This is a genomic window from Halotolerantifilum yawarlongkerapense (genome assembly GCF_054506745.1).
In genome coordinates, this window is record NZ_CP199719.1 from 57672 (window position 1) to 173014 (window position 115343).

The following is a 115343-nucleotide window of genomic DNA, read 5'->3' on the forward strand; positions in this document are numbered from 1 at the left end:
CGCTTCACCACCTACGAGAAGGTGGAGCAGGTGCCGATTATCGTTGTGAAGAAGAATGGGGCGCGTGAATCCTACAACCGATCGAAGGTGCTCAACGGAATCATCCGTGCCTGTGAGAAGCGACCGGTGTCCATCGATCAGATGGAGGCCCTCGTGGACTGGTGTGAGAAAAAGCTCCACAACACCATGGAGAAAGAAATCCCCTCGGCCCTGATTGGAAATTTGATCATGGAGGGGCTCAAGGAACTCGATGAGGTGGCCTACGTGCGCTTCGCCTCGGTGTACAGGCAGTTCAAAGACATCAACACCTTTGTCGATGAACTGACCAAACTATTAAACGAGAAACGTACCGAAGACTGAGTGCACATCACTTGGTCTTTCTTTTTGGATACGCGAAGGAGAGATCCATGGGTTTTCAAGACTTGAGCCATCATCTTGGTAAGGGTATCCGCGCGCTCTTTACCGATCGTCACCCCGTTCTCGCGGACCAGCCTCACGATTTTGCCCTTTCCCACGATCCCGTACCGGCCTTTCACACCTTGCAAAAACATCTGGGCGTAGGTGATGAGGCCGTCTATTTCATGAAGCAGGTGCATGGCAAGGAAGTTTTCGTCGTGGGTTCAGAGACGGCTGCCAACTGCCCATCACCACTAGGTGCTGGGGATGCCCTGGTTACAAATGTGCCCGGAAGGGTCTTGGTAACCTTTCACGGAGACTGCGTGCCCATCTACCTCTACGACCCCGTCCACCATGCCATCGGTCTGATCCACAGCGGATGGAAGGGCACAGCCGTGCGCATCGTTCACCACACTGTGCGGCAGATGCAAGAGCGCTACGGGACGGTCCCCGGCGAATTGAGGGCTCTGATCGGGCCAGCGGCCGGCGATTGCTGTTACGAGGTGGACGAGCCCGTGGTTGAGGCGCTCGACCGAAGTCGTGTGAGAGAATACCTTGAAAAGACGGCCGCAAACCACTATAATTTAGATTTAAAGGGTTTCAACGCAGATCTCCTCGTCGAGATGGGTCTCCCCCTTTCCTCGATCCATCGATCGGAGGACTGCACCATATGCAACCACCGTTATTTCTCTCATAGGAGAAAGCCGGGAGGCGGTCTGATGATCGCAGCCTTGGTTCTCGACGAGAGAAGGCAAGAGTAGAAAGAAGGAAGTCAGATGACACAACAGTTCGAAAGCATTGCCAGGGATTCTGTCCTCGATCGAGCGGGCGTAAAGGCGGGGGATTTCCTGCTGACCATCGATGGGACGATAGTAGAGGACGTCCTGGATTTTCTTTATCTGACCTCGGAGGCTGTCTTCGAGATGGAAATCGAGACACAGTCGGGCGAAAGTCGTCACCTCACCATCGAGAGAACCTATGGAGATGAGCTCGGGGCGACCTTCGTCAACCCCATTATGGACGACCCCAAGCGGTGTCAGAACCAGTGTGTCTTCTGCTTCATCGATCAGCTCCCCACGGGATTGCGAGAGAGTCTATATTTTAAGGATGACGACTCACGACTCTCTTTCCTGCAGGGGAATTTTGTCACGCTCACGAACATGACGGACCGCCAGCTCGACAAGATCATCGCCTACGGCATCAGCCCGATCAATGTGTCCATCCACACAACGGACCCCGAGCTGAGGAAGCGGATGCTGGGGAACAAGCGGGCGGGGAAAATCATGGAACAGCTGCGCAAGCTCACGGAGGGTGGGATCACTGTCAACGGGCAGATCGTTCTCTGCCCTGGAATGAACGATGGTGAAGTGCTGTCGAAAACCCTGGAAGACCTGGCCGGGCTGAGCAATCACTTCGCCTCCGTAGCCGTCGTTCCCCTGGGTAAGACGAAATACAGGGAAGGCTTGGCGCAGATACCGGATGTGGACGGAGACGTCGCTCTAGATACAATCCACAGGTGCCAGGGTAGCTGGGAGAAAAACTTGGCCGACCGAGGGACACGACTCGTTTTCGTCGCCGATGAGTTCTACCTCAAGGCCGAGGCACCACTTCCATCTGCCGCTGCCTACGAGGGTTTTCAGCTCCTTGAAGATGGGGTCGGTCTCCTTCGCTGGTTCCAGACGGAGCTGACCGGCGCCCTCGAAGGGGCCGGGACCATGTCGGGAAAGTACACGCTGGTGACGGGCACTGCCGCAGCATCATTTTTGAAGGAACAGCTGGCTCCGCTGAACGAAGCGCATCCGGGGCTGGATCTGTCGATCCTCCCGGTGGAAAATCAATTTTTCGGTCCGAAGATCACCGTGTCGGGTCTCGTGGTGGGCGAGGACCTCTTGCGAACCCTCCACCCTGAGCAGGATCATGGAACGCTACTGATCCCGCGGAGTATGCTACGAGAGAACAGCGAGATGATGCTCGATGACACGACCCTCACAGAGCTGAGAGACTATTATCAGACGGAGGTACTGGCGGTCCCTGTGGACCCCAAGGCACTCCTGTCTATTTTTGAAAGGAATGAATCCAATGGGTAAACCAATCGTCGCCGTCGTGGGGCGTCCCAATGTGGGAAAATCCACCTTTTTCAACGCCATCGCCGGTCGGCGAATCTCGATTGTCGAGGACACCCCCGGCGTCACGCGCGACCGCATCTATGCAGATGTATCATGGTTGAGCCATGAGTTCGTCATGATCGATACGGGCGGTATCGAACCTGATACCACGGATGTGATCTTGAGTCAAATGCGCTTGCAGGCTGAACTGGCCATCGAGACGGCCGATGTCGTTCTCTTCATGCTGGACGGCCGCACGGGCTTCACGAATGCCGACGAGGAGATCGCCATGATGCTCCGCAAGTCGAGAAAGCCGATCGTTCTCGCTGTCAACAAGGTGGACACGGCAGATCTGCCCGAGACATTCTACGATTTTTATAGCCTCGGCCTCGGTGAACCGATGCCCATCTCCTCGGCCAACCGCTTGGGGCTTGGCGATCTGCTCGATGAGCTGGTGGCATCCTTCCCCGAGCATCCCCTCGATGATTACGATGAAGAGACGCTGCGCATCGCCTTCATCGGTAAGCCGAATGTCGGTAAATCATCCCTGATCAACAACATCCTTGGGGAGAACCGCGTCATCGTCAGCGACATCGCCGGGACGACCCGAGACGCTATCGATACGCCCTTCAGCTACCGCGAGGAATCTTACGTATTCATCGACACAGCAGGGATCCGGCGCAAGAGCCGCATCGACGAGGCCATCGAGCACTACTCGGTCATCCGGTCACTAACGGCTATCGAGCGTTCAGATGTGTGCCTGATCATCATCGATGCCCAGGAGGGCGTGACGGAGCAGGACAAGAAAATCGCAGGGTACGCCCATGAGGCGGGACGAGCCGCCATGATCGTGGTGAACAAGTGGGATCTGATCGAAAAGAACAACAAGACCCATGCGGCCTACATGAAGGATGTTCGAAATGAACTGGCCTTCATGCCCTATGCACCGGTGCTCTTCGTCTCGGCACTGACGAAACAGCGGATCTTCGAGATCCTGCACCAGTCCAAGGCGATTGCCAACAACCACGCGATGCGCGTGCAGACGGGCTTGCTCAATGACATTATTTCCGAGGCCATTCTCATGAACCAACCCCCCTCGGACAAGGGCAAGCGATTAAAGATCTTCTACATGACCCAGGTAAGCGTCAAGCCGCCTACCTTCGTGGTTTTTGTCAACGACCTTGAGTTGGCACACTTCTCTTACATGCGTTACCTTGAGAACCAGATCCGGAAGAACTTCGATTTCTCCGGCACGCCAATTCGTCTGGTCCCGAGAATGAGGAAGAATTAAGGAGGGCGTTCCTATGAAACATACTGTGATCGGCGCGGGTAGCTGGGGAACAGCGCTCGCCATGATCCTATCGAAACGATCCGATCGCGTGATGCTCTACACACGCGAGATCGATCAGGCCGAGGAGATCCGCAGCTCTCGAATGAACAGTGCCTACCTACCAAAGGTCGAGTTGCCGGAGGCCCTTGAGATAACAACGGACCTCGAGGAGGCCGTGAAGGGTGCGAGCACCCTCGTGATGGCGGTACCGAGCCAGGCCTACCGGTCCGTGGCCAAGGCCATCGCACCCTACCTGACGGGTGACGAGCTGCTCATCGACGTGGCCAAGGGCATCGAGCTCGGGACTTTGATGACCATGAGCCAGGTGACGGAGGATGTGCTGGGCAAGATGCGTTACGTCGTTTTATCTGGCCCTTCGCATGCCGAGGAGGTGGCCATCGGATTACCGACGACACTCGTGGCTGCCTCCGAGCACTTGGCCGATGCGGAAATCGTCCAGGATCTTTTTACAACGGATTGCCTACGCGTTTACACCAATCCAGATGTGATCGGTGTAGAGCTCGGGGGTTCTTTGAAGAATATCATTGCCCTTGGCGCAGGGATCTCGGACGGCATGGGATTCGGGGACAATGCCAAGGCGGCGCTTATGACCCGCGGTATCGTGGAAATCACGCGGCTCGGAGTGGCTCTCGGAGGAAAACCTGAGACTTTCCAAGGTTTGAGCGGAATCGGCGATCTCATCGTCACCTGCACCTCCATGCACTCGAGAAACCGGCGCTGCGGTATCCTGATCGGCGAGGGCAAACCCGTCGCCGAGGCTGTCGAGACCGTGGGCATGGTGGTAGAGGGCTTCTACACGGTCACCTCGGCCTACGAGCTGGCCCGGTCGAAGGGTGTGGAAATGCCCATCACCGAAGAGCTTTACGGTGTGATCCACGAGGGCAAGTCCGCAGCCAAGTCCGTGCGCAACCTGATGATGCGAGAGCCGAAACACGAAACGGAGTCCGTGCTCTTCTGATGAGAGACGGTCGAACCGGGAGGCGAGAAGCGTACCGTGAGCAAGAAGATTAAGAACAAGGGTCGGTTTGTCTTCAGTCTGGTGTTCCTCGGTCTACTGGTTTATCTGGTGGGCTATGGAGTTTACGATCACTTTTTCAAGGAAGAACTGGCTTACCAGCCGACCTATGGTGTCGTTCCTTTGGAAGTGCAGACGGATGCACTGCTCGTGCGCAACGAAATTCTGGTGTACGCACAGTACGGTGGTGAGATCGTCTACAATGCGATCGAAGGCGAGAAGATCAAGCGGAACGCTCTGGTGGCCAAGGTCCAGGTATCCGGGGAGGAAGCCGCCGAGGATGGTGGCTCCGTCCAACGGTCCATGGAGAACTACCTCCTCGATACAGAGAAAAACCTAGACGAACAGTGGGAAGCTGCTGTGGATGCCCTCATGGCCTCCATTGCCTCGGGCACCTATGGCGCTGTGCCTGAGCAGAAAGAGGAGATCAGCCGTCTACTCGACCGCAAGCGGCGATTGTCCGTGGCCGAGGGACAAGGGAGCACATCGGTTACCGAAGCCGTGACCGGTCTCATCGAGAACAATGTCGTGGGTCTCAGGAGCCCCTCCGCGGGGATCCTGACCTATGCTTACGATGGGTACGAGATGATCCTACAGCTCGAAAAGTTGGCCCGGGTGGATCTCGGGGCAATTTTCTCCGAGCAGATCGTTCCCGAAGAACTGAAGAAGAACCGGATCAATACGGAGGAGCCTGTCTTCAAAGTCATCGATAGCGCCGTCTACCACTTTCTCATCGCCGTGGATCCTACGGAGAGCCATCGCTACGAGCTGAAGAAGGAAGTGCGCATCGAAGTGGAAGGACAATCGATCGCCGGCCGAATCGAGGATTTCTTCGTACAGGGGGACCAACTCATGGTGCTCATTCGCAGTGACGAGCAATTCAATCATTTTCACAAAAGAAGACAGGTTCCCATCCGCTTGAAAATCGATGATTATCAAGGCCTGACCCTGCATGCCGATTCATTGATCCAGCGGGAAGGGGTGTTGGGGGTCTATCGTATCAACCAGGACCAGCGTGCACGCTTCACACCGGTGAAGGTGCTCGGATCGACGGATGATCAGGTGGTGGTGAAGGACGGCTCCTTCATTGTCTTCGAGGGAGAAGAAGCGAAAACAGTAAAAACCATCGACCTTTTCGATCGCGTGCTCAGAGAGGCAGAGCGTTTCGAAGAGGGGGATAAGATTCAATAGGAGGAATGTGAGATGATCAGAGACAACCTCGCGCAAATCGAAAAACGGATCCAGCGCGCCTGCGAGCGAGCGGGCAGGGCAAGGGATGAAGTGACCCTCGTGGCGGTGACCAAAACGGTGGATATCCCAATCGTCGAGGAGGCCATCGATGCGGGTATAAACGATGCCGGGGAAAACATCGTCCAGGAACTCGAGCGGAAGTTCGAAGCCATTGGCGATCGCGTGCGCTGGCATCTCATCGGTCATCTGCAGCGGAACAAGGTCAAGTCCATTATCGATCGGGTAGATCTCATCCACTCCGTGGACTCTGTTCGGTTGGCCAAGGAAATTGATAAGCGGGCGGCAAAGGCCGATCGGAAGGTGGGTGTCCTCCTGCAGGTCAATGTGGCCGAAGAGGCTCAAAAGTACGGTATCTATTTACCTGAACTTTTTGGTATAATAGAGGAGATCATGACTTATGAGCACATCGAGATCCAGGGGCTCATGAACATCGCGCCGTACGTCGATGACCCTGAAGAGGTACGTGGCGATTTTACCCGCATGCGAACCCTCTTCGAAGAACTGAAGGGAAAATATCCCGACTTGCCCTTGCGACACCTGTCCATGGGAATGACGGGTGATTTCGAAGTGGCCATCGAAGAGGGGGCTACCCTCGTGCGCGTGGGCTCAGGTATTTTCGGCGATAGAGTTTATTGAGGAGGGACGATATGTCAGGCGTGGGAGATTTTTTCAAGAACTTCATGGGACTGAGCGTGGATGACGGGGATGAGGAAGAACTCATCGATCCGATCGATCGTGCGCAGGAATTGTACCCGAAGCGCGAGCGTGAACGGGAGAAGCCGCTAAAAGCCGTGAACACGCCGCTCTCCAGTGCGAATGTGGTGAGCATCAACCGCAGCGGGGATGTACAACTCAATGTGAACAGTCCGAGCAGCATTGAGGAAGCCCGAAAGGTCGTGGACCTGCTCAAAGAGAAGCGCGCGGTGATCCTGAACATACGGGAGATCGATCGTGAGCTCGCCAGAAAAATATTTGACTTTTGCAAAGGGGCCCTGTATGCCCTCGACGGTTCCGTCGAGATGGTTATCGAGGGCATCTACGTGCTGGCACCGAAAAATGTGGACGTGGCCAGTGATATCAAGCGTAAGATCGAGGATACGGGGCAACTGCCGCCCTGGCGATCCTGAGGACCACTAGCGAACCAAACAACGAGGTGAATGTATTGTACTATATCAAGGTAGCCGCGGGTATCTTTTTCGAGATGCTCAACTTTTTAATCTTGATCCGCGTGATCATGAGCTGGGTGACGCGGGGCGGCCCGTCACAAAATCCTTTCGTTCAAATGATCTACCAGATGACCGAGCCGATCTTGGCACCCTTCCGACAATTGCAGCATAAGCTCGGAATCCAGGGAATGCTGGACTTCTCCCCGATCTTCGCCCTGATCACCATCCGCCTCGTGGCGGGCTTCATCATGGGTCTTTAGCATGCTGTCTGCCTTCTTTGAAAACCATTACCCGGTCTTCTTCGAAGCAGAACACCTGGCGAGGACCCAACAGCTTCTCGAGACCTATCGCCAGGCCGTGACGACCTTTGCACCGGTATTCACGGATTTCGTGGCCCCCACCTATCGGATGGCTTTCGAGAGGGGTTTGTCGAGCGCTGGAGAAATCAGGGTCATCGCTTTTCCGCAAGAGGGGGAGCGAACGCTCCTGGGATTCTTGCCCGAGTACCTGACGACGGACTTCGTCGAACCTCCCTTGGTATTGCTAGAAACGGCTCTCGATGATCGCTTTGAAAAGATCGGTCATGGCGATGTGCTCGGTTCTCTGATGGCCCTGGGTCTCACCCGTGAAAAATTCGGTGATATTCTCATCGGCCAAGGGTGTTGCCAGGTCTATGTGGTGGAAGAGTTGGCCGATTACGTCCGGTCCAATCTCACCCAGATCCGCAGGAGCCCGGCGGATTTTCGTCCGGTGTCCCTCGCCGATGTCATGGAGAGGGAAGTCGAGGGTGCGCCGCACAGGATTACCGTGGCATCGACCCGACTGGATGCCGTCCTGGCCGCAGGCTTTCATCTGTCCCGTCAAAAGGCGCAGTCCGCCATCTCGAGCGGACACGTGAAACACAACCATTTCATCACCACCGACCAGAAGACCGCGCTCGTTGAAGGGGATCTCTTGAGCCTGCGTCACCACGGCAGGTTGGCCATCGATTCGATCGGTGGTACGACGCGCAAGGATCGCCGCGTGATACGCGTGCGGTTGATGAAACGATGAGGAGGATAAGGGTTTGCTGACACCACTGGAAATTCAGAACAAGACATTTTCGAAAAGCCTCAGGGGATATGATGTGAGGGAAGTGGACGAATTTTTGATCGAAGTCTTCACGACGATCGACACGCTCTTGAACGATCAAACCCAATGGATAACAAAGGCGGATAGGCTCGAAAAGGATCTCGAGCGTTTTGAAAAGATCGAACAGACGCTAAAAGATGCCCTTGTCGTGGCGCAGAGCACAGCAGAGGATGTTGTGAAGCAGGCCAGCGAGAAGGCGGATGTCATCGTCGAGAAGGCGGAGATCACGGCAAAGCGTCGACTGGATGATGCGGATCAAGAGGTCCAGAAGATTCGCCGGGAGCGCGCCGAGCTCGAACAACGCTATAGTCAGTTCCTCACGCGCTTCAAAGTACTGTTGAGCGGAGAACTCGAGGGGATCGAGAAGATCGTTCTTGACGAGTGAACCTGTTGACGGTATAATTTTTTTAACTGTGAAAGCAATGAAGGGGAACCGTTGGTGTCGCATGTCTGAAGCAGAGAGCTGGTGGTCGGTGCAAACCAGTGTAGGACGCCCATCAAGATCCTCCCCCAGTTGTCCGGGTGAAAGTGACGAGTAATCCGGATCGGTCTCACACCGTTATCAGTGATCAAAGCGGCCCGCTTGGCAATAAGCGGGCAACTTGGGTGGTACCGCGAGTCACGAGAGTCGTCCCTGGGCAATTTTGCCCGGGGATTTTTTGATTGAAAGGAGAGAGCCATGTACAAACCACTGAACCAGGCACCGGTGAAAGAAAACGAAAAACAATTGGCCGAACAATGGGAGGCGATGGACCTACTGAAGGCATCCGTCGAGACGCGGGCAGATCACACGCCCTTCGTCTTTTACGATGGCCCTCCGACGGCCAACGGTCGTCCGGGGATCCACCACGTGATCGCACGGGCCTTGAAGGATGCCGTCTGCCGTTACAAAACGATGACGGGTTACAAAGTCGAGCGTAAGGCCGGATGGGACACCCACGGTCTGCCTGTAGAGATCGAAGTGGAGAAGCGTCTCGGCCTCAATGATAAGGCGGAGATTGAAGCCTACGGACTCGAGGCCTTCAACCAGAAGTGCCGTGACTCCGTGTTCGAGTACGAGGCGGCATGGCGTGAGCAAACCAAGCGCATGGCCTACCTGATCGACCTCGACAACCCCTATATCACGCTGGACAACGACTATATCGAGACGGAGTGGCATATCCTGGACAAGTTTTTCAAAGAGGATATGATCTACGAGGGACACAAGATCCTCCCCTACTGCGCTCGGTGCGGTACGGGGCTTGCGTCCCACGAGGTGGCCCAGGGCTACAAGGAGATCAAGACGGTCACCGTCTACACGAAATTCAAGCGCACGGATGTCGATGAGTACTTCTTGGTATGGACGACGACCCCTTGGACGCTGGCGGCCAACGTGGCGCTCACTGTACATCCCGAAGTTGACTACGTCCGCGTGAAACACAACGATGAAATCTATTACGTTGCGGAGAAACTGGCCGACGAGGTAATCGGTGGCGACTACGAGGTACTCGATCGACTCAAGGGAGCCGATATGGAAGGGTGGTCTTACGATCAATTCATGCCCTTTGTCGAGACGGATGCAAAGGCCTTCTTCGTTACGCTCGCTGACTACGTGACCACGGAAGATGGCACGGGCATCGTCCACACGGCACCTGCCTTTGGTGAAGACGACTACAATACCGGACAGCGTTACGGCTTACCCGTTCTACAGCCCGTTGACGAAGATGGAAAGTACATCACGACACCTTGGGAAGGTCAGTTTGTAATCGATGCTGATCCGGAAATCGTCAACTGGTTGGGGGAGACGGGAAGATTGTTCCGCAAACAGAAGATGGACCACAACTATCCCCACTGTTGGCGTTGTAACACCCCGCTCCTTTACTATGCAAAGCCGAGCTGGTACATCGAGATGACGAAAATCAAGGACCAGCTGATCGAGAACAACAATGGCGTGAACTGGTTCCCTGATCACGTGGGTGAAAAGCGCTTCGGCAACTGGTTGGAGAATCTCAACGACTGGGCCCTTTCCCGCAGTCGCTTCTGGGGCACGCCACTGAACATCTGGCGTTGTGATGCCTGCGATCATCTCTCCACAGTGGGTTCGCGTCAGGAGCTGGTGGATCGTGCCGTGGAGGACATTGATCTGGGCGTGGAACTCCACCGTCCCTATGTAGATGATATCCATCTGACGTGTGAAGACTGCGGTGGGCAGATGACCCGGGTACCGGATGTCATCGACTGTTGGTTCGACAGTGGGGCCATGCCCTTCGCCCAGCACCACTTTCCCTTTGAAAATGCCGATCGATTCGATGATCTGTTCCCGGCCGACTTCATCTGCGAGGGAATCGACCAGACGCGCGGTTGGTTTTATTCGCTCCTGGCGATCAGCACCTTCATGACGGGTAAAGCACCCTACAAGAACGTCTTGGTCAACGATCTGATCCTGGATAAATACGGGAAGAAAATGTCCAAGTCCAGGGGTAATGCCGTGGATAGCTTCGAACTATTCGACCGCTACGGTGCCGATGTGGTGCGCTGGTACCTCTACCACGTATCGCCGGCTTGGTCGCCGACACGTTTCGATGAAGACGGACTGGGCGAGGTAGACTCGAAGTTCTTCGGCACATTGAAGAACATCTACAACTTCTTTACCCTCTATGCCAATACCGATGGGATCGATGCGGCCACCTTTGATATCCCTGTGGCCGATCGTCCGGAACTCGACCGCTGGATGGCTTCGAAGCTACACAATTTGATTATGACCGTCCGTACGGAAATGGGCGTTTTCGATACGCATCGTGCCGTCCGTGCGATCCAGGAATTCGTGGTGGAAGACTTCTCCAACTGGTACATCCGACGCTCGCGCCGTCGGTTCTGGTCCGAAACGCTGGATGATGACAAGCGCTCGGTCTATCTCACCACCTATGAAGCCCTGAAGACCGTGGCACAGCTGGCGGCGCCCTTTGCCCCCTACGTGACCGAGGAAATCTTCCAGAAGCTCACCGGCGAGCCTTCCGTACACCTGAGCTATCTGGATGATGTCGATGCATCGATCATTGACACGCGCACAGAAGAGCGCATGGATCTCGTTCGAAACCTCGTGACCCTCGGTCGCGCTGCACGCGAGTCCGTGAAACTCAAGGTACGTCAACCGTTGGCCAGCGTCTTGATCGACGGTGGGTACAGGGAGCTGATCGGCGACCTCGTGCCACTGATCAAAGAAGAACTCAACGTCAAGGATGTCGTCTTTGTTGACGAGCTTGGCGAGTACATGCACTTCAGCTTGAAACCGAACTTCCGTGTCTGCGGACCGATCCTTGGAAAGAAAATGGGACTCTTCTCCAAGAAGCTGAACGAGCTCGATGCGGCGCTCTACGCCGATAAGTTCGATCGCGGTGAGACGGTGACCCTCGATCTCGATGGACAAGACTTCGAAGTGACGGCTGAACACGTGCAGGTGACCATTTCCGAGAAGGAAGGCTTCACCGTGCGCCGTGAGAACAATCTCTTCGTCATCCTAGATACCACCCTCGACGATGCACTGCTCGAGGAAGGCTATGCTCGCGAGCTGGTCAGCCGCGTCCAGCAGCTGCGAAAACAGCAGAACTTTGAGATCACCGATCGGATCAAGATTCACCTCGCCACCGACGAAGCCTTCCTGAAGGGCGTCGACAGCCATGCTAACCACATCAAGGAGGAGACCTTGGCCGATGAAATCGTGATCTTAGACGATGCTGGGGACCTCGAAACCTATGAACTGAACGACCATGCGGTGGCCCTGACTGTCGAACGCGTGTAACGGCAGGAGCAGATGACACCGGGTGGTCCTCGAAATCAAGTTGCACCATCCCAAAAGGAGGCGGTCGGCAGGAATGCCGTCTCCTTTTTTGCTGTTTACAGATTAAGCGTGCCCCTACCTTAGCTGGGGGATGGATCGCAATGCTTGATTGATCAATTAACAGTTTCTTCACAGTTCGGACACGGAATACTCATAGTCCCTTGATATGATGATTTCAAGGTAAACAGCGAACAGCGCTCCCCCCAATAGGCGCTGACGCTGACCCCCCTCCCCAATTGATGATACCCCCCAAACAAACGGAGCGCCTAAAAGGCGCCCCGTTTGCTTTTTTGGTTGAAAAGCCGCCGCCACTTCGGTAGACTAAGAAGTATCCGAAGGAGGCTATTATGGCACGATATACATTCACAGGAGATGAGGACGATCTGCGGATCGACCTCTTTTTATCGGAACAACTCAGGGACGTGAGCCGTTCCTACATACAGAGGCTTATCAAAGAGGGCAAGGTCCTGCTGAATGATGCGGTGGTGCTGAAGAAGAATACCCAGGTCACCGAGGATGACAGGGTGACCATCGAGGTGCCACCCCCGAAGGTGCTCGATGTTGTGCCGGAGAATCTTCCGCTGGAGATTGTCTATGAGGACACCGATGTGATCGTGGTCAACAAACCCCAGGGCATGGTTGTGCATCCTGCACCGGGTCATGAGCGGGGGACACTGGTCAACGCACTGATGTTCCATGCTGACAGCCTCTCGGGCATCAATGGCGTGATCCGACCCGGCATCGTGCATCGCATAGACAAGGACACGGCCGGGCTCTTGATGGTGGCAAAGAACGATCAGGCTCACCGGTCGCTCGCGGCACAGCTGAAGGAGCACAGCACGCTCAGGGAGTACCTGGCAATCTGCCATGGACGTTTTAAGTCCCCGGTGGGCACCATCAATCTCCCCGTCGGGCGAAATCCCCACAATCGCCTGAAGATGGCCGTCGTACAAAACGGCAAGCGTGCGATCACACACTACGAGGTCATTGAACAGTACGGACAGTATGCCTTGATCCGGTGTCGCTTGGAGACGGGAAGGACCCACCAGATTCGCGTGCACATGAACCACAAGCATCACCCGCTACTCGGTGATCCCATTTACGGACCTACTTCAGAGAAGATCAAGCACGACGGGCAACTGCTCTTCGCAGCCACCCTGGGCTTCGACCATCCATCGACAGGCGAGCACATGGTGTTCAAGGCAGAACCACCGGACTATTTTTTAGAGATACTTGAGAAAGTAAGAGCCCTCTGAGGGCAAGGAGGAGACCATGGAGTTTAAAGCCAGTATTCTAGACGAAAAGGCTATCGACCGCAGCTTAACCCGCCTGGCCCACGAGATCATCGAGCATAACAAGGGTGTTGAGAACGTGGTACTCGTGGGGATCCGGACACGTGGCGTACCGCTGGCCAAACGTCTTGCGGCGAAAATCGAAAAGATTGAAAATCGACAGGTACCGGTGGGTGAAGTGGACATCACCTTCTATCGCGATGATCTATCAGAGTTTTCGGACCGTCCTACCCTCAACCGTTCCGATCTGACCTTTCCCATCGCAGACAAGCACCTCGTGCTGGTGGATGATGTGATCTACACCGGTCGTACCGTGCGTGCGGCCATGGACGCACTGGTGGACTTCGGCCGCCCCAGCACCATCCAGCTGGCCGTGCTCGTGGACCGCGGTCATCGTGAGCTGCCCATTCGTCCGGACTACGTGGGCAAGAACGTCCCTACATCGAAAACGGAGATCATAAAGGTGCGGCTCGAAGAGGTGGACGGTAGCAATGAAGTGGCTATCTACAGCCGTTAAGGAGGTTGTGGAGGAGGCCCTCGCACGGTTCGCAGCGGGTACCGAAGGCTACGAGAAAGCCCCCGGTGACTACGTGACAGCCTTGGACCTGGCCATCGACGTGGGACTCGAGGGAATTTTCAAGCAGCATACACCCGGGGCACTCTACCGCTCGGAGGAAAGGGAGGCATTCGAGTTGACAAAAATGCCCACCTGGGTGGTGGACCCCCTCGATGGCACCTACAATTACCTGAAGGGCCATCCTTTTTTCGGCGTGCAAGGAACTTATTTCGATGCGGGCGTCCCCCGGTCGAGTTTCATCCACCTGCCGGCCCAAGGACGCTTCATCGAGACCCATGGCCAGGGGCTCTTGGTCAATGGCGAACAGACCCGGAACAAACCCGTGAGCCCGGGGGAAGCTCTGGTGACCTTCGGGGATTTTTCCAGGTCGAACCCGGCGTCCCACGCCAGTCAACTGGCCGCCATGCAGCAGCTCATCTGTCGTGTGAACAAGGTGCGGATCCAAGGAGCCTCCAGTGTGGACTTCGGATTCGTCGCAGTTGGTATCTCTGACGCCCACATCACCTATTCCACGCAGCCCTGGGAGCTCACCAGCGGCCTGCACCTGGTGGAGGCCGCCGGTGGTATTGTCCGACCGCTTTCGGGCGGCGGAAGGCTCGTGGCCGGCGATCGGGCCTTGGCCGACGCCCTGTTGGCGGTTTTAGAATGAAATAAAGCACGTCCCAATCCTCTAGGGGATCGGAACGTGCCGATTTTTTTGTCTTTTATGAGCGCTCCTTGGCAAGGATCTCCTCTTCGACGGGTGTCACGTAGAGTGTCTGTTGTTCTCGGTAGATGACCATACCCGGACGTGCACCGCTGGGTTTTGACACATGGCGCACCTCCGTGTAATCCACGGGCACGTTGGCGGATTGTCTGGCCTTGGAGTGATAGGCTGCGATCTCCGCGGCCTCCACCAGGGCTGTCTCTGACGCTTCACGACCTGCCAGGCGCAAGATCACGTGGCTACCGTGGATTTCCTTGGTGTGAAACCAGAGGTCGGCGTTCGAGGCGATCCGCTGGGTCACCTCATCGTTCTGCTTGTTGTTGCGACCTGCCAGGATCTCGAAGCCATCGGAAGAAAGGTATCGCCGCGGACCAGCGGCCTTCGAACGTTTCTTCTTTCCCTTCGGCGCCTTTTTCTTGATGAAACCTTCGGCCCGGAGCTCTTCCTTGATAGCGTCCACTTCCTCTTCCGTCTCCACCGACGTCTCGAGGGTTTCCAGTGTGGCCTCCAGATAGGCGAGGTCGCCACGGGCGATAGCCAGCTGGCGTTCGAGCTGGGCCTTGGCCACCTTGAGCTTCTCATACCGTTTGTAGTGACGCTGGGCATTCTCCGATGGGGTGAGATCGGGATCCAAGGGGATGGTGAGCATCTCGTCGGGGTTGTAAAAATCCTGTACCGTCAAAGAGGAGCGGCCGGGCTCTACAGCATAGAGGTTGGCATAGAGCGCCTCGCCGAAGGCCTTGTGGTCTTCTGCCCGATTGGCCGTGGCCAGCTCCGCCTCTTGCTTGGCCATTTTGGATCGAATCCGGTCGATGTGTGTGGTCAGGATCTTGCGCAGGGAATGGGTCTTCTGGTTGATTTTATGGCGCAGGTTGCGCCGCGCGTAGAAGGCGTTCACCAGATCGGAGGGATTTTGATACAGCGTCTCCTGGTAACCGGCGTCACGATAGAGGGAGAAGGGGGTCCACGTCAGGTCCCGAATTTCCTGGTCTTCTCTGTAGAGACCACCCTCGAAGGGTATCTCGAGCAGTTCGGCACAGGTCATGAGCACCTCTGATAGGGTCGATCGCTGGTTTAGGTCGAGTGCGGAGACCGGCGTGGTTCCGTCGACATGCGCCCGGTGGCAGATTTCTTCTGCCGACTGCGGACTGAGGCCCTCGAAGGTGGTGTACAGGTACTTGACCAGGCGGGTGTTTGCGGTGGTCTCGAGATGGGGCGCAGCGGCTTCTACGAGGAGATTGACCTTATCGCTGGCGAAGGCTTCGTAGAAGAGACCCGGCATGATCGGGCGTTTTTCGCTCACGGCCAGTGGAACGCGTTTGAGGGCATCGATTATTTTCCCTTTCTCATCGACGAGGAAGAGGTTCGAGTGTTTCCCCATGATCTCTAGGATCAGTTCCTTGGTCACACGATCACCGAAGTCATTGTATCCTTCAAGCCCCAGCTTGACCACGCGGTCGAGGCCGCGCTGTTCGAGGGATAAGATCCTGGCACCCGAAAGGTGCTTGCGCAGGAGCATGCAGAACATGGGGGGATTCTGGGGATTCCCCTTGGTGCCCTCGGTGATCGAGAAGTAAGCGGTGGAGGGGTCGATGCTGATGAACAGGTTTAGGGCGCCGCCGCCCTGACGGATGCGCAGCAAGAGTTCGTCTGGTTCCGGTTGATAGATTTTATCGATGCGTCCGCCTGTGAGGCGTTCGCTCAGATCACGTGTCAGTTTGTGAATCAGTAAGCCATCGAAGGGCATGATACCATCTCCTTTTCCATCCATTAAGTATATCATGGAGAAATTTCACTTCAAAGTTAATTTCGCGGCCACGCTATGGTATGATAGGTAGAAGAGGAAAGGGGCGATGTGCTTGCGATTCGTGAAGTGCGAAGGAACAGGGAATGATTTCATCATCATGCGTGTTTGGGTAGACGATGCCCCGGCGGTGGCAAGAAGACTTTGCGATCGTCATTTTGGTGTGGGGGCCGATGGCTTCATGCTGATGGAAGAGGCGCCCGAGGGCGCCGATTACCGGATGTATTATTACAATGCCGACGGTAGCCGGGGGGAAATGTGCGGGAACGGTCTGCGTTGTTTCGTACGCTACCTGGCGACCTACGTGGAGGAAATGCCTGTCTACAAGATTCTGACAGATGCTGGCATCTACACAGTCCACTTGAAGCACAATACCCTGGCCATAGACATGGGTCCCGCCCTGCTTTCTAAGGACGCCTTTCTCTCGCGTGAGCTTGATACGGCCGAAGGCGGGCACACCGTGCATTTTACTCATTACGGCGTGCCACATGCAGTCCTTGTGCACGAAAGCGAAGTGGCGCAGGATAGGGTCCTCCGTTCTGGCCCCCTTCTTGAAAAGCATGCGGTCTTTACCGAGGGTGCGAACGTCAATTTTGTCACGATCGCATCGAGCGACCACCTGATCGTCAAGACCTACGAGCGCGGTGCCGGCTACACCCTGAGCTGTGGCACCGGTGTGTGCTCGAGCGTGCTCATTGCACGTGCTCTAGGTCGTGTGGGGGACAAGGTGCGGGTCACGGTGCCCGGTGGGGAGCTGTCCGTTCACGTGGACGAGCGAGAACACTTGTGGTTGGAAGGTCCAGCCAGAATCATCTGCGATGGACAGATCTACGGCGACGGTCGCGGATAGAATCAGTAGAAGAATCCTTTGGAGGTTGAAGATGATACATAGTATGACCGGATTTGGTCGAGCCCAGCAGGATGGAGAGGATCTGCAGATCACCCTGGAGATGAAAAGTGTGAACCACCGGTACCTGGATATTGTGATCAAGGCCCCACGACTGTTGATGGGTCTTGAGGAACAGATCAAATCGCGGGTGAAGGAACAGATTTCCCGGGGACGAGTGGAAATTTACATCAATTACAGTGAATCGGGAACCCAGGGTGTGGTGGTCGAACCAAACGATGCACTGATCAGTGCCTATGCCGATGCTTACCGCGAGGTGGCAGTCCGGTACAATCTGAACCAAGTCTTGGAGATCAGCGATTTTTCACGGCTGCCCGATGCCTTCTCAGTGAGGAGTCTCCAGCGCACCGACGAAGAACTCGCCGCTGTCTTGATGCCGGCCGTTGATGAGGCCCTCGAACGGCTGGTGTCCATGCGCCGTCGCGAGGGAGAAACATTGGTGCGGGACCTACGTGACCGGATTCGGTCCTTGCGCGAGCAGCTCGACGGCCTTATGGAGCGGGCGCCAGAGATTTCACGGGACTACAAGGATAAAATGATCGAGCGCATCCAGGAGCTCATCGGTCCGGAGGTACGCCTCGATGAAGAACGGTTGATTACGGAAGCGGCAATTTTTGCCGATAAAACGAATGTGACCGAGGAAATCGTGCGCATGAGAAGTCATTTCGACCAGTTCGAAGCCTTGCTCGAAGAGGACGGGTCCGTTGGTAGAAAGCTGGACTTTCTCATGCAGGAGCTCAACCGAGAGGTGAACACCATCGGATCGAAGAGCCCCGACCAGAGCATCGCATCGCTCGTCATCGAGATGAAAAGCGAAGTGGAGAAAATTCGCGAGCAAGTCCAGAATTTAGAATAGGAGGCGACCATGCGAAAAAAAGGATTACTGATCGTCGTTTCGGGTCCCTCCGGAGCCGGTAAGGGAACGATCTGCAAAGCCCTCCTAGAAGAGCGACCTGAGATTTGGGTCTCCGTATCGGCCACCACACGCGCTCCACGGGCGGGTGAGGTCGAGGGGAGGAACTACCATTTTCTGACCAGAGAAACCTTTGAACAGATGATCGAGCAGAATGAGTTTCTAGAACACGCATCTGTTTACGACAATCTCTACGGGACTCCCAAGAGAGAAGCCCTCCAGCGGATCGACCGTGGGGAGGACGTACTGCTTGAGATTGACATACAGGGCGCCCTGCAGGTGCGCGAGCAGTACCCGGAAGGGGTCTATGTGTTCATCCTACCCCCTTCTATGAAAGAGCTCAGAAATCGTATTGTCGGTAGGGGCTCAGAAACGCCAGAAAGCCTGGAGACGCGGTTTTCCAGTGCGATCGATGAGATTTCTTACGTCCGCAGATACGACTATTATATTGTCAATGACGAAGTGGAGCGCGCCACGCGCACCCTCATGTGTATCCTCGACGCCGAAAAATGCAAGGTGGTCGAGGACATCGAAGAGATCATCTCAGAATTCAAGGAGGAATAATCATGTTAAACCCACCCATCAATGAACTGCTCGAAAAAGCGGAGAATCGTTACAGTCTGGTGATCGCCGTGTCCAAACGGGCCAGACAGCTGATCAACGGCGAAAGTCCGATTATCGATACGAAGACCTACAAAGAAGTGTCCATCGCAACAGAAGAGATTCACTCTAATGAGGTCACGATCATCAAGAACGACTTACTAGAAGGATAAGAGGAGGCAAGGGTATGTACGCAGAAAAAACCGTGGTACTGGGTGTCACCGGAGGGATCGCCGCCTACAAGGCTGCCGATCTGGTGAGCCGCCTGAAGAAACTTAACTTCAATGTACACGTGATCATGACCGAACATGCCAAGGCCTTTATCTCTCCGCTCACCTTTCAATCGCTTAGCGAGAACTACGTGACCTCTGATATGTTCGAACCGCCCAAAAGTTGGGATATCGAGCACATCGCGTTGGCAAAGAAGGCCGATGTGTTCGTGGTGGCACCGGCGTCGGCCAATGTGATCGCCAAGATAGCCAATGGTATTGCCGACGACATGCTCACAACGACGATCATGGCCTCCCAGGCGCCGAAATTGATTTGCCCGGCCATGAACACGGCCATGTACCAAAATCCGATCAGCGCCCAGAACCGACAGAAACTAAAGGACCACGGCTATCACTTCGTGGACCCTGCGGCAGGCCGCCTCGCTTGCGGTGATGTGGGTCTTGGTAAGCTGGCCGATCCCGCGGAGATTGTGGAAGCGATCGTCGGTTTGACGAGCCGCGATGTGCGTTTTGCCGGTAAGAAGATGTTGGTGACTGCCGGTGCCACGCGTGAGGCTATCGATCCCGTTCGTTTTTTTTCGAACCATTCGAGTGGAAAGATGGGCTACGCCATCGCCACGGAAGGGACCAGAAGGGGTGCGGAAGTGATCTTGGTCTCTGGACCTTCGGCTCTGGCACCTCCACCCGGTGTGCGACTGGTGCGCGTGGAGAGTGCGCTTGAGATGCACGATGCGGTGATGGAGCATCTCGAGGAGATGGATGTCATCGTGAAGGCTGCGGCCGTAGCGGACTACCGTCCCTCGGAGACCCATAGGCACAAGATGAAGAAAATGGCGGGGCCGCTCTCGATCGAGATGTCGCGTAATCCGGATATCTGTGAGCTAGTGGGACGGAGGAAGAGAGCAGACCAGGTCCTCGTGGGCTTTGCCGCCGAAACAGAAAATGTCGAGGCGAATGCGCTTTCGAAACTGCGCACCAAGAACATGAATCTGATCGTGGCCAATAATATCGGCGAAGAAGGTGCGGGCTTCGAAGGGGACACCAATATCGTGACCTTTATCGACAGCGAGGAGCATGTGGTGCGCCATCCGCGCATGACGAAACAGAAGGTAGCTTCGGTGCTGCTCGATCAATTAGCCGACAAACTGTGATGGGGTCTGAGCACCCCATCTTTCTCATGGGAGGTGTTACAGATCTATTACGCACGCATAGCGCTCTTGCAGACATCGCGCGCCATCGATCGACTGTACACGTACCAGGTTCATGAGGAGGATGTTCTCGGATGTCGTGTGATCGTACGCTTCGGTCGCCACAATGGGCTGAAAGAAGGCGTCGTTCTCGAGGTGACCAGAGACCAACCCGACTTTGATACCAAGCCCGTGGAGAAGGTCCTCCGGACCCTACGGTTGACGGCCCAAGACCTTGAGCTGGCGACTTTTTTGCGGGAGCAGTACCTCGCCACCCACGAGGAGGCGCTGCGGCTACTCTTGCCCGCAGGGACGCGGCTGACGACCGAAGATCTTTACGAAGTGATCAGACCCGAGGGATTCGATCCGCCGGCTTTTGGACTGGCGCCGGATACGCGCTCCTTTACCTTGTCGGCACTGGCCGATCATAGGACAAGAAAAGCTTGGCGTAAAGAGCTCGAGCCGCTCCTTCGCTCGGGGGTGCTACGGCACAAGATCGATGTGGATAGTCAAGTCACAGAGGTGACGGAACGGTACTACCGTCTGCTCGAGAAGAAGGAGGTTCTGCTCGAAAAAGTTCCCGCCCACCACAGCGCCATCCGCCGGCTGATCAAAGCCATGTCCGAGGAGCAGTTCGAAGCCTACGGTCGTTTGCGACCGCAGGCCGGCGTCCCGAAAGTGACTTTCGATACCTTTGTCGACCGTGGCTGGGCCGAGGTGACAGAGTCCGTTCATTTTGACCGTCTTACCATCGACGAGCCCGATGAGGAAGCACCGCTCCCGCTCCTGACGATGGACCAACAGTGTGTCCTGAACCTGGTGGAAGAAGGTCGGGAACACCTGCTGCATGGCGTCACCGGAAGCGGTAAGACGGAAGTGTACATGCACATGATACAGAGGGAGCTGAAACGCAATAGGGGGGCGTTGCTTCTCGTGCCGGAGATCGCACTGACCACCCAGCTCGTTCGCCGGTTTGCGCGGTACTTTGGCTCGCAAATGGCCGTCCTGCATTCGAAGCTTTCCCTCGGCGAGCGGTACGATGCCCACCGCCTGATCGCTTCCGGAGAGAAGCGCTTCGTCATCGGTGCCAGGAGCGCCATCTTCAGCCCGATTCGCAACCTGGGGATCGTGATCATTGATGAAGAGCATGAATCTTCCTACAAGTCCGAGCACTCGCCGCGGTACGAGACGGGAGAAGTGGCGCTCTTCCGCGCCCAACAGTCGGGGGCCACGCTCCTCAGGGGGACGGCAACTCCGAAGCTCGAGACCTTTCACCGCGCCATAGAGGAAGAGATCGTCTATCTGAAGCTCACCAAGCGCTTCAACGAACGCCCCTTGCCTCCCGTGCGCATCGTGGATCTCAGGCAGGAGCGTCAGGACAACCACCGCTTGGCCCTCTCGAGGGCCTTGATAGGGGCCATTGGTGAACGGCTCGACCGTGGGGAACAGGCGATGCTCCTCTACAACAGGAAGGGCTACGCCTCGCTCATCACTTGTGAGGCCTGCGGCCATAAGATCACCTGTCCCGACTGTGATATCACATTGACCTATTACAAGGATCGACATCACCTGAGATGCCACTACTGTGATCACAGGGAAGTAGTCCCGACCGCTTGTCCCCACTGCGACGCCCCTGAGATGGTGAGCATAGGAAGTGGTACCGAAAAAATTGAAGAGGAGATCCACAAGCTCTTTCCTACAGCCAGGATCCTGCGGCTCGACGCCAACACGACGCGCACGCGGAACCATCTCGAGTCGGCCATCGACGCCATCGAGGGGAGGGAGGTAGATCTGATCATCGGTACGCAGATGATTGCAAAGGGCTTCGATTTCCCCCTTGTGACGTTGATCGGTGTTCTGTTGGCCGATCAGTCCCTCGACTTTCCGGATTTTCGAGCGGCGGAACGCACCTTCCAACTACTCACGCAGGTGTCTGGACGAGCTGGGCGCGGTGGGCTACCCGGTGAGGTCTATTTACAGACCTATGATCCCGATCATTACGCGCTCGCGGCGATTGCCGCCTATGATTATTACGCTTTCGCCCGCGAGGAGCTCAAGATCCGACGCTTTTTCGGTTACCCACCCTATCTCGCGGTGGCCCGGTTGATCTTCACCGCGTCCCGTGTGCAGGATGCGGAGAAGACTTCAAACAATGTTCACAAAATCTTAAAGAAGAACCTGTATAATGAACATATCTTCCATACGAAGACTACACTCTACGAACCGCACCCCACGCTTGTGGCCAAGGTTCGCCAAAAGTTTCGATACCATATACTGATCAAATACGATCGATCACAAGAAGCGACGCTCAAGGCACTCGTTCAACGAGAGATCATCGATAGGCAGAAGAAACTCCTCGCGGGGGATACCTTTATGACCGTCGATTTTTCTCCGGGTACCCTGACGTGATAAGAAGGAGATGATACCATGGCAGAACGAATCATCCGGACAGATGAGGATCCCATTTTAAGAAAGAAATCGAAAGCCGTCGAGGAGATTGACAACCGCATCAAGGTCTTGGTCCAGGATATGATCGAGACGATGTACAGCGCCGAGGGCGTAGGCCTGGCTGCCGTCCAAGTGGGCGTCCTGAAGCGGATCGCGGTAATCGATGTATACGACGAGACGGGTGTCAAGGTGCTGATCAACCCGAAGATCATCGCGACCTCCGGCGAACAGCATGAGATTGAAGGCTGTCTCAGCCTCCCAGGCATGCAAGGGCGCGTCAAGCGACCGATGCATGTGAAAGTAGAGGCGACGAACCTCGAGGGTGAGCGCATCGTATACAGCGGGGAAGATCTTCTCGCACGGGCCTTCTGCCACGAGATCGATCATCTCGACGGTATCCTGTTCACCGACAAAGCTGAGATCGTGGAGGAAGCGTAATGCGGGTGGTCTTCATGGGCACCCCTGCCTTCGCAGTACCCGTGCTCGATGAACTCCTTTCGCGCGAAGAAGTGGTCGGCGTCTTCACCCAGCCGGACCGACCGGCCGGTCGGGGCAAGAAGATGACCCCACCGCCGGTGAAGAAACGGGCGGTGAAGGCGGGCGTCCCCGTCTTTCAACCCGAGCGCATGCGGGATGAGGCGGCCATTGCCGAACTCGAAGCGCTGCAACCCGAGCTGATCGTAGTCGTTGCCTACGGTCAAATCCTACCAAAAGGTGTGCTGGATCTTCCGGCACACGGATGCATCAATGTGCATGCCTCGCTCCTCCCGGCCCTACGCGGTGCCGCTCCTATCAATTACGCAATTTTGGAGGGACACGAGCGGGCTGGCGTGACCACGATGTTCATGGATGAAGGGCTCGACACAGGGGATATGCTGGTAAAGAGAGAGATGGAGATTTCCCACCGAATGACGGCAGGGGATCTCCACGATGCCCTGATCCCCCTGGGTGTGGAAGCGCTCGCAGAAACCCTTGAGAGAATCAAGAGCGGTCGTCTCGAGCGGACCCCTCAGGATGATGCCTCCTCCACCTATGCACCGATGTTGAACCGCGAGATGGCGCAGATTGATTTTCACTCTCCGGCTGAAGTGATCGACCGCAAGATCCGCGGTCTCTACCCCTGGCCCATGGCCTGGGCGGAGCGCGACGGTGTCCGCGTCAAGATCCACCGTGCCGAAGCCGTTCGGGTGAATCACCAGGTGACACCCGGTACAATCCTGTCCATCGAAGGAGGGGTCATACGCGTCGCCTGTGGCGATGGGGCGCTCGATATCACCGTGATACAGTTCCCAGGTTCCCGGGCTATGCCCGTGGCCGACTACCTGCGGGGCCACACAGTGGACCCGCAGATCAGTTTTTCATAAGGAGAGGTGACCATTATGTTTTTCTTGACCGGACCAGGTCTCTTGATCATGCTACCGCTCATGGGTTTTGCCCTGTACGCACAGTCTAAGGTCAAACGGACTTTCCAGCGGTACCTGGGTGTTCCCAACAATCGGCGTCTCACCGGATACCAAGTGGCTCGGGACATCCTAGATCGCAATGGACTCAGCGATGTGCCGGTGAAAGCGACGGCCGGCGTGCTGAGCGATCACTACAACCCGCAGAATCGAACGGTGTTCTTGTCGGAGAAAGTCTACGGTGGCGCCTCCCTGGCTTCTGTGGCCGTGGCCGCCCACGAGGTAGGGCACGCCATGCAACATGCGGAGAGCTACGGACCATTGAAATTCCGACACGCGCTGGTACCGCTGGCCAACATCGGATCACGATCGGTCATGTTCCTCGTCTTCGCGGGTTTTATCTTCCAGATCACTGCTCTGATTGACTTGGGGATTCTCTTTTACACCTTTGCGATCCTCTTTCAGATCGTGACCCTCCCCGTGGAATTCAATGCATCGAGCCGGGCTATCGCCCAACTCGACGGACAGGGCTACCTGACTGCAGAGGAGTTGCCGGGTTCCCGTAGCGTGCTCAATGCCGCGGCCCTGACCTATGTAGCCGCTGCAGCAGTCTCTATCGGTCAGTTGATCCGGTTGATCCTGCTCAGGAATGCAAGAGATTAAGCGAAAGACAAAAGGAGGTCCAATGGGGCCTCCTTTTCAATGTGCCTCGCGGGCGGGCGGATCGATCAAAAGCTGTGGGTTTTCACCACGCTAAATGTTATAATGAAGTTTGAGGTGATTCCAATGCAAAACAAAAACCCAAGGGCCGTGGCGCTGAAGGTACTCGTCGAGATCACGCAGCAGCACGTCCACTCGAATAAGGCGATCCAGAGGGCACTCGATGACGAGCCGATGACCGATGTGGACCGCCGTCTGATGGTGCGTCTTGTCTACGGTGTCCTGGAGTATAAGCTCCAGTTAGAAGCCGTCGTTCGCACTTATTCCAACGTTCGCTTCGGGAAAATCAATAAGAAGATCTTGCTCATTCTCTTGATGGCCTTCTACCAGTTGCGCCATCTGGACCGGATACCGGATTCTGCCGTGGTAAACGAGGCCGTAAAGCTGGCTAAGAAGGAAAACTTCCGTTACAAGGATTTTGTCAACGCGGTGCTCCGAGCCTATCTCAGATCACCGGAAAAATTCAAGCTCCCGAGCGTCGACAAGGATCCGATCAAAAGCCTATCGCTCACCCACTCCCACCCGGAATGGTTGGTCGCGCGTTGGATCGAGCGCTATGGTGTGCCCTTTACCGGTGAACTGTTGGCCGCGAACAACCGGATCCCGGCGATGACCCTCCGACCTAATACGGTGAAGATCAGCAAAGAAGCCCTCGTCACTCGTCTGAGCACCGAGGGTATCGTGGTGCGTCCCGGCCACCTGTATCCAGAGATGTTGGTGATCGAGCAGATGCCCGCGGACAAGCGAATCGATGAATTGGACAGCTTTCGCGAAGGGCTCTATCAGATCCAGGGGGAGGCTTCGGCCCTCGCCGGACTCCTGCTCGCACCTGAACCGGGCGAGCGAGTACTCGACGCCTGTGCCGCTCCGGGTGGGAAGTCCACGCACCTGGCCATCCTCATGGAGAACCAGGGAAGCGTCGTCGCCCGCGATGTCGCAGAGCACAAACTCCAGCTCATTCGTGAGGCCGCCGAGCGTCTGGGCCTGACCCGGATCAAGGTGGAACACAGGGATGCCACGAAGCACGTCGCGGAAGATGATGCTAGCTTTGACCGGATCCTTGTGGATGCGCCCTGCTCGGGACTTGGGATCATCGGCAAAAAACCCGAGATCCGATACGAGCGATCCCTCGAAGAAATCGCATCCCTCGAGTCATTGCAGAAGCAGATCCTAGCGACCACCGCCGCTTATCTCAAGCCGGGAGGTGTGATGGTCTACAGCACTTGTACCATCGAACCAGGTGAAAACCGGGCGATAATCGATGACTTTCTAGCCCACCACGCCCAGTTCGAGCGCATGGATGTATCGGTAGAACTACCGGTGCCTGTCCCGGATGCCGGACCAGACCTGCAACTGTACCCGAACACACACCGAACCGATGGTTTTTACATCGCTAAATTGAGGAAAAAGGAGGCGAAAAGATGAAGATCACGAGCTGCGCGGCGACAGATCGCGGAAAAATGCGCGACCATAATGAGGATGCGATGAAAACCGACGGGAAAGGGGATGTCTTCATCGTCGCCGATGGAATGGGTGGACACCGGGCTGGAGAAGTGGCCAGCCAGATGGCCTGTGACCTGATCGCCACGGCACTAGAGAACACCGCGGGCTCACCACCACCGCAGCGTTTGGAATCTGCCCTGACCTACGCCAACGAACGTCTCTTCGACCACCAGCTTCATCATCCGCAGTGCAGGGGCATGGGCACGACGCTCACGGCCCTGCTTGTCGAGGACCGCATGGGGTACATCGCGCAGGTGGGAGATAGCCGCGCTTATCACTTTCGCGGTGGAGCACTACAACAAATCACGAGGGATCATTCCCTGGTGGCAGAGCTTGTGCGCTCAGGTGAACTGGCAGCGGAAGAGGCGTTCGACCATCCGCAAAAAAACGTGCTGACCAAAGCCCTGGGCACGGATCCACACATCAAGGTCGATCTCTTTGAGCTCGAGCTGATGGATCGCGATCTGATCCTATTGTGCACCGACGGGTTGACGAATATGATTGAGGATGCGACGCTGACCGATTTGTTGGCGGCCGGAGATCACGGTGAACTTTGTGAAGAGATGGTTCGTCTCGCTAATGAGAACGGCGGGCGCGATAACATCACTGTGGTACTGGTGAAAGTTGAAGGTGAACAAGATGCATGATGATATCGGACGCGTTCTGAAGGAGCGTTATGAAATAATCGAACAAATTGGAGAGGGGGGCATGGCCCTCGTTTACCGTGCGAAGGATCGTGTGCTCAATCGTTTTGTGGCCATTAAGATTCTGCGGCGTGAGCATCTCGATGATGAGAGTTTCGTCAAGAAGTTTGAAAAAGAATCGCAATCCGCCGCTCGTCTCTCCCATGCGAATATCGTCAACGTATTCGACGTAGGGCGCGAGGGTGATACGCATTTTATCGTGATGGAGCTGATCGAGGGGATCACCCTAAAACAGTATCTGAAAAAGAAAGCCGGTCGTCTGTCGAGTGCAGAAATCCTGGAAATCTACCGTCAGGTGGCCATGGCGATCGCCCATGCCCATCGCAACAAGATCATCCACCGAGATATCAAGGCGCAGAATATCCTGATCACCGGTGAGGGGATCGTCAAGGTGGCCGACTTCGGTATCGCCAGGGCCGTGAACACCTCCACGATCATCAACACGCGGGAGGTCATGGGCTCCGTTCACTACTCGAGTCCAGAGCAGGTGAAGGGACATTTCGTCGATGAGAAGAGTGATATTTACTCGCTCGGCGTCCTGCTCTACGAGCTATCTACCGGTGTGCTCCCCTTCACGGGCGATACCCAGGTGGCCATCGCCATGAAGCACGTCAACGACTTGGTCGTCCCGGCCAAACGATTGAATAAGAATCTGCACCCGGCGATCGATACGATCATCGAGCGTTCGCTCAGAAAGAATCCTGCCGAACGCTACACTTCTGTGGATGAGATTTTGTCTTATCTGAAGTCCGTCGATCTCAACGATCCCGTGACGACTGCCGCTGTGACCCCTATGGAGAACACAACACGACAGCTACCCTTGGTCGAAGGAGAGAACATGTCTGCTAGAAAACAAAAGAAAACAAAGAAAAAAGAGAATACACACTTCGTCAACCTGGCCCTCGTGATCTTTGCGGCCCTTTTTCTGGCTGCCATCGTTTTTATCGTCGTGAGCTTCGACCAGATCACCGATCGTTTGTCCAACGAACTGGTGACGGTGCCCGATGTGATCAACCGACCGGTTGACGAGGCCACCGATCGCCTGGAAAACATCGGCCTGCGCGTGGAAACAGAAGAACGCTTTAGCGATACCATCGAGGACAACCACGTGATCAGCCAGTCCCACGCTGAGGGAGAGAGTCTGAAAAGCGGTTACGTTATCACGCTGACCGTTTCGAAAGGCGCCCAGCTGATCAAGGTGCCCACGATCCGTCAGAAGACGATCACCGAGGCTGAGATCATTCTGGAGAATGCCGGTCTGGTGATCGGAGAGGCCACCTACACCTTCTCTGAATTACCCGAGGGATATATTGTTGAACAATCGCCTGAGGCCGGTAGGGACATGAGCGAAGGCGGACGTGTGGATGTGGTGGTCTCTGAAGGCCCCGAAGCCAGTGTGGTCTTGATGCCGGGTCTTGTGGACAAAACAGTAGAGGAGGCGGAGGATCTCCTAGAGCCTCTGAATCTGCTCATCGGAGAGATCGTCTACCGATCGTCGCCAGACCATGGGATCGATGTGATCATGGAGCAAGCTATCGCTGCCGGAGCTGAGATCGAAGAAGGGGAACGTATCGACCTGGTGGTCTCAAGCGATGAAGAGGTCGGTGAAACAGTGGAGACTCCAACAGAGGACCAAGAACCCGGTGGCATTACGCGCACCTACGTGATTCCCCTGAACTTCGAAGAAGAATCCGCCGTCGTCCGGGTGGAGAAGATCGAAGCCTCGGGGATCAGTGAGATCGTTTATGAAAACAGCCATCTGAAATCAGAAGAGAACATCAGGGTACAGGTTACGGCCCAAGGTCGAGTGACCATTAATTTCTATTACGATGAGCGTCTGGTGTCGACCAAAGTAGAAACATTTGAGTAGGAGGATGATTGCACTGGAGCGTAGGAACGGATTGATTCTCAAGGGCGTCGGTGGACGTTTCGAAGTCGAGACAGAAGCGGGTATCCTGATCTGCAAGGCGAGGGGACGTCTGAAGAACAATAAGGTCGTTCCCCTCGTAGGCGATCGCGTGGATGTACTGATTGAACCGAACGGTGAGGGTGTCATTGAATCCGTGAACCCGCGAAAGACCGAACTCTACCGCCCGGCGGTGGCCAATGTCGACCATGCTGTGGTGGTCACGACACTTAAGCATCCCCCCTTGAATCTGCAGCTGCTCGACAGGATCTTGGTGCTCTGTGAGGCGGTGGGACTCGATGCCACGGTGGTGATCAACAAGGCGGATCTCGAATCGGGGGAATCGCTCGCCAAGCGTTACAGTTCACTGGGTTACCCCGTGCTGATCACCAGCGCAAAATCTGGTCTTGGGATCAAACGTCTCGAACAGGATCTCGCGGGACGCTTGAGCGTCTTCACGGGACCGAGTGGTGTGGGGAAGAGCTCTCTGCTCAACGCCATCGATCCCAAGCTTGAGCTGAGCGTCGGTGAAATCTCAGAGAAGGTCAAGAGAGGCAAGCACACCACCCGGCACACCGCCCTCTTATCCCTGGATAATGGGGGTAAGGTTGTGGACACGCCGGGGTTCACTTCTCTCGACTTGACGCCGCTGGCCGATGAACCCCTCGATCATTTTTTCCCTGAGTTCAATGAACTGCGCCAGGGCTGTCGCTTTAGCGATTGTAAACACCTGGATGAACCGGGATGCGCCGTGAAAGCCGCGCTCAAAGACGGGGAGATCCCGGAGAGCCGGTATCTTTCGTACACACAATTGCAAGCAGAACTCGAAGAACACAGGAGGTACAAAAAATGGTAAAGCTAGCACCCTCGATCCTATCTGCAGACTTCGCACGGCTCGCGGAGGACGTGGCCAAGGCAGAAGAAGCGGGCATCGATTACCTGCACATTGATGTGATGGACGGTCACTTTGTGCCGAACATTTCCTTTGGGCCGGTGGTGATGAAGGCACTCAGAAAGCACACGTCCCTGTTCATGGATGTGCATCTTATGATTGAGAATCCGGATGCGTACCTGGAGACTTTCAAGGAGGCGGGTGCCAACCTCCTCTGCGTCCACCAGGAGACCTGCCCGCACCTGCACAGGACCCTTCAGGTGATCAAGGACCTGGGGATGCAGGCCGGTGTATCGATTAACCCCGGCACGTCGCTCTCGACCATCGAGGAGATTCTGCCCTACGTGGATCTCGTGCTCATTATGAGCGTGAACCCGGGCTTCGGCGGCCAGTCCTATATTCCGACCATGACAGAAAAGATCGAGCACCTGGCTATGATGCGAACCGCCAAGGGCCTGTCTTTTGAGATCGAGGTCGATGGTGGAATCAAGGTGGACAATGTGGCCGAAGTGGTAGCAGCGGGTGCCGATGTGATCGTGGCGGGCTCGGCGATTTTCGCCCAGGAGGACATCGGTGGCGCCATCCGTGCCTTCAGAAAGGCGGTCGCCCGGTGAGTCGAGCGCTCATAGCTGCGAACGGTTACGGTCGGCCCGCTACGCTCTCGGCCGGTGACTTCGACCGGATCATTGCCGTGGACGGCGGACTGGGGCATCTCGAGGCCCTGGGTCTCGCGCCGGGGGTGATCATCGGGGATCTCGATTCCGTGGAGGATCGGCAGCAACTGGAGTCGCGTTATCCGGAGGCCGAGCTACGTGTTTACCCGCCGGAAAAAAATGCGACGGACCTCGAACTGGCCCTCGACTTGTGTCTGGAGGAGGGCGTGGACGGCGTGCTGCTCATCGGCGCGGTGGGTGGTCGCATCGACCATGAACTGGGTAATCTCTTTTTACTCGAGCGATTTCATTCGGCCGGTATAGAGATTGCCATCGAAACGGAGGACCAGCGGATTTTTTTGATCGCGGACGATTGTAGCATCGAGAACAGGCAGGGGGACCTTTTCAGTCTGATTCCCCTAGAGACCCTAGCGTCCGTTACGCTGGAGGGCTTCGCCTATCCTCTCGACGACTTCAGGCTTGAGCGCGGTAGTTCGCGGGGTCTTTCGAATGTGATTGCCTCCGACCGGGCTTTCGTCCGACTGGACGGAGGGTTGGCCTTGGTGGTCTTGACCAAAAAATAAAAAAGCCTCATTCACTGGCGTGAATGAGGTTCTTTTCATGTGAAAAGGTCGCCCGAAGGGACGACCCGACGCTCGTTAAGCTCGTTCTACTTTACCCGAACGTAGACAGCGCGTGCATACAGAGATTCGCTTGGGGGAACCCTCTACCATCGCTTTCACGTTTTTCAGGTTCGGCTTCCAAGATCTCTTGTTGTGGTTGTTCGCATGGGAAATTTGGTTGCCCGTGACTTTACCTTTGCCACAAACTTCGCAAACTTTAGCCATCTATAACACCTCCTCTGAGTCATTAACGACATAAGCATAATTATTTTAACACCCGCGGGCGGGTGTTGCAAGTGTTTTTTCCACCAAGGCTTGAAGCGCGCTTGAGAATTCTATAGAATAGTAGTACAATAGTCATGTTATCCTATTAAAAGGAGGAAATCGCATGTCCGTTAAAATCGATAGTGAAATGGGTAAGATAGAGATCGGAACAGATGTGATCAAAAACATAGCCGGAGCCAGCGCTATGGAGTGTTACGGCCTCGTTGGTATGGCGTCAAAAAGCACTTCCGGTGGTATCGTGAACCTGCTCAAGCGGGAACATCTCACCAAGGGTATCGATGTGCACGAGGAGGAGGGCGGGATCGTGATCGATCTTTACGTTATCATCCAGTTCGGCACAAAGATCAGCGTCGTGGCCGAGAATATCATCGAGAAAGTGAAGTACAACGTGGAGAACCAAACCGGATTGAAGGTCACGAGAGTGAATCTGAACATCGAAGGGGTCCGCGTCCAGTCCTAGTGAGGAGGTAGCAAATTGGATATAAAGATTATCACGGCGGACCTGCTTCTGAAGATGTTCAAGCAGGGGGCCTACGAGTTGACCAAGCATAAGGAAACGGTGGACGCGCTCAACGTGTTCCCGGTCCCCGATGGCGATACGGGTACGAACATGAGCCTGACGATCAAGACCGCTATGGACGAGGTGCTCGGTAGCGACTACGATACGGTCGATCGCATCGCCAAGGCCATGAGCCGGGGTACGCTGATGGGTGCACGGGGTAACTCTGGTGTTATCTTATCACAGATCTTCCGTGGATTCGCAAAAGGTTGTGAAGGTAAAAAGAATTTAACGTCCGGAGATTTCGTACGTGCGCTGGATGAAGCATCAAAAACAGCTTACAAGGCAGTGATGAAACCGGTGGAAGGCACCATCTTGACCGTCATCCGAAAGACCGCCGAAAAAGGGATGCAGTATGCCGATGAGAACGTGGCGCTGCATGATTTGATGCCCATCTTGATCAAAGAGGCCAAGCGTACACTCGACGCCACCCCGGAGTATTTGGATGTGCTCAGAGAAGCGGGCGTAGTTGACGCCGGCGGCAGAGGTCTCCTTTATATTTTCGAAGGATTCCATGATGCCATCCTGGGTAAAGAGTCCGAAATCGAGAGTCTGCACGGCCACGTCGCCAAACATGCGGGGGTCGGTCTCTCGCCCGAGGACATCACCTTCGGTTACTGTACCGAGTTTATTATCCGCGGGGAGGCGATCCCAGAGGATGAACTGCGCGACCGGATTGCGACACTGGGTGACAGCCTGGTTTTCGTCAAAGACGATGACCTCGTCAAATGCCATATCCATACGAACAATCCGGGTGTGGCCCTCGAGGAGGCGCTCAAGCATGGTCAGCTGATCAAAGTGAAGATCGATAATATGCGCGAGCAGCACAATGCCATCATCAGTAGCACCGAGCCGCCCGAAGAACCCGAGGAAGAATTCTTCGACACGGAGCTAGAGACAGCTTTTATCGCCGTAGCCAGCGGCGACGGTATGGCGAAGATCCTAGAGGACCTTGGTGTGCACCGGGTGATCACCGGTGGTCAGACCATGAACCCCTCGACGGAGGATCTGATCAACGCGATCAATGCCATTCCTGCCGAGACGATTTTCATTTTGCCCAACAATTCGAACATCATCTTGGCGGCCAACCAGGCCAAGGAGCTGAGCGATAAGGATATTCACGTGATCCCAACGAAGACACTTCCGCAGGGGATCAGCGCGCTCATCGCCTACAATGGTAGCCTGACCGCCGAGGAGAACCAAGAGGTCATGAGCGCCGCCGTCGAAGACGTTGTGACGGTCCAGGTGACCTACGCGGTTCGCGATTCCCAGATGAACGGACACGACATCAAGAAGGATGACCTGCTCGGCATCGTCGAAGGGAAGATTGCACAGGTGGGCACAGATAAGAACGATGTAGCCTACACAACCATTCAGTCGATGATCGATGAAGACACGGAGATCCTGACGCTCTATTACGGAGAAGACGTGTCGGAAGAAGAGGCCCAGGCCCTCGTCGAGAAGCTCGAGGCGGGTCATGAGGACCTCGAGATCGAGTTGTACGAGGGTGGTCAACCCCTGTACTTCTACATCTGTTCTCTAGAATAATCAGGAGGACCAGCGATGTCGCTGGTCCTTTTCGCGAGAGGGGGGGAAGCCGATGCTAGGCAACGCTACACAGCTCGATCAGATCAAGGGCATCGGGCCAAAGAAATACGAAAAACTCGAACGGCTCGGGCTTCGGAAGGTTTCAGACCTAGTGACCAACTATCCCACCGGTTACATCGATCGACGGCATGTGCTCGCACTTCCTCTGGTCGGTATCGAGGCCGAGGGAACCCTGGAGGTCCAAGTGCGTGCCCTGCGGTTCAAAACCCGCCAGCGCTTGCTCCTCGTCACCGCAGAGAGCGAGGGCTGGCCGGTCACGCTTGTCTTTTTCAACGCCCAGTACCTGCGTTACCACTGGCAGGAGGGCAAGACCTACCTGGTACACGGCCTGCTCAAGCGAAAGGGTGATGAGCATGAGATGGCCCATCCGGAGTTCTGCGAGGCGTCGGATCCCGAGGCCCGTGCCCTCTTTCTCGATGTGACGCCCAAGTACCCCGCTACGGAAGGTCTCGGACAGAAGGACCTGGTGAAACTCCACCGCCTCCTCCTGTCGGTCGAGATCCCGGAGACACTCCCTTTGTCCCTACGCGACCGTCACGGGCTCATGGGTCGGCAGGAGGCGATCCGGCAGATGCATTTCCCGATGACCGACGAGGCGTTGGGGGAGGCCAGGCGCCGTCTGATTTTCGAAGAACTGCTGTCCTTTATTTTACCCCTGCAGCTGATGAAGGCCAAGAGGCGGAAGATCGAGGGAAGGCAGCTGACCTTGACGGCGGCCTTCGCTGACCAGGTGGCCGCGCTTCCCTTTCGACTGACCAAAGCCCAGACCGGGGCCCTCGAGGCTGTGATCGATGACGTGTTAGCGGGGCGGAGGATGCATCGTCTCCTGCAGGGCGATGTAGGATCGGGTAAAACCATCGTGGCTTTCCTCGCGATGTACCTACACCATCTCAACGGGCTCCAGAGCCTCATGATGGCACCGACAGAGCTGTTGGCAGAACAGCATGCCCTTTCCTTCGCTCGTTTTTTCGGGGGCGGCGATTTCATCGTGGAGAGCCTGACCTCCTCCACAAAGAAAAAGGCCGAGCTTTTGCAGCGGGTGCGGGAAGGGAGCGTACATGCCCTGATCGGAACCCACGCCCTCCTGCAGGAACACGTGGTCTTTGACCGCCTGGGACTCGTGGTCACCGACGAACAGCACCGATTTGGAGTGGACCAGCGGGAGGCCGTGGCCAAGAAGGACGGGCGGACAAACGTACTCGTCATGAGCGCCACGCCGATTCCGCGAACGCTGTCCATGACGCTATACGGGGACCTCGATGTATCGGTCATCGACGAGCGGCCGGCCGGCAGACAAGCGATCCTAACCCATTACATCCCCGAGAAGAAAAGGATGGGGATGTACGGATTCATCGCCAAGAAACTTGATGCAGGCGAGAGGGCCTTTTTCGTTTGTCCGGCCATCGAATCTTCGGAGGCCTTCGATGTCACCTCGGTACTGTCGCTTTATGAACAGCTGAGCGAAGGACCCTTCTCGCGATACCGCGTGGGGATGGTGCACGGAAGGATGCGATCGGAGGAAAAAGAGCAGGTCATGGGCGCCTTTGCCCGCGGTGCGCTGGACGTGCTCGTGGCCACCACGGTGATCGAAGTGGGGATCGATGTCCCCGAGGCTTCGGTGATGGTCATTGAGAATGCCGAGCGTTTCGGATTGGCCCAACTCCACCAGCTGCGGGGACGCGTCGGCCGTGGGGCAGCGCAGGGGTATTGTTTTCTTTTGGCCGATCAGCTCACGGAAACGGCGAAGGAGCGTTTGAAGATGATGGTCAAGAGCCAGGATGGCTTTGAACTGGCTGAAGCTGACCTGAGGCTCCGCGGACCGGGGGATGTTTTCGGAACGCGCCAATCCGGGATCTTTGGTTTCCGTATCACAGATCTCACAAGAGACCGGGCCCACCTCGAGGTGGTCCAGAGCGAGGTGGCCTCTTTGTTGACACGCGATCACCTGGACGAGGCCGAAAAAATGTATCTCGAGGAAGCCGAGGCGCGAAGGGCCCAGACAACACAGACCCTGTAGCCAAAATCCACCAGAATGTGGTACACTAGAGGAGGAAACAAGATGAGAATCATCGCGGGAAAACGACGCGGGTTGCAGTTGAAGGCCCCCGATGGCTTCGATGTGAGGCCAACGGCGGATCGGGTGAAGGAGGCTGTCTTCAGCGCTCTTCAGTTCGAACTCTACGAACGGCGTGTGCTGGACCTCTTTGCAGGTTCCGGTGCCCTGGGGCTCGAGGCGATCAGCAGGGGTGCAGCGTCTTGCATCTTCGTAGAAAAGGATCCCGATGCGCTCTCTATCCTCAGGACCAATGTAGAGACGGCTGATTTTCAAAATAGAGCCAAGATCATCCACGGAGACTACAGAGATGTCCTCAAGCGGGCGATCGGCCCCTTTGATCTGGTGTTTCTCGATCCACCCTACGCGGCGGGTTTTTACGAGGAAGCGCTCTCACTGCTCTGCACAGGAGACTTATTGTCTGAGGAGGCGATCGTGATCGTGGAGAGCGACAAGAGCCACGGGACCATGGCACTTCCGAATGAACTGATCTTGCATAAAGAAAAAAAATACGGCAGTACAACGATAAAATTTCTCAGGAGGCAGACCAGTGAAAAGAGCAGTATACCCAGGTAGTTTTGACCCCATCACTTTCGGCCACATGGACATCCTCAAGCGGGCACTGCGTTCTTTCGACGAAGTGACCATCGCGGTCTTGAAGAACACATCGAAAAACCCACTCTTTACTTTCGAGGAGCGCGTGGCTATGATCGAGGAGGCAACCCGCGGGATCGAGGGCGTAAAGGTAGATTCTTTCGATGGTCTGCTTGTCGATTATCTGCAGACACAAGAGATCGATGTGATCGTGAAAGGACTCCGGGCCATCAGTGATTTTGAAGCGGAGTTCCAGATGGCGGCGGTGAACCGAAAATTGAATGCCCAGATAGAGACCGTTTTTATCATGACCCGAACGGAGTACATGTACCTCAGCTCGAGCATCGTCAAAGAAGTGGCGCGACTCGGGGGGGAAGTTTCGGAGTTTGTACCGACTTGTGTCATCGAGCAGTTGAAGCGAAAAGTGAGGGGAAAGTAAGATGTCAAAAGAGAAGGATATCATTGAGGTTATCGAAAGCTATCAAGATGAGGTGGATAATCTGCCGCTGATCCCGATTGTGGGAAAGGTCATGGTGGACAAAGCCGAGATTATCAAAATTTTAGAAGAAATCAAGTACCTGCTTCCCGGCGAACTACACAAGATCAAGCATGCCGAGCAACAATCGGGGATGATCATGGAGAACGCCGAGCGTGAGTCCGACCGCATGAGGGACGAGGCCTACGCCCAAAAAGAAGAGATTATTCAGAGCGCCCAGGAAGAGTACAATCGTATCATCCGCAAGGCCAAGGAAGACGCCGAGCGACTCGTGGACGAACATGAGATCGTTCAAGAGGCGAAGCTCAAGTACAGGGAGATCACGAACGAGGCCGAACGACAAAAGCGCATGATGAAAGAAGAGTCTTACGCTTACGCCATGGACATGCTCTCGAAACTACGGTCCGATGTGGCCGATTTACTTGATACCGTAGAAGACAACCTGGATGAACTCGATCATTTGAAGGATTAAGATGCCCACGGGCATCTTTTTTTCTTCGGAGAATGATTATCAATTTTCCCTGTCCGTTGTGTCGCTTTCTTTCTGGGTAAAGGGTAGTTAGCATAAGACCGACGAAGGGAGGATCGTGCACATGACAGACAAGGTAAAAGTAGGCATCATGATTTGTGATCGCTACAGTAGTTGCGCCGGCGGGAAATGTTTCCGTTCCTTGACAAAGAGAGAGGGCGCTTTCGAACGGTACCTGGATCAAGAGGTGGAGCTGGTGGGCTACACCAGCTGTGGTGGCTGTCCAGGTGGCAACGTGGAGTACGCTCCAGCGGAGATGATCAAGAATGGTGCCGAGGTAATCCACCTGGCGACGGGACTCGTCGTGGGCTACCCCCCCTGCCCCCATCTCTTTGATTTTATCCACTTCATTCCGGAAAAATTTGGGATCGATGTGGTGGTCGGCACCCATCCGATCCCGGAGAAGTACTACCGCACACACAAGAACCTGGGCACTTGGGATAATCCACGCTGGCAAGAGGCCATCACCGAGATCCTGCCCGACGGTGAGATGCGCAGGGCCTACGATTAGCCCGGCGCATGGGGCGTAGTTTTTAACGTGTGGCGGCGATCGGGCGAACAAGCGGTCGGTCCTGTATCTCTTGGCTAGGCTCCGCGTGGTCATCAAAAAAAACAGAGCGGACCCGGAGGGTCGGCTCTATTTTCGTATCGGTGGCCGGGTGAAATCATCGCCCGGCGTGAGATGCGTGTGAACCAAGGATAAAAGATCGGTGGCCAGTAAATCGTAGCAAATGAGCGGGTGGTTTCGTGTATCCTTTGGAGAGACCCCCGAAAGCAGGGCGAGGGAAGAGGTCTTCTTGGCCCTTGAGAGCAGCTCCTGTCCCGCATCGTTAAAACCCAGCACCCGGGCATAGGTGAGTGGCAGGGCTGCACCTTCCCAGTCGATCTGCAAGAGACTTTTGATCAGAATCCTGCGCATCCTGGCATCGGTGTACCGCTTGGTGGCCACGGTAGCAGAGAAGCCCTGGAAATCACAGGCACTACGTGCTGCGGCAATCAAACGATTCTCGAGCCCTTCGCCCACCTCGTGCACTTGCGACAGGGCATTTTGTCGTGTGAGTAGCTCGTACCGAAAATAGGGATAAAGGGCATCGATCTGGGGAAGAGGGGGCGTGACCAAGTAGGGCGTCGTGACCGCCGGCACGTAAGCATCGATAGCCCCAGCGCCCCTATAGGCCTTGCGGAGGGCCGTGGCACTTGCGATTTCCGTCTGGAGCTCTTCATTATGGTAGTTGCTACCGATTCGCTGGATCGCATGAAAGCGCAAGGGGCTCTTGAGCCGACGCGCCGCCACGAGGTAGGCCAGACCCAGCGTATCGTTGGGTGTATCCAGCGGGGAGGTGCCGAGTAGGTGTGAAAGAGCACGAGCCGAGGCGGCCGCGTACCCCAGTCCCGATGTGAGGCCTTCGCGTAGCTGTAGGCTGTAGGCCTCAGGTTCTGAGACCAGAAGGTCGGCGGCGGCTTCTAGCCCCATCAGATCAGCGGACTCGGATCCGAAGACCACGTCGTCTACGATGCCGAGCCCACTGAGGAGGGCCACGGCACCGGAGGCAAAATCATCGGCTCCAGAGACGGCGCGGGTCACGGGCAGCTCGATCACCAAATCGACCCCGGCCACCAGGGCCATCTCGGTTCGCGTCCATTTATCGAAGAGGGCGGGTTCGCCGCGCTGGACAAAGTGACCGCTCATAACGGCCACGGTATGGGTTGCGCCCGTGAGCGCTTTCGCACGCTCGAGATGATGGGCATGGCCATTATGAAAGGGATTGTACTCGACGATCAGTCCTAGTGTCTTCACCTGGTATCTCAGCTCCTCGGGGCTTGCAATCGGGTGCGATTTGCATGCATTTTGGCAATTTTTCGGTGTTATGAAAGGTGATTCTATGATATATTAAGTGTGTACGTAAATTCAAGGGGGTCATATGTAAATGAATATTTTAGTAATCAACTGCGGAAGTTCATCACTGAAATACCAGCTGATGAACATGAACTCAGAAGAAGTAATGGCGAGTGGCCTGGTCGAGCGTATCGGACTCGATGGTGCCCGGATCAAGCACGAGCGCCCCGGCAAAGACAAGCATGTCGTGGAAACGCCCATGAAAGACCATAAGATTGCACTCGAAAATGTGCTCAAGCTGATGACGGACGAGACGTTCGGAGCGATCGATAGCCTCGAGACCATCGATGCCATCGGCCACCGTGTGGTACATGCGGGTGAGAAGTACGCGGCTTCTGTGCTCGTGGATGAGCACGTGCACGCTGCACTCGAAGAGTGTATCGAGCTTGCCCCGCTACATAACCCACCCAACATCATGGGGATCAAGGCGATCGAGGAGCTGCTTCCAGGCAAGCCGAACGTAGCTGTATTCGATACGGCCTTCCACCAGACGATGCCCGAGGAAGCCTACATCTATCCACTTCCCTACGAGTACTACGAGAAGTACGGCCTTCGTCGCTATGGTTTCCACGGGACCAGCCACCGGTACGTGACCATGCGCGCCGCCGAGATGATGGGCAAGCCCATCGAAAACTTGAGACTGATCAGTTGTCACCTGGGCAACGGTGCCTCGATCGCGGCGGTCAAGGGTGGAGAATCCATCAGCACATCCATGGGCTTCACGCCACTCGAGGGTCTGGCCATGGGGACGCGCTCCGGTGATATCGACCCGGCGATCGTTACCTACCTCATGGACAAAGAGGGTCTCGATATGGCTGGCATCAACAACGTCCTGAACAAAAAGTCTGGCGTTCTCGGGATTTCCGGCGTATCTAGTGACTTCAGAGACATTGAAGATGCGGCCGCTGCCGGCAACGAACGCGCCCAACTGGCGCTCAAGATCTTCGATCTGCGTGTACGCGAGTACATCGCGGCATACGCTGCAGATATGGGTGGCGTAGACGGCGTGATCTTCACGGCCGGCCTCGGTGAAAACTCCATCGACAACCGCAAGAGCATCTGCGAAGGTCTCGCCTTCATGGGTGTCGAAGTGGACGACGAGAAGAACAACGTTCGCGGAAAAGAAACTTTCATCAACCAGGACGGTGCAACGGTGAAAGTGATGGTCATCCCGACGGATGAGGAGCTCATGATCGCCAAGGACACCGAGGAAATCGTAAAGTCTTTAGCTTGACATTGAGAGGTAGAGTCTTTATAATATAAATGTTGCAATGAAAAGGTGTGATCGCATGTCTATCGATTGTTCAAAGCTGATTCACAACCATGCATCCGAAATCCCGATTAACGAGACCATCGACATCGATGTGGCCGTCTTCAAGGACGAGCGACTTCTCGATGGTGGACCCCTCGTAATCGAAGGAGAGGCCAGGCGGGTCGACGAGGGGATCTTTCTCGACGGCACCTATCGGTTACCGCTCTCCATCGCTTGTGACCGTTGTCTCAAACCGGTTGCAGATGTGGTGACGGGGCAAATCAACATGCTCCTCGAGGAAAACGGAGAAACATGGAAAAAAGCCTTCAAGGGTGAAAAGTTGAATCTTGCATCGTTACTTTATGAAGACCTGCTGCTGGGCATGCCGTCGAAGGTCCTCTGTGATGAGGGCTGCCAGGGTCTCTGTCCCGTTTGCGGCACGGATTTAAATGCGTCAACCTGTGACTGCGAGACAGAGTCAGTAGATCCCAGGCTTGCAGCGCTCAAAGATTTTTTCAATGAAGATTAAGGGAGGTGTTCGACATGGCGGTACCTAAGCGGAAAACATCCAAGGCCAGACGTGACAAGCGTCGCGCGAGCAACATCAAGATGACTGCTCCTAATGTGGCCACGTGTCCTCAGTGCCATGAGCCGACTGTACCACATCGCGTATGCGGAAGTTGTGGTTACTACAATGGTAAAGAGACATCTTTAACCGAAGAGGTATAAGCGGATGAAAAGTGATGGCCCCGTGCCATCGCTTTTTTTCGTACCCGGGGAGGGTCAATCCCCGGGTTTTTTTGTGGTATAATAAGAATGTTGAGGTAGACGGTAGCACCAGGTACTAACATCAAGCGAAAAAAACCTTGCAAAGGGTGGAATCATCCTTTATACTTATCGTTAGTAGCAGGTGCTAATTGCAAGTACTAGCTATGGAGGTTACCAATGAAACGATTGAAGAAAAAAGAGAGGCTCGACGCTCTTTCGCGTCTCATCGAGGAAGATCCTTTCCTCACCGATGAAGCCCTGGGCGAACGCTTCGGCGTTAGCGTCCAGACCATCCGGCTCGACCGGATGACCCTGGATATCCCGGAGGTGCGCGAACGGGTGAAATCCGTTGCCACGCAGCAGTACGACAAAGTGCGTACGTTACACCGTGGGGATCTTTTCGGAGAACTGATCGATTTAGAATTGAACAAGCGGGCGATTGCCTATCTTGAGACCGATGAAACCATGGTCTTCAAGAGAACGAAAATCGTCAAGGGACATTATATTTTCGCCATGGCGGAGTCGCTGGCCATGGCGGTCATCGACACGCCCGTGGCGATCACGGGCGTGGCCAACGTGAAATACCGGGTGCCGGTTCAGGCTGGGCAGAAGCTCGTGGCCAAGGCCGAGATGGTCAGAAAGCGCGGCAGCGAGCATTTCGTTCACGTGGTGATCACCGCCAACAGCGACCAGGTCTTCCGCAGTAAGTTTCGGCTGATCTCCATCGATATGACAGGCGGTGATGCATCGTGAGAATCGGTATGGATGTTATGGGCGGCGATCACGCCCCCGTGGAAACGGTCAAAGGTGCACTGGCGGCCCTCGGTTCCTTCGATGGGACGCTGGTACTGTATGGAGACGAAGGCAAGATCAAAGCGGAACTCGGTCCTTCCGTACCCGCTGGGATCGAAATCGAGCACTGTGGTGAGGTCGTCGAAAATGACGACAAACCGGTGATCGCAATCAAAAGAAAAAAGGATTCCTCCATGGTCCGTGGACTCGTAGACCTGAGAAAAGGGGAGATCGATGCCTTTCTCTCTGCTGGGAACAGCGGTGCTTTGCTCGCCGGTGGTCTGCTCAAGGTCGGACGGTTGAAGGGACTCGATCGACCGGCACTGACCACGGTCTTCCCAACGGAAAAAGGCATGTGCATCCTGGTGGATGCCGGTGCCAATCCCGATGTCAAGCTGAAGAACTTTCCTGAGTTCGCCATCATGGGTAGCGTCTACGCCGAGGCCATCCTGGGCATGGAAGATCCATCTGTCGGCCTGATCAATGTCGGTGCAGAGAAAACGAAGGGATCGAGCCTGTACCAGGAGGCCTACCTCGAGCTTGAAAAAGCACCGGTGAATTTCATCGGGAACATCGAGGCGCGAGATCTGATGCGCGGGAATGTTTCCGTGATCGTGGCCGATGGGTTCACGGGCAATATCATCCTGAAATTGGCGGAAGGATTCGCCGGTTCCTTCGGACGTCTACTGAAAGAAAGTCTCCTCTCTTCCTTCAAAGGAAAGATCGGGGGCCTTCTGATCAAAGATAGTCTGGGGACCTTTAAAAAGAAGATGGATTACACGGAATACGGAGGAGCACCCCTTTTGGGTGTCAAGGGTTTGGTGGTCAAGGCCCACGGCAGTTCGAATGCCAAGGCTTTTAAAAACGCCATCCGTTATGCGGTGATCGCTGTGGAGAAAGATGTGAACGGCGCCATCGAGAAAAAACTCTCCTCCCTCAATCCTGAAGAATAGTCAAGCGCCTGCTGGCGCCTTGCAGTAAGGAGTTGACAGCGAGTGAACAATACATTAAGACGCGTGGGCTTTCTCGGCACGGGAAGTTTTCTTCCCGACCGGGTGGTCACCAACCATGACATGGAAAAGATGGTGGAGACTTCTGACGAGTGGATCGTTTCACGCACGGGAATCCGGGAGCGGCGGTTCGCTGCACCGGGTCAAACCACGGCGGATCTTTCGGAACAAGCCGCCCTCAAGGCCTTAGAAGCAGCCGGATTGGGCCCAGAAGATATCGATCTGATCATCGTCGCTACCGTGACGCCGGACATGCCCTTCCCGGCCACCGCTTGTCTCCTGCAGGACCGGATCGGCGCCACGAAGGCTGCGGCCTTCGACCTCGAAGCTGCCTGCTCCGGTTTCCTCTACGGGGTGACCGTGGGTAGCCAGATGATCGCCACGGGTCTTTACGAACATGTCCTCGTTGTAGGGGCAGAAACCCTGTCCACCGCTATAGACTTCAACGACCGGAACACCTGTGTTCTCTTCGGAGACGGTGCGGGGGCCGCGGTCCTCGGACCAGTAGAAGAGGGGGGCATTCTGGCCACGGAACTCGGTAGCGATGGAGCCGGCGGGAAGTTCCTCTACCTACCGGCGGGCGGATCGAAATATCCCGCTAGTCACGAGACGGTGGACAATAGAGATCACTACATCAAGATGCAGGGGAAAGAAGTGTTTAAGTTCGCTGTCCGCACGATGTCCAGTGCTTCTGCACGCGTCATCGAAAAAGCGGGATTCGACCTTGAGGACATCGATTATCTCGTGCCTCACCAGGCCAACGAGCGCATCATCGCCTCGGCGGCCAAGCGGTTGAAGCTCGACCTCTCCCAGGTCAAGCGTAATCTCGATCGCTATGGGAACATGTCTGCTGCCAGTATACCAGTGGCCCTCGACGAAGCCATTCGTGAAGGCCAGTTGAAAAGAGGGGACAATGTGGTGCTCGTCGGTTTCGGCGGTGGTCTCACATGGGGTGCCATGGTGATGACCTATTGAGAAGGAGCGAGAACAAATGAAGAAAATAGCTATCCTCTTCCCAGGCCAAGGGGCCCAGTACATCGGAATGGGTCGCGAGATCGTGGAGGCCTATCCCGAAGCACGAGCCGTGCTCGATCGTGCTTCCGCCGCACTGGGTGAAGACTTGGTCGAGATGATCTTCGAAGGAACGGCAGAGAACCTGCAGTTGACTGAGAATACGCAGCCCGCGATCTTGGCCACTTCCCTGGCCATCCACGCTGTCATAGCCCAGGAGGTCCCCCACGTGGTGGCCATGGCGGGACTCAGCCTGGGTGAATACTCGGCGCTTGTCGCCGCCGGTGCGCTCTCTATAGAAGAGGCCGTCCCACTGGTCAGAAAGAGGGGCCTGTACATGCAGGCCGCCGTACCCGTGGGAACGGGGGGGATGGCCGCGCTCTTGGGCCTTGACATCGCAGATGCCCGCGAAGCCTGTGCAGCGGCGGAAGCCGAAGGCGGTCTCGTCCGCGTGGCCAATGACAACTGCCCGGGACAGGTGGTCATCGCTGGTGACCTCGATGCCTGTGAGCGGGCAGTGACAGAAGCCAAGGACAGGGGGGCCAAGAAGGCCGTGCTCTTGCCCGTATCCGCACCCTTCCACACGCCGCTGCTCGCCCCTGCGGGAGAGCAGCTGGCTGTGGATCTGGCAAACGTACACTTTCAAGCGCCACGTGTTCCGGTGATCGCCAACACGACGGCCACGCCCCACGAACCGGGCCAAACGGCCGAGCTCTTGAAGGAGCAGGTGGCCCATCCCGTCCGATGGCGGGAGAGTATGGAACGTCTGATTGCCGATGGCGTGGATACCTTTATTGAGGTGGGTCCTGGAAAATCGCTATCGAAGTTTCTCAAGCGTATCGACAAGCGCGTGTCCTGCCACAGCGTGGAGGACCTCGCATCACTGAAAAAGACACTCGCTGCTTTGAAGGAGGCCATGGCATCATGAAAACCGCAATCGTCACCGGAGGAGGCAGGGGTATCGGTCGAGAGATCGCACTGACCCTCGCGGGATCCGGGATGAACATCGTCATCAACTACAACCGATCCAACGCGGCTGCACTTGAGGTCAAGGCCCTATGCGAAGCCAAGGGTGTCGGTGCCCATGTGGTTCGGTGCGATGTATCCAATACAGATGATGTCAAACGTCTCGTCAAGGAGACCATCGACACCTTTGGCTCCGTGGACGTGCTGGTCAACAACGCCGGGATCACGAAGGACGGTCTCATCCTACGCATGAGTGAGTCGGACTTTGACGATGTGATTGCCGTGAATCTCAAGGGGACCTTCAACTGTTCCAAAGCCGTCGGCCGACAGATGCTGAAAAAGCGCACGGGTGTGATCATCAACGTGGCTTCCGTCGTCGGTCTGATGGGCAACGCCGGTCAGGCGAACTACGCGGCCTCCAAAGCCGGTGTGATCGGCCTGACCAAGTCGTTGGCCAAAGAGTTCGCCGCAAGGGGTGTGCGCGTCAATGCCGTGGCCCCCGGTTTCATCGCGTCGGACATGACCGATCAGCTGCCGGAAGAGGTGGTGGACACGTACAAGGCGAACATCCCGCTGGGTTCTCTGGGAGAGCCGAAGGATGTGGCCGAGCTCGTTTCTTTCCTCGCTTCGGAGGGCGCGCGTTATATCACCGGCCAGGTGGTCAGCGTAGACGGTGGTCTGTACATGTAGCGAAAGGGTCCGGTCTGAACCGGACCACCAACAAGTTTGCAATGCATCTCAAAAAAAATATTCTTAAAAAAAGAAAGGTGATGGAAAATGTTTGATAAGGTAGCTGGAATTATTCGCGAGCAATTGGGTTTAGAAGATGATGTGGTCATCGAGAAAACGACGTCCCTGATGAACGATCTGGAGGCCGACTCTCTTGACGCCGTAGAAATCATCATGGCACTCGAAGAGGAGTTTGATATCGAGATTCCGGATGAAGACGCAGAAGATTTTAAAAACATCGGCGACATCGTCGCATACATGGAGCAACAGCTCTAGGAGGAGGGGACAGCCTGCTGTCCCCTTTTCTCAAGAGTCGAGTAAAGGAGGAAATCACGATGGATAGAAAAAGGGTAGTGATTACGGGCATGGGCGCCATCACACCGATCGGAACCGGTCTCGACACCTATTTCGAAGCTCTCAAGCAGGGTGTGAGCGGAGCGGCCACGATCACGCGATTCGATGCGTCGGAGTATGCGACGACCGTTGCCTGTGAAGTCAAGGATTTCAATCCGGAGACCTACGTGTCGAAGAAAGAAGCACGTCGGATGGACCGCTTCAGTCAGTTTGCCGTAGCCGCATCGATCATGGCCATGACGGATGCCGGAATCTCGGAAGGTACTTTTGAAGCGGAACGCGCCGGTGTGATTATCGGTTCTGGGATCGGTGGTATCGAGACGCTCGAAAAGGAGCACGAGAAACTGCTCAATAAAGGGCCGGGTCGGGTGAGCCCCTTCCTGATACCCATGATGATCACGAACATTGGTAGTGGTTATATCGCTATGCAGCACGGCCTCAAGGGCCCGAACAGCACCGTGGTCACCGCCTGCGCCTCGGCAACGCACGCCATGGGTGAGGCTTTCGAGACCATCGTCCGAGGCGATGCAGATTTCATGGTCACCGGTGGTGCGGAGGCTGCGATCAGTCCCCTAGGCTTCGCGGGTTTCTGTACGATGAAGGCCATGAGCACGCGTAACGACGACCCCACGACGGCCTCGCGTCCCTTCGACCGCGACCGCGATGGTTTTGTCATGGGCGAGGGTGCCGGTATGCTGGTCTTCGAATCCCTCGAGCATGCGATGGCCAGGGGAGCGAAGATCTACGGCGAGGTGCTGGGGTACGGGGCCACGGCTGATGCCTACCACATCACGAGCCCAGCTCCCGGTGGAGAAGGGGCCGCACGCGCGATGAAGCGCGCGATCGAGCGCGCCGGCCTTCGACCGGAGGATGTGGACTACATCAATGCCCACGGGACGAGCACGCCCTACAACGATAAGTTCGAAACCCAGGCGATCCTCTCGGTCTTCAAAGAGCACGCGTCCCTTCTGTCGGTCTCCTCGACGAAGTCGATGACGGGACACCTGCTCGGCGCATCGGGTGGTGTGGAGTTGATCGCGACCCTGCTCGGTATGCAGGAGGGCTACGTACACGCTACGATCAACGTCCAACATCAGGATGAGGAGGTCCCCCTTGATGTCGTCCCCAATCAGGGAAAACATCGGAAGGTGGAGGTCGCCCTGTCCAACTCCCTCGGATTCGGAGGGCATAACGGCAGTATCATTGTCGGTACATTCAAGGAGTAGGGGGCCCCAAGTGGGTTCTCTACTCCTTTTCTCTCCTTGTGTTTTCCTTCCGATGTCGGTAAAATAGACTGTGGAACGATTCTGATGAGGGTTGTTTAAAGTTTCCGGTGAACCGGTGCCTTTAAAAAACCCTTTTGATAGTGAAAAGGGAGGTAACGCATGTCCTATGAAAAGATCCAAGCGCTCATCGGCTATAGCTTTGAGAACGCAGAGTACTTGAAAAGAGCGCTGACGCACTCATCCTACGCCAACGAGATGAAGTCCGAGAAGATTTTGCACAACGAACGGCTCGAGTTCCTAGGGGACTCGGTACTTGGGATCGTGGTGAGCGATCATCTCTTCGCAGCCTACCCTGAACTGGCCGAAGGGGAGCTGACCAAGATTCGCGCGCGCGTGGTGTGCGAAAGAACCCTCGGCGAAATCGCCAAGGGACTGGACCTGGGCCGATACATGTTCTTCGGTCGCGGGGAAGAGGCCACGGGCGGCCGGGATCGGATCAGCATATTGGCCGACGCGATGGAGGCGCTCATCGCGGCCATTTATCTCGACGGGGGTATCGCGCCGGCCCGTTCCTTTATTCTCGAGCACTTCCACCGGAAGATTGAGGATGCAACGAAGGGACGCGTGTTCATCGACTACAAAACCCATCTGCAGGAGATCGTGCAGCTAGAGAAGAACCAGGTCTTGGTCTACGAGGTGGTCAAGGAAGAAGGGCCTGACCACAGCAAGATCTTCCACACCCGTGTGACGCTCAACGGAAAGGAAATTGGCATCGGAACGGGCCGTAGCAAAAAAGAATCCGAACAAGAAGCGGCGAAAGTGGGGATCGGGACCCTTGAAGGACAGAGCGTTTAAGGGGATGCGTATCCCCCTCTTCATGCCCGGGATCGGCTGCCCGCACCGATGCGCCTTCTGTAGCCAGGAGACCATCACCGGGACCCATGGGCTCCCGACGGAGGCGGAGATGATCGAGACCATCGAGACCCATTTGTACGGTCGCGGGCAGGGTCCCGTGGAAATCGCCTTCTTCGGGGGAACTTTCACCGCCCTTCCGGTGCAGATCCAGAAAAAATGCCTGGATTTGGCCGCTCGTTACGTGGTGGAGGAAGAACTGGCGGGCATTCGCCTCTCCACGCGTCCCGACGACCTCGATCAGGAAAAAATCGACCTCCTCTTGGCTTATCCCGTGGTGGCCGTTGAACTTGGTGCCCAGAGTCTTGATGATGCGGTGCTTAAGAAGAACGGACGCGGGCACAGTGTGGCTGATATCGAGGGCGCGGTCGACCGATTGAAACAGGTCGGAATGCCCGTGGTGCTCCAGTTGATGCTAGGGCTCGACGGGAGTGACGCGCCTACGGATCTCAAAAGCGTCTCCCGTGCCCTCGCCCTCGAGCCGGCGGCCCTTCGCCTCTACCCCACGGTAGTGCTCGCGGATACCGCCCTCGGCGAACGTTACGAACGAGGGGCCTATCGTCCGCTCACCACGGTAGAGGCCGTGCAGCGGACGGCAGATGCCCTCGATCTTAGCGCGGCCGCGGGGATTTCCTGTCTACGGGTGGGTCTTCCCGCGGAAGGATTGATTGACAACAAGGCGGTACTGGCGGGACCGATCCACAGCAACTTCGGGCAGCTGGTTGCAGACGAACGTCGGATCCGCCGCATCTGCGCGCTAGTGGGACCCGATCAGCGGCGGCTGGAGATAGTGGTGCCCACCCGCGAGAAGGGTGATTACGCCGGATACAAACGACAGATCAGCAAGTACTTTCAAAATAGAGACATCGACCTCGTGGTCCATGGAGACCCGAGCCTGGGCGATGGTCAGATTTGTGTAAAGGAAGGGGGTGAGCAGACGTGTACCTGAGAAAAATCGAAATGAAGGGATTCAAATCCTTTGCCGATCTGACGAAAGTCGGTTTCGAGAGCGGGATCACCTGTATCGTTGGACCGAATGGAAGTGGAAAGAGCAACATCACCGATGCCATCCGATGGGTGCTCGGTGAGCAGAAGGTCAAATCCCTGAGAAGTCAAAAGATGGAAGATGTCATCTTCAACGGTACCAAGGCCCGTTCATCCGTCGGATTGGCGGAGGTGGCCCTGGTCTTTGACAACACGGAGGGATACTTCCCGCTGGATTTCAAAGAAGTGAAAGTGCAGCGCAAGGTGTACCGTAGCGGAGAATCAGAATACAAGATCAACAATACCCTTTGTCGCCTGCGCGACATCCGGGAGTTGTTCATGGACACCGGTATCGGGACCGACGGGTACTCGATCATCGGGCAGGGACAGATCGACGATCTGCTCAGCAAGAACCGTGAGGACCGCAGACTGCTCTTTGAAGAAGCCGCGGGCATCTCGAAATACAAAGCAAAGAAGAAGATCGCGGAGAGGAAACTGGCCAAGACGGAAGAGAACTTGATCCGCGTGGAGGATATCCTGAGCGAACTGAAAAAACGCAGGGATCCGCTGAAGAAACAGGCCGAAAAAGCGAAACGCTACCTGGAGCTTTCCGAAAAGCTCAAGAAGAAGTACCTCAAGCGCATAGCGGCCGACTATGAAGACCTCGGAAAGAACCAGCGTGAGCTAGAGAAGAAACGCGCCTCACTTCGAGAGGGCCTGGAGGTCCAGCTGGCCCGACGGGAACGCTACGAAAGAGAGATCGAGGCGCTCGACCGAACCGTCAGCGTGAAGAACGAAGAAATCGAACGCGGCGGTCAGATCCTGCGGGATCTGGATGAGGTGGTTTCGGACCTCAAGACTACCGTGACGTTGAACGAAGAAAAAATCACGGAAATCAACCGACGCTTCACCGAGGTAGAGCAAGATTTGAAGCGTCGCGAAGAGGAATACGGCAAGCGACAGGCAGAACAGCGAGACCTTGTGAAAGACCTCGAGGGAATCGACGCCTCGTTGAGCCGTACTGAGGAAAGACTTGCCTCGCACAGAGAAAAACTGGTCACAGAAGAGCAGGACCGGTCCGATCGAGCTACTCGGCTGGAGGGGCTGATTGAAAGGATCGAGAACAACCGGCGATTGGAATCGAAACTTGCGAATGAACGCGAGGTCCTGGTCGAACTTGCTGCTGACGACGAGCGGAGGGCTGCGGAACAAGCCGATGATCTCGCGGGACAGGAAAGTGAAAACCACACCCTTGCGGAGCAACTAAAGGCAAGGGCACAAGAGCAGAAGGTCCGCATAGAAAAACGCGATGGCCTGTCGGCTGAACTGACGCAGTTGAAAGAGCAACTTCACAGTGCCCGGGAACAGCGCCGGGGTTTTGAGGGTTCGCTGAGAGAAGCGGAGGTCAACCGAGAGAAGACGCGGAACGAACAACAGCTTCTCCGCGGCTACGAAGCAGCCTATGAAGGGTACGATTACACCGTCAAGCGATTGATGGGTCACCTTGCCGACCATCCGGGGGAAAAACAGCGCACGCTGGGTGTCGTGGCCGAGCTCGTAGAAGTACCGAAAACCTACGAGAAGGCCATCGAAACGGCCCTGGGTCGCTCCCTGCAGTACGTGGTGAGCGAGCATCTGTCCGATGTCAAACACCTGATACGCCTGCTGAAGGAAAAACGGATGGGACGGACGAGCTTCATCCCGCTCGATGAGATTCGGGACAGGAGCGTCTCTTTGAATCCAGAGGTAATGGCTGAGGAGGGCCTCCTTGGTCGGGGTGTGGATCTCGTTCGGTTCGATCCCATCCACCAGAAACTCTTTGGCTACCTACTCGGGCATATCCTCGTGGTGCGTGATTTTGAAACCGCGGAGACGCTGGTGAAGAAGCATCGGATCCGGCAGCGGGTGGTTACCCTCGATGGTGATATCATCAATCCGGGCGGAATCGTCACCGGTGGTGCCAGCTCAAAGGGACGGTCTTCCGGAATTTTGGAAAGAAAGCGCAAGATCGTACAGTTGAAAACGGATTTGAAAAATCTTGAAAGTCAGATAACGAGCGTCCAGAAGGACCTCGCTCGGGCCAAGACGGAGGAAAGTGATCTGGTTCGTACCCTCGACATTGCGGGGCAGGAGAAGGAAGCCCTGGACTACCGTATCGAGGTACAGGGCGCTCAGATCGATCAGATCAAACGATCGATCGAGAAGTCTGAGAAGGAACGGGATCGCGACGTCCACAGGCTCAACGACCTACGCAGGATGATCGAACAGAAGAAAAACAGCATCAGAGAGAAAACAGAAGCCATCGAGGGCTTGGCTGCCGAAGGGGAAGCCTACGGGGCGGAGCGGCGATCGCTCGAAGACGCGATCAAAACGCTCGATCGCGAGCACGAGCGCGCGCGGGAAGCGGCAGTAGCGCTTGAGATCGAGCGAACCCGCGATCTGGAATCGAAACAGTTTAAAATGACGGCGCTCCGCAAGTTGGAGACAGAACTCAAGGAAGACGAGATCGCCCTGGAGCGTCGCTTTGCAGATCATGCCCAGCTGCGCGCCGAGAAATCGTCCCTTGCCGGCCAGCTCGAGGACGCGCGCGCTTCCATAGAACAGAAGCGGCAGGAGAAAGAGGCTGTTGAGAGCGGTAGGCATCGGACCATAGAGGAGCGGGACACTGCACGAGCAGAACTTGCCACCAAGCGGGAAGAGAGCCGCCACCTCAGTGAGTCCCTGGAGGTCGTGCGCGAAGAAGAGCACGGTCTTTCCCTCACGCTCACGAAAATCGAGGGGAATCTCGAACACCTCAAAGAAGAGGTCTACGAACGGTACAACCTGTCCATCGCCTCTGCCTTTGAAAACTACAGAGATCTTGATCTCTCCGATATCGAAGAGGATGAGAAGACCCTGAAGACGGCCATCACGCGCTTGGGCAGTGTGAACCTGGAGGCCATTGAAGAATTCGAGGAAGTGGAGGAGCGTTTTATCTTTCTCAGCGCACAGATGGAAGATTTACTATCGGCCAAGAAGGAATTGCTTGGGGTCGTCCGCACACTGGATAGACAGATGAAATCTCAATTTCTCGAGCACTTCGAAAAAGTTCGGGTGGCCTTCACGGAGACCTTTACCGATCTATTCAACGGGGGCTTCTGTGATTTGGAACTCATGGATCCCGAAGATGTACTGGAAACGGATATCGCCATCATCGCCCAGCCACCGGGCAAAAAACTACAGAGCATCGATCTATTGTCCGGGGGGGAAAAGGCCCTGACGGCCATCAGTCTGCTCTTCGCCATATTGAAGATCAAACCGGCCCCCTTCTGTGTGCTCGACGAGATCGAGGCGGCGCTGGATGATGTGAACGTGTATCGCTTTTCAGATTTTCTCAAGAAAATGACGGATCGGTCCCAGTTTCTCGTGATCACACACCGAAAGGGGACCATGGAGATCGCCGATGCCCTGTACGGAATCACCATGGAGGAGTATGGCGTCTCCAAGGTGGTTAGTCTGAAGCTCGAAGATTATGAAGGAGGACAATATGCTTAAAGGATGGTTTAAGAAGATGGTCGAGGGGGAGAGCGAAGAGAAACCCCAGGCCGAACCAGCGACGGAGGCATCCGAAGAAGTCGCTGTAGACGCTGAAGAGGAAGAAACACCTCCTCCTGCCGAGACGGCCACACCGGAGCCTGCGATCGAAGCGTCCCCAGAACCCGTCGGCCTGTTCAAGCGCCTCAAAGAGGGCCTGGACAAAACCAGGAAGGGGATCACCGATCAGATCGATCAGATGATCAACAACTACGGGGAAATCGACGAGGACCTTTTAGAGGAACTAGAGGAGATCTTGATCACAGCGGATGTGGGGATGGAAACCACGATGGCAATCGTCGACCGCCTGCGGGACCGCCTCGAGAAGGAGAAAATCAAGGATCCGCATCAGATCAAGGGTGTTCTCGGACGTGTGCTGGCCGAGATGATGGCACACGACGCGCCCGTGCATCCAGAGAACAAGCCACTGGTGATCCTGGTGATCGGTGTCAACGGTGCGGGTAAAACCACATCGATCGGCAAGATGGCCCATCGATTCAAGCAAAACGGCAAGTCGGTGCTGCTGGCAGCGGCGGATACTTTCCGCGCTGCTGCCATCGATCAGTTGGTCATCTGGGCGGACCGTGTCCAAGTCCCGGTCATCAAACACACCGAGGGATCAGACCCTGCCGCTGTCGTCTTCGATGCTATTCAGTCGGCCAAGGCCAAGAAGACGGACGTGCTGATCTGCGACACAGCCGGTCGTCTGCACAACAAGAAAAACCTGATGCGCGAGCTGGAGAAAATTGCCCAGATTGTGGACCGAGAGTATCCGGAGGCAGAGAAGGAGGTCCTCCTCGTGCTCGATGCCACCACGGGTCAGAATGCGATCCACCAGGCGAAGACCTTCAAGGAGGCGGCCAATATCACCGGCATCGTCCTCACGAAGCTCGATGGGTCGGCCAAGGGGGGCGCTGTGCTCAGCGTATCGCACATCTTGGACCTGCCCGTACGATTTGTGGGCGTCGGGGAGTCGATCGAAGACCTCCAGCCCTTCGATCCCGAGGCCTTTGCAGGCGCGCTCATGGGAGAAGAAATCGTCAAGTAAAAAGGCTTGACACGGTAGAGAGACTGGTCTATAATGAATATCTGTGAGGTGATCAAATGCTCAAGAAGGTTCGACTGCTTTATCTTTTCGACTTCTACGGTAAACTGCTCACCGAAAAACAGCAGACTGTATTGGCGTATTATCTGAACAATGATCTGAGCTTCACAGAGATCAGCGAACTGATGGATATCAGCCGGCAGGCCGTATACGATAATGTCAAACGCTCGGAAAAGCTTCTCGAACACTATGAAGAGGAATTGAATCTCTTCGCCAAGTTCAAGCGAGCGCAGGACGCCATTGACGGCTGGATCGCCAAGATGGATGATCTGACCGATCGGGTGGAAGTACTTTCCCCCGCCAACTTACGCGATGAACTCGCCGCCCTCAAGAAAGAGGCGGTCCAGCTCATCGAGACAAAGAGTGAAACCCTTTAAGGAGGTTACCACTTGGTTTTTGAAGGTTTATCCGAGAAACTCCAACATACATTTGCCGCTCTCAAAGGCAAGGGCAAACTGACGGAAAAAGACGTCAAGGCTGCCATGCGAGAGGTGAAACTTGCGCTCCTCGAAGCGGACGTAAACTTTAAGATCGTCAAGTCCTTTATCAAGGATGTCACCGAGCGTGCCATCGGAGATGAAGTGCTCAAGAGCCTGACACCAGCCCAACACGTGATCAAGATTGTCAACGAAGAGCTCACGGAGCTCATGGGCACGTCGCAGGAGAAGCTGACCTTTTCCTCGAAACCCCCGACGATCTACATGATGACGGGACTACAGGGGGCCGGTAAAACGACCACCACCGGAAAGCTCGGTGCCCAGCTCAAGAAAGATGGCAAGCGCCCGCTGCTCGTGGCCTGTGATATTTACAGACCGGCCGCAATCAAGCAGCTGCAGGTCGTGGGTGAGCAGCTCGATCTACCGGTATTCTCCCTAGGAGACCAGGTCAGCCCCGTGGACATCGCCAAGGCAGGGATCGAGCACGCCAAGCGTCATGGCAACGATGTGGTCTTCCTGGATACAGCAGGGCGTCTGCACATCGATGAAGCCCTGATGGATGAGCTCGATGCGATCAAGGAAGCCGTGGACCCCACGGAGATCCTCTTGGTGCTCGACGCCATGACGGGTCAGGATGCCGTGAACGTTGCGGAATCCTTTGATGGTCGCCTGTCGATCGACGGTGTCATCTTAACCAAGCTCGATGGAGATGCCCGCGGCGGAGCTGCACTCAGTGTACGCGCTGTTACAGGCAAGCCTATCAAGTACGTCGGTGTGGGTGAAAAGCTCACGGATCTCGAACCTTTCCATCCGGACCGGATGGCCTCACGTATCCTGGGTATGGGCGATGTACTTTCGCTCATCGAGAAGGCCGAGCAAAGCTTCGACGCCGACAAGGTGAAGAATCTCGAGCAGAAAATGAAGAACCAAACCTTTGATCTCGAGGACTTCCTCGATCAGCTCCAGCAGTTCAAGAACATGGGGCCCATGCAAGATATCCTGGGTATGCTTCCGGGCATGAACAACAAGGCCCTCCAGGGGATCAACGTGGACGAGAGAGAGTTCGCTCGGCTCGAGGCGATCATCCTGTCGATGACCCCTCAAGAGAGAAGAGAACCCGAGTTGATCAAGAGTTCTCGCCGCAAGCGCATTGCCGATGGCAGCGGCACCCAGGTGGCCGATGTGAACAAGCTGCTGAAGCAGTTCAAGCAGATGAAGAAAATGATGAAGAACTTTGCCGGCATGGATAAGAAGATGAAGCGTGGCGGTGGAGGAATGAAATTACCCTTTAGTTTTTAGCATCTCAAGTAAGATGTTAGAAGATAGATGACATTTTAAGGAAGAGGAGGTGACAAACATGGCAGTTAAAATCCGCATGAAGCGTATGGGAGCAAACAAAAGACCTTTCTATAGATTAGTCGTCGCTGACTCCCGTTCCCCGAGAGATGGTAAGTTCATCGAGGAGATCGGTTACTACAACCCGCTCGATAAAGAGCAGGTCAAGATCAATGATGAGTCCGCCGTTAAATGGCTTCTGAATGGTGCGCAGCCGTCTGAGACGGTCAAAGTACTTTTCAAAAAGCACGGTGTTTACGAGAAGTTTGAAGAAGCGAAAACAAACAAGTAAACGCATCGGAAGAAGGTGTATCATCCATGGGTGAATTGGTAAGAGTGATTGCCCAGGCACTGGTCGACCACCCCGAGGCCGTAGAGGTCAAGGAAGTGGAGGGTAAGCGATCGATGATCGTTGAGCTCAAGGTCCACGAGGACGATATGGGCAAGGTCATTGGAAAGCAAGGCCGCATCGCCAAGGCGATCCGAACGGTCGTAAAGGCCGCAGCGACGAAAGAAGATATGCGCGTCGTCGTTGAAATTGTCCAATAACGAGAAAACCCATCGTGCGAACGATGGGTTTTCTTGTTCCTTTGCGTTATAATCAAGGCAATCTATAAAGAGGGGGGATCCGATGCGTAGCATAAGAGGAAAATTGTTGTTGTTGATCGCGGTACTCGTGATCGGTTCTTTGTTTGTGCAAAATTACTTCGTCTCGAACGTTGCCAGGAAAGAACTGGGGATCATGGTCGAGGAGCAACTCAACCAGCGACTGGCATCTATCGAAGACAACCTAGAGGTACAGGAGGAAAACCGGAAGATCCTAGAGGCTCAGCTGCTCAAGGATTACGATGTCCTGATCAAGCATGAGGTCGACACGGTCCTGAGCCTAGTGGACCATGTGTACGACCAGTACCTCGCGGAAGCGGCAAGGGTGGAGACAGCTGAGGAGCGACAGGCGCTTTACGAAGCCTACCGAGCGGAGGCCGTGGAGTTGGTACGTCCCCTGCGGTATGACGACGGTAACTACTTCTGGATCGACGACGGCGATTACAAAAGCGTGCTCTTGCCACCGGATCCTTCTGTGGAGGGAACCTCGCGGGCGAACTTATCCGACGTGAATGGCACGATGATCGTCCAGGAGTTTGTGGACGGCGCCGAGTCCTTCGGCTACACCTATCTCGATTATTACTTCCCCAAACCCGGATCTACCGTGCCGGAGCAGAAACGAGGCTATGTGGGCGTTCATGAGCCCTTTGACTTTTTCATCGGGACTGGGAATTACCTGGACACCCTGCTGGTTGAACTGGCTGATTTCGATAGAAAACAGCACTCTGTCATGCAGAACCAGGTCGAGAGCATTGAAGATGGGACGCAGGTCTTCGTCCTCAATCGTGACAACACCGTGCGTTACGCCAACGTTGAGGGGATGCCCGGTGAGGCCTTCATCCTGGCGAAGGGCGACGGAAAATATCTGATCAACGCCATGGAAGAAACCCGCAGGGTCTATGATTTCAGCATCAGGGATGACCGCTTTGACGGCACCTATGCCGTCAGCTACATCGACCGTCCCGATCTCGGGGTCAAGGTGCTGATCATGAAGCACCACGACCTGGTCTACGCGTCGCTCAACGCCATGTTGGCAGCGGCGATGAAAACGCTGGCCGGCGTCGTGGTGGCGGCACTTCTCCTGACGCTTCTCGTGGCCAACTACCTGACGCATCCCATCAAACGTCTCCGTGAGGACATGGAAGGTGTGGCGACGGGTGATCTTTCCGTAGAGGCCGCGGTGACCACGAAGGACGAAATCGGAGAACTGGCCACGACCTTTAATCTTATGGTGGACAAGCTCAAGGATCTCGTGCAGAATGCAAGGGGCATCAGCGAGTCGGTCTCGAGCACAAGCGCTCTCATCTCCGAGATGATCGGACAAACCACGCTGGCCATCGAGCAGGTGGCCGAGACCACAGAGGATATTTCTGCGGGCGCCGGTGAACAAGTGAGCGCTACCATGCGCGGTGTGGAGGCCACGACGGCCCTCGACGGCGAGTCAAAGGCGATCGTCGAGAAGACCAAGATCATGCGCGATACCGTGCAGGGCATGACCGAACAGAACAAACACGGCATGCAGGTGATGACCACCCTGATCGAAAAGCAAGAGCACACGGTTGCTTCGGTCGGTGATATCGGCCGGATCATCGGGGAACTCAACGATCGCGTCTTCAAGATCAACGAGTTTACCGATGCCATCGATGATATCGCCGAGCAGACCAACCTGCTTGCCCTCAACGCGTCCATAGAGGCCGCCAGGGCGGGAGAGCACGGTCGCGGATTTGCCGTCGTGGCGGAAGAAATCCGTAAACTGGCCGAGGAGTCCTCGGTCTCTGCTGGAGAGATCAAGGACATCGTTTCTTCCATTCAAAATGAAACGAAGCGTGCCGTCAACGTTGTAAAGACTACGGAGCAGACGGTGCAAGAACAAGACCGTGCCTTCTCTGATACCCAGACTGTCTTCAAGACACTAGAGCATTCGGTGGAGGAAACCGCCGGTCAGATCGACGGGGTCTATGGCGCCATGGGTAATTTCGACGGACTCAAGAACAAGGTGGTCGAACTCGTGGATCAGATTCACTCCGTGGCCGAGAACACAGCGGCGAGCACCGTTCAGGTCTCTGCCTCGGTGGAGGAGCAGACGGCCACGATGAACGAGCTGAACCAGAAGATCGCACACCTGGCCGCAGAGGCCGAGAGCCTTCGCGACTCCCTAGGACAATTCAAAGTATAAGAAAAACCGCCCGCTATTTCCTATGCATAGCGGGCGGTTTCATCTTTCGTACCGGTGGTGGTTCAAAGCAGGGAGCTCTCCAGAGCATCGATCGATAGGAGTTTGATCGAATCCTTGTAGTAGTCGATGACTCCCTCCTCTTTCATCTTCAGGAGTTCTCTCGAGAGTGAGGGGCGCTGGATCGCCAGATGCTCGGCGAGTTCCTTTTGGGTCAGTGAGATCGTGAGCATCGTACTCTTCTGTCGCTTGTATTCTCCGAGGAAGAACATCGACAGTTTTTTACGGATGGTATCAAGGGAGAGCAGTTTGATTTTGTCGTTCATCATGAAGAGCTTTTGGCTCAGGAGTTCGAGGAAATTAGACAGGAGGATCGGATGGTGCGTCAGCCCGTGGATGAGTTTCTCCCTGTCGACCAAGAGCACCCGGCACTTGGAACTGGCGATGACCGTCACGGGATAGTTGTTGTGGCTACCGTAGATCAGCGCTTCTCCGAAAACGCTGGGGGCTTTCATCTCCAGATGCGTGATCACCTTGCCAGTGGGAAAGATGGTCTGTAGTTCCACGCTGCCTTCGGTGACAATCCCCAGATGTTCACAGACGTCTCCCTCGAAGAAGAGCACCTCACCTTTGGTGTAGGTTTCTTCCTTCGTGTCGAGGAAGGTTAGCACGTGTTGAATCTGTTCTTCTGAAAAGTGCTTGAAAAGCACGGATTTCGCGAGTATTTTCAAAGGGACCTCCTTTTTGTAACAAGCGTTACATCGGTTCGTAACCCTTTTCATTATAATATACTTACAAACAGTTTGGAAACCAACAAACGAGGAGGAATGTACAAAATGAGTATGTTTTGTTATCAGTGTCAAGAAGCGGCTAAAGGTGTTGGCTGTACGGTCCGCGGTGTATGCGGAAAATCTGACGAAGTTGCCAAGCTTCAAGACCTGCTGATCTACCTGACCAAGGGTCTTTCCCACGTACATCAAGTCTATAGAAAGCAAAACGATCCCGATGAGCGTGCGCGTTTCGCTGTAAAGGATAATCTGTTCACGACCATCACAAACGCCAACTTTGATCCCGAGGCGATTATCGTGAAGATCAAGAAGACCATTGCCCTTCGTGATGAACTGGCCACCCTGCTAAAGAATGCCGGTGTAGATGTCAATGACCACGATGCGGTCACATGGACAGGTGCCACGGAAGAAGAGATGCTTGAAAAGGCAGAAACCGTAGGGGTCCTGTCGGAAGAGAACGAAGATATCCGTTCGCTCAAAGAACTCATCACCTACGGTCTCAAGGGAATGGCCGCCTATGCTGAGCATGCCTTCAACCTCAAGCACCAGGATGTTGCCGTTGAAGACTTCATGGAAGAGGCTCTCGATGCGATCCTCACGAAGGACCTCTCAGTGGATGAGCTCGTTGCACTGACCCTGAAAACCGGCGAGAACGGCGTGAATGTCATGGCGCTCCTCGACAAGGCCAACACATCTGTGTACGGTAACCCGGAGATTACGGAAGTCAACATCGGCGTGCGTAATAACCCCGCGATTCTGATCAGCGGTCACGATCTCAAGGATATGGAACGCCTGCTCGAGCAGACCGAGGGAACGGGTGTCGATGTCTACACCCACTCTGAGATGCTCCCAGCAAATTATTACCCCAAGTTTAAAAAATACGAGCATTTCGTTGGCAACTACGGAAACGCATGGTGGAAGCAGGACAAGGAGTTCGAGAGCTTCAACGGCCCGATCCTCATGACGACGAATTGTATTGTTCCCGTGAAGGATAGCTACAAAGATCGTATTTTCACCACAGGTTCAGCAGGCTGGCCGGGTGCCGAGCACTTCGTGGCCAATGCAGATGGCGACAAGGATTTCTCCAAGATCATCGAACTCGCCAAGACGCTTCCTGCTCCCGTAGAAATCGAAACAGGATCCATCGTCGGTGGATTCGCCCACGACCAGGTGATGGCTCTGGCCGATAAAGTCGTCGACGCTGTGAAGACCGGTGCGATCAAGCAGTTCTTCGTGATGGCAGGCTGTGATGGTCGGATGAAGAGCCGTGACTACTACACAAAGTTCGCCGACAGGCTGCCGAATGATACCGTGATCCTGACGGCCGGTTGCGCCAAGTACCGTTACAACAAGCTGGGCCTCGGCGATATCGGTGGTATCCCGCGCGTCCTCGATGCCGGTCAGTGCAACGATTCCTACTCGCTCGCCGTGATCGCGCTCAAGCTCAAGGAAGTCTTTGAACTCAACGATATCAACGAACTGCCCATCAGCTACAACATTGCATGGTACGAGCAAAAGGCCGTTATCGTCCTGCTCGCCCTCCTCTCGCTGGGTGTGAAAAACATCCACCTCGGTCCCGCGCTGCCCGCATTCCTCTCGGAGAACGTGACGAATGTGCTCGTGGAGAACTTCGGAATCGCAGGTATCGGCGAAGTGGACGAAGACATCAACATGTTCCTCGCATAAGATCCTTTGGATTTGGGAATCCCCTTTCGGGGGTTTCCTTTTTTGTGGTATAATTAGCGCTGTTAAGGAGCGTGGTTTGAATGGAAAGAATTCGTGTGGGAACCTATGTTAACACCCACGGCATACGCGGTGAGATCAAAGTGAAGTCGAACGATGAGACTTTCGAGTATAGCGAGATTTATCTCGAGCGCGGCCCCAGCGGCCCTCTTGAGGTGGCCTCCGTCCGAAAGCACAAGAATCTGTTCATCCTGAAAATTGAAGGGATCGATGATATCAACGCGATCGAACCCTTCAAAGGATCGGCTGTGTACGCCGAAAGGCAACAGATCGACGAACCTGATACCTACTATGTGTCGGAACTAGTGGGCTCCGCCGTGATCACGGTCGATGGGGAGCACGTCGGTACGCTGAAGGATGTGCTGACGGAAACGGCCCAGCCCCTCTACGTGATCAGCGGTAGCGAGGGAGCAGAGTACTTGCTTCCCGGTGTCAAGGCCTTCATCCGATCGATCGATCGGGAGAAGAAGCAGATTCTCATCGATCCCCCAGAAGGGTGGAGGGCGTGAGGTTCGATGTGCTGACGCTTTTCCCCGAGATGTTCGGGGGTTTTCTCTCCACCAGCATGATTCGCATCGGTCTGGAGAAAGAGCGCATGACCGTGGGCGTTCACGACATACGAGCCTATGCGAAGAACAAGCACCGGCGCGTCGATGAATCTCCCTATGGTGGTGGTGCAGGTATGGTCATGACCCCACAGCCTATCGATGACGCCATAAAGGATGTGACGTCAGAACGAGCGCACGTGGTCTACCTTACGCCCAAGGGTCGCAGGCTCGACCAGCAGAAGGTGATGGACCTCGCCGAGAAAGAGCACTTGGTACTTCTCTGCGGTCACTACGAGGGTGTCGACCAGCGTATTCTCGATAAGTGGGTAGACGAGGAGATCTCCATTGGAGACTATGTGCTGACCGGTGGGGAGCTCGCTGCCATGGTGGTGATCGACGCCACCAGCCGTCTGCTCGAAGGTGTGCTCGGAAAAGGGGATTCCTTTCTGGAAGAATCCTTCATGGACGGACTGCTGGAGCACGATCATTATACGCGGCCTAGAGAGTATGAAAAAAGGCCTGTTCCCGACGTCCTTCTATCCGGTGACCACAAGGCCATCGCAGCCTGGCGGCTCGAGCGGGCTATCGACGAGACCCTCATGAAGAGACCTGATCTCATCGAGACCTACCTCGATGATCCGAGGCGGCCTGAAAAAATCAAGGGTTTGATCAGGAAACGGTTGAACAGACGATAGGATCTGTGGTATAATTCAATAGTTGTATTACGGACGGTCCTCTGGTGCTTCCCGCGCTAATGAACGTCTATAACGAAGGGAGGGTAATACACGATGAATATTATTCAGCAAATCGAGAAGGAACAAATGAAACAGGATCTCGTTGCCTTTAACGTAGGTGACACGGTTCAGGTGCACCTGAAGGTTGTCGAGGGTAAGCGAGAGCGTATCCAGATCTTCGAGGGCATCGTGATGAAACGCCAGGGTGGCGGAATCGGCGAGACGTTTACCGTTCGCAAGATCTCATCCGGTGTGGGTGTTGAGAAGACACTTCCGCTCCATTCGCCTAAAATCGACAAGATCGTTGTCACAAGACGTGGTAAAGTGCGACGTGCTCGCATCAACTACCTCAGACAGCGAGTCGGTAAAGCTGCGAAGGTCAAAGAGAGAATGTACTAGAAACAGGGGCTGTTTATCGGCCCTTTTTTCGCGCCCGGCGAGGGGGACGCACGCGCGTTCCCCTCTCTTTTTTAAAGAGCCAATCGTAGGTCGGTGGGCCTATGTTATAATAGTAGGGAAATGAGGTGACACGCTTTGAAAATCAATTGGTACCCAGGACACATGAAGAAAACGAAAGACCTGATCACCGATCACTTGAAACTCATCGATGTGGTGGTGGAACTTTTAGATGCACGGATCCCCGAGAGCAGTCGGAATCCGCAGCTCGATGAGCTGATCGGTGACAAGAAACGGATCGTAGCCCTGAACAAATTCGATCTGGCGGATCCCGAAGTCGTTGACGAGTGGGTGGCGCATTACAATCAGAAGCGCATCAAGGCGATCCCCATCAACTCGGTGAATGGCTTCGGTGTGAACCGTCTCCTGCACGAGGTGAAAACCAGCTGTGCCGACATTCACGAGGCCATGGCGGCCAAGGGAAGGAAACCTAGGGCCATCCGCGTGATGATCGTGGGGATCCCCAACGTGGGAAAATCTTCACTGATCAACAAGCTGGCCGGCAAGAAGACCGCTAAGACGGGGAACAAACCGGGCGTGACCAAGGGGAAGCAGTGGATTCGAATCAGAAAGGGCCTCGAGCTCTTCGACACGCCGGGTATCCTGTGGCCCAAGATCGACGATGAGGAAGTCGGGATGAAGCTGGCCTATACGGGGGCCATCAAGGACGAGATCATGGACATCGAGAACCTTGCTTTTCATCTGATCAAGTTCCTCGAGATCAAATACCCCGAGGTGCTGGCGAGTCGCTATGATCTGCAATTAGAAGAAAGGGAGACCATTGAAACCATGGATGCCATTGGTCGGCGACGCGGCTGTGTGCTTCCGGGCGACGAAGTGGATTACCACAAGGTGGCCGTACTGGTGCTCGATGAGTTTCGAAAGGGAATCCTAGGACAGGTCTCCCTTGAAAAGCCGGAGGATGAGGAGGCGTGAAACCCATCGCCACGCTACGCGAAGAACTCGAGGGTCTCTCCACCGCAGAACAGATGCGTTACCTCGCACCTTATGCTGCCGACGAGAGAAAAGGAGTACAGCGATTGATCGATAGCACCAAAAGATTGGCCGCTTTAGAGGAGGCGAAACGTATCCATGCCAAGGGGCTCGCGGATTTCGATCGGGGCCACGGTGATCGCACCGTGATCTGTGGGATCGATGAAGCGGGTCGAGGACCTTTGGCCGGCCCCGTCGTCGCGGCCGCTGTTATCCTCCCCGCGGAGATGGAAATTCTGGGGCTCGATGACTCGAAAAAGTTATCGGCAGCCGAACGAGACCGCCTCTTTGACTTCATCCGCGAGGAGGCGATCGCCTTTGGTGTCGGGATCGTGGACCATAAGACCATCGATCGCATCAACATCCTTGAGGCGACGAAACTGGCCATGGGACAGGCCTTAGATCAACTCGGGGTTCTCTGTGAGCTGGCCCTCATCGACGCCGTGCGCTTCGCACAGTTCCCTGTGCCGGTGACCAGTATCATCCGCGGGGATGAAAAGAGCGCCTGTATAGCAGCGGCCTCAGTCCTCGCAAAGGTGACCAGAGACCGGATCATGATCGAGATGGACCACAGCCACCCCGGTTACGATTTCACCTCCCACAAAGGCTACGGTACCCAGAAGCATTACGAGGCCCTCACCCGATTGGGTCCTTCGCCCATCCACCGGAGATCCTTCTTGTAGACAAAGGTTCCCTTGAAAGGCCGTGGTCTGAATGCGCGTTCAATCGCAACTGCACCGTATGCTCCTGCAAAGTGTTGATCGTCCGAACCTGGTCGAGCTACTTCGTGTGGGTGACCGCGTGGAGGCAAAGGTCCTTCGTGTCACGGGGGAGACCGTCCTGCTCAGTCTAGCCGGAGAACGGGCGCGTGTCGCCAATACCTCCGATCTGCAGCTGGTACCTGGCGAGTCTCTCGTGCTGGAGATGACCAGTCGCGAGGGCGATGTGCTGATCGCCCGTCCCGCGTCCGTGGCTCCACCGGCGCCTTCGGATCAGCAAGTGATAGAGCAACTGGCCAGAACACTGGATATTCCGCTGAACGAAGAGAGCGGTCGCATTCTCCAGACCATGATCCGCGGGGGGCTGCCCTTGACCAAAGAGGCCTTCCAGAGCGTGAAACTCGGCCAGTTCATGACGCGGGAGATCGTCGATCAGTTGACCCGTGTCCTGCTACCACAGGCATCTGAGGGTCAGGGAAAGTCGGTCATGCATAAGACCGCGGATCCTCATCCGGTCCAAGGGGACCTAGGCGGGAGTGCTTCGGCGGCCAAGGTAGAGCAGAAGCCAGCCAATGAACAGGCTCCTCAGGTGCAACGTGCTTTCGATTTGCCGATGAAAGAGGTCTTCCGGGTCCTACCAGCGCTCATGAACACCCTTGAAGCCGCGGAACAGCCTGTCACCGACCGCGGTGAGACGCTCGAGACGCTCGTCCGAATGGTGGATAGTGGCGAGCGGTTGACCGAGGCGCTCGTCCTCTTGACGAAGGCGGGTGGAGATCTAACGCTCAAGCAGTTGTTTTTACTCGATCGAACGGTCTTCGCCGGCTCACCCGCAACGCGAGATTTGAGTGCGCTTGTCCGCGGTCTCGAACAGTTGCTCGCCCAGGCGGATGTGCGGCCGGAAATTTTGGATGCGCTTTCTAATGAGAAGAATGAAGAGCAGGCGGTGACGAGGTTGTTGGAGAACCTGGTGCGCGCGGCCACTGAAAAGGGGCACGGAGAAGAAGCGGAGCGACTGCAGACGCACCTGGAGACCTATCGTGAGAAGATGGATTTTCTGGTACGTCTCCAGGACCAGTACCATTTTGTACACGTGCCCCTAGAGAGGCGGGATGCTGTGCTCGGCATGGATCTCTTCGTGAAAAAACGAGGTAATCGGAAGGATCCCGATGCGCCCATCACCCTCTATATCGGGCTCGATACCCACTTCCTCGACCGCGTGAAGGTCCTCTTTTCCTATGATAAGAGATACCTGGACCTGACCTTCAAGCTCGCGACCGAAGGGGCCAGGCTAAGGGTCGAAGGCGCGCTGGACGAGCTAGAGCGCATCCTAGAGCCCCTGGGCCTACAAGATATTCGGGTGCAGGCAGTGGTGGAAGAAGAGCCTTCGATCAAAGAGGCTTTCTTCGATATGACACCGGATGCTTATGCCACCATCGACGCGAGGGTGTGAGTGATGTGAAAAAGAAAAAAGCAGCGGCCCTTCAGTACAGACCCGGCGCCCAGTACGCACCAAGGGTGGTGGCGAGCGGTGAGGGCTACATTGCCGAGAAGATTCTCGAGATCGCCGGGGAACAGCAGATCCCCGTCTACGAGGATGAACAGTTGGCCGATCAATTGGCGGCCCTAGCGCTGGGGGAAGAGATCCCCTATGAACTCTACGAAGCGGTGGCGGGTGTGCTCGCTTTCATCGCGCGGATCGATCAGGAGGAGGCACGATAGTCTTGGAATTTCAGATCAAACGGAGGACCATCCTGTTGCAGGTGCTCGTCATTATTTTTTTCGCTTCATTTTTATTGGTCTACCCCGGACTCTATACCTATATCATCGGAACCATCTTCATTCTGTTCTTCGGAAAGGATACGCTCAAGTTGCTCAAGCGAAAGTATCGGGTGACAGAAGATGCGCTGGAGATTCTCAAGGGTGATACCGTCGACAGAAGGTATCCCTTTAAAGATATGACGATGTTGACTCTGACCAAGAAGAACACCCGGTGGGTGGTGGCTGTTTTCGGAGACGAAATGGTGACCCTTAAGCCAGCCATTGAAGACCGTCGACAGCTCTTGCAGGCGATTGTAGAACAGAACCGCAAGAACCGCAATTTCTTGATGCACCAAGATCTGGTGACACTCTATGCACTCGATGCGCAGGTGAACGACGAAGGCAAGCTCATCGGATGAGTTGCAACGCCCCCTTATTTGCCATATAATGGTAATGAAAGGGGGGCGTTTCATGCGCGTTGACCAGCAGTACATAAGTCGTTTAGCACGATTGGGTATCCACTTGAGCCACAGGGGGGAGGCCGAGTATCCCTTGGCCCTGGAAACCCTGCACCGTCCACCGGAGAGGCTTCACCTCTTGGGCGATACCACCTTGCTCACGGGCCGGCGTGTGGCGATCATCGGCTCCAGAATGGCCACACAGACGGGGGTCCACACGGCAGGAACAATCGCCAGGACCCTATCCGAAAACGGTGTGACCGTCGTCAGCGGCCTTGCCAGGGGTATCGATGCGGCGGCCCACCGCGGTGCACTATCCGGTCGAGGGTCCACCATAGGCATCTTGGGGCATGGTTTCTCCACGGTCTATCCGCCGGAACACCGGCATCTTTACACGCAATTGAAAGAACGGGGCCTGCTCATCAGCGCCTATCCATTGGATACACCCGTCGGCCGTTACCGGTTCGTACAGCGCAACCGGTTGATCGCTGCCCTGTCCGAGGCCGTGGTGGTGGTCGAGGCCGGAAAACGTTCCGGCACCCGCCACACGGTGGACTTCGCCCTTTCTCTCGGTAGAGAGATTTTTGTGGTCCCCCAACACCCGGCTAGGCCCAACAGCGCGGGCTTGATGGATTTATTAAAACTGGGGGCCACCCCCTTGGACGATGTCGCGGATCTTCTTGAAATTTTTGTGAACCGGTGAGGTGCGACTTGACAAACCCATGAGGGACCTTTATATTAAATGGAGGCTCAAGTGTTCAAAAAGATGAAACGATTCGGAACATTTAAAATATTAGCATCCCCACTGGAGAGGTGACTATGGCAAAGTATCTTGTGATCGTGGAATCGCCGGCCAAGGCGAAGACGATCGAGAAGTTTCTCGGAAGAAATTACAAAGTCAAAGCATCGGTGGGTCACGTACGTGACCTGCCGAAATCAAAGATGGGTGTCGACGTGGACAACGATTTCGAACCACGTTACATCACCATCCGCGGAAAAGGTGAAGTGCTCAAGGAATTGAAAAAGCTGGCCAAGAAGGCTGAAAAAGTCTTCCTTGCCACCGACCCCGACCGCGAAGGCGAAGCAATCGCCTGGCACCTGGCGACCTATTTGAAAATCGATCCCGATTCCGATTGCCGGGTGACCTTCCAGGAGATCACGAAAACGGCAATCAAAGAGGCCATGAAACACCCGAGGTCCATCGACCAGGACCTGGTGGATGCACAGCAGGCCCGACGGATCTTGGACCGACTCGTGGGTTACAGTATCAGCCCCATTCTATGGCGAAAGATCATGAAGGGTCTCAGCGCGGGTCGCGTACAATCGGTGGCCACTAAGCTGGTCTGCGATCGCGAGCGGGAGATCGACGCTTTCGTGGAAGAAGAATACTGGAAACTGGCCGTCTCGGTAAAGAAGACGGAAAAGGACCTGACGCCCTTCGATATTGAGTATGCAGGGAAGGGAAAGAAAAAAGAGACATTGCCGGACAAGAACACGGTGACGGCAATCGAGGAAGAACTCCTCAAGCATCCCTACATCGTGAATTCCGTGGATAAGAAGACCAAGTACAGAAAACCCTTCGCGCCCTTTACGACGTCCAGCCTGCAGCAGGAAGCTTCCAATCGCTTCGGTTTCTCCACCAAGAAGACCATGATGGTGGCCCAGCAGCTTTACGAGGGTATCGCGATCAAGGGTGAGGGGACAACGGGTCTGATCACGTACATGCGTACGGATTCAACGCGCGTGAGCGACGAGGCGAAAAGCTCAGCCCACAGCCTGATCGGTGAGCGCTACGGGAAAGAGTATCTCAACGAGAAGGGACAGAAGAAAAAAGCGGTCAAAGGATCACAGGATGCGCACGAAGCCATCCGGCCGACCTACGTGCATCTGGACCCCGAGAAAATCAACGAATCGCTGAAGAAAGACCAATACCGACTCTATAAATTAATCTGGGACCGCTTCGTGGCCTCAGAGATGGCGGCCGCCAGTTATGAGGCCATTGCCGTGGATGTGGCAAACGGTGAGCATCACCTGAAGGCTAACGGCACCCGTGCGCTTTTCGATGGGTACCTGAAAGTCTATCGCTACCAGAATTTCACGGACACCGTGCTACCTGAGCTGGTGGAGGGGGAAGAGCTCAAGAAGATTCGCTTCAAACCTTCTCAGCACTTCACGAAGCCACCCGCACGTTATTCGGAAGCTTCACTGGTCAAGGAGATGGAGGACAAGGGTATCGGGCGACCGAGTACCTATGCGCCGACGATCTCCACGATCTTGTCCCGCGGTTATGTCGAGCGAGAGAAGAAGAGTCTGAAGCCGACGGAACTCGGCCAACTGACGAACGATATCATGGAGAACCACTTCGATACCATCGTGGACGTGGACTTCACAGCCACGATGGAGTCGGAGTTCGATAGGGTCGAAGAAGGCGAGCACGCATGGAAAGAGGTCATCCGCTCTTTCTACGAGAATTTCGAGAAGCTCCTCGAGAAGGCCGATGAGGCCATCGAGAAAGTGGATATGACGGAAAAAACCGATAAGATCTGCCCCAAGTGTGGGGCGGAGATGGTGATCCGTCACGGCCGCTTCGGAAAATTCTACGCCTGTAGCCAGTACCCTGATTGCGATCACACCGAACCCTTTTTGATCGAAATCGGTGTCCCTTGTCCGAGCTGCGAAGACGGACAGGTGGTCGAAAGAAAAACAAAGAAATACAAAACCTTTTACGGTTGTTCTAATTACCCGGACTGTCGCTTCGTTTCGTGGAAGAAACCCGTCGGCAGACCGTGTCCCAAATGTTCGGAGCCATTGGTGGAACATAGAACGCGCAAGGGTGCGTCCATCAAGTGCATGAACAAGAAGTGTGATTACACAGAACCGCTCAACGATTAAGAGGAGGGAACATCATTGTCTACTTTATTAGAAAAAATGCGACGTCTGAATAAAATTTTAATGACCACCGGCGGTACGCCCTTGTCCTTCAACGAACTATGCGATTCGCTAAAAGACATCTTGCTTGCCAATGTATACGTGGCCAGCAAGAAGGGGAAGGCCATCGGACTGGGACTTTACGATCACGAGGATAGCCCTTTGATCGATGAAGAGGGGAGCAATGTGCAGATTTTCCCCCACGACTACACCGAGCAGATCAATAAGATCAATGAGGTGAAGGTAAACCTTACCCGCGATAGCCTGATCGATGTCTTTAAGAACGATATCGACTCTTATACCAAGTTCGCGACGATCATTCCCATCGTAGGGAAGAACGAGCGGCAGGGAACCATGATCCTTTCGAGAAGAACCGAGAGTTTCACAGAAGAAGATCTGGTGCTCGCGGAGTATGCTTCTGCAATCATAGGTCTGGAGATCCTGCGTTCGAAAAGCGAGGCAGCGGAAGCGAAAGCGCGCAAGCAGGCGTTGGTGGAGATGGCCATCGGTACCCTAAGCTACTCGGAGCGCGAGGCCATCGAGCATATTTTCAACGAGCTCGAGGGAGACGAGGGCCTCTTGGTCGCTTCAAAGGTGGCGGACCGAGCCGGCATCACCCGTTCGGTGATCGTCAACGCGCTGAGGAAATTCGAGAGCGCGGGACTGATCGAATCGCGTAGCCTCGGGATGAAGGGAACGTACATCAAGATCCTCAATGATATGCTCAAGCCTGAGCTCGAACGCATCAAACGGTAAAGAAAGTGGAGACACTTTCTTTTTTTTTTCGCCCTATACCATATATGGGTAAAAAAAAGGATTGATGCGGTAGATGTTGTATGAAATAATAGTATCAAGCATGTCCGGGTGCAAGGGAACTCAAGCTTTGTACACCCGGTGACGATATTGTGACAAAGGGGTGAGTTGTGATGTTAAATCAATCGTTGAGTCAGATGCTCTTTCTCGATCGCGCACTGGATGGTTCGTGGTTAAAGAACGAGGCGATTTCGAACAACCTGGCTAATGCAGAGACGCCCGGCTACAAGCGGGAAGTCGTCCGTTTTGAAGAGACCTTAAAAAAGGAACTCCAGAGAACTTCTGGTGTCCAGATGGCCATGACGGATCCGCGTCACATGACCCCAGAGGGCACTTTGGGTCCTCGGATTGAGAAGGTGCGCGATACTGCGGTCCGCAAGGATGATAACAATGTGGATATCGATGTGGAGATGGCCGAACTCGCGGCCAACCAGATTCAATATAACGCCACAATCAATCAATTGAACCAACAGATCAACCGCTTGAAGAGCGTCATCCGGAACGGGAGGTAGGACGCATGAGTTTTTTTAAATCGATAACAGTGAGCGCCACGGGTCTCACGGCCGAGCGCCTGCGCATGGATATTATTTCGAAGAATATTGCCAACGCCAACACGACGCGCACGGCCGCAGGTACGCCTTATCGCCGTCAGATGCCGGTGTTCCGCTCCAAGGAAGATGCCAGCTTCTCGTCGATCATCGATCGTGCCAAAGGGCTCGATCACGGTGGTCAGGGTGTGGAGGTCGTGGGCATCATAGAAGACCAGGCACCCTTTAAGAAAGAGTATAATCCAGGGCACCCCGAGGCCAACGAGCAGGGGTACGTCTACATGCCCAATGTGGATGTGGTCACAGAGATGATCAACCTGATCGCCTCCTCTCGTGCCTATGAAGCCAATGTGACGGCGATGAACAGTTCAAAAGCAATGGCCATGAAGGCCCTAGAGATCGGGAGATAGATAGATGGATATCAAGATCGATGGACTCATGCCGACCATGCCCAATAGGACCGTTGGGAAGGACCAGGCTACCGCGGGTATTGATTTCAAGGAGGTTCTGAACGAATCCCTCAGGAACTTGAACGAAACTGAGCTCAACGCACAGGAAATGGATCGCCTGCTGGCCATCGGGGAGATCGACAATCTACACGATGTCATGGTAGCCTCCCAACAGGCGGAGATCGCCCTGAACCTTGCGTTGGAGATCAAGACGCAGGTGATCGATGCCTACAAGGAGATCATGAGGTTACAACTGTAAGGTAGATAGACGAGAATGAGGTGTGATGCGGCGTGCCCGATTTTATATCAAGACTAAAAGAACAATTTCAGACTTTGTTCGGCAAGCTGGACAGAAAACGTCAAATCGCTGTCGCCGGTGGCGCCCTCGCCCTGGTGATCCTTTTGACGTTGACCATTTTTTTGACCACTCGCGCCGACTACGTACCCTTGGCGCAGGGTCTCGCCGTGACGGAGGCGGCCGCAGTGACGGAAAGGCTCGATGAACTGGGCGTGAATTGGCGCGATGAACAGGATGCGAGTACGATTCTGGTCCCCAAGGAGGACCTGACCCGCGCCAAGATGGCCTTGGCCGTGGATGGCATCTTGGGTCAGAAGGACTTTTCCTGGACCGAAGCCTTTAACAATAGTTCGATCACCACGACCTCGGAGACGAAGGAAAAAATGTTTTTGATTGCCCAGGCGACGGCTCTCTCCTCAGCCATTGAAACCCTCGAGGGAATCGAGAATGCCGTGGTCAACCTATACATACCGAACGATAGTGCTTTTTTCGTCAACGCCGATAACCAATCGCGTGCCTCGGTCATCCTGCAGTTACGGCCCAGCGTCACCTTATCCGACCGACAGGTAGAAGGTATCGTGATGATCCTGGTGAACTCCGTCAAGGGACTTGAACAGGACAACGTATCGATCATCGATAACAGTGGTGTCCAGCTCAACCGCGCGGGTGCTAGCACGGACGATATGATCGCTTCCACGCAGTACGAGCTGCAGATTGAGGTGGAAGAGCGCCTGACAAGGCAGCTCATGACCTTCCTCTCGTCGATCTACGGACAGAGCAATGTGAAGGTGATGCCCAGCGTCACATTGAATTTCGATACACGGGAAGTGGTCTCCACGGTCTTCGAACCGCCGAATGAGGAGGACAATGAGGGTCTCGTGAGGAGCCTCTCAGAGATTTCCGAAGAGGTCAACAACGACGGGGCACAGGGCGTGCCCGGTACGGACGCCAACGGCGAAACCACCAACTACGTGGAAGAGGCCTCGGGAGCCGGCGATTACCAGAGCGCCAGTCGAACGCTAAATTATGAACTCAATGAGATCAACACCCGCCTTGTGGAGGCCAAGGGGCAGATCGAGTCCCTTTCCATCGCGGTGGTCGTGAACGAGACCGTTCTCGAGAATAGTAACCTCACAGAAGAACACCGGGCGGAGCTCGGTCAACTCATCGCGGCGTCCGCCGGCGTGGACCCCGGTGCCGTCCAGGTGACCGCCATGGCCTTCGCCGATCCACTGGCCGATTACGATGTCTTTGGCCCCGATGATTCGGCGGGAACCGTTCTCGGCATACCGGTGGGTGTGCTCATCATGATCGCCGTAGGTATCGTGATCGCGACCCTCGCTGTTTTCGCCGTGATGCGGCTGCGCAGCAAGCAGAGGCAAAAACTCCTCGAAGAGGAGGAGAAGCAGAAGGAACTCGAGCGAGAGCTCGACGAAATCCAGTCCAAGGAAGCGGACAAGAACAGTCCTAAGTATCAGATCGAAAAGTTCATCGATTCAAATCCCGAGGCGGTATCCCGTCTGATGCGCGCTTGGATGAGCGAAGATAAATAGAAGGAGTGTTAGCATGGCAAAGGATCTAACTGGTAAGCAAAAGGCGGCGGTGCTGCTCATTGCCCTGGGTCCAGATTACTCCGCAAAAATCTTCGCGGAGCTAAAGGAAGAAGAGATTGAGGAACTAACCCTTGAAATCGCCAATATGCGCAAGATCAAACCCGAGGAGAAGACAAACATCATGGAGGAGTTCTACCAGATCTGCCTGGCGCAGGAGTTCATCTCCGAGGGCGGCATCGGGTATGCCAAGGAGGTCCTCGAGAAAGCGATGGGATCCCAAAAGGCTCTGGAAATCATCAACAAGCTGACGGCCTCCCTGCAGGTGAGACCCTTTGATTTCGTCCGCAAGGCAGATGCTAGCCAGTTGTTGAACTTCATCCAGAACGAACACCCGCAAACATTGGCACTGGTACTCTCTTATCTCAACCCCTCGCAATCTGCCACGATCCTATCGGCCCTCGCCCAGGACAAACAGGCCGATGTAGCCCAACGGATCGCCACCATGGACTCCACATCACCCGATGTCATCAAGGAGGTCGAACTGGTCCTCGAGCGCAAACTGTCTTCGATGGTCACCCAAGACTACTCCTCGACAGGCGGGATCCAGTCGATCGTGGATATCCTCAACTCCGTGGATCGTGGGACAGAGAAGTACATCATGGAGACGCTCGAGATTGAGAATGCAGAGCTAGCGGAGGAAATCCGCAAGAAGATGTTTGTGTTCGAAGACATCGTCAACCTCGATTCCACATCGATTCAGCGTTTTATCCGGGAAGTGGACAATCAGGACCTCACGATTGCGCTCAAGGGCAGCATAGAAGAGGTCAAGGATCTGATTTTCAACAACATGTCCAAACGCATGGCCGATATGATGAAGGAAGACATGGAGTTCATGGGTCCCGTGCGGCTTCGTGATGTGGAAGAAGCCCAGCAGAAGATTGTGAATGTCATCCGTAAGCTTGAGGAAGCTGGAGAAATTATCATCGCGCGCGGTGGAGGAGATGAGCTGATTGTCTAAGATCCTCAAGGGACGACAAATCGTCATCGATGACAAGGCCTACGTCGTGACACCCAAGGCACCTTTGCCGACCCATGAAGAGCAATATGCCGAACCGACCGGCCCCAGTACAGAGGAACTGAAAGAACGACGTTTGAAAGAAGCGGATGCAATTATTGAGAACGCGCTTTCCGAGGCGAAGAAAACGATCGACGAGGCGGAGTCAGAGAAACAGCAAATCCTTGAGATGGCCAGCGAAGAGGCCCAGCGGATCCGCGAACAAGCCCGTGAGGCGGGTCACGCCGAGGGAATCGATCAAGGCTACACAGAAGGCTGGCAGGAGTCGCGGCAGATCGTCGACGAGGCAAGAGCACTCAAGGACCAGACTATCGAAGCATACCGCGATTACCTTGATAAGGCCGAAAAGGATCTCCTTCGCCTAACCATCGATACAATCGAACGGGTGCTGCGCAAGGAAATGGAAGAGACCTCCTCCATCGAGGGGCTTTTACGCGATGGAGTCCAGAGGCTCTCCCATATCGAGACCATGCGGGTCTTCGTATCACCCAGAGATCTAGATTATGCGCGCGTGCTCGAACCCGAGCTCGTGGTGCTCACGGACAAGGTGGGTCAGCTGGTGATCGAAGAGGACCCCAAACTAAAGCCCGGTAGCGTGGTGGTGGAATCCGATGGTGGCGCAGTGGACCTTAGCATCGACAAGCAGTTCAAACGGATTGAGGCCGCCCTCAGGGCCCGCCTCGGGGAGTGACCGAAATGGCCTTAGAAAGTATTAGGCACGCGATCGAGACAACCGGACTCATTGAATACAAAGGCCTGGTGGCGAAAGTGGTGGGTCTCACCATCGAGTCCATCGGGCCTTCGGTCGAGTTGGGACAACTCTGCGAGATCCACCCCATTACGCGGGGGGAGCCCGTGAAGGCCGAGGTCGTTGGCTTTCGCGACGATCGCGTGATCCTCATGCCCCTCGGGGAAATGGATGGCATCGGACCTGGTAGCGCGGTCATCAGCTACGGTGAGCGCCTGACGGTGAACGTTGGTTTCTCCCTCTTGGGACGGATACTCGACGGGATGGGTCGCCCGATCGATGGGGGCCCGGAGCCCGCCACCACCGATGCCTACAGCGCCTACCGTTCGCCGCCCAATCCACTGACGCGCAAGACAATCCGTAGCGTCCTATCCATGGGCGTACGCGCCATCGATGGCCTGCTGACCTGTGGGAAGGGCCAGCGCGTGGGGATCTTTGCAGGTAGTGGCGTGGGAAAATCCACGCTCATGGGCATGATCGCCAAGCAGGCCACTGCCGATGTCAACGTGATCGCCTTGATCGGTGAGCGGGGACGAGAAGTACGCGAGTTCATTGAGAACGAGCTCGGGGAGGAGGGCTTGAGACGTTCTGTCGTGATTGTGGCGACCAGCGATCAACCTGCCCTCGTGCGCGTGAAGGGTGCCCTGATCGCCACGGCGATCGCCGAGTACTTTCGCGATCAAGGGAAAAATGTGATTTTTATGATGGACTCTGTCACGCGTTTTAGCATGGCGCAGCGGGAGATCGGTTTGGCCGTGGGAGAACCGCCGGTGACGCGGGGGTATACCCCCAGTGTCTTCGCCACCCTTCCGAAGCTCCTCGAGCGGGCCGGGACCTCTGATATCGGTTCGATCACCGGCCTTTACACGGTGCTCGTGGATGGGGATGATTTCAACGAACCCATTTCCGATGCCGTCCGGGGGATTCTGGATGGGCATATCATGCTCTCCAGACAGCTGGCCAGTCGTGGCCACTACCCGGCGATCGATGTGCTCGAAAGCGTATCGCGGGTGATGCCCAAGCTCGTTACAGACCGACACCTGAAAGCGTCGAACCGGATGCAAGAGCTTCTTTCGGTTTACCGCGAGGCGGAGGACCTGATCAATATCGGGGCCTATGCCCCGGGTTCTAACCCCAGGATCGACGCAGCGATCGATCGTATCGAAGAAATCCGATTCTTCCTCCAGCAAGGAATGGAAGAAGGCTCCGATTACGAGGGAACGGTTGAAGCGCTGCTTTCCGTTCTAGGGGAGTAGGTAGGGACAGGTGAAGAAATTTCGTTTCCGATTTGAAAAGATCCTGACGATCCGACGTGAGACAGAGGACCGGCTGAAGATGGAGTTGGCAGAGGCCGAGAACCGTCGCCAGCGCTTACATCAACAGAAAAAGACCTTGATCGAGGAAGAACGGTCATTTTACGAATCGATCGCAAGGGAAGAAGACCGTTTCAACACCTGGTACCGCCAGCAGATGGATCGCGCCAGGACCTATTACGGTCAGGAAAAAGAACGTCTCGAAGGCGAACTACAACGTGTCACGGCACATGTGATTGCCAAGAGACAAGAGGTGACAGAGGCAATGCAGGAGAGAAAGACCATGGAAAAACTACGTGAGAAAGATGAGGCGCGCTATCTGGAGGCACTCGAGGCATCAGAGCGCAAGGTGATCGAGGAGATTGTCAACTACCGGAGCTTCAAGAGGGAGGGTGAGTAAATGGCCGCGGGAAATGAACAGAACAAGAAAAGTCGCGTCCTGTTGTCCGTCGTCGTGGTCCTGGCGATCTTCATCCTCGTTCCTGGAGTGATCTTGGGCTCACTCTACCTGCTGAGCGAAGATTTCCAAATGACGGCCAACCAAATGCTCTCGGGTGCCCCGGGATCCGTCGGAGAGTATTTTGCCTCGAAACCGACTCAGGAGGAGCTGGGGGAGCAGATCAAGGAAATTTCCCTGTATATGCTCGACATCGAAAGGCAGAGGGCCGTGGATAAGCTCACGCTACTTCGCTCAGAAGATGAACAGACCTACGAGCGAGTTGTGCGCTCCATGCTCAGGATCAACCCGAACAGTACGCGGGTGATCCTCGAGGAGATCCGGCAGCAGAGTCTGGCGGACAATGTGATCATGAGTACCCTCGGTCAGATCGATCAGGAGCGCAAGGAAGATCTGCAAAAACAGGCCGATTACCTGAAGAGCCTCTCGCTACAGACGGCCGTCGGGGAAATGCAAAAGATGATCGATAGTTCGATCAACGGGCATATGTACCTGGCCAACACCCTGGATTATCTAGAGGTGTCGACCGTCGCCAGACTCATCGAACAACTCAGAGAAGAGGATCGCGACCAGGTGCTACGCTACTTCAGCGATGCGAAGTACGACCAGATCCTGACGGCCATGGCCAATCGGCAGAACCGCCTGCGGGAGCTTCAGAACCAGGCGGATATCTACGGCTCTCAACCATCGGCTGCGCTGGTGGAAATCCTTGGCAGCACTGGGACCTACGACTTGTCGGATTTGGCCGTGATCTATTCGGAACTGGGCCCCCTCAAGGCGGGAGAAATCCTGAGCACCCTAGAGGATGACCCCTTCGTCTTCTCGTTGCTGAATACCATCAAGGAAAATGAGCTGATGGAGGGTAGAGAAGAAACCCTCACCGAAGATATTCGAAAAGCGCTTAAGATCTACGATGAATATGACGATAATGTTAGGGAATTAGCCGATATCTATCGTAGTATGAACAACGCGGCGGTGGCGAACAACCTCAGGCGTATGATCCGCAACTCCGCTGCACCGAGCGTTTATTCGCTCGAGAGTGGGGACACGATTACCATTACCGATGAGATGATCGCCCTGGATATCCTGCGGCAGTTTGACACGAGAACAATCGGTTCAATTCTTTCGACGTATGATGATACCCTGGCATCGGAAATCACGCGGATGCTAGCGGTACCCAGTGAGGATTGATGGATGAGGAGGTGAATGATTTGAATGCTAGGAGTATGATGATGGGTGGAGCCCAGCACATCGGCTCCTCAGTGACGCCTGACCCCAAACCCTACCGGTTGCGACCTCAAGAGAATGTCGCGCCCTTCGAGTCGGTGATGCATCGAAAGACGCAAAGCGACAGTAATCCGATGCAAGCAAGAGAATTTGAAAAGCGCGAGCCTGTCGCACAACCGGTAAAAAAACAAGAGGCCAGGGTAGAGGAACGTATCGACAAGCTACCGGTGAAGCCCGATAAGGTCTTAAAAAAAATCCTGAAGTCTCTCGGTCTGTCGGAAGCGGCGATCGAAAAGATCGCGTCGCTGAGAGCGTCTGGTGAGCTGGATTTGGAAGGACTCGAGGGACTAGAAGCGATCGTCATGATGATCAGCGCGATGCCCGGTTTCGAAACACCCGAAGCTTCGGAGCTTGCCGCTTTCAAAGGGGAACTCGAGGGTCTGATCACACAACTGACTGACCAGCTGAGCCAAATGGCCGAGCAGACAGAGAACGGAGCCCTGTCAGAAAGAGAAATCGAGACGTTATTAGCCGAGTTTGCGGAAGCCAAGAATGGCGCTGACGAGATCGATCTTGAAAAGACATTCCACCAAGTGAAAAAGGCCTTCGAAACACAGGAAAAGCCGATACAACCCGAAATGGCAACAGAAACCCTGCAGAAGCCGGAGAAGAAACCTGAGTCGGTTGATTCCGAGATGGCCTCGGATAAGTCTCTGGGCACCGAAGGCCCACAAGAGCAGGGTACGACCCAGGCAACTGCAGAACAAAAAAAGGACCACGACCGAGAGCAACCTTCGCAAAAAGAGACGAAGATCACAGTGGTAGACCGGCGCACGGAAGAGACCCCGGTAAACGCCCAGGTGTTACGCGAGGGAGAGGGTAAGACGCCCCCCGTAAAAACAGCAGAGACGCCTTTCGAGCAGCTCGTCAAACAGCATAAGGTCTTTGAACAGGTGAAAAACGGCGTAATGGATCAAGTGGTCAAGGGAACAGTACAGCTCGACGATGGCTCCAGTGAGATGACCCTACGCTTGAAACCAGCCCAACTTGGAGAGGTGCACTTGAAACTATCCATCGAAAAGGGTGTGGTGCTCGCGGAGATGCGCGTAGCCAGTGAGGTGGTCAAACAGGCCATCGAATCACAGTTGGCGGATCTGAAACAATCGCTATCCGACAAGGGTTTTGGTGTGGCCGGCCTCAATGTATCGGTGAACAAGGACCAGACGGATGGACGCGGTGGACAGCCCCACCGACAGCAGACGCGCAGACCGCTCGTATTGCGACCTGAAAAAGATTCGATTCCCTATGATGCCTTTGACTACGTTGAGTCGGGGATCAATGCCATCGACTACCTCGGATAAGGAGGTGTAAAGCCTATGGAACTAACGGGGGTAATAACCCAGGACCAGTATGAATACCTGAACGACCTCATGAAGCGGGAGTCTGAGATCAAGAAAAGGGAGTCCCAAGAACTCGACCAAGATGCCTTCATGAAAATCCTCACGACGCAGCTCCAGTACCAGGATCCGCTCAGCCCGCTGGATAACAAGGACTTCATTGCACAGATGACCCAGTTTGCCAGCTTGGAGAAATTGACGGGTATGTCGGAGGCCATGCGCGCTTCTGCCGATCAGACGGCGCAGACCAACGAGAAGCTCTCTTCGCTTGAGGGGATGCTAGAAGCCCTTCAGGCCAATACAGAAGCGATCACGTCACTACAGGCCGACCAGACGGAGATGAAGGAAACGAATGTGCAGATCTTGAACGAACTGATCAAGATGAACCAGGCGCTCGGCGCTTACGATTGATCCGAGGTGATCGACCGATGAAACAACCACCGATCTCGAATGACTATATCCTGAACCGGGTGCGCGGCCGTGCCGTCGAAAAACCCCAGGAGACTCGTCCGCAGAGAACGAATCAACCGAGCTTCGATCAGATCTTAGACCGCGTCCAGAAAAAGGATGGCGCCATCAAGATCTCTAAGCACGCTGCCCAAAGGCTGGCGGAGCGAAAGATCGATCTGACGGAGTCCGATTTAAAGGCCCTTTCGGGTGCCATGGATCAGGCGCGGGACAAAGGGGTTAGGGATGCACTGATCATCAAGGGCAATGCCGCCTTTATCGCCAGCGTTCAGAACAGGACGATCGTCACGGCAGTGACAGAAGAACAGATGCAAGCAAATGTATTCACCAATATCGATGGAGCTGTCATCCTCTGATAAGACCGGACCTAACGGAAGTCTTTTCGATCCCCGACCGATTGACGGGATCAACCACGGATGAGAGCCTCCGACCAAGGAGGTAATGGACTATGATGCGATCGATGTTCTCCGGTGTATCCGGACTCAGAGCGCACCAGCTGCGCATGGATGTCATCGGAAACAACATTGCCAACGTCAACACCGTTGGCTTCAAGGCCTCGAGCGTACAGTTCGCCGAGATCTATTCGCAAACACTACAGGGGGCAGGCGCTCCCACGGCAGACCGCGGGGGTACCAATCCACAGCAGGTGGGCCTGGGCGTGAACACCAACAGCGTGAGCGTCAACCACCAGAAGGGTTCCACCCAGCGAACCGACAACACCACGGACCTGATGATCGACGGGAACGGTTTCTTTATCGTTTCGGCCGACTCCGCGGGTCAGAACCGCTTCTACACACGGGCCGGTAACTTCTCCCTCGACCGCGACGGCTTTCTCGTCACAGCCAGCGGAATGAAGGTGCTCGACAAGAACTTCAAACCCGTCCAGATCAACCAGTCCGACACGGTCAAGGCCACGGCCACCCAGAGCGTTGTGCTCAACGGCAACCTGGGCTACAACACCGAGAGCTACACCACCACGGCCGACGTCTATGATTCGCTGGGCCGGGTACAAACCCTCACAGTGGAATTTCCCAACGAAGCCATTCCCAACGGAACCGAGGGTTCTATCCGTGAGATGCGCATCTATGATGAGGACGGTAATATGATCTTCGGTAATAATCCAGATGGAGACAACAACGATGGAGACTTCCAAGATCGTGTTTTCGTAGAGTTTGACGAGAATGGTGAATTTTTAGGAGTTAACAGATACCCTGGAGATATCACCGATGATCCGACAGCTGATGTTGAAACTTATATGGGTGCATTTGATGCAATTGAGGATCCAGATCATATCCTGACGCTTGAACCGGCAGGAGCAGCTCCACTGAACCTCTTCGTCGACGAGCGGATGTTCTACCAGAACGCCGACGTCGAGGGAGACGTGCGCGTCTTCACCCAGTTCGACCAGACCACGGATGTCAAGGGCACGATCGTCGAGGGCAACAGCGCCGGGACCATCGAGTCCTTCACCATCGCCCAGAATGGAGAGGTCATCGGGATCTTCACCAACGGTGAACGCGATGTGATCGGGACCATCGGGATCGCTGATTTCGACAACCCACCCGGACTCATGAAGACGGGGAACAACCTGTTCTCCGAAACACCCAACTCCGGCGTGCCCAAATACGGTCAACCGGCATCGGGGAGCTTCGGTTCTCTCACACCTGGAGCCCTGGAGATGTCCAATGTGGATCTGGCCGCTGAGTTCACGAACATGATCACCACGCAGCGTGGTTTCCAGGCGAATTCCAGGATCATCACCACATCGGATGAGATTCTGCAGGAACTGGTGAACCTCAAGCGATAATCCCCGGGTAGACAGGGGAGAGATGCATAGAGAAAGGAAGCGATGAGCGGATGATCCAGTTGACGAAACTAGACGACCGCCGGCTCGTCCTGAATGATGATCTGATCGAATTCATCGAGTCGACACCTGACACCGTGATCACACTCACAACCGGTCGTAAGATTATTGTGAAAGAACAGGTTGAAGACATCATAGACGATATCGTAAACTATAGGAGAAGACTTTACGCCAGATGAAATGAGGTGTCGTTTTGGATATTGCAACGATAGGCGGTATCATCGCCGGGCTCGCACTGGTCCTTTGGGGGATCACGGGCAACTCCGACATTGGGTCTTTCATAGACCCGCCGTCGATTACCATAGTCGTGGGGGGTACGCTGGCCGCGTACTTCGTCTCCCATCCCTTGAAGCGCGCGCTGGCCATCGGCAAGACCTTTGGGATTGCTGCCAAGAACAGTCAGTTTCAAATCAAGGAGATTATCACCAAGGTAATCGAACTGGCCAATATCGCCCGTCGCGAGGGTCTGCTCGCGCTAGAGGAGGCCACCAGTGATATCAAGGATGACTTCTTGCAAAAAGGCGTCATGCTGATCGTCGATGGAACGGATCCGGAGCTCGTCAAGAGCATCCTGGAGACAGAACTGGTGAACCTAGAGGATCGGCACAGCGCCGGCAAAGGGCTTTTCGATAATCTGGGCACCCTGGCACCGGCCTTCGGGATGGTGGGTACGCTCATCGGACTGGTGGCCATGCTGCAGAATCTGTCGGACCCGGCTTCCATCGGTCCGTCCATGGCTGTGGCCCTGCTCACGACCTTCTACGGTTCCCTCTTGGCGAATTTGGTGTTCATCCCCATCTCCAACAAGCTATCGATCAAATCGAAGGATGAGATCCTTATCCGCGAGATCATGGTGGAGGGACTTTTGTCCATCCAGGCGGGGGAGAACCCGAGGATCATCGAGGAAAAGCTAAAATCCTTCTTGCCACCGGATGTACGCAAGTCCCTTGGTGGAGAAGAAGCGGGCGAGGCCAATGAGTAGACGCAAGAAAGCCCCGGATCAGCCCGAAGGTGCACCCGCTTGGATGACCACCTACGGGGACCTGGTTACCTTGCTCATGTGTTTCTTTGTCCTGCTCTTTGCCTTCAGTGAGATCGACGCACAGAAATTCGATGCGATCATGGAATCCTTCCAGGGATCGGCAGGCATATTATCCGGCGGGAAGACGCTCAACCAAGACCAACTGGTCTTCGACGCCATGCCAGAGCAGAGCATCACGAAGACGGTAGAAGAGATCGAGACCTTACAGGTGCTCGAGGAAATCATCAATGAGTACATCGAAGCAGAAGATCTGCAATTTGAAGTACAGGTGGAGCTGGAAGATCGCGGCCTGGTGATCCGCTTCCCGGACAACGTTCTCTTTGATTCGGGAAGAGCCGTGATCAAGGAGGAGACCATCGGTACACTGGCCTTTCTAGGTGAAGTGCTCAAAGATCCACAGTTTGTGAGTATGGACATCCGCGTGGAAGGCCACACGGACAACATACCCATCAACACAGCACAATTTCCGTCGAACTGGGAACTCTCCGCCACCCGAGCGACCAATGTGCTCAAGTTCTTTATCAGTACAAGCAGTATAGATCCCTACAGGTTGTCGGCTTCAGGATACGGCGAGTACCATCCGATCGCATCCAACGACTCCATTGCGGGTCGCCAGAACAACCGCCGCGTGGACGTGGTGGTCATGAGAAAATTCAACACAACTGAAACGGAAGAAGCATCAGAATAGAGGTGACCCGATTATGAAGAAAATTGCATTGATCGCAGGAGCCGCGGTGCTCCTTCTGGTGATCATCGGTATACTCTTGTTCTTCTTCGTCTTCAGGGACAGTGGTCCCGAGCCCGTGACTTATTACGAGTACAATCTCGGCGAGATGTATTCGAATATCGCGGATGAGGGCAAAATCCTGAAGATGGAGCCGGCAATCGAGTATACCTCGGAGGCAACACTCACCGAACTGCAGGCCAACCAAACGCGTATCGTCAATAATATCTACGAAATCATTCGTAATGCCAAGTATGAGAACCTACAGCGACCCAACGGACAGGAGAGGCTCAGGGAAGACATCCGAGAGATGATCATCGAAACGATTGAATCGGATGCAGAGATCATCTCGAACGTTTACTTCCTACAGTTCATCATACAGGGATAGAGCCAATACCCCGACCTGAAGGAGGTGAGGGATTGTGAGCGATGTATTAAGTCAAAATGAAATAGATGATCTACTAGCGGCGCTGAGCACCGGTGAGGTGGACGTCACCGAGATCGAGGAGGACAAACGGGAAAAGCGCGTGCGCAAGTACGACTTCTCGCGACCCGATAAGTTCGCGAAAGACCAGTTGCGAACGCTTGAGATTATCCACGAAAACTTCTCGAGGCTTCTCAACAACTTCCTCTCAGGATACCTGCGGATCGCCACAGAGGTCAATGTGATCTCCACCCAGAGCCTGATTTACTCTGAATTCAACAATTCGATCTCTAACCCTGCGATTCTTGGAATCGTGGAGTTTGCCCCCCTCGATGGGGAGCTGCTCATCGATTTTTCCAACGATATCGCCTTTGCGATGATCGAGCGGATCTTGGGTGGAAGCGGTCGCAATGCCAAACCCAAGGAGAATCGCTCGCTGACGGAAATCGAGATGACACTGCTCAACAATATCCTCATGAAGTTCATCAATCTCCTGAAGGAGCCCTGGGGTAACATCATCGAGATCCGACCGAAACTCTTGAACATTGAGACGAACTCGCAATTCGCACAGATCACCAGTCCTACGGAGTCCGTTGCGCTCATTACCTTCAATCTTAAGATCGGACGCGTGGAGGGCATGATCAACATCTGCATCCCGCACTACGTGATCGAACCGATTCTGCCGGAACTGAGCTCGAAGCTCTGGTTTTCCAAGACTGGAAAGAAGGCTTTGAGTGACGACGAGAAGACAGCCCTTAAAAAGGGTCTGGGAAAAAGCAATATCGAGATGCGGACGGTCATCGGCCGATCCAGAATCAACATCAACGATTTTCTCAATCTTCAGCGCGGCGATGTGATCGTGCTCGACAAACCCATCGAAGAGGACTTCGAAGTCTACATAGGCGATCACATCAAGTTTCGCGGACAACCCGGCATACGGAACAAACGCGTGGCACTCAGAATCACCGACGTAATGGAGAAAGGAGATGAAAACGATGGCTGATATGCTCTCCCAAGAAGAAATTGATGCGTTGCTCAACGGAACAGATATGGACGAAGGCTCAGGTATAGAGATCGAACGGTTTACAGCTGACGAAATCGACGCCATCGGAGAGATCGGCAACATCAACATGGGCACGGCAGCGACAACGCTGTTTACGCTCCTGGGTCAAAAGGTGACGATCACAACACCAAAGGTGTCGGTGACGACCCTTCGCGACATCTCCGAGAATTTCATCGACCCCTGCGTACTCATACACATTAATTACAAACTCGGTATCCAGGGGACCAATCTCCTCGTCCTGAACGAAAAGGACGTGAAGATCATCACCGATCTCATGATGGGTGGCGAAGGGACCAACGTGGCCGATGAACTGACGGATCTTCACCTGTCGGCAATCAACGAAGCCATGAACCAGATGATCGGCTCCTCTTCAACCTCCATGAGTGAGATGCTCGGGACAAAAATCGACATCACGCCGCCGGAGGCCTATTACGATAAGATCAAACAGCTCGACTTCAGCGTTTTCGATCTCGATCTCGATGAAGACGTCGTGCGCGTGGCCTTCAATATCAAGGTGGGCGATCTGATCGATTCTGAGATCATGCAGATTATTCCGATCGATGTGGCCAAGCAACTGATCAGTAAACTGATGACCACCTCCGATAGCAATGAACTTGATGAAATCCTCGAGCAGGAGTCGGCCGCGATCGCTCAACCCCAACCACAAGCCGAAAGGCAACCGCAGCCTCAAGCGCAGACACCTCAGGCGCCTCCTCGCACCCCGCAGGTGCAACAGACGCCACCGCAACCCCAGCAGAGGGCACAACCTATGCAGCAGCAGATGCCTGCCCAGGAGCCGGTGAATGCAAAAAAACTTGAATTTGAATCTTTTGATGAAAATCCGAGTCAAGTATATTATAATAACGATATAGGTATCATTCGCGATGTGCCGCTGGAGATCACGGTAGAGCTCGGGCGCACGTCGAAACGCATTGAAGATATTCTTGATTTTGGTGTGGGAACCGTGGTGGAACTCGACAAGCTGGTCGGTGAAGCCCTTGATATTCTGGCCAACGGAAAGCGGATCGCCAAGGGCGAGGTCGTTGTCGTTGACGAGAATTACGGAATCAGGATCACCGATATCGTCGTACCGGAAAAAATCATCGATTCAATATAGTCTAAGGAGGCTCTTAATAAGATGGCAAATGGAATTCTAATTGTAGACGACGCCGCTTTTATGCGCATGATGATCAAGGATGTACTCACCAAGAACGGGTACATCGTGTTGGGTGAAGCCGAGAACGGTGCAAAGGCGATCGAAAAGTTCAAAGAGCTCACGCCTGATCTGGTGATCATGGATATCACGATGCCAGAGGTCGATGGAATCGAAGCGGTAAAAGAAATCAAAAAAATTGATGCGGCTGCCAAGATCGTCATGTGCTCTGCCATGGGGCAACAGGCGATGGTTATCGAATCCATTCAAGCCGGCGCCAAGGATTTCATTGTGAAACCCTTCCAGGCTGACCGCGTGATCGAGGCTGTCAAAAAAGTCTTAGGTTAAGGAGAAGTTTCATGTTTGAAATCTTTTCCTTTTTCCTTATGGTGGAAAACAATAGCCCGTTGGCGGACGCCTGGTTCGTGATTCGGTATCTGGCGATCCTAGGCGTTTTTTTCTATGTCGTCTACCGCACGACGCGTTACATAGGAAGAACCCAGCAGCGGCAGCTGCTCAAGCGTCATGTCAAGGTGGTCGAACGCGTCCACCTCGGTGGTGATAAGTCGATCATCGTCGTGGATCTGGAGGGGAAAAGCTACGTGCTCGGTCTTCATAAAAATGGTATAGAAGTCATCGACCAAAGGGATGACCTCACTTTTGAAGCGCCTGTGGCATCTGATCGTGACCACGACGCTTTTTCCAAGTTATTGAGAAAAATAATGAATCGAGAGGAGGGGAACGACCATGAAGCGTAAAACGCTGCTCATGATCCTGCTCTTCGTGCTGATCTCTAGTACGGCCGCCCACGCGGCCGCTCCGCTCACCATCCCTTCTCTGGATTTCAATCTCTCTCCCGCGGAGGGACCAGAGGAAGTGGCGAATAGCGTTCAACTGTTGATCCTTCTGACCATCCTGGCGCTCGCGCCTTCGATTCTGATCATGATGACGGCTTTCACACGCTTTATCATCGTCTTCAGCTTCATTCGCCGCGCACTTTCCCTTCAAGGCACACCGCCCAATCAAGTGTTGATTGGACTCGCCTTGTTTTTGACGTTTTTTGTCATGGCACCGACCTTTGGCGCTATTATGGATGACGCCTATACGCCCTTCATGGAAGGGCAGATCGATCAGGAGACTTTTCTCGAGGAGGCCTCCGTTCCTCTCAAGGATTTCATGCTCCGGCAAGTAAGGACCAAGGACCTCATGCTCTTTGCAGATCTTGCGGGGGTGGAGAATCTGAGTGATCCGGACAATCTGTCCCTGACGGTTGTCATCCCCTCCTTCATTCTGAGCGAGCTGAAACTAGGCTTCGAGATTGGATTTCTTTTGTTCATTCCCTTTGTGGTGATCGACATGATCGTGGCCTCGACACTGATGGCCCTCGGCATGATGATGCTACCGCCGGTGATGATCTCGCTGCCCTTCAAGGTCCTGCTCTTCATCATGGTGGACGGTTGGCACTTGGTCGTTGAAAAACTAATCTTGACAGTGAGGTGATGGGGTAATGGATGAAGCCATGATTTTAGACGTCTTCACACAGGCCATCCGTACGATCTTGATGCTCTCCGCGCCCATGTTGCTGGTGGGGCTCTTCGTGGGACTCGTGGTCGCCGTTTTTCAGGCGACCACACAGATCCAGGAGCAGACGCTCGCTTTTGTTCCGAAGATTCTAGCCATCTTCCTAACGCTTCTCTTGACCACGAGTTGGATCTTTTCTGAACTGATCGATTTCACGATGCGCCTGTTCAACATGATCGACCTACTGGTTGTGTGATGCGATGCTAGAGGCTATTCCCTATTACAGCTTCGTTTTTGCACGGGTTCTGGGCATGTTTGTGATCACACCGATTTTCAACATCGGTAATGCGCCGAATCGATTTCGCGTGGCACTGATCGCCATGCTCGCGCTCTTCCTCTTACCGCTGACCAACCTGGGGTTCAACCTATTGGAAGTGGGGACCTTTTACGAGCTGATCTACTACATAGGCATGGAATTCATCAACGGACTCGCCTTCGGTCTTGTGATCAGCCTGCTTTTTAATTTTCTCTATATTGCCGGGGTGATGGTGGACTTTAACATTGGGTTCGCAATCGTCAATGTCATCAGCCCCGAAGACGACGCACAGATTCCTGTGACGGCCAACTTCTTTTACATCTTCGCCGTGATGGTCTTCTTGTCGCTTGACCTTCATCACCAGGTGATTTTGGCGCTGGCCCGTTCTTTCCAAGTGGTGCCGCTGGGCACTTCCCTCTTGAAGACCGCGCTCATCGATCTCTACCTCGATAGCATGGCACAATCCTTTGTTATCGGTTTCCAAATCGCCGCCCCTTTTATCGTGACGATCCTCGTGACCAACCTCCTGCTGGGGCTCTTATCGAAGGCAATGCCGGGGCTCAACGTTTTTATCGTGGGTTTGCCCCTGAAGATCTTCGTGGGCTTCTACCTCTTTCTCCTCTTCATGCCCTACTACTACGACGCCTTTACCCATGTTTTCGTCAGGATTTTCGAATCCTTGGCAAGATTACTCAGCCTGGGGATGTGATGATGATGCGAACGCCGGCGATGAACCTGCAGCTCTTCGCCGCGGGGGAAAAAACGGAAAAAGCGACAGCCAAGAAAAAACGAGATGCGCGCAAGAAGGGACAGGTCGTTCAATCCCGCGATCTGACCACTGCCGTGATCTTTCTGGCGGTCATGGTCACGATCAACATGACCACCGACTACTATACGACCCGCGTGATCGCCTTCTATCGTCTGGTCAGTGATCTGATGACCGAAACGGAAGGGCTCTTTTCCTTCGGAAACATCATTCCGCTCTTTCAGCAGGCCATCGAAGAGCTGATCGTGTTGATTCTCCCCGTACTGATGGTGGCCCTGGCCACCGGCCTGCTCCTGAGCTTCCTACAGGTGGGGGCACTCTTCACTACGGAGACACTGAAGTTCAAGCTTGACAAAATCAACCCCATCAGTGGTTTCAAAAAGCTCTTTAGCCTGAGAAGCCTGGTGGAGCTGGTCAAGTCGCTTCTCAAGGGCGGTATCCTTGTGGCCGTGGTCCTCAATTACCTCTTCGGTCGGCAGGGGGAGATCCTATCGGTTCTCGATTTGTCCGTCGCGCAGATCGCGGCCCTCATGTGGGAGCTCCTCTTCGGGGTGGGCGTGCGTGCCGCGGCCGTGCTCCTTGCCCTGGCGGTCCTCGATTACGCCTACAAAGTCTGGCAGAATGAGAAGGACCTCCGTATGTCCAAGAAAGAGATCAAGGATGAATACAAGGAGTCCGAGGGAGATCCGCTGCTGAAATCTAAAATCAAGGAAAAACAAAGACAGTTTGCCATGAGCCGGATGATGCAGGAGGTCCCAGAGGCCGACGTGATCATCACCAATCCGACGCACTTTGCCGTGGCCGTCCGCTATGATCTAGCAAGAGCCCAGGCTCCGGTGGTCGTGGCCAAGGGACAGGACCTCGTGGCCATGAACATCAAAAAGATCGGCGGCGAGAACGACGTGCCGATCGTCGAGAACAAACCACTGGCCAGGAGCCTATACGATTTGTGTGATCTGGGCGATCTGGTGCCGCCGGACCTTTACGAAGCCGTTGCCGAGGTGCTGGCCTACGTTTACCGACTCAAGAATTGACAGGGTGATATGACATGATCCAACGTTACGCAGACATATTCGTGGCCCTCCTGGTCATCGCCATCGTGCTCTTGATCATCATCCCCGTACCGCTGGGTTTCCTCGACTTCTTTCTGTCGTTGAACATCTCCCTGGCGATGACGGTGATGCTGATCGCCATGTTTATCACCGAACCCCTGCAATTCTCGATTTTCCCCTCGCTACTACTCATCACGACGCTTTTTCGCTTGGCCCTCAATATCTCGACCACACGTTATATCTTGAGTCAAGGTCAGGCGGGCGCCGTGATCGATGCCTTTGGCTCCTTTGTAATCGGTGGAGATGCCATTGTCGGCTTCATCATTTTCGTCATCATCGTGATCATCCAGTTTCTCGTAATCACCAAGGGTGCCGAACGGGTGTCGGAAGTTGCCGCCCGCTTTACCCTCGACGCAATGCCCGGCAAGCAGATGGCCATCGATGCCGACTTGAACTCGGGACTGATCACAGAACCCGAAGCGAAGGACCGACGCCTCAAGATCCAGCGTGAGGCGGATTTTTACGGCGCCATGGATGGTGCCTCCAAATTCGTCAAGGGAGATGCCATCGCGGGGATCATTATCACGTTGATCAACATCATGGCAGGTTTTACCATCGGTATGCTCACACTGAACTTGACCTTGACGGAATCACTGAGCCGGTACACCCTCCTGACGGTGGGCGATGGCCTGGTGAGCCAGATCCCGGCCCTCATGATCTCCACTGGGACAGGTATTGTGGTCACGCGCGCCGCCTCGGATTCAAACCTGGGTAGCGATGTCATACGCCAGCTCTTCAGCCAACCCCAGGTGCTCTTCATCGTTGGGGTCATTTTGGCGGCACTGGGAATTTTCACCCCGCTGCCCTTTTTTCCGCTCGTCCTGCTTTCGGTCATCTTCATCTATCTCGGCTTTCTCTTCAACCGTGAGGTCAAAAGGGCTGTCGAGGAAGAGGAGGAGGGGGAGACGCCGGAGGACACCTCCGAGGAGGGCAAGATGCGCAAGCCCGAGAACATCATACCGCTCCTTGGTGTGGATCCCATCGAACTGGAGTTCGGCTATGGTGTCATCCCGCTGGCCGATCCCAATCAAGGGGGGGACCTTTTCGACCGCCTGATCATGATCCGACGTCAGATCGCCCTCGAGCTCGGCATGGTCGTGCCCATGATCCGGCTCAGGGACAACATCCAGCTCGAATCTAACGAGTACATGATCAAGATCAAGGGGAACGAGGTGGCCCGCGGCCAGATTGTCTTCGATCATCTCATGGCCATGGATCCGGGAACGGCGGAGGGACAAATCGAGGGGATCGACACCATCGAGCCCGCTTTCGGTCTACCCGCGAAGTGGATCAAGGCCGACGACCGGGAGCGCGCAGAGGTGCTCGGCTATACCGTGGTAGACCCCTCCAGTGTGATCTCCACCCACCTCACCGAAGTGATCAAGCGCCACGCCCACGAGCTCCTCTCTCGCCAGGACACCAAGACCCTGGTGGACAATGTCCGGGAAGACCAGGCGGCGCTCGTGGACGAGCTCATTCCCAATCTGCTCAGTTTGGGTGAGATCCAGAAGGTTCTCGCCAATCTCTTGAGGGAGGGCGTGTCGATCAGGGATTTGGGTTCGATTCTCGAGACCCTGGCCGATCACGCCCACGGGATGAAGGATGTGAACATTCTGACGGAATACACCCGGCAGGGGCTACGGAGGATGCTTTCAAACGAGTACTTCCCGCAAAAACGGGCGAATGTGGTGACCCTCGATCAAACCCTTGAAAACGAGCTGATGGACGCCATCGAGCAATCGGACTCGGGGACCTATCTCAACATCAACCCGCGGACATCACAGCACGTGATCGATCGTCTGGCCGAGTCCCTGCAGCATCTGGTGCAAATGGGTGAACAACCGGTCGTGGTCACCGCCCCGATCGTACGCTTTTATTTCAAACGCTTGACAGAGCCGGTGATTCCGGATCTGATCGTACTCAGCTACAATGAACTCGAACAAGACGTAGAACTCCACAGTGTAGGGACGGTGAGCATCTAAGATGAAAGTCAAACGGTATATTGGTAATGATATCAATGAGGCGATGATCAAGATCAAGAACGAGCTCGGAGTCGATGCGGTCATTCTGAACACCCGTAAGATCAAACGTCCCGGCTTGCTCGGCAGCTTCAAACCGAAGCTCGTGGAGGTTGTGGCCGCGGTGGACGAGAAGGAACCTGTCCACATACCCATCCAGCCGAAGGCCAAGGCCGACGAGCCGGACCCGAGGGCGGGCGAAATTGCCGAGCTCAGGGAGATGATCAATCAGATTGTGGCAAAAATCGAAAGCAAGGAGAACGTTGCGCCGGCCCAGGGCCCGACGGACGGCAAACTAGCCCCGAATGTGATGCCCAATGACGCTGAGCGTACCTACCTGAAGATCATGACCGACGGTGGGGTGAGGGAGAACATCGCCCTGAAGGTACTGGACATCATCAAGCGTCAGATTAATCTTGAAAAGTCTAGTCCCGAGAACGTGGCCGGTGCCATCCGGGTCATCCTGAGAGAATACCTTGGTAAACCCGCCGTGATCGATGAGATCAAAGAGGGCAGAAGAACATGTCTGTTCGTCGGACCGACGGGCGTGGGAAAAACGACCACGCTGGCCAAACTGGCAGCCAGGCTATCGCTGATCGACAACAAGAAGGTCGGTCTGATCACTGCCGATACATACCGCATTGCGGCCGTGGAACAGCTCAAGACCTACTCGGAAATCCTGGGGATCCCCCTGACAGTGGTCTACGAACCGGATGAACTGAAGGAGGCCATCAAGTCTTATGCTGATCGCGACTTCATCTTGGTGGATACAGCTGGCCGCAGCCACAAGTCCAAGGAACTGAGGGAAGATATCGAGGGCATCCTGCGCTATATGGAGAACCCCGAGATCTACCTGGTGCTCAGCCTCACGACGGGCTACAAAGACCTCATCAGCATTCTCGAGAGCTATCGTTTCCTCGATGAGTACCGCTTGATCTTCACCAAGCTCGACGAGGCGTCTTCACTGGCCAACATCGTGAACATCAAAGTGCTCACGGGACGTCCGCTCTCTTATTTCACGACGGGTCAGAGCGTACCCGATGACATCGAAGTGGCTTCACCGGATAAGGTGATCGCCGATATCGTGGGGGAAGCAAGATGATCGATCAGGCCCAACGTTTAAGAGAAATTGTAGCCAAGAGCATGCCCAAGAAAGATCCGGGCGAAGAGAAGAAAAAAGAAAAGCCCAAGGGGGATACGCGGATCATCACGGTCTCCAGTGGCAAGGGTGGGGTGGGCAAGACCAGCTTCACCGTAAATCTCGGACTGGCCCTCGGCCGACTGGGCAAACGCGTCGTCATCATCGACGCTGATCTCGGTCTGGCCAATGTCGATGTGGTCCTCGGGATGGTCCCGCGCTTTAACCTCAACCATATCATCACCGGGGAGAAGTCTATCGAGGAGATCCTGATCGAGGGGCCCGAAGGCGTCAAGGTTCTCTCGGGTGGATCCGGTGTCCTCGATCTGGTCAATCTCGACGATGAGCAGATCGGACTGCTGATCGAGAGTTTTGAATTCTTGAACGGCATCTCCGACTACATCCTGATCGATACGGGAGCCGGGATCCACAAATCCGTTTTGTCCTTTATAGAGGCGGCCACAGATGTTATCATGGTAGTAACGGCTGATCCCACTTCGATCACGGATGCCTATGCCGTGATCAAGAACATTGCCGATGAAGAGAAATTGATTCAGGTCGTCGTGAACAAAGCGAGCAATCAAAAGGAAGCAGAAGATGTCTTCATGAAAATCAACAATGCAAGCCGTCAGTTTCTCAAGCGAGATCTTGAAAACCTTGGCTATGTCTATGAAGACAAAAACGTCCGGACGTCGGTTAAAAACCAAACACCCTACATGATGGCCTATCCTAACTCCCTGGCCTCCAAAGGCGTGGAGCTCATTGCACAGAACATCGATCGCAAGGATCATGTTCCTTTACACGTGAGCGGTTTTTCTCGCTTCATGAACCGGTTGTTCAGCCAATTTTAGAAATGGGGTGACGGGTCACCGATCTCATGACAACATTTGATAAGTTACTGACCATAGGCGATACACTAGAGCTCCAGTTTTCGGATCCGTCGCATCCGGACCCGATGAAAACGGGTGTCTACAAAGTGATCGACGACCGACACCTCTTGATCGCAGTACCCATTCGGCAGGCCTCCTACTGTTTGGTACCGCTGGGAAAGGTGGCGGTATACAGATACAGCCACGAAAAATTGGGTATATTTACATTTAAAGGCAAAGTGGTCAGAAGGCTAGAACACGACAACCTCAAGGCCCTGATCGTCGAGCGCGTATCGCCGATCGAGAAGAAGCAGCGTCGTGCTTATTACAGGATGCCCTTCGTGGCCGAGGTGACCCTTTCGAGACAAGCTAGGGAGCCCGTGGTAGAAAACGAGATTATTATCGATGATGGACGTGAGTCTTTCCAGGGTCTGAGCATCGACCTGAGCGCGGGGGGGCTGCGGTTGAAGACGCGTTACACCCTCGATTCAGAAATGATCTACCTGGTGACCTTTCAAATGGGCCGCGACCACATTGCCCTCGAAGCCACCGTGCAACGTTACATCGGTTTTGAGGGCCGGTACTACGAGTACGGGCTTGCCTTTGTAGACCTAAGCGAAAAGGATAAGAAGCGGATTGTGCGGTATATTTTCGATCGCGAACGCCAGCTTCTCGATAAAGGAATGGTGTGAGTGAAAGTCACTGTACTCGTTGTTGATGATTCCGCATTCATGAGAAAAATCATCACGGACCTCTTTGAGCTCGATCCGACCATCGAGGTGGTCGGGACGGCGCGCAACGGCCGTGAGGCACTGGAAAAAGTGAAAGAACTCGATCCCGACGTCGTCACCCTCGATGTGGAGATGCCCATCATGAACGGACTCGATGCCCTCGAGCAGATCATGACACAAGCCCCACGGCCCGTGATCATGCTGAGCTCGTTGACCTCGGAAGGTGCAGATGCCACCATCCGGGCACTCGAGCTGGGCGCCGTGGATTTCATTACGAAACCCACGAACATTTTCCGCGTGAACACAGAAGAGGTGCGTACGGATCTCACGGAAAAAATCAAGGTTGCGGCCAAGATCAAGGTGTCACGGGCAACGGCCGCACCCGCCAGGGTGAAACGTCCGGATACCACGCCAAGACCCAAGTCCTCGGGTCGCCTGAAGAAGATCGTTGCCATCGGCACGTCCACCGGGGGACCCCGAGCCCTGCAAACAGTGATCCCGGCTCTGCCGGCGGATCTCGATGCGGCCGTGCTCGTGGTACAGCACATGCCTCCGGGTTTCACCAAGTCTTTATCCGAGCGGATGGATACCCTGTCGACCCTGCGCGTCAAAGAAGCGGAAGATGGGGAGACGCTTGAAGCCGGGTGCGTGTACATTGCCCCGGGTGATAAGCACCTGAAGGTCGTCAAACGCGAGGGATCCTTCGTGGTGACACTCGATGGTGGGGAAACGGTCTCAGGTCATCGACCATCGGCCGATGCACTTTTCGCTTCGCTCGACTCCCTGGGTCTAGAGAACGTTGTCGGCGTCATCATGACGGGCATGGGTTCCGATGGGGCAAAGGGACTACGTTCGTTAAAAGGTCGGGGAAATCACATCATCGCCCAGAACGAGGAAAGTTGTGTCGTCTACGGTATGCCGAGAGCAGCCGTTAACATGGGCATCGTCGACCGTATTGTCGACTTACAGAAAATTGCCAGTGAAATAGAGAAAGCTGTGGGGGTGTAGATCACATGGATATGAGCCAATACCTAGAAATATTTATCGACGAATCCAAGGACCATCTGCAAAACATGAATGAAATCCTGTTGACACTCGAAAAGGACAAATCAGATCTCAGCCTTTTGAATGAAATCTTTCGGGTGGCACATACAATCAAAGGCATGGCCGGTACCATGGGATTCACCAAAGTGGCGAACCTGACCCACGAGATGGAAAACGTGCTCCACCTTGTCAGAAACAAAGAGATTGAAGTGAACACGGCGATCATCGACGTGCTCTTCGAATGCTTTGATGCCCTCGAGGCCTATGTCGGTCACCTCGAGAGCACCGGTAAAGAGGGCACCCTTGACACCACCGATCTGGTGGAACGACTGAAGGTCATCGCCGAGACGAAATCTGCCGACCATATTGCTCCGAAGGCGGAGACACCGTCCCTGGAGACGGAAGAGGTCGTAGAAGAGGCGGTGGAGGAAACGGTACCCGTCGCCGACTCTGCGGCCTTCGCATTGGATCTGACCGATGTGAAAGAGGTACTCTACACTGCCCTCGAGCAGAACAACCTCGCGCACATGGTGCGGATTACCCTCGATGAAGGATGTCTGCTCAAATCCGCACGCGCTTTTATCGTCTTCAACACCCTCGAGCAGTTCGGTGAGGTGCTCAAGTCCGAACCAACGGCGGAGCTCATCGAGGATGAAAAATTCGATCGTTCTTTCGAGCTGCTTTACGTGGGCAAGCTCAGTGAAAAAGCACTGCAGAGCGAGATGATGAGGATCAGTGAAATTACTTCGGTGGAGATTGCACCTGTCACCCAGGCGCTCCTAGAGGACACGGAGGATTACAGTCCGATGGTGACCGCGGATGAGATCACGGATCTCAACGAGAAGATCCACCAGCTGAAGGAGTTGGATGAGGCAGAAGCGGACGCGACGCAGAAGGTCGAGAAGGCGAAGACTTCTAAGACCGTTCGCGTCGACATCTCTCGTCTTGACAACCTGATGAACCTGGTTTCCGAGCTGATCATCATCAAGACGCGGCTCGAAGACCACGATACGAACACACACCAGAATCTAAATGATACGGTGGAGTACCTCGAGCGGATTACCACGAGCCTGCACGATGCCGTGATGAAGGTCCGCATGGTACCCGTGGAACGAACTTTCAACCGGTTCCCCCGCATGGTACGGGATCTCTCGAGAGATCTTGGCAAAAACATCAATCTGATCATGAGCGGGGAAGAGACGGAGGTCGACCGCACGGTGATCGACGAGATCGGCGATCCGCTGATCCACCTGATTCGAAACTCCATCGACCATGGGATCGAGTCTCCCGAAGAACGCTATCGATTGGATAAACCCGAGCAGGGCACCGTTGCTCTCAAGGCTTATCCCGATGGCAACACGGTGGTCATCGAAGTAGAAGATGATGGCGGCGGCATCGATTCCGATCGCGTGCTCAAGAAGGCCATCCACAAGGGACTCGTGTCGAGCCAGGAAGTGGAGAACCTCAGCCAGCAGGAGATCATCAATCTTCTCTTCATGCCGGGCTTCAGTACCGCCGAAACCGTCACCGACCTATCGGGTCGCGGGGTGGGCCTCGATGTGGTCAAGTCCAAGATCGAGAGCCTCAACGGTACAGTAGAGGTCCAATCGCAAAAGGGCAAGGGGTCTAAGTTCATTATTCGCCTGCCACTGACACTGGCGATCATCCAGGCGCTCATGGTCAACCTGGCTGATGAGAAGTACGCAGTGCCGCTGAACAACATCAAGGAGATCACGACCATACCAGAATCGGATCTGACCTTGATCCAGAACCAGGAAGTCGTGCTCTACAGAAACAAAACGCTTCCCATTCTACGTCTCGGCGATATCCTCCATGTGGAGCGACCGGCCGATGCACCTCAAGAAGAGGAAATGGTGGTCGTCATCGTCAAGAAGGGTCAATCGGAAGCCGGCCTTGTTGTGGATAGTCTCATCGGACAACAGGAGATCGTCATCAAGTCCCTCGGCAAGTATCTCGCGGGCACCAAGATCATCGCCGGCGCTACAATCCTCGGTAACGGTGGGGTTGCCCTGATCGTCGATCCGAACCAACTGTTTTAAAGGGGTGTAATGAATGAGCCAAATCAGAGAATACGTTATTTTCAAGCTCAATCGCGAATTTTACGGGATTGACATCATGAATGTGGAGAACATCGAGAAGATCATTCCGATCACCCGTGTCCCTTACACGCCCTCTTACGTGAAGGGTGTGGTCAACCTACGCGGCATCGTGATTCCCGTCATCGATATGCGGGAACGATTCGGTATCGAAAAGCGAGAGTACACCGATGAGAACCGCGTGATCATCGTGAACGTCAACGACTACAAAATCGGTATGATCGTCGACGCTTCGTCAGAAGTGCTCCAGCTGAACACCGACGACATCGACAATGCCCCTTCGGTCAAGGGCAACTACAATGAGGACTTCATCAAGCAAGTGGGCAAACACAACGGTAGGATCATCATGTTGATCGATCTCGAAAAAGTGTTGGCCGTCGATGAACTGTCCGATCAGGCATAAGGTGAGGAGGTAGCCATGGGCCGCATTGACAACTTAAGCGACGTGGTGCTGGATGTGCTCCGGGAGATCGGCAACATCGGTGCCGGCAACGCCGCCACGGCCTTGGCGCAGATGATCGACAAGAAAGTCGATATGAAGGTGCCAAAGGTCAACATGATGGATTTTGAGGATGTGCCCGACTTGATCGGAGGCGCTGAGGAAATCGTCAGTGGCATCTATTTTCAGTTCGAAGGCGATATCGAGGGGAGCATCATGTTCCTGCTCGATCGCGACTCTGCGATCAATCTGATCAATCTCCTTATGCCCATCGAGACCGATACTTTCGACGATATGACGATTTCCGCACTCATGGAGATCGGCAATATCTTGTCAGGATCCTACATCGCTTCTCTCTCAAATCTCACGAACCTCTCGATCAAGATTTCGCCACCGGCGATTGCCATCGATATGGCCGGCGCCATCTTGAGCGTCCCAGCAATCGAGTTTGGCTACGTGAGCGATAAGATCCTCATCATCGAAAACGAGTTCTTCGAAGAGATGAACAGCAAGAGCGTCAACGGGTTTTTCTTCTTGATACCGGATATCGACTCTTACGAACGACTCATGACGAGTCTGGGGGTCGCCTTATGAGCGATCTGATCAAAGTTGGAATGGCCGATCTAAAGGCGACGAGGGCGCCGGCCGGACTGACGACCCTGGGGCTCGGCTCCTGTGTGGGTATCTGTCTTTATGACCCGAGGACCAAGGTCACCGGCATGGCCCATATCATGCTACCCTCGTCGAAAACCATTCGCAACAACCAGAATAAGGCGAAATTTGCCGATACGGGACTAGAGACCCTCATCGATGAGATGATCCGACTTGGGGCCAACAGCGACCGGATTGTCTGTAAAATCGCCGGTGGGGCTCAAATGTTTGCAGTATCTTCTGGCAACGATGTGATGCAAGTGGGCAAGCGTAATACGGAGGCCGTCCGCGCTCTGCTCTCAGAACGCAAGATTCCCTTGTTGGCCGATGAAACCGGCGGCAACTTCGGCCGGACCATCGAATTCTACTCGACCACAGGGGAACTGTTCATCAAGACCATTGGTCACGGCAACAGAACCGTCTGAGAACGGGGGTGCAGGCATGACGGCAGAATCCATTTGGAAATCATACAATGAGCATCCCACGGAGGAGAAAAAGGAAGCGATCATTCTTCGCTATCTAGAGGTCGTCAAGATTGTCGCCGGTCGCCTGTACACGACGTACCGAGACCACGTGGATTTTGATGATCTCGTGAGCTACGGTGTCATCGGCCTCATCGATGCGATCGACAAGTTCGATCACCAAAAAGGGGTCAAGTTCGAGACCTACGCCAATATCCGTATCCGCGGTGCCATCATCGATCAAATCCGCAGTCTCGACTGGGTACCGCGGAGCGTTCGCTCCAAGGCAAAGCGCTATGAGCGTGCCCTGTCGGAACTCCAGAATCAGTATGGCGTAGATGTACCCGACGAAGCGCTCGCCGATCGTATGGGCATCGACCTCGAGGAGCTCGACGAGATGACCGCAGAGATCGCCACCTTCAGCGTGGTGAGCCTAGAGGATCGCATCCAGTCACAGGTGCATTTCGATCTGCCCAGCGAGCACCGTGATGTGCAGCCCGAGGCCGTGGCCCTCGACACAGATCTCAAGAAACGACTGGTCGAGGGAATCGATCGCCTGGCCGAAAAAGAACGCCTGGTCATCGGTCTCTATTACTACGATGAAATGACCTATCGAGAGATCGCAGAGATTCTTTCGCTGACTGAATCGCGGATCAGCCAGATTCATTCCAAGGCCATCGCAAAGTTGAAGGTCCGCCTAGATCAATCGTAAAAGATCCACCGGCGGTATCGATGTTATCACTTGTAGTCCTGTGTGAGGTGGGGTTTTGTGGAAAATGTTGAAAGTTATAAAATTGACGTGACACTATCTAACGATTACTATGCAGCCTATCTGACCCTTCACTTGCTCGACAAAGAGGTTTTCCTGACCCTTCAGGATCTCAAGGAAGCGCTAGCGAAGAAGAATGTGGTCTTTGGTATCAAAGAAACCGTTCTACAGCAACTGGCGGACAATCCCCGGAACGTCGACTCCCTGCTCGTTGCGGAAGGCATTCCCCACGAAAACGGTAGTTCGGCCGAGATTACCTTTTTGATCGATTACCAGCACGAGATCAAACCGAAAATCGAGGATGACGGATCCGTCAACTTCAAAGACATGAACTACATAGAGACCGTCAAGCGCGGTGCGATCCTGGCCACCAAGACGAGTCCTACGGAGGGCAAGGACGGGACCACCGTGACGGGCAAGGCGATCCACGGGAAAATGGGCAAGGACACCCCCTTCAAAGTGGGTAAAAATGTTTCCGTCTCTCGTGATGGTTCGGCCATCCTAGCAGATACCGAGGGCGTCGTCAAGGTGGACGACAGCCGCGTGAGTGTGCTCAGCGTCTTAGAAATCGACAGTGATGTCGGCCTCGGAACCGGCAACATTGACTTCAACGGCGAGGTACGGGTGAAGGGAAATGTCATCAGTGATTTTGAGATCAAAGCGAAGGATCAGCTCATCATCAATGGGCTCGTGGAATCGGCACGGCTCACGAGCGGTGGCGATATCATGATCAACGGTGGGATCCAGGGTAACGACCGAGCGGTGATCACCACGGATGGGAACCTGGTCAGCAAGTACATCATCAATGCGAAGGTCATCGTAAAAGGAAACATCGAGGCGGATACCATCATGCACTCGGAGGTCATCTGCGATGGCAAGGTCATCCTCAAGGGAAAGAAGGGGAGCCTCGTTGGGGGAATCACCAATGTGAAGGAGGCCATCGACGCCAAGATCGTCGGATCGGAGATGGGGACCCAAACCCGGATCCGGCTCGGTATCGATCAAGAGATGATCTTGGAGTTTCAACAGATTTCAGAAGAGATGAAGCAGGTGAAAGAAAGTATCAACAAGCTCAACCAGGCGACGGCTCTTCTTGAGAAGAAACTCCGCGCCCAGCCCGATGATGCGAAGACCGCAGCACTTTTGAAAAACACCAGGGACAACAGCGAACGTTATCGCAAGAATCTCAAGGATCTGGCCGACCGCAACGAATCGATCAGCGAGAAGTTTAAGACGGCCCGGGAGGCCAAGATCGATGCCGGGATCCTGTACCCGGGCGTGAAGATCCAGATCTCCAGTGATTACATGAACGTCAAGGATACCTTTAAGAACGTCACCATCAAGCGAAGCCAGAAGGGAATCGATATCATTTCGAAATAGGGGGGACCGGTGATGACCAGACCCATCGATATGCAAGTCATGCTACCGAAGGTGCAAATGCTCCATCATGCCAGGGAGTCGGTGGTCCATAAAGAGGCCAACGCCCTTCAGGCTGCCCAACTGCAGGAGAAGCAGGAGGCGGAGAAGAAACAACAGGAGGTGAAGGCTCTCGAGGACAAAGAACAGGCCCCGCTGAAGAACGATACGAAGGGTGAGGGGCATGCCAAGCGCGACAAAAGGCGTGCGGCCGGGGGAGCAAAGGCGGAAGACGGGCAGCCTTCCGCCGAACGATATCACGAACCCGGTCACGGCGATCGTTTCGACATGAAGGTGTGAAGGATGATCGCCGTACTGAGTATCATCGCCGGGATCATTGTCATCGCCATCGCCGTGTTGTTGATTCGTCGCGAGATCACGCGGGCCGTTCAGTCCACCCGCCTCTTACACCAAACGCGGCGGCCCGAGTCGCTCGACTGGTGGGAACGTCTGCAGCGTCTCGAGGCTGTACAAGAGGAGACGAACGCCTCCTTCTACGAGCTCGTGGCCGCTCTTGAGGAGCGGATGAGCGTGGTCGAGGGGACCCTGAGCGACCTAGAGACTCCACCGCCACCACAGGCTGAGCCCATCGAACAGGCCGAGCGACCCGTCGCACGCGATCCAGAGCTGGAGGAAAAGCTCCGAAAGATCAGCCAGCTCGAAGACCAGGGATTGAGCGAACAGCAGATCGCCAAGCACCTCGGCATGGGTCTGGGGGAGTTGAAACTACTGAAACACAGGCGCAACCGCTAGGACGAAGCCCACGCTTTGTCTTCTCTCCATTTTTGGCCAAAAAAGATTGCGAAGGCCCGGGACACGTGGTATACTTTTGAAGGTGACAAAACACACACGCCGCGTAACACTAGGGATCCTGCCCGACAACGTTCGGGTTCCCGCGGGTGGATGATCGCGAGCGGAGGAAAACCAAGGAGGAAATGAAATGTCAGTAATCTCAATGAAGCAACTCTTGGAGGCCGGCGTACACTTCGGCCACCAGACAAGACGATGGAACCCGAAGATGAAGGAATACATCTTCACCGAGCGTAACGGTATCTACATCATCGATCTCCAGCAGACGGTGAAGAAGGTAGAGGACGCTTACGAGCTCATCCGTCAAATTTCAGAAGAAGGAAAAAAAGTGCTCTTCGTCGGTACGAAGAAGCAGGCGCAGGAGGCCATTAAGCAAGAGGCCAAGCGTTGTGGACAGTACTACGTGGCCGAGCGTTGGCTCGGTGGCATGCTCACGAACTTCAAGACGATCAGCAAGCGTATCGAGCTGCTGTACGAATTGGACGAGCAGGAGCAGGATGGTACTTTCGACCTGTTGCCCAAAAAAGAAGTTATTCAACTCAAACATAAGAAGGAAAAGCTCGAGCGATTCCTTGGCGGGATCAAGGACATGAACGGCCTTCCCGACGTACTCTTTGTTATCGACCCTAAGAAAGAGAAAATCGCCGTGCACGAAGCACGTTCACTCGGCATCCCCGTGATCGCGATCGTCGACACGAACTGTGATCCGGATGAAGTGGATCTCGTGATCCCCGGTAACGACGATGCCATCCGTGCAGTCAAACTTCTTTCCAAGACCATGGCTGACGCCGTGCTCGAGGGTCGTCAGGGCGAACAGCTCGTTGACGATGAAGAGACCAGCGAAGAAGTGTCGACAGAAGCATAGAGAAACCGTGTGGAGCGGGTAAGTGATCGCTTACCCGCTTCTTCTGAGAAACGATATATCGAAGGAGGTCGTTATTATGGCAGTAACAGCTGCGATGATCAAAGAATTAAGAGAAGCCACGAGCGCAGGTATGCTCGACTGCAAGAAAGCTCTAGAAGCTAATGACGGAAACATGGAAGAGGCCATCAAGTTTCTCCGTGAAAAAGGTCTCGCGAAGGCGGCCAAAAAAGCCGATCGTCTTGCTTCCGAGGGAATTGTGACCGCTTACATCCATGGGGATCGCATCGGTGTTCTGGTTGAGATCAACTCCGAGACGGACTTCGTTGCGAAGAACGAAGAGTTCCAGACATTCGCGCGTGACATCGCCATGCAGATCGCTGCATCCAACCCGCTGTACATCCGTCGTGAAGAAGTACCCGCTGAAGAGATCGAAAAGGAAAAAGAGATCCTCAGAACCCAGGCGCTCAACGAAGGAAAACCGGAGAAGATCGTCGACAAGATGGTCGAGGGTCGCATTAACAAATTCTACAAGGAAGTCTGCCTCCTGGAGCAGCCTTTCATCAAGAACCCCGATGTCGTGATCGAAGACCTACTCAGAGAAAAGATCGCTAAGATCGGTGAGAATTTGAACATCAGACGTTTCTCACGTTTTGAAGTAGGCGAGGGCCTCGAGAAAAAGAGCGAGAACTTCGCAGAAGAAGTTGCTAAGCAACTCGGTTAATGTCTCCTGAAGAGAACACAACTTTGTGTTCTCTTTTTTAAAGGGGTGTGAGCATTCTTTTTTGGGGTATATGCTTAAAAAGTACGGCCTCTTGAAGGAATCTCGTATGTCAGTGTAGAAAGTACCGAAGAGGAGGGGTTGTGAGCCTTGAAATACAAACGCGTGATTTTGAAGTTAAGCGGCGAAGCCATGGCGGGCGAAGAAAGTTTTGGCATCGATGATAAAACGGTGATCGCCGTGGCTAAGGAAGTGAAGTCGCTGATCGACGCCGGCGTGGAAGTGGCGATCGTTATCGGTGGCGGGAATTTCTGGCGCGGTCGAACCAGCGGTAGCATGGACCGAACGACGGCGGATTACATGGGCATGATGGCAACTGTGATCAACGCCTTGGCTCTACAGGATGCCGTGGAATCCATTGGTCTGACCTCTCGGGTCATGAGCGCTATTGAGATGCGCCAGATCGCAGAGCCCTATATCCGACGGCGCGCCGTGCGCCACCTGGAGAAGGGCCGTGTGGTGATTTTTGCAGCGGGCACAGGTAATCCCTACTTCAGCACGGATACGACGGCCGCATTACGGGCCGCCGAAATTGAGGCAGAGGTGATTCTCCTGGCCAAGAAAGTGGATGGCGTCTACGATGCAGATCCGAAGGAGAACGAGAAAGCAGTGAAGTTCGATGCGGTGACCTATATTGACGCACTCAACCGTGGCCTGAAGGTCATGGACTCTACTGCGCTCACGCTCTGTATGGACAACCACATTCCCATCCTAGTCTTCGGACTAGACGAACCTGGCAACATCATCCGCGCTTGTTCGGGTGAAACCATCGGTACCATTGTTAAGGAGGAAATTTGATGAACAAAGTACATAGCGAACTTAAGAGCAAAATGGCAAAGACCATTGAGGTTTTTATCGACGAACTACACACGGTGAGAGCCGGTCGTGCGAACCCGAACCTACTCGATCACATCACCGTCATGTACTACGGATCGCCGACGCCGCTCAACCAGCTGGCCAGCGTATCTGCGCCGGAAGCACGGCTCCTGCAAATCCAACCCTACGATAAGGGGGCAATGGCCGACATCGAGAAGGCCATCCTGACTTCCGATCTGGGCTTGAACCCATCGAATGACGGCAAGGTGATCCGACTGTCGATCCCTATGCTCACGGAAGAGCGTCGTAAAGAGCTAGTGAAGCTGGTCAAGAAGATGGCAGAAGAGACAAAAGTGGCTATCCGGAACGAGCGACGCCATGCCATGGATCAGCTCAAGAAGATGGAGAAAAGCAACGAACTGACGGAAGACGATCTCAAGCGGGCTGAAAAGGAAGTACAAGATCTGGTCGACGAACACATCGATCGCGTAGATGAGCTGGCCGAGAAAAAAGAAAAAGAAATCATGGCTGTTTAAGAACAATAAGAAGGCCTTCTTCTCAAGAGAGGGCCTTCTTCTGTAAGGGGGCGAGTTTATGTTTTTCCAAAAGAAAAAGAAGAAGGAAATACCGCGCCTCACCGAAGTCCCACGGCATGTGGCGTTTATCATGGATGGAAACGGTCGATGGGCGAAAAAAAGAGGTCTTCCTCGTTTGGCCGGTCATAAGGCCGGAGTAGAAGCGCTCCGGCAGATCATCGAGACTTCGCATGAGCTCGGGGTGGCCCACATCACCCTCTATGCTTTTAGCACGGAGAACTGGAAGCGACCCGAAGAAGAGATCACGGGTCTAATGGACCTTCTGGTTGTCTACTTTGAGAAAGAACTCGAGTCGCTCCACCAAAACAAGGTCAGGATCACCACCATCGGCAGTCTGGCTCCCGTTGAAGATCGGATACGGCGTACCATTGAGGACGCTGTCGAGCGGACTTCGGGGAACAAGGGCCTGAACGTGAACATCGCCTTCAACTATGGCGGCCGCGATGAAATCCTCCGCGCCCTAAAACAGATCGTCACAGAGGGACACGCGCCCGAGACCATCGATGAGGCGCTCATTGCCGATCATCTCGATACGGCGGGAATGCCCGACCCCGATCTGATGATCAGGACCAGCGGAGAGCTTCGGTTGAGTAATTTTCTACCCTGGCAGCTTGCTTATTCGGAACTCTATTTCACCGAGAGCCTGTGGCCGGATTTCAACCGTGAGGCCTACATCGCTGCTCTCGAAGAGTACGGCAGCAGACAGCGACGCTACGGCGGACTGGAGGTGACCTGATGCTCAAGAGGACGCTATCGGCCGTGATCGGTCTGGGGCTCTTGCTCTTCACGGTCTACCTGGGTGGCCCCTTTTTGATTCTCATGGCCCTGGCCATGAGCCTGAAGGGTCTCCACGAATTCTTTAGGGCTCTCAAGGGCGGAGGCTACAAGCCCTTCGCAACGATGGCCTATCTGGCCACGGTTTTTCTCTACACAGGTCTTTTTTTCGATTTTCCCACGGAGTTTGTCTTCTTCACCATCTACATCCTGGTCTTTCTCCTGTTGATCGAGAATATCTTTGCCGAAAGCAACCGTTTGATCGACGTGGGTCTGACGGTCCTCGCCTTCGTTTACATCGCCATCAGCCTTTATCACATCGTGCTCTTCGCACGCTCGGAACACGCGTCGTTGATCTGGTTGATCTTCATCGTCGCCTGGATGACCGATACGAGTGCCTACTTCAGCGGGATGTTCCTCGGACGTACCAAGCTCATCCCATCCGTGAGCCCCAAGAAGACAGTAGAGGGTGCCGTCGGCGGAATCATCGGCGCCACGGTGCTCGGTATGATCTACATCTATTGGGTGATGGGCGGGATCCAGACCCTCTGGCTGATTCCCATCCTCATGGCGGGAAGCGCCTTGAGCCAACTGGGGGACCTCGTCGCCTCGAAGATCAAAAGGGGCTTCCAAATCAAAGACTTCGGCAACATCATGCCCGGACACGGGGGCGTCCTCGATCGATTCGACAGTATCCTGATCGTCGCCCCCTATGTCTATTACGCCATCAGCATCGCCACGAAAGCCCCTTTCTAATGGGGCTTTTTATGGTAGAATAGGAGGCGTGAGGAGTGAGTGTATTGAAAACAATCGGACTTATCGGATCGACCGGTTCTATCGGTCGACAAACCTTAGATATCGTGAGCACATACCCCGGATCCTTCAAGATCCGCTATCTATCTTGCCACCGTCAGATCGATCTGATGAAAGAGCAGATCGAGCGCCACGCCCCTGAGATCGTGGCCGTCACGGACCCCCTTGCAGCGGAGCGCCTTTCACGCGAAGTCACCATTCCCGTGCTTTCGGGACCGGATGCTCTCGAACGGCTCGTGGCCTCGAATCCGGTGGATCGTCTCGTGACGGCTGTTGTGGGGAGCATCGGACTGCTGCCCACGCTGAAGGCCATCGACCTGGGTATTGATATCGCCCTGGCCAACAAGGAAACGCTCGTGACCGCCGGTCATATCGTCATGGCAAGGGCCCGGGACAAGGGCGTGCGCATCCTGCCCGTGGACTCAGAACACAGTGCTTTGTTCCAGTCTCTGGGCAGTGAGCCGAAAAGCGCAATCGAAAAGGTCATTCTGACGGCCTCCGGCGGTCCTTTTCGGGGGAAAAAGAGAACAGAGCTCGAACACGTGAGCAAGAGGCAAGCGCTCAAGCACCCCAATTGGTCTATGGGACAGAAGATCAGCATCGATTCGGCCACCATGATGAACAAGGGGCTTGAGGTGATCGAGGCCAAGTGGCTCTTTGATCTTGCGCCTGATCAGATTGATGTGGTCGTCCATCCGCAGAGCCTGGTCCACTCCATGGTACAGTTCGTCGATGGTTCGGTGATCGGACAGATGGGCCCAGCGGATATGCGGGGGCCTATCGTCTACGCGCTCACGTACCCCGGTCGCGTGGAGACGTCACTGGAGAGGCTCGATTTTTCCAAGGGTCTGGCGATGACCTTTGAAGCGCCGGATCGCGAGACCTTCCCGTGTCTCGCGCTCGCCGAAAGCGCCCTCCGCGTCGGGGGATCGATGCCCACGGTGCTCAACAAGGCCAACGAAGTACTCGTGGCGGCCTTTTTACAAGACAAGATTGGATTTTACGACATACCGCGAGAAATCGAGCGACTCATGGCCGACCACCGGATCATCACGGATCCCTCCGTGGAGGATGTGCTGGCCATCGAGCGTGAGATTGTAGAGAAAGTAGGCGTTTCGAGATGACCACCTTTATTTCCTTTGTACTCGTCTTCGGACTGATCGTTTTTGTGCATGAATTTGGACACTTCACCCTGGCCAAGGCCAACGGCATCGTCGTGCATGAGTTTGCACTGGGCATGGGACCTGCTATCTTCACGAAGAAGGGCAAGGAGACTACCTATGCCATCCGCGCCTTCCCCATCGGCGGTTACGTCCGTATGGAGGGGGAAGAAGAAGCCTCCGATGTAAGGGGTAGCTTTTCCGAGAAAAGCCCTTGGCAGCGCCTCTCTGTTATTTTCGCCGGACCCGTGATGAATTTTGTCTTGGCCGTTGTCCTGCTTGTCATCGTCTTTTTCTCCATCGGCTTCCCGAGCACCCTCGTGGCCGATGTATCGGAAGGTGCCCCAGCCGCTCGCGCGGGGATCTCCACTGGTGACCGCGTGGTGGCGCTCGACGATCGACCCATCGACGACTGGTCGACTCTCGTGGAATCCATCGAGGAAACAGGTGGCGCACCTTTTCAACTGACGGTCATCAGCGGGGGAGCAGAACGTACCGTGACCCTAGAGGCGGCCTTTGATGAGGAAGTCGGGCGCTACCTGATCGGCATCGCTCCCCAGTTCGAGAAAAGCCCCGGAAGGGCTCTGACCATGGCCTTCACAGAAGTGAAAACCCTGACCCTGGGGATCTTTGATTTTCTCGCAGCCCTACCGCGCGGTGAGGTCAAGGGTGAGCTCGTGGGCCCTGTGGGTATCGTGAGCCTTGTGGGTGAAGCCGCCGGCGTGGGCGTCATGAACGTCCTGTACCTGGCCGCCTATATTTCTATCAATTTGGGGATCGTCAACCTGCTTCCCTTTCCGGCGCTCGACGGTGGCAGAATTCTGTTCATCTTCGTTGAAATCTTGAAGGGCAGTCCGGTGGATCCAGAGAAAGAGCGCTATGTCCACACCGTGGGCTTCATCCTGCTCATCGGTCTGATGCTCTTCATGGTCTTCAGGGACGTCATGCGCATCGGTGCCATCTAAGGAGGAGCCCATGAGAAGAAAAACCAGAACGGTGACCATCGGGAACATCGCCATCGGATCGGACCACCCCGTAGCGATCCAGTCGATGACCAACACCCTCACGCAAGATGTGCCCTCCACCCTCCGTCAGATTGCTGCATTGGAGGAAGCGGGTTGTGAGATTTGTCGCGTCACGCTCAACGACCGGGAGGCCATCGCAGCCATCGGGGCCCTGAAAGCCGGTACGAACATGCCCTTGGTGGGCGACATTCATTTCGATTACCGTCTGGCCATCGCGGCCATCGAGGGTGGAATCGATAAGCTCCGGATCAACCCGGGGAACATCGGTAGCGACGATCGGGTACGCGCCATCGTGGACGCAGCGCAAGCCCATAACGTACCCCTCCGGATCGGTGTGAACGGTGGTTCTGTTGACCGGGACCTGCTGGCCAAATGCGACTACGATGTGGCGCGCGCCATGGTGGAGACCGCTATCGCGCACCTTGATCTCATGGAGAAGTGGCACTTCGAACCCCTGGTGCTTTCACTGAAGAGTTCAGAGGTAGAGGCCACCTTGCGGGCACACAGGAGCCTGGCACCCCATACGGCTGTGCCCTTTCACATCGGGATCACCGAAGCAGGCACGCGCTACCGCGGGACGATCAAATCGGCCGTTGGGTTGGGTGCGCTACTGGCAGAGGGATACGGTGACACCTTGCGTGTCTCTTTGGCGACAGATCCCACTGAAGAGATTCGCGTGGGACGCATGATTTTGGAGAGCCTGGGTCTCCGTCGTTTCGGGCCGGAGGTCATTGCCTGTCCGACCTGCGGTAGAACTCGCATCGATATCGAAGCAATCGCTGAGTCCGTGGAAGCGGCGACGGCCCACTTGGACCTTCCACTGAAGATCGCCATCATGGGCTGTGCCGTTAACGGACCCGGAGAGGCGCGCGATGCCGACATCGGGATCGCCGGAGGTGTCGGGGAGGCCCTGTTGTTCAAAAAGGGCGAGATCATCAAAAAGGTTCCCGAAGACCAGTTGGTGGCAACATTACTTGAGGAGATAGAGAAGATGAGGGATCAAAAGTGAGTCAACTGTTTAACGAACGACTACCCGAGGCTTTACAGGGGGCCGTGCAGAAAATTAGATTTGAGAAACAGAAGAACGCCTTGACCCTCCACCTGGCCCCAAGGGAGATTCTGTCCTACGGAGACCGAAAGACCCTTTACTTCGGCATGCGCAAGGATCTCGAGGGCTTGCGATCTCTGGGTTTTGATATTGACTACCACCAGCTCGTCACCTCCGGTGACGCCTGGGTAGAGGGTAACCTGGAGAATCTGAGAGCCGAGCTAAAGGACAAGGAGCCCGCGCTCCTTTCTTTTTTCGAAAAATGCAGAGTCCGTTCCGAAGGGCGCCGCCTGGAGATCCAAGCGCCCAATCAAGTGGTTTACAGTACCCTCGAGCAAGACGATATCGTCGGCAGGCTCCAGCGGATCTACGAGCGGGATTTCAGGGAAGTGCCGGAGATCCATCTGACCAAGCGTGAAGAGGGGGAGAGCCCTGAGCTCACCCTCGAGGCTTTCAAGGCGAAGAAGATCGACGAGCACCTGAAGGCCATCGAAGAACAGGCCCAGTCCGTCAAGAAAAAGCCCCGGGGTAAGAAAACGAGTGATGGGGGCGACGATGTGCTCTTCGGTAAACCCATCAACCGCCCAGCGGTGACCCTGGGGGATACCGAGGCGATTCACGAGGGAGCTACGGTGGCCTTCTACGCCACGGTCTTCGACCTGGCGGAGAACCAGCTGAAAAACGGAAAAACGCTCATGAGCCTCTCCGTCACAGACGGAACCGGTTCCATCAGCATCAAGATGTTCTTGAAAAAAGAAGACTACGCACGCCTTTCAGAGACAATCCACAAGGGTGGTTGGTACCTATTCGACGGATCCGTGCGCTACGATACTTTCGATAAGGAGCTATCCGTCTATGCCTACAGCATCGGGCGGGCGGAGGCGCCCCCCGCCCGTAGCGATGACGCCGAAGAGAAGCGGGTGGAGTTTCACCTGCACACCAACATGAGCGACATGGACGGGATCACACCTCCCGACAGGCTGATCGAACGGGCCATCGAGTGGGGCCACGAGGCCATCGCGATCACGGACCACGGCGGTGTACAGGCCTTTCCAGCAGCCGCCCGATACGGCGACAAGATCAAGATCCTCTACGGTGTAGAGGGTTACCTGATCAATGATGCCGCCGAGATTATCAAGGAGGAGAGGGGACAGACCCTTTCCGATACTTTTGTTGTGTTCGACATCGAGACCACCGGACTTTCCTTTGCCAACGACCGGATCACCGAAATCGGTGCGGTCAAGGTGACAGACGGTGAAATCGTCGATCGTTTCAGCGGCCTCGTGGATCCCGAGCGCCCCTTGAGCCAGGAGATCATCGAACTTACCGGCTTAACCGACGATGTGCTCAGGGGACAGCCGACCATCGACGCCGTGCTGCCGGAGTTCCTGGCCTTTTGTGGGGATGCTGCTCTGGTAGCGCACAACGCTGCCTTTGATATCGCTTTCATCCGCGAGAACGCGAACCGGTTGAAACTGGAGTTCTCTCCGACGATCGTCGATACCCTCTCCCTCAGCAGACTGCTGCTTAAGAAAATCCGTCGGCACAAGCTTAACACCGTGGCGAAACATCTCAAGATATCTCTGGACAACCACCACAGGGCGGAAGATGACGCCCAGGCTACCGCCGAGATCCTGTTGAAGTTCTTCGAGATGCTCAGGGACCAGGGTGTCGATACCCTGGCCGGAGTCAATGATCTCGCACTGGAAAAGATGGACTACAAATCGATGAAGACCCATCACGTGGTTCTCTTTGCCAAGGACCAGGCCGGCGTGAAAGCCCTCTACAAGCTGATCTCGGATGCGCATATTCACACCTTTTACCGGCATCCGCGTATCCCCAAGAGCGCCTTGGCCCGGGCCAGGGAACATCTGGTGATCGGAAGCGCCTGTGAATCGGGCGAACTCTACAGTGCTATGCGCGAGAACGCCACGGAAGAGGAATTAGAGAGAATCGCTGCTTTTTACGATTATCTCGAGATCCAACCGCTGGAGAACAATCGATTTCTCATCGAGAAGGGGCTGGTTAAGGACGATGCGGCCCTGATCGCCTTCAACAAGAAAATCATAGCCCTCGGCGAAAAGCTGGATAAGCCGGTGATCGCCACGGGCGATGTGCATTTTCTCGATCCAGAGGACGGGGAGTACCGCAAGATTCTCATGGCGGGCAAGGGCTTTGGAGATGCCGAAGACCAGCCCCCCCTCTACCTGAAGACCACTGAGGAGATGTTAGCGGCCTTCGATTACCTCGATGAAGCGACGCGTCACCGTGTCGTCATCGAGGCGCCGCGCGCACTGGCCGCTAGTTTTGAGAAGATAGCACCGATTCCATCGGGTACCTTCCCACCTAAAATCGAGGGGTCGGACGAAGAACTGCGCACCATGTGTCACAAGAAGGCTGTGTCCATTTACGGTGAACCGCTGCCACCAGTGGTGGAGACGCGGCTCCAACGTGAGCTCGACTCGATTATCAAAAACGGTTACTCGGTGATGTACATCATCGCGCAGAAACTCGTGACCAAATCCCTCGAGGATGGCTTTCTCGTGGGCTCTCGGGGATCCGTCGGCTCTTCTCTGGCCGCCACCATGAGTGACATCACCGAGGTGAACCCGCTACCGCCGCACTATGTGTGTCAGGAGTGCAAGCACTCGGAGTTCTTCCTAAACGGTGAGATCGCCAACGGTGCAGACCTCAAGGAGAAGGACTGCCCCCAATGTGGCCACTCGCTCACGCGCGACGGTCACGACATTCCCTTCGAGACTTTCCTGGGCTTCGACGGAGATAAGGAGCCGGATATCGACCTGAACTTCGCCGGTGTCTACCAGGCCGTGGCCCATCGTTACACCGAGGAGCTTTTCGGCGAAGGCTATACCTTTAAAGCGGGAACCATCGGCACCATCGCCGACAAGACGGCCTACGGCTTCGTCCGCAACTACTTCACCGAGCGCGATCAGGTGGTTCACTCCAAGGAGATCGACCGATTGACGCGCGGTTGCGTGGGCGTTAAACGCACCACTGGCCAGCATCCCGGTGGTATCATGGTCGTGCCATCGGACAAGGAAATCTACGACTTCACCCCTATCCAGCGTCCGGCCAATGATGTGAACAGCGACATTCTGACAACCCATTTTGATTACCATTCCATCAGCGGTAAGATTCTCAAGCTCGATATCCTCGGGCACGACGTGCCGACGATCATCAAGTATCTTGAGGAGATGACGGGGGAGGATGTCTTTAAGATTCCGCTTGGCGATCCCGATGTGCTCAAGATCTTCACCTCAGTGGAACCGCTGAAGATTGTGGATCCCGATTACAAGGCCGACGCCGGCAGCCTGGGGATTCCGGAGTTCGGTACCCGATTTGTCCGCCAGATGCTCGAGGACACCAAACCGAAGACCTTCTCGGATCTCGTTCGGATATCGGGTCTGTCCCACGGGACAGATGTCTGGTTGAACAATGCCCAAGAGCTCGTCCGCAAAAACACCGTGACGATCAAGGATGTCATCAGCACGCGTGATGATATCATGAACTATCTCCTGCAGAAGGATCTTGAACCGCTGAAGGCTTTCAAGATCATGGAGAAGGTCAGGAAGGGCAAGGGGCTCACCGAAGAGGACGAAGCCCTGATGAAAGACCACAAGGTGCCGGATTGGTACATTTGGTCCTGCAAAACCATCAAGTACATGTTCCCGAAGGCCCACGCCGTGGCCTACGTGATGATGAGCGTTCGTATCGCTTACTTCAAGGTCCATCATCCCCTGGCTTTCTACGCCACGTACTTCACGACCAAGGTGGAAGATTTCGATGCCGACCTGATCTGCCGCGGTAAAGAGGCCGTCAGAGCAGAGAGGCGTCGGATCGCCATGCTGGAGAAGGCGACGAAGAAGGAGCAGGACTTCGATATTATCCTTGAGATCACCGAAGAGTACTTCGCCCGCGGTTTCGACTTCCACAAGGTGGACCTTTATCGGTCCGAGGCGGAGCGCTTCACCCTGGTGGACGGTAAGATCCTGCCTCCGCTCCGGGCCCTGCAGGGCGTGGGTGAGAAAGTGGCCTACCAGATCGTGGAAGAGAGAATAAATGGGTCCTTCCTCTCCATTGAGGACATGCGGATCCGGACGAAAAGTACCAAGACGGTCATCGAGGCACTGGAGAATCACGGGTGTATCTCGGATCTCTCGGAGCGCAATCAGCTGAGCTTTTTCTAATTTGCCAGTAGGAAAAGTTTGTGCTATAATGTAGCTAATAGATCGTGTCCTTAGTGCAAGAGTGGGTTCAGCCCACTCTTTGTTGTTGTCAAGAAGGTGGTGTTAAGATGTCAAAACGTGTTGTTGAGTTGGTTGAGGAGATGGTAAAACCCTGCCTCGATGAGGAAAATCTGGAGTGTGTGGACGTGGCCTTTGTCAAGGAGGGACCGCACCGCTACCTGCGTGTGACCATCGATAAAGAAGGTGGAATCAGCCTCGAGGATACGGAGAAGGTGAGCCGCTTTTTATCCAATGCGCTCGACGAGAACGACCCGATCAAGGAGCAGTACTTTTTAGAGGTCACCTCGCCGGGGATCGAACGGCCTTTGAAGACGGAGAAGGATTACCGTCGATTCAAGGGGGAGCGCGTCACCGTCCATTTGTACGCGCCCATCGAGGGTCTCAAGGTCTTCACGGGGACATTGGTCGACGTGACACCCGAGAAGATCACGCTGGACAGAGAAGAGCTGGGAACGATAAGCCTATCGTTCAGTAAGATCGCCAAGGCGCATCTCAGCCACGATTTCGATTAGGAGGCAACCGGAAAAATGAAACCTGAACTGATAGAAGCGCTGGAGCAGATCGTCAAGGAAAAGGGAATCAGCAGAGACTTTCTGTTCCAAACCCTTGAGGATGCATTGATCTCCGCTTACAAGAAGAATTTTAACACCACGGGTAACGTCCGTATTGAGATGGACGAAAAATCGGGAGAGGTGAAGATCTTTGCCGTGAAGAACGTGGCCGAGGA

The 115343-nt window shown here is 54.9% G+C and carries 122 protein-coding genes and 1 other annotated feature (2 of these 123 cut by a window edge); of the genes, 118 read left to right on the plus strand and 4 right to left on the minus strand.

The genetic code is table 11. The features are described 5' to 3' along the window. The 15 genes from nrdR to ACULM0_RS00345 all read left to right on the plus strand — a co-directional run. On the plus strand, positions 1 to 360 hold the 3' portion of the coding sequence (gene nrdR, locus ACULM0_RS00275; protein WP_463678452.1) for a transcriptional regulator NrdR. It extends 108 nt beyond the left edge of the window; the window shows 360 of its 468 coding nt (coding positions 109–468); its start codon lies off the left edge, out of view; its stop codon occupies positions 358 to 360. Between the two features lie 47 nt (positions 361 to 407). Further along, on the plus strand, positions 408 to 1157 hold the full coding sequence (pgeF, locus tag ACULM0_RS00280; protein ID WP_463678453.1) for a peptidoglycan editing factor PgeF: 750 nt from the start codon (positions 408 to 410) through the stop codon (positions 1155 to 1157). Positions 1158 to 1172: 15 nt separating this feature from the next. Continuing rightward, positions 1173 to 2483: a DUF512 domain-containing protein gene (locus ACULM0_RS00285; protein WP_463678454.1), complete on the plus strand. Its 1311-nt coding sequence runs from the start codon at positions 1173 to 1175 to the stop codon at positions 2481 to 2483. Further along, positions 2476 to 3792, plus strand: a complete 1317-nt coding sequence (gene der / locus ACULM0_RS00290; RefSeq protein WP_463678455.1) for a ribosome biogenesis GTPase Der — start codon at positions 2476 to 2478, stop codon at positions 3790 to 3792. The genes ACULM0_RS00285 and der overlap by 8 nt, the downstream gene beginning before the upstream one ends. 13 nt (positions 3793 to 3805) lie before the next feature. Continuing rightward, positions 3806 to 4810: an NAD(P)H-dependent glycerol-3-phosphate dehydrogenase gene (locus ACULM0_RS00295; RefSeq protein WP_463678456.1), complete on the plus strand. Its 1005-nt coding sequence runs from the start codon at positions 3806 to 3808 to the stop codon at positions 4808 to 4810. 36 nt (positions 4811 to 4846) lie between these two features. After that, positions 4847 to 6058: a biotin/lipoyl attachment domain-containing protein gene (locus tag ACULM0_RS00300; RefSeq protein ID WP_463678457.1), complete on the plus strand. Its 1212-nt coding sequence runs from the start codon at positions 4847 to 4849 to the stop codon at positions 6056 to 6058. A 12-nt stretch (positions 6059 to 6070) separates the two neighbouring features. Next, the gene (locus tag ACULM0_RS00305) at positions 6071 to 6754 is read left to right on the plus strand and encodes a YggS family pyridoxal phosphate-dependent enzyme (RefSeq protein ID WP_463678458.1); all 684 of its coding nucleotides are present in this window, start codon (positions 6071 to 6073) and stop codon (positions 6752 to 6754) included. An 11-nt stretch (positions 6755 to 6765) separates the two neighbouring features. Beyond that, positions 6766 to 7245 carry a cell division protein SepF gene (locus ACULM0_RS00310; protein WP_463678459.1) on the plus strand — a complete coding sequence of 160 codons (480 nt, stop codon included), beginning with the start codon at positions 6766 to 6768 and terminating at the stop codon, positions 7243 to 7245. 35 nt (positions 7246 to 7280) lie between these two features. Then, complete coding sequence (locus ACULM0_RS00315; protein WP_463678460.1) at positions 7281 to 7544, plus strand: YggT family protein; 264 nt, start codon at positions 7281 to 7283, stop codon at positions 7542 to 7544. A gap of 1 nt (position 7545) precedes the next feature. Further along, positions 7546 to 8337, plus strand: a complete 792-nt coding sequence (locus ACULM0_RS00320) for a YlmH family RNA-binding protein (protein ID WP_463678461.1) — start codon at positions 7546 to 7548, stop codon at positions 8335 to 8337. Positions 8338 to 8350: 13 nt separating this feature from the next. Beyond that, a complete protein-coding gene (locus ACULM0_RS00325; RefSeq protein WP_463678462.1) occupies positions 8351 to 8800 on the plus strand; it encodes a DivIVA domain-containing protein in 450 nt (149 codons plus the stop codon). Positions 8801 to 8828: 28 nt separating this feature from the next. Continuing rightward, positions 8829 to 9054, plus strand: a binding site (T-box leader). Between the two features lie 40 nt (positions 9055 to 9094). Beyond that, complete coding sequence (gene ileS, locus ACULM0_RS00330) at positions 9095 to 12193, plus strand: isoleucine--tRNA ligase (RefSeq protein WP_463678463.1); 3099 nt, start codon at positions 9095 to 9097, stop codon at positions 12191 to 12193. 386 nt (positions 12194 to 12579) lie between these two features. After that, entirely contained in the window at positions 12580 to 13488 is a 909-nt protein-coding gene (locus ACULM0_RS00335; protein ID WP_463678464.1) for an RluA family pseudouridine synthase, read from the plus strand. Between the two features lie 16 nt (positions 13489 to 13504). Beyond that, entirely contained in the window at positions 13505 to 14041 is a 537-nt protein-coding gene (gene pyrR / locus ACULM0_RS00340; RefSeq protein WP_463678465.1) for a bifunctional pyr operon transcriptional regulator/uracil phosphoribosyltransferase PyrR, read from the plus strand. Beyond that, entirely contained in the window at positions 14016 to 14750 is a 735-nt protein-coding gene (locus tag ACULM0_RS00345) for an inositol monophosphatase family protein (protein WP_463678466.1), read from the plus strand. The genes pyrR and ACULM0_RS00345 overlap by 26 nt, the downstream gene beginning before the upstream one ends. Positions 14751 to 14805: 55 nt before the next feature. Here the strand turns inward: ACULM0_RS00345 and ACULM0_RS00350 are convergent, their stop codons facing one another. Next, positions 14806 to 16554 (minus strand): Rqc2 family fibronectin-binding protein, encoded by a 1749-nt coding sequence (locus tag ACULM0_RS00350; protein WP_463678467.1) that lies wholly within the window; start codon positions 16552 to 16554, stop codon positions 14806 to 14808. A gap of 121 nt (positions 16555 to 16675) precedes the next feature. Between ACULM0_RS00350 and dapF the strand changes: the two genes are divergently transcribed. The 15 genes from dapF to ACULM0_RS00425 all read left to right on the plus strand — a co-directional run bounded on the left by dapF (position 16676) and on the right by ACULM0_RS00425 (position 31258). Further along, positions 16676 to 17461 carry a diaminopimelate epimerase gene (gene dapF, locus ACULM0_RS00355; protein WP_463679834.1) on the plus strand — a complete coding sequence of 262 codons (786 nt, stop codon included), beginning with the start codon at positions 16676 to 16678 and terminating at the stop codon, positions 17459 to 17461. 31 nt (positions 17462 to 17492) lie between these two features. Continuing rightward, positions 17493 to 18374: a YicC/YloC family endoribonuclease gene (locus ACULM0_RS00360; RefSeq protein WP_463678468.1), complete on the plus strand. Its 882-nt coding sequence runs from the start codon at positions 17493 to 17495 to the stop codon at positions 18372 to 18374. A gap of 9 nt (positions 18375 to 18383) precedes the next feature. Beyond that, positions 18384 to 18995, plus strand: coding sequence for a guanylate kinase (gene gmk, locus ACULM0_RS00365; protein ID WP_463678469.1), 612 nt, complete (start codon positions 18384 to 18386; stop codon positions 18993 to 18995). Between the two features lie 2 nt (positions 18996 to 18997). Further along, the gene (gene rpoZ, locus ACULM0_RS00370; RefSeq protein WP_463678470.1) at positions 18998 to 19204 is read left to right on the plus strand and encodes a DNA-directed RNA polymerase subunit omega; all 207 of its coding nucleotides are present in this window, start codon (positions 18998 to 19000) and stop codon (positions 19202 to 19204) included. Positions 19205 to 19218: 14 nt separating this feature from the next. After that, positions 19219 to 20412 carry a bifunctional phosphopantothenoylcysteine decarboxylase/phosphopantothenate--cysteine ligase CoaBC gene (gene coaBC, locus ACULM0_RS00375; RefSeq protein ID WP_463678471.1) on the plus strand — a complete coding sequence of 398 codons (1194 nt, stop codon included), beginning with the start codon at positions 19219 to 19221 and terminating at the stop codon, positions 20410 to 20412. Positions 20413 to 20445: 33 nt separating this feature from the next. Beyond that, the gene (gene priA / locus ACULM0_RS00380) at positions 20446 to 22857 is read left to right on the plus strand and encodes a replication restart helicase PriA (protein ID WP_463678472.1); all 2412 of its coding nucleotides are present in this window, start codon (positions 20446 to 20448) and stop codon (positions 22855 to 22857) included. A gap of 18 nt (positions 22858 to 22875) precedes the next feature. Then, positions 22876 to 23334: a peptide deformylase gene (def, locus tag ACULM0_RS00385; protein ID WP_463678473.1), complete on the plus strand. Its 459-nt coding sequence runs from the start codon at positions 22876 to 22878 to the stop codon at positions 23332 to 23334. Continuing rightward, on the plus strand, positions 23334 to 24260 hold the full coding sequence (gene fmt, locus ACULM0_RS00390; RefSeq protein ID WP_463678474.1) for a methionyl-tRNA formyltransferase: 927 nt from the start codon (positions 23334 to 23336) through the stop codon (positions 24258 to 24260). The genes def and fmt overlap by 1 nt, the downstream gene beginning before the upstream one ends. A gap of 15 nt (positions 24261 to 24275) precedes the next feature. Then, entirely contained in the window at positions 24276 to 24959 is a 684-nt protein-coding gene (locus tag ACULM0_RS00395) for a zinc metallopeptidase (RefSeq protein ID WP_463678475.1), read from the plus strand. A 123-nt stretch (positions 24960 to 25082) separates the two neighbouring features. After that, positions 25083 to 26441 carry a 16S rRNA (cytosine(967)-C(5))-methyltransferase RsmB gene (rsmB, locus tag ACULM0_RS00400; protein WP_463678476.1) on the plus strand — a complete coding sequence of 453 codons (1359 nt, stop codon included), beginning with the start codon at positions 25083 to 25085 and terminating at the stop codon, positions 26439 to 26441. Next, complete coding sequence (locus ACULM0_RS00405; RefSeq protein WP_463678477.1) at positions 26438 to 27166, plus strand: Stp1/IreP family PP2C-type Ser/Thr phosphatase; 729 nt, start codon at positions 26438 to 26440, stop codon at positions 27164 to 27166. The genes rsmB and ACULM0_RS00405 overlap by 4 nt, the downstream gene beginning before the upstream one ends. After that, positions 27159 to 29093: a Stk1 family PASTA domain-containing Ser/Thr kinase gene (pknB, locus tag ACULM0_RS00410; protein ID WP_463678478.1), complete on the plus strand. Its 1935-nt coding sequence runs from the start codon at positions 27159 to 27161 to the stop codon at positions 29091 to 29093. Before ACULM0_RS00405 ends, pknB begins: the two co-directional genes overlap by 8 nt. Positions 29094 to 29097: 4 nt before the next feature. After that, positions 29098 to 29985 carry a ribosome small subunit-dependent GTPase A gene (gene rsgA, locus ACULM0_RS00415; protein WP_463678479.1) on the plus strand — a complete coding sequence of 296 codons (888 nt, stop codon included), beginning with the start codon at positions 29098 to 29100 and terminating at the stop codon, positions 29983 to 29985. Next, positions 29979 to 30635 (plus strand): ribulose-phosphate 3-epimerase, encoded by a 657-nt coding sequence (gene rpe / locus ACULM0_RS00420; protein WP_463678480.1) that lies wholly within the window; start codon positions 29979 to 29981, stop codon positions 30633 to 30635. Before rsgA ends, rpe begins: the two co-directional genes overlap by 7 nt. Beyond that, positions 30632 to 31258, plus strand: a complete 627-nt coding sequence (locus ACULM0_RS00425) for a thiamine diphosphokinase (RefSeq protein ID WP_463678481.1) — start codon at positions 30632 to 30634, stop codon at positions 31256 to 31258. The genes rpe and ACULM0_RS00425 overlap by 4 nt, the downstream gene beginning before the upstream one ends. Positions 31259 to 31333: 75 nt before the next feature. Here ACULM0_RS00425 and rpmB read toward each other — a convergent pair whose 3' ends face one another. After that, positions 31334 to 31522 (minus strand): 50S ribosomal protein L28, encoded by a 189-nt coding sequence (gene rpmB / locus ACULM0_RS00430; RefSeq protein WP_463678482.1) that lies wholly within the window; start codon positions 31520 to 31522, stop codon positions 31334 to 31336. A gap of 163 nt (positions 31523 to 31685) precedes the next feature. On the opposite strand from rpmB, the gene ACULM0_RS00435 reads away from it, so the two are divergent. From ACULM0_RS00435 to ACULM0_RS00465, 7 genes are all read left to right on the plus strand, one after another. Further along, positions 31686 to 32042, plus strand: coding sequence for an Asp23/Gls24 family envelope stress response protein (locus tag ACULM0_RS00435; protein WP_463678483.1), 357 nt, complete (start codon positions 31686 to 31688; stop codon positions 32040 to 32042). Positions 32043 to 32057: 15 nt separating this feature from the next. Then, positions 32058 to 33689 (plus strand): DAK2 domain-containing protein, encoded by a 1632-nt coding sequence (locus ACULM0_RS00440; RefSeq protein WP_463678484.1) that lies wholly within the window; start codon positions 32058 to 32060, stop codon positions 33687 to 33689. Positions 33690 to 33741: 52 nt separating this feature from the next. Further along, positions 33742 to 35766 (plus strand): ATP-dependent DNA helicase RecG, encoded by a 2025-nt coding sequence (gene recG, locus ACULM0_RS00445; RefSeq protein WP_463678485.1) that lies wholly within the window; start codon positions 33742 to 33744, stop codon positions 35764 to 35766. A 15-nt stretch (positions 35767 to 35781) separates the two neighbouring features. Next, positions 35782 to 36378, plus strand: coding sequence for a 16S rRNA (guanine(966)-N(2))-methyltransferase RsmD (rsmD, locus tag ACULM0_RS00450; RefSeq protein WP_463678486.1), 597 nt, complete (start codon positions 35782 to 35784; stop codon positions 36376 to 36378). Next, positions 36353 to 36835 (plus strand): pantetheine-phosphate adenylyltransferase, encoded by a 483-nt coding sequence (gene coaD, locus ACULM0_RS00455; protein WP_463678487.1) that lies wholly within the window; start codon positions 36353 to 36355, stop codon positions 36833 to 36835. The genes rsmD and coaD overlap by 26 nt, the downstream gene beginning before the upstream one ends. 1 nt (position 36836) lies before the next feature. Then, positions 36837 to 37364 carry a hypothetical protein gene (locus ACULM0_RS00460; protein ID WP_463678488.1) on the plus strand — a complete coding sequence of 176 codons (528 nt, stop codon included), beginning with the start codon at positions 36837 to 36839 and terminating at the stop codon, positions 37362 to 37364. A 121-nt stretch (positions 37365 to 37485) separates the two neighbouring features. After that, the gene (locus ACULM0_RS00465) at positions 37486 to 37932 is read left to right on the plus strand and encodes a CGGC domain-containing protein (RefSeq protein WP_463678489.1); all 447 of its coding nucleotides are present in this window, start codon (positions 37486 to 37488) and stop codon (positions 37930 to 37932) included. Between the two features lie 126 nt (positions 37933 to 38058). Here the strand turns inward: ACULM0_RS00465 and ACULM0_RS00470 are convergent, their stop codons facing one another. After that, entirely contained in the window at positions 38059 to 39219 is a 1161-nt protein-coding gene (locus ACULM0_RS00470; RefSeq protein ID WP_463678490.1) for a nucleotidyltransferase, read from the minus strand. Between the two features lie 130 nt (positions 39220 to 39349). Between ACULM0_RS00470 and ACULM0_RS00475 the strand changes: the two genes are divergently transcribed. From ACULM0_RS00475 to ACULM0_RS00565, 19 genes are all read left to right on the plus strand, one after another. Continuing rightward, complete coding sequence (locus ACULM0_RS00475; protein ID WP_463678491.1) at positions 39350 to 40552, plus strand: acetate/propionate family kinase; 1203 nt, start codon at positions 39350 to 39352, stop codon at positions 40550 to 40552. 55 nt (positions 40553 to 40607) lie between these two features. Next, positions 40608 to 41099 (plus strand): YceD family protein, encoded by a 492-nt coding sequence (locus tag ACULM0_RS00480; protein ID WP_463678492.1) that lies wholly within the window; start codon positions 40608 to 40610, stop codon positions 41097 to 41099. A gap of 14 nt (positions 41100 to 41113) precedes the next feature. Next, a complete protein-coding gene (gene rpmF, locus ACULM0_RS00485) occupies positions 41114 to 41299 on the plus strand; it encodes a 50S ribosomal protein L32 (RefSeq protein ID WP_463678493.1) in 186 nt (61 codons plus the stop codon). A 216-nt stretch (positions 41300 to 41515) separates the two neighbouring features. Further along, positions 41516 to 42091: a transcription factor FapR gene (gene fapR / locus ACULM0_RS00490; protein ID WP_463678494.1), complete on the plus strand. Its 576-nt coding sequence runs from the start codon at positions 41516 to 41518 to the stop codon at positions 42089 to 42091. Then, positions 42088 to 43083 (plus strand): phosphate acyltransferase PlsX, encoded by a 996-nt coding sequence (gene plsX / locus ACULM0_RS00495; protein WP_463678495.1) that lies wholly within the window; start codon positions 42088 to 42090, stop codon positions 43081 to 43083. Before fapR ends, plsX begins: the two co-directional genes overlap by 4 nt. Before the next feature lie 42 nt (positions 43084 to 43125). Continuing rightward, the gene (locus ACULM0_RS00500) at positions 43126 to 44115 is read left to right on the plus strand and encodes a beta-ketoacyl-ACP synthase III (RefSeq protein WP_463678496.1); all 990 of its coding nucleotides are present in this window, start codon (positions 43126 to 43128) and stop codon (positions 44113 to 44115) included. 16 nt (positions 44116 to 44131) lie between these two features. After that, positions 44132 to 45079 carry an ACP S-malonyltransferase gene (gene fabD, locus ACULM0_RS00505; protein WP_463678497.1) on the plus strand — a complete coding sequence of 316 codons (948 nt, stop codon included), beginning with the start codon at positions 44132 to 44134 and terminating at the stop codon, positions 45077 to 45079. After that, positions 45076 to 45807, plus strand: coding sequence for a 3-oxoacyl-[acyl-carrier-protein] reductase (fabG, locus tag ACULM0_RS00510; RefSeq protein ID WP_463678498.1), 732 nt, complete (start codon positions 45076 to 45078; stop codon positions 45805 to 45807). The genes fabD and fabG overlap by 4 nt, the downstream gene beginning before the upstream one ends. An 87-nt stretch (positions 45808 to 45894) precedes the next feature. After that, positions 45895 to 46122 carry an acyl carrier protein gene (gene acpP, locus ACULM0_RS00515; protein WP_463678499.1) on the plus strand — a complete coding sequence of 76 codons (228 nt, stop codon included), beginning with the start codon at positions 45895 to 45897 and terminating at the stop codon, positions 46120 to 46122. A gap of 59 nt (positions 46123 to 46181) precedes the next feature. After that, positions 46182 to 47426 carry a beta-ketoacyl-ACP synthase II gene (fabF, locus tag ACULM0_RS00520; RefSeq protein ID WP_463678500.1) on the plus strand — a complete coding sequence of 415 codons (1245 nt, stop codon included), beginning with the start codon at positions 46182 to 46184 and terminating at the stop codon, positions 47424 to 47426. Positions 47427 to 47585: 159 nt separating this feature from the next. Further along, the gene (gene rnc, locus ACULM0_RS00525; protein WP_463678501.1) at positions 47586 to 48281 is read left to right on the plus strand and encodes a ribonuclease III; all 696 of its coding nucleotides are present in this window, start codon (positions 47586 to 47588) and stop codon (positions 48279 to 48281) included. After that, positions 48262 to 49287, plus strand: coding sequence for an elongator complex protein 3 (locus ACULM0_RS00530; RefSeq protein WP_463678502.1), 1026 nt, complete (start codon positions 48262 to 48264; stop codon positions 49285 to 49287). The genes rnc and ACULM0_RS00530 overlap by 20 nt, the downstream gene beginning before the upstream one ends. Continuing rightward, positions 49278 to 52856: a chromosome segregation protein SMC gene (smc, locus tag ACULM0_RS00535; protein WP_463678503.1), complete on the plus strand. Its 3579-nt coding sequence runs from the start codon at positions 49278 to 49280 to the stop codon at positions 52854 to 52856. The genes ACULM0_RS00530 and smc overlap by 10 nt, the downstream gene beginning before the upstream one ends. After that, positions 52849 to 53943 carry a signal recognition particle-docking protein FtsY gene (ftsY, locus tag ACULM0_RS00540; protein ID WP_463678504.1) on the plus strand — a complete coding sequence of 365 codons (1095 nt, stop codon included), beginning with the start codon at positions 52849 to 52851 and terminating at the stop codon, positions 53941 to 53943. The genes smc and ftsY overlap by 8 nt, the downstream gene beginning before the upstream one ends. Positions 53944 to 53999: 56 nt before the next feature. Next, a complete protein-coding gene (locus ACULM0_RS00545) occupies positions 54000 to 54377 on the plus strand; it encodes a putative DNA-binding protein (protein WP_463678505.1) in 378 nt (125 codons plus the stop codon). A gap of 12 nt (positions 54378 to 54389) precedes the next feature. After that, complete coding sequence (gene ffh, locus ACULM0_RS00550; protein ID WP_463678506.1) at positions 54390 to 55736, plus strand: signal recognition particle protein; 1347 nt, start codon at positions 54390 to 54392, stop codon at positions 55734 to 55736. A gap of 58 nt (positions 55737 to 55794) precedes the next feature. Further along, positions 55795 to 56064: a 30S ribosomal protein S16 gene (gene rpsP / locus ACULM0_RS00555; RefSeq protein ID WP_463678507.1), complete on the plus strand. Its 270-nt coding sequence runs from the start codon at positions 55795 to 55797 to the stop codon at positions 56062 to 56064. A gap of 26 nt (positions 56065 to 56090) precedes the next feature. Then, the gene (locus tag ACULM0_RS00560) at positions 56091 to 56321 is read left to right on the plus strand and encodes a KH domain-containing protein (RefSeq protein ID WP_463678508.1); all 231 of its coding nucleotides are present in this window, start codon (positions 56091 to 56093) and stop codon (positions 56319 to 56321) included. Between the two features lie 82 nt (positions 56322 to 56403). Continuing rightward, a complete protein-coding gene (locus tag ACULM0_RS00565) occupies positions 56404 to 58554 on the plus strand; it encodes a methyl-accepting chemotaxis protein (RefSeq protein WP_463678509.1) in 2151 nt (716 codons plus the stop codon). 62 nt (positions 58555 to 58616) lie between these two features. Here the strand turns inward: ACULM0_RS00565 and ACULM0_RS00570 are convergent, their stop codons facing one another. Further along, positions 58617 to 59282, minus strand: coding sequence for a Crp/Fnr family transcriptional regulator (locus tag ACULM0_RS00570; protein ID WP_463678510.1), 666 nt, complete (start codon positions 59280 to 59282; stop codon positions 58617 to 58619). 105 nt (positions 59283 to 59387) lie between these two features. Here ACULM0_RS00570 and hcp point away from each other — a divergent pair, with 105 nt between their 5' ends. From hcp to nusA, 62 genes are all read left to right on the plus strand, one after another. Continuing rightward, positions 59388 to 61025, plus strand: coding sequence for a hydroxylamine reductase (gene hcp / locus ACULM0_RS00575; protein WP_463678511.1), 1638 nt, complete (start codon positions 59388 to 59390; stop codon positions 61023 to 61025). An 80-nt stretch (positions 61026 to 61105) separates the two neighbouring features. Further along, positions 61106 to 61591, plus strand: coding sequence for a ribosome maturation factor RimM (gene rimM, locus ACULM0_RS00580; protein ID WP_463678512.1), 486 nt, complete (start codon positions 61106 to 61108; stop codon positions 61589 to 61591). Next, complete coding sequence (gene trmD / locus ACULM0_RS00585; protein ID WP_463678513.1) at positions 61588 to 62325, plus strand: tRNA (guanosine(37)-N1)-methyltransferase TrmD; 738 nt, start codon at positions 61588 to 61590, stop codon at positions 62323 to 62325. Before rimM ends, trmD begins: the two co-directional genes overlap by 4 nt. Positions 62326 to 62418: 93 nt before the next feature. Next, the gene (rplS, locus tag ACULM0_RS00590) at positions 62419 to 62763 is read left to right on the plus strand and encodes a 50S ribosomal protein L19 (RefSeq protein ID WP_463678514.1); all 345 of its coding nucleotides are present in this window, start codon (positions 62419 to 62421) and stop codon (positions 62761 to 62763) included. Positions 62764 to 62898: 135 nt separating this feature from the next. Further along, positions 62899 to 63756 (plus strand): ribosome biogenesis GTPase YlqF, encoded by an 858-nt coding sequence (gene ylqF, locus ACULM0_RS00595; RefSeq protein WP_463678515.1) that lies wholly within the window; start codon positions 62899 to 62901, stop codon positions 63754 to 63756. Further along, positions 63753 to 64496 carry a ribonuclease HII gene (locus tag ACULM0_RS00600; RefSeq protein WP_463678516.1) on the plus strand — a complete coding sequence of 248 codons (744 nt, stop codon included), beginning with the start codon at positions 63753 to 63755 and terminating at the stop codon, positions 64494 to 64496. Before ylqF ends, ACULM0_RS00600 begins: the two co-directional genes overlap by 4 nt. A 31-nt stretch (positions 64497 to 64527) precedes the next feature. Then, complete coding sequence (locus tag ACULM0_RS00605; RefSeq protein ID WP_463678517.1) at positions 64528 to 65985, plus strand: hypothetical protein; 1458 nt, start codon at positions 64528 to 64530, stop codon at positions 65983 to 65985. Between the two features lie 5 nt (positions 65986 to 65990). Continuing rightward, entirely contained in the window at positions 65991 to 66254 is a 264-nt protein-coding gene (locus tag ACULM0_RS00610; protein WP_463678518.1) for an EscU/YscU/HrcU family type III secretion system export apparatus switch protein, read from the plus strand. 2 nt (positions 66255 to 66256) lie between these two features. Beyond that, the gene (locus ACULM0_RS00615) at positions 66257 to 66712 is read left to right on the plus strand and encodes a hypothetical protein (RefSeq protein WP_463678519.1); all 456 of its coding nucleotides are present in this window, start codon (positions 66257 to 66259) and stop codon (positions 66710 to 66712) included. A gap of 52 nt (positions 66713 to 66764) precedes the next feature. Then, positions 66765 to 67454 carry a DNA-processing protein DprA gene (gene dprA, locus ACULM0_RS00620; RefSeq protein ID WP_463678520.1) on the plus strand — a complete coding sequence of 230 codons (690 nt, stop codon included), beginning with the start codon at positions 66765 to 66767 and terminating at the stop codon, positions 67452 to 67454. A 116-nt stretch (positions 67455 to 67570) separates the two neighbouring features. Beyond that, positions 67571 to 69643: a type I DNA topoisomerase gene (gene topA / locus ACULM0_RS00625; protein ID WP_463678521.1), complete on the plus strand. Its 2073-nt coding sequence runs from the start codon at positions 67571 to 67573 to the stop codon at positions 69641 to 69643. 15 nt (positions 69644 to 69658) lie between these two features. Further along, positions 69659 to 70435: a GTP-sensing pleiotropic transcriptional regulator CodY gene (gene codY / locus ACULM0_RS00630; RefSeq protein ID WP_463678522.1), complete on the plus strand. Its 777-nt coding sequence runs from the start codon at positions 69659 to 69661 to the stop codon at positions 70433 to 70435. A 170-nt stretch (positions 70436 to 70605) separates the two neighbouring features. After that, complete coding sequence (gene flgB, locus ACULM0_RS00635; RefSeq protein ID WP_463678523.1) at positions 70606 to 71004, plus strand: flagellar basal body rod protein FlgB; 399 nt, start codon at positions 70606 to 70608, stop codon at positions 71002 to 71004. Between the two features lie 5 nt (positions 71005 to 71009). Then, entirely contained in the window at positions 71010 to 71450 is a 441-nt protein-coding gene (flgC, locus tag ACULM0_RS00640) for a flagellar basal body rod protein FlgC (protein ID WP_463678524.1), read from the plus strand. Positions 71451 to 71454: 4 nt separating this feature from the next. Beyond that, positions 71455 to 71748 (plus strand): flagellar hook-basal body complex protein FliE, encoded by a 294-nt coding sequence (fliE, locus tag ACULM0_RS00645; protein WP_463678525.1) that lies wholly within the window; start codon positions 71455 to 71457, stop codon positions 71746 to 71748. Positions 71749 to 71780: 32 nt separating this feature from the next. Further along, positions 71781 to 73340 (plus strand): flagellar basal-body MS-ring/collar protein FliF, encoded by a 1560-nt coding sequence (fliF, locus tag ACULM0_RS00650; RefSeq protein WP_463678526.1) that lies wholly within the window; start codon positions 71781 to 71783, stop codon positions 73338 to 73340. A gap of 13 nt (positions 73341 to 73353) precedes the next feature. Continuing rightward, a complete protein-coding gene (gene fliG / locus ACULM0_RS00655) occupies positions 73354 to 74358 on the plus strand; it encodes a flagellar motor switch protein FliG (protein ID WP_463678527.1) in 1005 nt (334 codons plus the stop codon). Beyond that, positions 74351 to 75106 carry a FliH/SctL family protein gene (locus ACULM0_RS00660; RefSeq protein WP_463678528.1) on the plus strand — a complete coding sequence of 252 codons (756 nt, stop codon included), beginning with the start codon at positions 74351 to 74353 and terminating at the stop codon, positions 75104 to 75106. The genes fliG and ACULM0_RS00660 overlap by 8 nt, the downstream gene beginning before the upstream one ends. A 5-nt stretch (positions 75107 to 75111) precedes the next feature. Next, the gene (fliI, locus tag ACULM0_RS00665; protein ID WP_463678529.1) at positions 75112 to 76419 is read left to right on the plus strand and encodes a flagellar protein export ATPase FliI; all 1308 of its coding nucleotides are present in this window, start codon (positions 75112 to 75114) and stop codon (positions 76417 to 76419) included. Positions 76420 to 76429: 10 nt separating this feature from the next. After that, the gene (locus tag ACULM0_RS00670; protein WP_463678530.1) at positions 76430 to 76876 is read left to right on the plus strand and encodes a flagellar export protein FliJ; all 447 of its coding nucleotides are present in this window, start codon (positions 76430 to 76432) and stop codon (positions 76874 to 76876) included. After that, positions 76877 to 78124: a hypothetical protein gene (locus ACULM0_RS00675; protein WP_463678531.1), complete on the plus strand. Its 1248-nt coding sequence runs from the start codon at positions 76877 to 76879 to the stop codon at positions 78122 to 78124. Positions 78125 to 78144: 20 nt separating this feature from the next. After that, complete coding sequence (locus tag ACULM0_RS00680; RefSeq protein WP_463678532.1) at positions 78145 to 79521, plus strand: flagellar hook-length control protein FliK; 1377 nt, start codon at positions 78145 to 78147, stop codon at positions 79519 to 79521. A 15-nt stretch (positions 79522 to 79536) separates the two neighbouring features. Beyond that, the gene (locus ACULM0_RS00685; protein WP_463678533.1) at positions 79537 to 79968 is read left to right on the plus strand and encodes a flagellar hook assembly protein FlgD; all 432 of its coding nucleotides are present in this window, start codon (positions 79537 to 79539) and stop codon (positions 79966 to 79968) included. Positions 79969 to 79985: 17 nt separating this feature from the next. Continuing rightward, positions 79986 to 80381, plus strand: coding sequence for a TIGR02530 family flagellar biosynthesis protein (locus tag ACULM0_RS00690; protein WP_463678534.1), 396 nt, complete (start codon positions 79986 to 79988; stop codon positions 80379 to 80381). Between the two features lie 92 nt (positions 80382 to 80473). Beyond that, positions 80474 to 81832, plus strand: coding sequence for a flagellar hook protein FlgE (locus ACULM0_RS00695; RefSeq protein ID WP_463678535.1), 1359 nt, complete (start codon positions 80474 to 80476; stop codon positions 81830 to 81832). Between the two features lie 50 nt (positions 81833 to 81882). Next, positions 81883 to 82068, plus strand: coding sequence for a flagellar FlbD family protein (locus ACULM0_RS00700; protein WP_463678536.1), 186 nt, complete (start codon positions 81883 to 81885; stop codon positions 82066 to 82068). Positions 82069 to 82082: 14 nt separating this feature from the next. Continuing rightward, entirely contained in the window at positions 82083 to 82871 is a 789-nt protein-coding gene (locus ACULM0_RS00705; RefSeq protein WP_463678537.1) for a motility protein A, read from the plus strand. After that, complete coding sequence (locus tag ACULM0_RS00710) at positions 82864 to 83619, plus strand: OmpA/MotB family protein (protein ID WP_463678538.1); 756 nt, start codon at positions 82864 to 82866, stop codon at positions 83617 to 83619. Before ACULM0_RS00705 ends, ACULM0_RS00710 begins: the two co-directional genes overlap by 8 nt. Before the next feature lie 13 nt (positions 83620 to 83632). Beyond that, a complete protein-coding gene (locus ACULM0_RS00715; protein WP_463678539.1) occupies positions 83633 to 84043 on the plus strand; it encodes a flagellar basal body-associated FliL family protein in 411 nt (136 codons plus the stop codon). 34 nt (positions 84044 to 84077) lie between these two features. Further along, entirely contained in the window at positions 84078 to 85082 is a 1005-nt protein-coding gene (gene fliM / locus ACULM0_RS00720) for a flagellar motor switch protein FliM (protein ID WP_463678540.1), read from the plus strand. Next, positions 85075 to 86259, plus strand: coding sequence for a flagellar motor switch phosphatase FliY (fliY, locus tag ACULM0_RS00725; RefSeq protein ID WP_463678541.1), 1185 nt, complete (start codon positions 85075 to 85077; stop codon positions 86257 to 86259). The genes fliM and fliY overlap by 8 nt, the downstream gene beginning before the upstream one ends. Before the next feature lie 21 nt (positions 86260 to 86280). Then, entirely contained in the window at positions 86281 to 86643 is a 363-nt protein-coding gene (locus tag ACULM0_RS00730; protein ID WP_463678542.1) for a response regulator, read from the plus strand. 11 nt (positions 86644 to 86654) lie between these two features. Beyond that, positions 86655 to 87053, plus strand: a complete 399-nt coding sequence (locus ACULM0_RS00735; RefSeq protein WP_463678543.1) for a flagellar biosynthetic protein FliO — start codon at positions 86655 to 86657, stop codon at positions 87051 to 87053. After that, positions 87043 to 87795, plus strand: a complete 753-nt coding sequence (fliP, locus tag ACULM0_RS00740; RefSeq protein ID WP_463678544.1) for a flagellar type III secretion system pore protein FliP — start codon at positions 87043 to 87045, stop codon at positions 87793 to 87795. The genes ACULM0_RS00735 and fliP overlap by 11 nt, the downstream gene beginning before the upstream one ends. Before the next feature lie 7 nt (positions 87796 to 87802). After that, positions 87803 to 88072 (plus strand): flagellar biosynthesis protein FliQ, encoded by a 270-nt coding sequence (gene fliQ / locus ACULM0_RS00745; protein WP_463678545.1) that lies wholly within the window; start codon positions 87803 to 87805, stop codon positions 88070 to 88072. Positions 88073 to 88076: 4 nt separating this feature from the next. Further along, positions 88077 to 88841, plus strand: a complete 765-nt coding sequence (gene fliR, locus ACULM0_RS00750; protein WP_463678546.1) for a flagellar biosynthetic protein FliR — start codon at positions 88077 to 88079, stop codon at positions 88839 to 88841. Beyond that, a complete protein-coding gene (gene flhB / locus ACULM0_RS00755; protein WP_463678547.1) occupies positions 88841 to 89932 on the plus strand; it encodes a flagellar biosynthesis protein FlhB in 1092 nt (363 codons plus the stop codon). Before fliR ends, flhB begins: the two co-directional genes overlap by 1 nt. 14 nt (positions 89933 to 89946) lie before the next feature. Further along, the gene (gene flhA / locus ACULM0_RS00760; RefSeq protein WP_463678548.1) at positions 89947 to 91992 is read left to right on the plus strand and encodes a flagellar biosynthesis protein FlhA; all 2046 of its coding nucleotides are present in this window, start codon (positions 89947 to 89949) and stop codon (positions 91990 to 91992) included. Position 91993: 1 nt separating this feature from the next. Beyond that, positions 91994 to 93130: a flagellar biosynthesis protein FlhF gene (gene flhF / locus ACULM0_RS00765; RefSeq protein ID WP_463678549.1), complete on the plus strand. Its 1137-nt coding sequence runs from the start codon at positions 91994 to 91996 to the stop codon at positions 93128 to 93130. Then, complete coding sequence (locus tag ACULM0_RS00770) at positions 93127 to 94017, plus strand: MinD/ParA family protein (RefSeq protein WP_463678550.1); 891 nt, start codon at positions 93127 to 93129, stop codon at positions 94015 to 94017. The genes flhF and ACULM0_RS00770 overlap by 4 nt, the downstream gene beginning before the upstream one ends. A gap of 26 nt (positions 94018 to 94043) precedes the next feature. After that, complete coding sequence (locus tag ACULM0_RS00775; protein WP_463678551.1) at positions 94044 to 94727, plus strand: flagellar brake protein; 684 nt, start codon at positions 94044 to 94046, stop codon at positions 94725 to 94727. Then, the gene (locus ACULM0_RS00780; protein WP_463678552.1) at positions 94728 to 95774 is read left to right on the plus strand and encodes a protein-glutamate methylesterase/protein-glutamine glutaminase; all 1047 of its coding nucleotides are present in this window, start codon (positions 94728 to 94730) and stop codon (positions 95772 to 95774) included. A 5-nt stretch (positions 95775 to 95779) separates the two neighbouring features. Continuing rightward, entirely contained in the window at positions 95780 to 97870 is a 2091-nt protein-coding gene (locus ACULM0_RS00785) for a chemotaxis protein CheA (protein WP_463678553.1), read from the plus strand. Positions 97871 to 97883: 13 nt separating this feature from the next. After that, complete coding sequence (locus ACULM0_RS00790; RefSeq protein ID WP_463678554.1) at positions 97884 to 98330, plus strand: chemotaxis protein CheW; 447 nt, start codon at positions 97884 to 97886, stop codon at positions 98328 to 98330. Positions 98331 to 98345: 15 nt separating this feature from the next. Continuing rightward, positions 98346 to 98960: a chemotaxis protein CheC gene (locus ACULM0_RS00795; protein ID WP_463678555.1), complete on the plus strand. Its 615-nt coding sequence runs from the start codon at positions 98346 to 98348 to the stop codon at positions 98958 to 98960. Continuing rightward, entirely contained in the window at positions 98957 to 99442 is a 486-nt protein-coding gene (locus ACULM0_RS00800; RefSeq protein ID WP_463678556.1) for a chemotaxis protein CheD, read from the plus strand. The genes ACULM0_RS00795 and ACULM0_RS00800 overlap by 4 nt, the downstream gene beginning before the upstream one ends. 16 nt (positions 99443 to 99458) lie before the next feature. Beyond that, the gene (locus tag ACULM0_RS00805) at positions 99459 to 100190 is read left to right on the plus strand and encodes a sigma-70 family RNA polymerase sigma factor (protein ID WP_463678557.1); all 732 of its coding nucleotides are present in this window, start codon (positions 99459 to 99461) and stop codon (positions 100188 to 100190) included. Between the two features lie 57 nt (positions 100191 to 100247). Next, the gene (locus tag ACULM0_RS00810; RefSeq protein WP_463678558.1) at positions 100248 to 101627 is read left to right on the plus strand and encodes a DUF342 domain-containing protein; all 1380 of its coding nucleotides are present in this window, start codon (positions 100248 to 100250) and stop codon (positions 101625 to 101627) included. 12 nt (positions 101628 to 101639) lie between these two features. Continuing rightward, complete coding sequence (locus tag ACULM0_RS00815) at positions 101640 to 101963, plus strand: hypothetical protein (protein ID WP_463678559.1); 324 nt, start codon at positions 101640 to 101642, stop codon at positions 101961 to 101963. 3 nt (positions 101964 to 101966) lie between these two features. After that, the gene (locus ACULM0_RS00820) at positions 101967 to 102416 is read left to right on the plus strand and encodes a hypothetical protein (RefSeq protein ID WP_463678560.1); all 450 of its coding nucleotides are present in this window, start codon (positions 101967 to 101969) and stop codon (positions 102414 to 102416) included. 187 nt (positions 102417 to 102603) lie between these two features. Beyond that, entirely contained in the window at positions 102604 to 103338 is a 735-nt protein-coding gene (gene rpsB, locus ACULM0_RS00825; RefSeq protein WP_463678561.1) for a 30S ribosomal protein S2, read from the plus strand. A gap of 76 nt (positions 103339 to 103414) precedes the next feature. Further along, positions 103415 to 104059 carry a translation elongation factor Ts gene (gene tsf, locus ACULM0_RS00830; protein ID WP_463678562.1) on the plus strand — a complete coding sequence of 215 codons (645 nt, stop codon included), beginning with the start codon at positions 103415 to 103417 and terminating at the stop codon, positions 104057 to 104059. Positions 104060 to 104206: 147 nt separating this feature from the next. Next, positions 104207 to 104914, plus strand: a complete 708-nt coding sequence (gene pyrH / locus ACULM0_RS00835) for a UMP kinase (protein WP_463678563.1) — start codon at positions 104207 to 104209, stop codon at positions 104912 to 104914. Beyond that, positions 104911 to 105468 (plus strand): ribosome recycling factor, encoded by a 558-nt coding sequence (gene frr / locus ACULM0_RS00840; protein WP_463678564.1) that lies wholly within the window; start codon positions 104911 to 104913, stop codon positions 105466 to 105468. The genes pyrH and frr overlap by 4 nt, the downstream gene beginning before the upstream one ends. A gap of 58 nt (positions 105469 to 105526) precedes the next feature. After that, complete coding sequence (locus ACULM0_RS00845) at positions 105527 to 106264, plus strand: isoprenyl transferase (RefSeq protein WP_463678565.1); 738 nt, start codon at positions 105527 to 105529, stop codon at positions 106262 to 106264. After that, a complete protein-coding gene (locus ACULM0_RS00850) occupies positions 106264 to 107058 on the plus strand; it encodes a phosphatidate cytidylyltransferase (protein WP_463678566.1) in 795 nt (264 codons plus the stop codon). Before ACULM0_RS00845 ends, ACULM0_RS00850 begins: the two co-directional genes overlap by 1 nt. A gap of 35 nt (positions 107059 to 107093) precedes the next feature. Further along, positions 107094 to 108239, plus strand: a complete 1146-nt coding sequence (locus ACULM0_RS00855; RefSeq protein WP_463678567.1) for a 1-deoxy-D-xylulose-5-phosphate reductoisomerase — start codon at positions 107094 to 107096, stop codon at positions 108237 to 108239. After that, positions 108236 to 109240, plus strand: coding sequence for a M50 family metallopeptidase (locus ACULM0_RS00860; RefSeq protein ID WP_463678568.1), 1005 nt, complete (start codon positions 108236 to 108238; stop codon positions 109238 to 109240). Before ACULM0_RS00855 ends, ACULM0_RS00860 begins: the two co-directional genes overlap by 4 nt. 10 nt (positions 109241 to 109250) lie before the next feature. Further along, complete coding sequence (gene ispG, locus ACULM0_RS00865; protein WP_463678569.1) at positions 109251 to 110309, plus strand: flavodoxin-dependent (E)-4-hydroxy-3-methylbut-2-enyl-diphosphate synthase; 1059 nt, start codon at positions 109251 to 109253, stop codon at positions 110307 to 110309. Next, the gene (locus tag ACULM0_RS00870) at positions 110306 to 114556 is read left to right on the plus strand and encodes a PolC-type DNA polymerase III (RefSeq protein ID WP_463678570.1); all 4251 of its coding nucleotides are present in this window, start codon (positions 110306 to 110308) and stop codon (positions 114554 to 114556) included. Before ispG ends, ACULM0_RS00870 begins: the two co-directional genes overlap by 4 nt. Before the next feature lie 107 nt (positions 114557 to 114663). After that, on the plus strand, positions 114664 to 115128 hold the full coding sequence (gene rimP, locus ACULM0_RS00875; protein WP_463678571.1) for a ribosome maturation factor RimP: 465 nt from the start codon (positions 114664 to 114666) through the stop codon (positions 115126 to 115128). Between the two features lie 15 nt (positions 115129 to 115143). After that, positions 115144 to 115343, plus strand: the 5' portion of a protein-coding gene (nusA, locus tag ACULM0_RS00880) for a transcription termination factor NusA (protein ID WP_463678572.1). 919 nt of this gene lie beyond the right edge of the window; only the first 200 of its 1119 coding nucleotides appear in the window; the start codon lies at positions 115144 to 115146; the stop codon falls past the right edge of the window.

What these genes read in the sequence shown, in the direction of transcription:
- pgeF (WP_463678453.1), top strand. Translation starts at nt 408, where the DNA reads ATGGGTTTTCAAGACTTGAGCCATCATCTTGGTAAGGGTATCCGCGCG.
- ACULM0_RS00285 (WP_463678454.1), top strand. Translation starts at nt 1,173, where the DNA reads ATGACACAACAGTTCGAAAGCATTGCCAGGGATTCTGTCCTCGATCGA.
- der (WP_463678455.1), top strand. Translation starts at nt 2,476, where the DNA reads ATGGGTAAACCAATCGTCGCCGTCGTGGGGCGTCCCAATGTGGGAAAA.
- ACULM0_RS00295 (WP_463678456.1), top strand. Translation starts at nt 3,806, where the DNA reads ATGAAACATACTGTGATCGGCGCGGGTAGCTGGGGAACAGCGCTCGCC.
- ACULM0_RS00305 (WP_463678458.1), top strand. Translation starts at nt 6,071, where the DNA reads ATGATCAGAGACAACCTCGCGCAAATCGAAAAACGGATCCAGCGCGCC.
- ACULM0_RS00310 (WP_463678459.1), top strand. Translation starts at nt 6,766, where the DNA reads ATGTCAGGCGTGGGAGATTTTTTCAAGAACTTCATGGGACTGAGCGTG.
- ACULM0_RS00320 (WP_463678461.1), top strand. Translation starts at nt 7,546, where the DNA reads ATGCTGTCTGCCTTCTTTGAAAACCATTACCCGGTCTTCTTCGAAGCA.
- ileS (WP_463678463.1), top strand. Translation starts at nt 9,095, where the DNA reads ATGTACAAACCACTGAACCAGGCACCGGTGAAAGAAAACGAAAAACAA.
- ACULM0_RS00335 (WP_463678464.1), top strand. Translation starts at nt 12,580, where the DNA reads ATGGCACGATATACATTCACAGGAGATGAGGACGATCTGCGGATCGAC.
- pyrR (WP_463678465.1), top strand. Translation starts at nt 13,505, where the DNA reads ATGGAGTTTAAAGCCAGTATTCTAGACGAAAAGGCTATCGACCGCAGC.
- ACULM0_RS00345 (WP_463678466.1), top strand. Translation starts at nt 14,016, where the DNA reads ATGAAGTGGCTATCTACAGCCGTTAAGGAGGTTGTGGAGGAGGCCCTC.
- ACULM0_RS00350 (WP_463678467.1), bottom strand. Translation starts at nt 16,554, where the DNA reads ATGCCCTTCGATGGCTTACTGATTCACAAACTGACACGTGATCTGAGC.
- ACULM0_RS00360 (WP_463678468.1), top strand. Translation starts at nt 17,493, where the DNA reads ATGATACATAGTATGACCGGATTTGGTCGAGCCCAGCAGGATGGAGAG.
- gmk (WP_463678469.1), top strand. Translation starts at nt 18,384, where the DNA reads ATGCGAAAAAAAGGATTACTGATCGTCGTTTCGGGTCCCTCCGGAGCC.
- rpoZ (WP_463678470.1), top strand. Translation starts at nt 18,998, where the DNA reads ATGTTAAACCCACCCATCAATGAACTGCTCGAAAAAGCGGAGAATCGT.
- coaBC (WP_463678471.1), top strand. Translation starts at nt 19,219, where the DNA reads ATGTACGCAGAAAAAACCGTGGTACTGGGTGTCACCGGAGGGATCGCC.
- def (WP_463678473.1), top strand. Translation starts at nt 22,876, where the DNA reads ATGGCAGAACGAATCATCCGGACAGATGAGGATCCCATTTTAAGAAAG.
- fmt (WP_463678474.1), top strand. Translation starts at nt 23,334, where the DNA reads ATGCGGGTGGTCTTCATGGGCACCCCTGCCTTCGCAGTACCCGTGCTC.
- ACULM0_RS00395 (WP_463678475.1), top strand. Translation starts at nt 24,276, where the DNA reads ATGTTTTTCTTGACCGGACCAGGTCTCTTGATCATGCTACCGCTCATG.
- rsmB (WP_463678476.1), top strand. Translation starts at nt 25,083, where the DNA reads ATGCAAAACAAAAACCCAAGGGCCGTGGCGCTGAAGGTACTCGTCGAG.
- ACULM0_RS00405 (WP_463678477.1), top strand. Translation starts at nt 26,438, where the DNA reads ATGAAGATCACGAGCTGCGCGGCGACAGATCGCGGAAAAATGCGCGAC.
- pknB (WP_463678478.1), top strand. Translation starts at nt 27,159, where the DNA reads ATGCATGATGATATCGGACGCGTTCTGAAGGAGCGTTATGAAATAATC.
- rsgA (WP_463678479.1), top strand. Translation starts at nt 29,098, where the DNA reads ATGATTGCACTGGAGCGTAGGAACGGATTGATTCTCAAGGGCGTCGGT.
- rpe (WP_463678480.1), top strand. Translation starts at nt 29,979, where the DNA reads ATGGTAAAGCTAGCACCCTCGATCCTATCTGCAGACTTCGCACGGCTC.
- rpmB (WP_463678482.1), bottom strand. Translation starts at nt 31,522, where the DNA reads ATGGCTAAAGTTTGCGAAGTTTGTGGCAAAGGTAAAGTCACGGGCAAC.
- ACULM0_RS00435 (WP_463678483.1), top strand. Translation starts at nt 31,686, where the DNA reads ATGTCCGTTAAAATCGATAGTGAAATGGGTAAGATAGAGATCGGAACA.
- recG (WP_463678485.1), top strand. Translation starts at nt 33,742, where the DNA reads ATGCTAGGCAACGCTACACAGCTCGATCAGATCAAGGGCATCGGGCCA.
- rsmD (WP_463678486.1), top strand. Translation starts at nt 35,782, where the DNA reads ATGTGGTACACTAGAGGAGGAAACAAGATGAGAATCATCGCGGGAAAA.
- ACULM0_RS00460 (WP_463678488.1), top strand. Translation starts at nt 36,837, where the DNA reads ATGTCAAAAGAGAAGGATATCATTGAGGTTATCGAAAGCTATCAAGAT.
- ACULM0_RS00465 (WP_463678489.1), top strand. Translation starts at nt 37,486, where the DNA reads ATGACAGACAAGGTAAAAGTAGGCATCATGATTTGTGATCGCTACAGT.
- ACULM0_RS00475 (WP_463678491.1), top strand. Translation starts at nt 39,350, where the DNA reads ATGAATATTTTAGTAATCAACTGCGGAAGTTCATCACTGAAATACCAG.
- ACULM0_RS00480 (WP_463678492.1), top strand. Translation starts at nt 40,608, where the DNA reads ATGTCTATCGATTGTTCAAAGCTGATTCACAACCATGCATCCGAAATC.
- rpmF (WP_463678493.1), top strand. Translation starts at nt 41,114, where the DNA reads ATGGCGGTACCTAAGCGGAAAACATCCAAGGCCAGACGTGACAAGCGT.
- fapR (WP_463678494.1), top strand. Translation starts at nt 41,516, where the DNA reads ATGAAACGATTGAAGAAAAAAGAGAGGCTCGACGCTCTTTCGCGTCTC.
- fabD (WP_463678497.1), top strand. Translation starts at nt 44,132, where the DNA reads ATGAAGAAAATAGCTATCCTCTTCCCAGGCCAAGGGGCCCAGTACATC.
- fabG (WP_463678498.1), top strand. Translation starts at nt 45,076, where the DNA reads ATGAAAACCGCAATCGTCACCGGAGGAGGCAGGGGTATCGGTCGAGAG.
- acpP (WP_463678499.1), top strand. Translation starts at nt 45,895, where the DNA reads ATGTTTGATAAGGTAGCTGGAATTATTCGCGAGCAATTGGGTTTAGAA.
- fabF (WP_463678500.1), top strand. Translation starts at nt 46,182, where the DNA reads ATGGATAGAAAAAGGGTAGTGATTACGGGCATGGGCGCCATCACACCG.
- rnc (WP_463678501.1), top strand. Translation starts at nt 47,586, where the DNA reads ATGTCCTATGAAAAGATCCAAGCGCTCATCGGCTATAGCTTTGAGAAC.
- ftsY (WP_463678504.1), top strand. Translation starts at nt 52,849, where the DNA reads ATGCTTAAAGGATGGTTTAAGAAGATGGTCGAGGGGGAGAGCGAAGAG.
- ACULM0_RS00545 (WP_463678505.1), top strand. Translation starts at nt 54,000, where the DNA reads ATGCTCAAGAAGGTTCGACTGCTTTATCTTTTCGACTTCTACGGTAAA.
- rpsP (WP_463678507.1), top strand. Translation starts at nt 55,795, where the DNA reads ATGGCAGTTAAAATCCGCATGAAGCGTATGGGAGCAAACAAAAGACCT.
- ACULM0_RS00560 (WP_463678508.1), top strand. Translation starts at nt 56,091, where the DNA reads ATGGGTGAATTGGTAAGAGTGATTGCCCAGGCACTGGTCGACCACCCC.
- ACULM0_RS00565 (WP_463678509.1), top strand. Translation starts at nt 56,404, where the DNA reads ATGCGTAGCATAAGAGGAAAATTGTTGTTGTTGATCGCGGTACTCGTG.
- hcp (WP_463678511.1), top strand. Translation starts at nt 59,388, where the DNA reads ATGAGTATGTTTTGTTATCAGTGTCAAGAAGCGGCTAAAGGTGTTGGC.
- rimM (WP_463678512.1), top strand. Translation starts at nt 61,106, where the DNA reads ATGGAAAGAATTCGTGTGGGAACCTATGTTAACACCCACGGCATACGC.
- rplS (WP_463678514.1), top strand. Translation starts at nt 62,419, where the DNA reads ATGAATATTATTCAGCAAATCGAGAAGGAACAAATGAAACAGGATCTC.
- ACULM0_RS00605 (WP_463678517.1), top strand. Translation starts at nt 64,528, where the DNA reads ATGCGCGTTCAATCGCAACTGCACCGTATGCTCCTGCAAAGTGTTGAT.
- dprA (WP_463678520.1), top strand. Translation starts at nt 66,765, where the DNA reads ATGCGCGTTGACCAGCAGTACATAAGTCGTTTAGCACGATTGGGTATC.
- topA (WP_463678521.1), top strand. Translation starts at nt 67,571, where the DNA reads ATGGCAAAGTATCTTGTGATCGTGGAATCGCCGGCCAAGGCGAAGACG.
- flgB (WP_463678523.1), top strand. Translation starts at nt 70,606, where the DNA reads ATGTTAAATCAATCGTTGAGTCAGATGCTCTTTCTCGATCGCGCACTG.
- flgC (WP_463678524.1), top strand. Translation starts at nt 71,010, where the DNA reads ATGAGTTTTTTTAAATCGATAACAGTGAGCGCCACGGGTCTCACGGCC.
- fliE (WP_463678525.1), top strand. Translation starts at nt 71,455, where the DNA reads ATGGATATCAAGATCGATGGACTCATGCCGACCATGCCCAATAGGACC.
- fliG (WP_463678527.1), top strand. Translation starts at nt 73,354, where the DNA reads ATGGCAAAGGATCTAACTGGTAAGCAAAAGGCGGCGGTGCTGCTCATT.
- fliI (WP_463678529.1), top strand. Translation starts at nt 75,112, where the DNA reads ATGGCCTTAGAAAGTATTAGGCACGCGATCGAGACAACCGGACTCATT.
- ACULM0_RS00675 (WP_463678531.1), top strand. Translation starts at nt 76,877, where the DNA reads ATGGCCGCGGGAAATGAACAGAACAAGAAAAGTCGCGTCCTGTTGTCC.
- ACULM0_RS00685 (WP_463678533.1), top strand. Translation starts at nt 79,537, where the DNA reads ATGGAACTAACGGGGGTAATAACCCAGGACCAGTATGAATACCTGAAC.
- ACULM0_RS00690 (WP_463678534.1), top strand. Translation starts at nt 79,986, where the DNA reads ATGAAACAACCACCGATCTCGAATGACTATATCCTGAACCGGGTGCGC.
- ACULM0_RS00695 (WP_463678535.1), top strand. Translation starts at nt 80,474, where the DNA reads ATGATGCGATCGATGTTCTCCGGTGTATCCGGACTCAGAGCGCACCAG.
- ACULM0_RS00700 (WP_463678536.1), top strand. Translation starts at nt 81,883, where the DNA reads ATGATCCAGTTGACGAAACTAGACGACCGCCGGCTCGTCCTGAATGAT.
- ACULM0_RS00710 (WP_463678538.1), top strand. Translation starts at nt 82,864, where the DNA reads ATGAGTAGACGCAAGAAAGCCCCGGATCAGCCCGAAGGTGCACCCGCT.
- ACULM0_RS00715 (WP_463678539.1), top strand. Translation starts at nt 83,633, where the DNA reads ATGAAGAAAATTGCATTGATCGCAGGAGCCGCGGTGCTCCTTCTGGTG.
- fliY (WP_463678541.1), top strand. Translation starts at nt 85,075, where the DNA reads ATGGCTGATATGCTCTCCCAAGAAGAAATTGATGCGTTGCTCAACGGA.
- ACULM0_RS00730 (WP_463678542.1), top strand. Translation starts at nt 86,281, where the DNA reads ATGGCAAATGGAATTCTAATTGTAGACGACGCCGCTTTTATGCGCATG.
- ACULM0_RS00735 (WP_463678543.1), top strand. Translation starts at nt 86,655, where the DNA reads ATGTTTGAAATCTTTTCCTTTTTCCTTATGGTGGAAAACAATAGCCCG.
- fliP (WP_463678544.1), top strand. Translation starts at nt 87,043, where the DNA reads ATGAAGCGTAAAACGCTGCTCATGATCCTGCTCTTCGTGCTGATCTCT.
- fliQ (WP_463678545.1), top strand. Translation starts at nt 87,803, where the DNA reads ATGGATGAAGCCATGATTTTAGACGTCTTCACACAGGCCATCCGTACG.
- fliR (WP_463678546.1), top strand. Translation starts at nt 88,077, where the DNA reads ATGCTAGAGGCTATTCCCTATTACAGCTTCGTTTTTGCACGGGTTCTG.
- flhB (WP_463678547.1), top strand. Translation starts at nt 88,841, where the DNA reads ATGATGATGCGAACGCCGGCGATGAACCTGCAGCTCTTCGCCGCGGGG.
- flhA (WP_463678548.1), top strand. Translation starts at nt 89,947, where the DNA reads ATGATCCAACGTTACGCAGACATATTCGTGGCCCTCCTGGTCATCGCC.
- flhF (WP_463678549.1), top strand. Translation starts at nt 91,994, where the DNA reads ATGAAAGTCAAACGGTATATTGGTAATGATATCAATGAGGCGATGATC.
- ACULM0_RS00770 (WP_463678550.1), top strand. Translation starts at nt 93,127, where the DNA reads ATGATCGATCAGGCCCAACGTTTAAGAGAAATTGTAGCCAAGAGCATG.
- ACULM0_RS00775 (WP_463678551.1), top strand. Translation starts at nt 94,044, where the DNA reads ATGACAACATTTGATAAGTTACTGACCATAGGCGATACACTAGAGCTC.
- ACULM0_RS00785 (WP_463678553.1), top strand. Translation starts at nt 95,780, where the DNA reads ATGGATATGAGCCAATACCTAGAAATATTTATCGACGAATCCAAGGAC.
- ACULM0_RS00790 (WP_463678554.1), top strand. Translation starts at nt 97,884, where the DNA reads ATGAGCCAAATCAGAGAATACGTTATTTTCAAGCTCAATCGCGAATTT.
- ACULM0_RS00795 (WP_463678555.1), top strand. Translation starts at nt 98,346, where the DNA reads ATGGGCCGCATTGACAACTTAAGCGACGTGGTGCTGGATGTGCTCCGG.
- ACULM0_RS00800 (WP_463678556.1), top strand. Translation starts at nt 98,957, where the DNA reads ATGAGCGATCTGATCAAAGTTGGAATGGCCGATCTAAAGGCGACGAGG.
- ACULM0_RS00805 (WP_463678557.1), top strand. Translation starts at nt 99,459, where the DNA reads ATGACGGCAGAATCCATTTGGAAATCATACAATGAGCATCCCACGGAG.
- ACULM0_RS00815 (WP_463678559.1), top strand. Translation starts at nt 101,640, where the DNA reads ATGACCAGACCCATCGATATGCAAGTCATGCTACCGAAGGTGCAAATG.
- ACULM0_RS00820 (WP_463678560.1), top strand. Translation starts at nt 101,967, where the DNA reads ATGATCGCCGTACTGAGTATCATCGCCGGGATCATTGTCATCGCCATC.
- rpsB (WP_463678561.1), top strand. Translation starts at nt 102,604, where the DNA reads ATGTCAGTAATCTCAATGAAGCAACTCTTGGAGGCCGGCGTACACTTC.
- tsf (WP_463678562.1), top strand. Translation starts at nt 103,415, where the DNA reads ATGGCAGTAACAGCTGCGATGATCAAAGAATTAAGAGAAGCCACGAGC.
- ACULM0_RS00845 (WP_463678565.1), top strand. Translation starts at nt 105,527, where the DNA reads ATGTTTTTCCAAAAGAAAAAGAAGAAGGAAATACCGCGCCTCACCGAA.
- ACULM0_RS00850 (WP_463678566.1), top strand. Translation starts at nt 106,264, where the DNA reads ATGCTCAAGAGGACGCTATCGGCCGTGATCGGTCTGGGGCTCTTGCTC.
- ACULM0_RS00860 (WP_463678568.1), top strand. Translation starts at nt 108,236, where the DNA reads ATGACCACCTTTATTTCCTTTGTACTCGTCTTCGGACTGATCGTTTTT.
- ispG (WP_463678569.1), top strand. Translation starts at nt 109,251, where the DNA reads ATGAGAAGAAAAACCAGAACGGTGACCATCGGGAACATCGCCATCGGA.
- rimP (WP_463678571.1), top strand. Translation starts at nt 114,664, where the DNA reads ATGTCAAAACGTGTTGTTGAGTTGGTTGAGGAGATGGTAAAACCCTGC.